The sequence below is a fragment of the Reyranella sp. GW821-FHT12G01 genome (genome assembly GCF_058806575.1).
In genome coordinates, this window is record NZ_JBXAPV010000001.1 from 2,492,343 (window position 1) to 2,604,498 (window position 112,156).

Below are 112,156 nucleotides of genomic sequence, written 5' to 3' on the forward strand. Positions count from 1 at the left end.
CAGGCTCGGCATCGGGTTGCGCGCGATCGGCACCGCGTCGGCGGCAGTGTAGACACAGATATAGAGACCGCGCGACTTATCGGCGCCGTTGGCAGCCGAGCCGTGCAGCAGGCGGGTGTGCATCAGACAGACGCTGCCGGCCTTGCCGAGACAGGGGATGGATTCGCCCAGCGCCTTCTTCTCCTCGTCAGCCGCGACGGCACCGGTAAAGCGCTCGCCCTCGAACAGCGACAGGACCGGTCCCTTGTGCGAGCCGGGCACGACGGTGAGGCAGCCGTTGCTCTCGTCGATATCGTCGAGGAACAGCAGCGCCGTCACGATGTCGTCATTGGTGTGTGGCGTGTAGGCGAAATCCTGGTGGTAGTTCACTTCGGTGCGCGCGCCCGAGAGCTTCAGGTTGATCTTGCAGTGATGGAACTTCACGTCCGGCCCGATCAGGTCGGCCACCATGTCGACCGTGCGGGCGTCGAGCATGACCTCGCGATAGGCCTCGGAGATGTCGGATGGATTGTTGATCCGCCGCAGCGCTGGCTTCTCCGCGCTGTGCTCCGTGCCCATGTCGAAGCGCGGACGGCCGTCGATCGTCGGCGGTCCGAACGGCGCGGTATGGGCTCGGCTCTGCTCGACCCAGTCGGAGATATCGGCTTTCAAGGCGGCCAGTTGGGCTGGCGTGACGGCATCCTCGGCCATGAGATACCCGTCGCGCCAGAACGCGTCGCGTTGCTCCTGTGTCAGCGCCGTCATCGCCGTCTCCCCTGTCCTAACGTCCTTTGAAAACCGGCTTACGCTTCTCCATGAAGGCCGTGCGACCCTCGATATAGTCCTGCGAATCGAAACACTGCTTCACCAGCCCGTTGAGGCGGGCGAAATCCGGTTGCCCGTCGAGTCGCGTCAGCTCCTCGATGGTGCGCTTGGCGGCATGCATGGTGAGCGGCGCGTTCTCGCCGATCATCCTGCAGTAATTGTCGACATAGGCATCGAGTTCGGCGTCGGGGACGACGCGCGTGACCAACCCCATGCCGGCGGCTTCCTGCGCATTGAAGTGCCGGGCGGTGAAGAAGATTTCCTTGGCGTGGGACGGGCCCACGAGGTCGGTCAGGATCTTCAGACCGCTGGCGCGATAGCCAAGCCCGAGGCGCGCCGCCGGCACGCCGAACCTGCTGTTCTCCGAGGCGATGCGGATGTCGCAGAGCAGCGACACCGCCAGCCCGCCGCCGATGCAATAGCCGCGGATGCGGGCGATCGTCGGCTTGGAGCACTTGTTGAGGCGGCGGTTCGCCTCCTCGCCGATCTTGTCGTAGTAGGCGACCTGCTCGGGTGTGTTGCGCGCCTTCTCGAACTCCGAGATGTCGGCACCCGAGACGAAGGCCTTGTCGCCCGCGCCGGTGACGACGACGACGCGGATCTCCGGGTCATTCTCGAAATCGTCGAGAATGACCGGAATCGCTTCCCACATGTCTGTCGACGTGGCGTTGTGCTTCTGCGGCTTGTTGAAGACGAGCCGGCCGACCGGCCCCACCTTCTCCGCGATCATGTTCGGGGTGGGGCTGATCGACATCAGATCACGCCGCGCTTGCGGAAGTCGGCGATGGCCGCCGCGTCGAAGCCCGCTTCCTTCAGCACCGCATCGGTGTGCTCACCCTGCTCCGGCGTCGCCGTCTTCATCTCGAAGGGTGTGCGGCTCATGGTGATCGCCTGGCCGATCACCTCGATGTCGCCAAGCTTCGGCGAGTGCACGGGATGCGCCATCTTCAGGTGCTTGACCTGCGGATCGGCGAACATCTCGTCCATCTTGTAGATCGGTCCGGCGGGCACACCCGCCTTGTTCAGCTTCTCGACGAGGTCGGCGCTGCCGTATTTCACGACACGCTTGTTGATCTCGTCGTTCAGGGCGTCGCGGTTCTTGGCGCGCGCCTTGTCCGTGGCGAACCGCTCGTCGGTCATCAGCTCAGGCGACGAGACGGCCTCGCAGAAGCGCTTGTAGATGTGCTGCCCCGACGCCGCGATGTTGATGTAGCCGTCCTTGGTCTTGAAGACACCGGTCGGGATCGAGGTCGGATGGTTGTTGCCGGCCTGGCCGGGCACATCCTTGGCCAGGGTCCAGCGCGCGGCCTGGAAGTCGCACATCGAGATCATGGCCTGCAGCAGCGAACTCGAGATCCACTGGCCCTGGCCCGAGGTCTCGCGCTCCAGCAACGCGATCAGGATGCCGATGGCGCAGTGCAGGCCCGCGCCCACGTCGGCGACGGCAATGCCGGCGCGCATCGGGCCTTCGCCCGGATTGCCGGTGACCATCATCAGGCCGCCCATACCCTGGGCGATCTGGTCGAAGCCGGCACGCTCCGCGTAGGGACCGTCCTGACCGAAGCCCGAGATCGATCCGAGGATGATCCTGGGGTTCACCTTCTTCAGGCTCTCATAGTCGATGCCGAGGCGGAACTTCACGTCGGCGCGGTAGTTCTCGACCACCACGTCGGCCTGCTCGACCAGCTTCATGAAGACGGCCTTGCCGTCCGGCTCCTTGAGGTTGAGCGTGATCGACCGCTTGTTGCGGTGCAGGTTCTGGAAATCGGGTCCATGGCGCGGACCGCCCATGTCCATCTCGCCGGCGGACGGCGGCATCTCGACCTTGATGCAGTCGGCGCCCCAGTCGGCGAGGTACCGGACGGCGGTCGGACCGGCGCGCACCCGCGTCAGGTCGAGGACTTTGAAACGGGCTAACGGTCCTGCGGTCATGCTCTCACTCTACGTTTGGAAGCTACTCTACCCGTACCATGGCGGATGGCGCGATCTCCAGCCAGACACGGCTGCCGACCTCGAAAACCGTGGTCGGCGCGGTCGAGACCCTTAGCGGCTTCGTGCCGCTGAGCGGTCGGACCTGATAGTCCCAGTATTCGCCCAGGTAGGAGCGGTCGACGATCTCCGCTTCGACCGCGAGGCCCGTCCCGGCCGGCTTTTGCGCCGACAGGCCGATCGCCTGCGGCCGCAGGGAATAGGAAAGCTTGCCACCGCCACTGGCGCCTTCGAGTGCTGATGCAGCCGCCGTGAAGCCATCGAAGCGGACGTCGCTCCCCTGCCCCGTCCCCTCCACGAAGTTGGTCCGGCCGATGAAGCCCGCGACGAATCGGCTCTTGGGCCGGCCATAGAGTACGTGCGGCGCGTCGATCTGCTCGACCTTGCCCTTGTTCATCACGACGATGCGGTCGGAGGTCACCATCGCCTCGGACTGGTCGTGCGTGACGTACACCGTCGTGATCTTGAACTCGTCGTGGAGACGACGGATCTCGAAGCGCATCTCCTCGCGCAGGTTGGCGTCGAGGTTCGAGAGCGGCTCGTCGAGCAGCAGCACCTCGGGCTCCACGACGATGGCGCGGGCCAGCGCCACCCGCTGCTGCTGGCCGCCCGACAGTTCGGCGGGATAACGGCCCTTCAGGTTGCGCATCTGGACCACGTCCAGAATCTTGTCGACCCGGCGGTCGATCTCGGCGCGCGACAGTTTCCGGATCTGCAGGCCGAAGCCGACATTCTCGCCGACCGTCATGTTCGGCCAGATGGCGTAGCTCTGGAAGATCATCGACATGCGCCGGTGCTCGGGCGGAACGACGCCCGAGGCCGACGAGATTTGCTTGCCGTCCATCTCGATGCTGCCGCCGCTCGGCGGCATGAAGCCCGCGATCATGCGCAAGGTCGTGGTCTTGCCGCAGCCCGAGGGGCCCAGCAGCGACACGAATTCGCCCTTGGCGAGTTCCAGCGAGAAATCGGCCACCGCCTCGAAGGCGCCGTAGCGCTTGGCGACGTTCTTCAAAACGAGCTTGCTCATGTCGCGGTACGCCTCAGCATGAAGTCACGGCCCAGGGCCTTTTGCCCGATCCAGAGGAGCGGCAGGGTCAGGACCTGCAAGACCAGCGCGAGCGCGGCGAGGCGTTCGAAGTTCCCCTCCTCACTCATGTCGAAGATCATGACCGACGCCACCTTGGTGTTGGGACCGTACAGGAAGATCGCCGCCGACAGCTCACGCGTCGCCGGAATGAAGATCAGCAGCCACGCGCCCATCATGTTGCGCTTGAGCAGCGGCGCCACGACACGGCGCAGCGCCGTCAACCGGCTGCCGCCCAGTACGCGGACCGCCTCCTCCATCTCGGGATTGAGGCTGTTGATCGCGGCACTGGCATTCACATAGCCCACCGGCAGGAAGCGCGTGGTGAAGGCCAGGATCATGATCAGCGCGGTGCCATAGAGCGCCAGCGGCGGCGGTGCGTAGGCCGCATAGAAGCCGATCGCCAGCACGACGCCCGGGATCACGAACGGTGCCACGCACAGGAAGCCCAGCACGCCGCCGAACGGGATCAGCTTGCGCGCCACGATGTAGGCCACGCCCAGGGTCAGGAACACCGCGACGGTGGCGCTGATGCCGGCATAGACGAAGCTGTTGATTACCGACTGGGCGGCCGTCGCGTGCTCGAACAGGATGAAGCGGAAGTTCGCGATGGTGATGTTGTCGAGGCTGAAGCCGCGGCCCCAGGCTTTCGCGAAAGCCGACTGGATCAGGAAGATGTACGGCAGAAACACCGCGAGCGCCGCGACGAACATCGAGTAGCCGAACATCACCCAGCGCCAGCGGCCGAGCAGGATCGGCCGGCGCTCGCCGCCCTTTCCCGTCAACGCCACGAAGCCCTTGCGACGCACGATCAGGCGCTGGACCAGCACCAGCAGCACCGTGACGCCCAGCAGCGGCATGGCATAGGCCGCCGCCACTTCCACGCGCACCGGATTGCCGAAGAACTGGAATAATTGCGTCGTCACCACGTTGAAGCGCGCTGGAATGGCGATCATGGCGGGCGAGCCAAACAGCGCGATCGCTTCCAGGAAGCAAATGATCAGACCGCCCAGGATGGCCGGCAGCGCCAGCGGCAGGGTGACCTTGCGCATGGTCCGCCACGGGCCCGCGCCCAGGATGTTGGCGGCATCCTCCATCTCCGACGAAACCAGCTCGAGCGCCGCCGTCGTGAAGATGAAGATGTAGGGGAAGGAATAGAGCGCGATGACGACCGCGAGGCCGGTGAAGCTGTAGATGTTGAACGGCCCCGCCTCCGCGCCGGTCACCAGCATGTAAAAGCGATTCAGCCAGCCCGCGTTCGGACCGGCTAGCAGGATCCAGGCGACGGCGCCGGTGTAGGGCGGCGTGATGAAGGTCGCCAGCACCAGCATGCGCGTGAGCCCGCGGCCCGGCATGTTGGTGCGCGCCACGGCCCAGGCGAGCGGCACCGCGAAGATGCCGGCCAGCGCCGCGGAGGCTGCCCCCAGTTGCAGTGAATTGAACAGCGCATCGACGTAGCGGGCCCTGCCATAGGCCGTGGCGTAGTTGGCGAAGGTGAAATCGCCCGTGCGCTCGGCCTGGAAACTGGTGAGGACCAGGTAAACGAACGGGCTGACCACCAGGAACAGGAGGACCGCGATAATCGCGATCCACAGGAGCCAGGACGAATCGAACCGGCTGGTGGGCGCAGGGCGCACCGGGACCGGGTCGATCGCCGAAGTCGCTACCGACATATGTTCAGCCGCTGACGATCAGTTGCCGAACGTGTCGCGCCACTGCTCGATCACCTCCGGAATGCCCTTGTCGACTTCCGCGACGGTCGGCCGGATCACCTTGATCTCGCTGATCGGCTTGGCGCCCGGAGGCGACGGGACTTCGGGACGCAGCGGGATCAGGAAGTGCTTGGCGCTGATCTTCGCGGCCTCGACCGAATAGAGATATTCCATGAAGAGCTTGGCGGCGTTCGGATGCTTGGTGCCCTTCATGATCGCCGACGGCGAGATGATCAGGACCGAGCCGTCGCTGGGATAGACGATGGCCAACGGATTGCCGCGCGACGCACTGAACAGCGTCGAACCGTCGGACCCCGCCGCGACCTGGCGTTCGCCGGCATTGAGTGCCGTCACCGTGTCGTTGATCGAACGGCCGATCTGCGGCTTGTTCTTCTCCAGCTTGTCGAAATACTGCCAGCCATAGAGCTTCTTCATCGAAAGCACCCAGGTGCCGACATAGCCCGAGAAGCCCGGATGCCCGGTCGAGACCTTGCCCTTCCACTTGATGTCGAGCAGGTCTTCCCACTTCTTGGGCGCGTCCTCGGGCTTCACCTTCGTGGTGTTGTAGGTGAGCACGACCAGGCCGGCCGCGGTGGTCTGATAGAAGCCGTCGGGATCGAAGTTCTGGAAGACCGGAGAGATCTTGGACATGTTCTCCGGCACGAACTTGTCGAAGCGGTTCTCTGCCTTGAGGCGGGCATAGTGGCCAAGGTCGGTCGACGAGAAGACGTCGCAGATCGTCTGGTTATTCTTGATGTCCTGCAGGAGCCGCTGGTAGGCGACCTGGGCCGTCGTGCGCACGACATTGACCTTGATGCCGTACATTTCCGTGAAGCCGCGGCCGAGATCCTCGGCACCCTCCGACGTATAGTGGGCGACGTACCAGGTGATTTCGCCTTCCTTCTTGGCGGCGTCGACCAGCGCATTCATGTCCGCCCGCGCCACAAGCGGCAGCAAGGCAAGAGCAAAAGCCAGGGCAAGGCTTCCCAAACGCTTCATGATTCCTCCCGGATCGTCAGTTCATTGGTTCATTATTTGTGAAAGGCGATACGATCACACGATGAGCCACACGACAAGCGCTGGAGGCCCGAGAGGACGCGCATGACGGAAAGCGACCGTTCCAAGGGCTGGGCGGCCTACTATCAGCAGCTTCGCGACCGCCCTCCCCGCAAGACTCTGCTCGCGGCGCTCGATGCGTTCGGTGACGCGCCGCCTGACGCCCTCGTCATCGATCTCGGCTGCGGCGACGGGCGCGACGTGATCGAAGAACTGCGTCGCGGCTGGAAGGTCGTCGCCGTCGATGCCGAGCCCGAGGCGCTGCGGCAGTTGCAGGCGCGGCCCCTGCCCGAAGGCTGCGATGTCACACCGGTCGTCGCGCGTCTCGAGGAGGTGCCGATCCCGCTCGGCGTCCACCTCGTCAATTCGAGCTTCGCCATGCCTCTCTGCGAGCCCGAGGCATTCCACCAGACGTGGGAGCGCATCCGCGAAGCCCTGCCGACCGACGGGCGCTTCTCGGGACAATGGTACGGACCGCGCGACAGCTGGGTCGGCCGTCCCGGCATGACGTTCGTTTCGCGCGAGGAGGCACTTGTCCTGTTGCAGGGGCTCGAACTGGAAATGTTCGACGAGGAGGAAGCCGACGGCGTCACGCCGCGCGGCAATGCCAAGCACTGGCACATCTTCCATATCGTCGCGAGGAAGCCCTAGGCCCTGTTTACGCGCCGCTCTCGCTGTGCGACGCTCGACATCCCATCAACATCGAAAGGAGGTGATCCTGTGAACTACACCATCACGACGCCGGCGATCTCTGCAGTTGCCGTCACCAGGATCTTTCCTGCCTTGGCTCGCTGCTGCGACTAACGGATCGACGATAGTCGGCACAAAGCCGCCTCCGGGCGGCTTTGTTGTGTCTGGGCCATATCGTTGAGCGAAAGCCCCAATGGTGGACAAGCCTGCGGCTGGTGACCGAAACTCGCGCCTTCAAATTCAGGAGGAAAACATGGCTGCCGTCGTTCCGGTCACGGCCGAAATCGCCAAGCGCGCCGCCGCCCTTGCCTGGCAGGACCTTCCCGACGATCTGGTCGAGCGTACCAAGCAGTGCCTGCTCGACTGGTTCGCCGTCACCGTCGCCGGCGCCCAGGAAGACCTCACCAGCATCCTGATCGCCGAGGCGCTGGAAGACGGCGCGAAGGGTCCGGCGACCCTGGTCGGCCGCTCCGAGACCGTGCTGCCCTCGACGGCAGCGCTGATCAACGGCGCGGCCAGTCACGCGCTCGACTATGACGACGTGAACTTCTCGATGGGTGGCCATCCCACGGTCACCGTCGTCCCGGCCCTGCTGGCGCTCGGCGAGCAGATGAAGGCCTCGGGCCGCCTGTTCATCGAGAGCTTCGTGGCGGGCTACGAGACCTCCGGCCGCGTCGGCCGCCTCGTCTCGCCCAGCCACTACCAGAAGGGCTTCCACGTCACCGGCACGGTGGGCTCCTTCTCGGCCACCGCCGCCGCCGGCCGCATGCTGGGCCTCGACGACCGCCAGCTCGCCGTGGCCTTCGGCATCGCCGCCACGCAGGCCGCCGGCCTCAAGTCGAACTTCGGCACCATGTGTAAGCCACTGCATGCCGGCACCGCCTCCGAGCATGGCCTGCGCGCCGCTCGCCTGGCCTCGCGAGGCTTCACCGCGCGCGGCGACTCGCTCGAATGCGACCAGGGTTTCGCCTCCTCGCAGAGCGACCATCTCAATGCCGAGGCCGCACTGGGCGAACCGCCGTCGGGCTGGCACCTGCGCAACAACCTCTTCAAGTACCATGCGGCCTGTTACCTGACGCACGCGCCCATCGAGTGTGCCAAGGAAATCCGGCTGAAGAACAACTTCCCGCCCGAGCGCGTACAGAAGATCCTGCTGCGCATCGACTCCGGCGCCGACAAGGTCTGCAACATCCCGCATCCGACGACGGGCCTCGAAGCCAAGTTCTCGCTGCGCCAGACCGTGGCGATGGCCCTGACCGGCGTCGATACCGCCAACCTCGAATCCTACAACGAAGCCGTGACGCAGGAGCCGCGCATCAAGGAACTGCGCGACAAGATGGCGATCGAGTTCCAGCCGCACTGGGCCCATTCGCTGGCCGAGATGGCGATCCAGCTCGACGACGGCACGACCATCGAGGTGACGCACGATTCTGGCATCCCCTGGGCCGATCTCGAGAAGCAGCGCCAGGCGATCGAGACCAAGTTCGACAGCCTCGTGACGCCGCTGCTCGGCGCTGCCGGTGCCCGTCGCCTGCACGATGCCATCGAGCGCATCGACAGCCTCACCGACGTGGGCGAACTCGTCCGCGCTTCCGCCAAAAATTAGGATACAAGCAACGCCCTCGTCTCGAGGACGCCCGAAAGGCTCCTCGAGGCGAGGTGAATTGGGAGAGAGAATGACAGAGGATTTCAGGGCCCGCGCCCGGCTGGTGCCCAAGGGCAACCGCTATGAGGATTTCGAGGTCGGCCGCGTGTTCCGGCACCATTGGGGCCGCACGATCACCGAATCGGAGAGCACGCTCTTCACGACGCTGACGCTGCACTTCAATCCGCACTACTACAACGCGGCCTACGCGCAGGCGCACGGCCATCCCGGCATCGTGGCCAATCCCCTGCTCGTCTTCACGACGGTGTTCGGCCTCACGGTCGAGGATCTCAGCGAAGGCGGCGGGCCGTTCCTCGGCGTCAACGAACTCACCTATCACCAGCCCGTCTATCCGTCCGATTCGCTGCGTGCGGAGTCGGTAGTGCTCGACCGGCGTGTCTCGGATTCCCACAAGGGGTTCGGCATCGTCACGTGGCACAGCAAGGGCTTCAACCAGCGCGAAGAACTCGTGATCGACTTCAAGCGTACCAACCTCGTACGTCTCAGGAATCCCCAATAATGCCTTTCCTCACCGAAGAACGCCGCATGATCCAGGAGCAGGCGCGCGAGTTCACGCTGAACGAAGTGCTGCCCGCCGCCAACAAGCTCGACCCCGAGAAGGGCGACATCCCGATGGAGTTGCGCGAGAAGATGGCCGAGCTCGGCTATTTCGGCATCCTGATCCCCGAGCAGTACGGCGGCTTGGGCCTCGGCTGCTCCGAATACTGCCTCGTTACCGAGGAACTATCGCGCGGCTGGATGAGCGTCGCCTCGATCATCGCGCGCGGCAACCTGCTGATCGGCTCGCATGAGATGAGCGAGGAGCAACGCAGCCGTTACCTGCCGCGCATGGCCAAGGGCGAGTTCCTGGGCGCCTTCTCGATGTCCGAACCCAATGCCGGCTCCGACATCTCCAACATCTCCTGCCGCGCCAAGAAGGACGGCTCGGGCTACCTGATCAGCGGCAACAAGTACTGGTGCACCTTCGCCGACGGCGCCGACTTCATGATCATCATCGCGCGCACGTCGGACGCGCCGGCGGGCAAGCGCCATCTCGGCCTCTCGATGTTCTTCGTCGAAAAGAAGCGCGGCGAGTTGCCCAAGGGCGTCAGCGGCGCGCCGATTCCCAAGATCGGCTATTTCGGCTGGAAGACCTGGGAACTGGCCTTCGACAATTTCCGCGTCGACGAGGCCGACATGATCGGCAAGGAAGGCCACGCCTTCTATTACGCGACGTCGGGCCTCGAGACCGCCCGCGCCCACACCGCCGCCCGCGCCATCGGCCTCGCCCAGGGTGCGCTGGACGATTCGATCCAGTACGCCAACGATCGCAAGCAGTTCGGCCACTCGATCTCGGACTTCCAGGCCATCCGCTTCAAGATCGCCGACATGGCGACCCAGATCGAGGCGGCGCGCCAGCTCATGTATTTCGTGTGCGAGCAGATCGACACCGGCCAGCGCTGCGACAAGGAAGCGTCGATGGTGAAGCTCTTCGCCTCCGAGATGGCCGAGCGCGTCACCAGCGAAGGAATTCAGATCCACGGCGGCGCGGGCTACACGACCCTGCACGCCGTCGAGCGTCACTGGCGCGACGCGCGTCTCACCAAGATCTTCGAGGGCACCTCGGAAATTCAGAAGCGCATCATCTCGGACCGGCTGCTGGGCCGGGGCCGGAACTAGGAAGTGAGGAACTGATGAAAGTCTCCGCACTCACCGGCAAGCACAATTACTTCGAGGACTTTGTCGTCGGCGACGTGATGAAGCATGCCCGCGGCAAGACCGTCGAGCCGATGGAGCAGGTCTGGATCACCAACGTGACCATGAACACAGCCGAGGCCCACTTCAACGAGCACCTCACCCAGTCGATGCCCTACGGCAAGCGCCTGGGTTTCGGCGGCGTCACCATCTCCATGTGCATCGGCCTCGCCGCCGAGGACACGGCGGAGAACGCGCTGATGGAACTCGGCATGGACAAGATTCGCCTGAAGGGCCCGCTCCATCACGGCGACACGCTCTATTGCTACACCGAGGTGCTGGAGAAGACGGACGGCAAGCAGGCCGACGCCGGCATCGTCCGCTTCAAGCACTACGGCGTGAACCAGGACGACAAGCACATCTTCGAGGGTGAGCGCACCGTCCTGATCAAGCGACGCAGTCACTGGGGAGACAAGTGAGCGGCACCGAGGTTCTTGGTGCACTCGATGGCGTGAGGATCGTCGACCTAACGCAGATGCTGGCCGGCCCCTACTGCACGATGCTGCTGGCTGACCAGGGCGCGGAGGTGATCAAGGTCGAACCGCTCGACGGCGATCACACGCGCATCATCGGGCCCTATCACGTCGACGACAAGCTCAAGGCCTTCGGTGGCTACTTCGCCTCGGTGAACCGCAACAAAAAGTCGATCGCCATCGACCTCAAGACGGAAGCCGGCCGCGAGCTCGTCCTGAAGCTCTGCGACAATGCCGATGCGGTCGTCGAGAACTACCGCGGCGGCGTCATGGATCGCCTCGGCCTCAGCTACGAGACCCTGCACGCCCGCAATCCGAAGCTGGTCTACGCCACGATCCGCGGCTTCGGCGACGCGCGCACCGGCAAGAGCCCCTATTCGGACTTCCCGGCCTACGACGTGATCAGCCAGGCGATGGGCGGCATCATGGCCATCACCGGCCCGGACAAGGACACGCCGATGAAGGTCGGCCCGGGGGTCGGCGACATCGTGCCGGCCATCACCTGCGCCTTCGGCATCGTCTCGGCGATCTTCCGCGCCCACAAGACGGGCAAGGGCCAGTTCGTCGACGTCGGCATGGTCGACGCGATCCTCGCGGTCTGCGAGCGCATCATGCACCAACATTCCTATGCGCAGACCCTGCCGCATCCCGAGGGCAACCATCACCCCCTGCTTTGCCCCTTCGGCATGTTCCCCGCGAAGGACGGCTTCGTGACGATCGCGGCGCACGCCGACGCGCACTTTCCGATCCTGTGCCGGCTGATCGACAAGCCCGACTTCGCGACCGATCCCCGGTTCATCACCGTGCAGGATCGCCGCGCCAACCAGGACGTGCTGATTGCCACCGTCTCGGACTTCACCCGCCAGCGCACCAAGCAGGAGCTGCTGGCGCATTTCGGCGGCAAGGTGCCGTTCTCACCCGTCTACAACGTGCGCGACATCGTGGCCGATCCGCACTTCAAGGCGCGCGAGATGCTGCCCTGGGTGCCGCATCCCGGTCTCGACCACGAGGTCCAGATCGCGGGCGTGGCCGTGAAGATGACCGAGACGCCCGGCAAGGTGCGCCATCGCGCGCCGCTGCTGGGCGAACATACCGACGATTATCTGAAGACCATCGGACTCGGCGCGGGCGACATCGCCCGGCTGCGCGCCGACAAGATCGTAGCTTAAGGAGAACAAGATGACCGACCGCCCCAAGCGCGCCCGCCGCGTCCAGCTCTCGACGCCCGGTTCGAGCGAGAAGATGATCCAGAAGGCCTCCGAGTCGAAGGCCGATCACGTCTTTCTCGACCTCGAGGACGCCGTGGCGCCCAGCCAGAAGCGTGACGCCCGCAAGAAGATCATCCAGGGCCTCAAGGAGCTGAACTGGACGGGCAAGACGCGCTGCGTGCGCATCAACGACCTGACGACCGAGTACGCCTACGAGGACATCATCGAGATCGTCGAGGGCGCGGGCGACCATCTCGACACGATCATGATGACCAAGGTGCAGACGGCGGCCGACGTGCTGTTCGCCGACAAGCTGCTGCATCAGATCGAGAAGAAGCTGAAGATGAAGCGCAAGATCGGCCTCGAGGCGCTGATCGAGGAAGTCGAGGGCATGCAGAACGTCGACGAGATCGCCGCCTGCACGCCGCGCCTGGAATGCCTGGTGTTCGGCATGGGCGACTTCTCGGCCTCGATGGGCGTGACGAACCGCAACATCGGCGCCGCCGACGCCTATCCCGGCGACGTCTGGCACTATGCCCGCTTCCGGCTGGTGATGGCCTGCCGCGCCGCCGGCATCGATCCGGTCGACGGCCCGTTCGCCGACTTCAAGAACCCGGACGCCTATCGCGAGGAGTGCAAGCGCTCGATGATCCTGGGCTGCGTCGGCAAGTGGGCGATCCACCCCTCGCAGATCGACCATGCTCTGGAAATCTACTCGCCGAAGCCCGAGGACATCGCCCGCGCCCGCAAGCTCGAAAAGGCCTATGCCGAGGCCGAGGCTGCTGGCCTGGGCGCGATCAACGTCGACGGCATCATGGTCGACGTCGCCTCGATCCGCATCCTGCGCAACACCATCCTCAACAAGGCGGACCTCTACGGCCTGTAGGCCGCCGCCATGAAACGCGTGATCGTCCCGGTGGCCAGCATGCTGGCCATCCAGGTGATGATCTCGCTTTCGGTGATATCGCTCAGCGTGATGATGCCCGAGGTCGCCCGCGACCTCGCGATCGATCCCAAGCTGGTCGGCATCTTCACGGCGATCATCTATGCCGTCGCGGCCAGCATGGCGCTCGCGGCGGCGGCGCCGATCGTGCGGCTGGGCGCCGTCCGGGTTTGCCAGGTCGCCCTGCTCATGGCCGCGATCGGCCTCGCCTTCAACGCCATGGCAGCCGTCGTAGCGACCGTGGCCGCCGTCATCTTCATCGGTGCCGCCCAGGGGCCGATCAACCCCGCCTCGGCGCACGTCCTGTCGCAGCGCGTGCCTCGTGAATATTTCGGCATGGTCTTCTCGCTGAAGCAGACCGGCGTGCCGATCGGCTTCGGGCTGGCGGGCATTATCTTCCCATTCCTGCTGTCAGAAATCGGCTGGCGGGGCGCCAGCCTCGTGGCGGCCGGTGCAGCCCTGCTGGCGGCCCTCATCGTCGAGCCGCTGCGCCCCAGCCTCGATGTGACGGCGACGGCAAGCGGGCCGACCAAGAGTATCTGGACGTCGATCCGCTTCGTCCTGGGGCACGCGCAGCTCCGGGTGCTGGGCTGGTCGGCCTTCATCTACGTCGTGGCCCAGCACACTTTCACGTTCTACCTCGTCACATACCTCTACGAGCATTGCCATCTGTCGATCGCCGAGGCCGGAGCGCTGCTGACGGCCTCGCAGCTCGTGGGCACCGGCGTGCGCCTGTTGAGTGGCGGCGCAGGCGACCGCTTCCCGCGAATGGCGCTGCTGGGATGGACCGGTGTCGGCATGACCGTCGGCTGTGTCGCCATCGGCATGCTGGGCTCCGACACACCCTTCTGGCTGATCACCCTGGTGGTCGTGGGCTATGGCGCGGTCGTCATCAGCTGGAACGGAACATCGCAGGCCGAATTCGCTCACCTCTCGCCGCCGGGCGAGGCCGCGCCCGTCGCGGCGGTACAGACCGCCCTCGCCTTCTCGGGCGCGGTGTTTGGTCCGCCGATCTTCGCGCTGATCGCCTCGATGGTCAGCTACCGAATGGCCTTCTTCGCCGTCGCGGCCTGCGTCCTTGCCGCCGCGATCTGGCAGATCGTTGCCGCCCGCCGGCCGGCCACGAAAATTTAATTTTAGCCCCTCACGTCATCCTGAGCGGAGCGAAGGATTTCACGCTGGATACGGAGTGCCTTGGTCGATCCGTCAGGTCCTTCGCTGCGCTCAGGACGACAGCCAACCCTCTCTAGGGTTCCTTCATTCCGGCGATCGACACGATCTCGGCCCACTTCTTGGTCTCGGTCGCCTGGAAGGCCGCGAGCTCCTCGGGGGAGCCGACGAACGAGACACCGTAGTTTGCCTTTAGCAGGTTGAGATAGGGCGTCGACTTGGCAGCCTGACGCACCAGCGCGTTCAATTTGTCGATGATCGGCTGAGGTGTGCCGGCAGGCGCATACATTGCGGTCCACGCCCACATCTCGAAGCCCGGAACGCCGCTCTCCATCACGGTGGGGAACTGTTCGAGGCCCGGAATGCGCTGCTTGCTGGTGACCGCCAATCCGCGTGCGCGACCGTCGAGGACCGGCGGCAGGCCGACGGTGAAGTCGGAGAAGATGATGTCGATGCGATCGCCCATCAGGTCGGTGATCGCCTGCGGCTGGGTCTTGTAGGGCACGCCCAGAATGTCGGTCTTGGTCATGATGCGGAACAGCTCGGCGCCGCCGCGGCTCGACCCGTTGCCGCTGCCGAAGCTCAGCTTGCCGGGCTGCGCCCTCGCGAGAGCGATGAGTTCCTGGATGTTCTTCGCCGGCAGATCGTTGCGCACCATCACGATCTGCGCGCCCAGCGTGACACCCGCGATCGGCGCAAAACTTTTCACCGGGTCATAGGCGAGCGCCTTGTAGACGTGCGGGTTGATCGCCTGCGTCGTCTGCGTCGTGAAGAAAAGCGTGTAGCCGTCGGGTGCCGCCGCTGCCGCGGACTGGGCCGCGATCTGCCCTTCCGCGCCGGGCTTGTTCTCGATAACGACCGTCTGGCCGGTCTGCACAGCGATGTCCTGGCCGATCGTTCGCGCTGCGATGTCGGTCGCGGTGCCCGCTCCGAATGCTGTGATGATGCGGATCGGCTTGCTCGGATAATCCTGCGCGACGGCAGGAAGAGCGAAGACCATTCCGACAAGCAAACTTAGGATTTTCATGGCTTAAGCCTAACCCTCGCGGACTTGCAGTGGTAGCGTCATGCCAACAATCGGAGGAAACAATTGATGATGCGAGCCCTCGTTGCACCGCTCGTGGCCTGCGCGCTGATCGCCGTTACCGGTGCTGGCGCATTTGCCCAGAAAGCCGGCGGCACGCTGCGCGTCACCCATCGCGACAACCCGCCCAGCGCTTCGATCCATGAGGAAGCGACGATCTCGACCGTCATGCCCTTCATGTCGGTCTACAACAACCTCGTGGTCTTCGATCCCAAGTCCAAGCAGAACGCGCCCGACCACATCGTTCCCGATCTTGCCACTTCGTGGAAGTGGAGCGACGGCGATACCAAGCTCACCTTCCAGCTGCGCGACGGCGTGAAGTGGCATGACGGCAAGCCCTTCACCAGCGCCGACGTGAAGTGCACATGGGACATGCTGATCGCCCCGGAGTCCAAGCTGCGCAAGAATCCGCGCAAGCCCTGGTACTTCAACCTGAAGGAAATCACGGTGAACGGCGACCGCGAGGTCACCTTCCACCTCGGCCGGCCGCAACCTTCGCTGCTCACCATGCTGGCCGGCGCCTTTTCCCCGGTCTATCCGTGCCATGTCTCGACGCAGCAGATGCGCACCAAGCCGATCGGCACGGGCCCGTTCAAGTTCGTCGAGCTGAAGCAGAACGAGGGCATCAAGCTCGCCAAGAACCAGGATTACTGGAAGCCGGGCAGGCCTCATCTCGACGCCATCGAGTTCTCGATCATTCCCAACCGCGCCACCTCGGCGCTGGCCTTCGTCGCCGGCAAGATCGACCTTACCTTCACGGCAGAGATCGCCGCTCCCGCCTTGAAGGATCTGATGCTGCAGGCGCCGTGGGCGGTCTGCGAGATGCTGCCGACCAACACCCAGGCTAACCTGCTGGTCAATCGCGACAAGCCGCCGTTCGACAATCCCCTCATCCGCAAGGCCATGGTGCTATCGCTCGATCGCGATTCCTTCACGCACATCATCGGCCAGGGGACCAACCGGCAGGGCGGCTCGATGCTGCCGCCACCCGAAGGTCTCTGGGGCATGCCGCCCGATTTCCTGGCCACCGTTCCGGGCTATGGCGCCGACCACGAGAAGGCGCGCGCCGAGGGCCGCAAGATCATGAGCGAGCTTGGCTATAGCGCCGAGAAGCCGCTCAAGATCAAGGTTTCCACCCGCAACATCCCGTCCTATCGCGATCAGGCCGTCATCCTGATCGACCATCTGAAGCAGGTGTACATCCAGGGTGAGCTCGAGCCGCTGGATACGTCGGTCTGGTACAATCGCATGGCCCGCAAGGACTTCACCGTCGGCATGAACGTCCAGGGCGTCGGCATCGACGATCCCGACGTGGTCTTCTACGAAACCTTCAGCTGCGGCTCGGAGCGCAACTACACCAACTATTGCAGCCCCGAGATCGAGAAGCTGTTCGAGCAGCAATCGCGTATGATGGACATCCAGGCGCGCAAGAAGCTGGTCTGGGAGATCGACAAGAAGCTACAGGAGGACGGCGCCCGCCCCGTCATCCAGCACGACTGGGGCGCGACCTGCTGGCGGCCCGAGGTCAAGGGCCTGAACCTCGCCGTCAACACGATCTACAACCACTGGCGTTTCGAGGACGTCTGGATCGACCGCTAGGACAGCGCTAGGCTGGGACCCGCGATCTGGTCGGAGGTTTCGATGATCAAGGGTCTGCACCACAACGCTTACCGCTGCCGCGACTCCGAGGAGACGAGGAAGTTCTACGAGGACTTCCTCGGCCTTCCGCTCGTGCACACGCTCAAGATCGAGCAGACCAAGACCGGCCGCACGACCGGCGGCGGCGTGCTGCACACCTTCTACCGGCTCGATGATGGCTCCTGCCTCGCCTTCTTCGAGGCGCCGGACATGCCGTTCGCGTTCAAGGACCAGCACGACTTCGACCTCCACATCGCCCTCGAGGTCGAGCCCGACCATCTCGAACGCATGTTCGCCAGGGGCAAGGCGGATGGCCGCGAGGTGCGCGGCATCTCCGACCATCATTTCATCCGGTCGATCTACTTTCGCGATCCCAACGGCTACGTGATCGAACTCGCGGCCAGGGTGCCGGGACAGGAATCGGCGATGGACCCGGCGCAGAACCGGGCACGCGGCAAGCTGGACGAATGGCAGGCAAGCAAGCCCAAGCCGGCAAGAGCGGCCTGAGAGCCGCAGGAGGAAACGATGAGACTTGTACACTGGGCGCTCGGCGCCCTGATGGCGTTCGCGTTCACTTCATCGGCCGGCGCCCAGACGGTGCCCCAGTTCCAGGTCGATCCGTTTTGGCCGAAGCCTCTGCCCAACAACTGGCTGTTCGGCCAAGTGGCGAGCGTGGCCGTCGATTCGCAGGATCATGTCTGGATCCTGCAGCGCCCCCGCTCCCTCACCGAAGACGAGAAAGGCGCCTCGCTGAAGCCGCCGCGCAATAGCTGCTGCATCCCCGCTCCTTCGGTCATGGAGTTCGACGCCGAGGGCAACTTCATCCAGGGTTGGGGTGGCCCCGCCAACAATCCCTGGGTCGGTCGCGAGCACGGGCTCTATGTCGACCGCAAGGGCTTCGTCTGGCTGAGCGGCAATGCCGACATAGACAGCGCGCTTTTCAAGTACACCAAGGACGGCAAGCTGGTGCTGGCCATCGGCAAGCTCGGCCCCTCCGGCGGCAGCAACGACACGAGCCTGCTCGGCAAGCCGGCCGACATCCAGGTCGATGAAGCGGCCAACGAGGTCTATGTCGCCGACGGCTACGGCAATCGCCGCGTCATCGTGTTCGATGCCGACAGCGGCGCCTACAAGCGCCATTGGGGCGCCTACGGTAACAAGCCGAACGACGACAAGACGCCCAAGTACGATCCGGCGGCGGCCGTGTCACAGCAGTTCGGCAATCCCGTGCACTGCGCCAAGGTGTCGAAGGACGGCATGGTCTATGTCTGCGACCGCACCAACAACCGTATTCAGGTGTTCAAGAAGGACGGCACCTTCGTCACCGAATGGTTCTACGACAAGAGCACGCTTGGCAACGGCGCGGTCTGGGATCTGAACTTCTGGCCGGACGCCAGCCAGACCTATCTGCTGAACATCGACGGCGAGAACAACCTGATGCGCATCCTGAACCGGGCCGACGGCAAGGTCGTCGGCACGGTCGGCCGCTCGGGCCGCTACGCCGGTCAGTTCCACTGGGTGCACACGATCGCCGTCGATTCGAAGGGCAACGTCTATACCGGCGAAGTCGACAACGCGAACCGGGTGCAGAAGTTCAAGCCGACAAACGGCGCGCCGAAGTAGACGCTGGATACAGAAAGCCGTCGTCTCGACCGGAGCACCGAAGGTGCGGAGTGGAGAGACCTTCTCTCCACCAAAAGCTGATAAATGGCGGAGAGAAGATCTCTCCGCTCCGCGCGGAGTTTACCCCGAGGTATTCGAGGGGCGCTCCGGTCGAGATGACAGGAGTGTCAGGCCAGGTTCTTTTTGAAGAACGCGATCGTGCGGTCCCAGGCGATCTTGGCCTGGGCCTCGTTGTAGCGCGGCGTCGAATTGTTGTGAAAGCCGTGCTGCGTGCCGGGATAGATGAACATCTCGTAGGGCACGCCATTGGCCTTCAGTGCCGCCTCGTAGGCCGGCCACATCGCATTGATGCGCTCGTCGCTCTCGGCGTACTGCACCATCAGCGGTGCCTTCATGTTCGGCACCGAGGCGGTCTCCGCCGCCGGACCATAGAACGGCACACCGGCGTTCATCTCCGCGCCGAGGGTCGCCGCCAGGAAGTTGGTCGCGCCGCCGCCCCAGCAAAAGCCGGTGACGCCGAGCTTGCCCGTCGACAGCGCATGGGTCTTCAGGAAGCGCGCGCTGTTCACCATGTCGGTGCGCAGCTTGGCCTGGTCGAGCTTGGCCTGCAGCGTGCGGCCGTCATCGTCGTTGCCGGGATATCCGCCGACCGGGAACAGCCCGTCCGGCGCCAGCGCCAGGAACCCCTCGGTCGCCGCGCGCCGCGCGACATCCTCGATATAGGGATTGAGGCCACGGTTCTCGTGGACCACCAGCACCACCGGGAACGGACCGTTGCCCTTCGGCTGCACCAGATAACCGCGCATCGTGCCCGAGGTGCCGCCCGGCGACGGGTAAGTCACGTAGGTGGCCTTGATGCGGTCGTCGGTGAACGAGATCGTCTGCGCCTGCACGTAGCGCGGCAACAGCGCCTGGGCCATCGCCAGCCCGCCCACCGTCACCGCGGCGGCACGCGCCAGGAAGGTCCGGCGATCCATGCCGCCATGGCAATACTCGTCATAGAGATCGAAGACGCGCTGATCGATCTCCACCTGGGTCAGTGTCTGTCCGTCCATCGAGAAGCCCCTTGTTTATTGTCAGCCGAGGTTCCGACGGTAGAGGGCGATGAGGCGCTCCCAGTGTCGCTCGGCCGCTGGCTTGTCGTAGCACCACCGCTGCGGGAAGGCGAAGCCATGATGCACGGTCGGCTGGATCTCCAGCTCACCCTTCGCGCCAGATTTATCGAACAGGGCCTTGAGTTCCCTGACCATGTCGGGCGGCGCCAGCTCGTCGTGCTCGGCGCAGGAAATGTAGAGCTCGCCCTTGGCCTTGCCGAGCGTCAGGTGCGGACTTTCGACCGCGTCGCTCACCAGCCAGGTGCCGTAGAAAGAGGCCGCCGCCGCGATCCGATCGGGATAGCGCGCGGCTGCTGCCAGTGAATAAGGCCCGCTCATGCAGTAGCCGTGGGTGCCGACTGGCCCCTTCTTCGCTTCCTTCTGCGTATCGGCAAAGGCGATCATCGCCGCCACGTCGTCCATGACCGGCGGGATGGTCATCTTGGTGCGGACCGACCGCATGCGCTTGTGCTCGTCGCTGCCGTGCTTCAGCACGTCCGGCCCGTACTTCGCATCCTTGCCGGCACGGTAATAGAGGTGAGGCAGCATCACGTAGTAGCCGACCGTCGCCAGCCGCCGGGCCATGTCGTAGAGCTCCTCACGGATACCCGGCGCGTCCATCAGCATCAGGACCGGCGGGTACGGACCGCCCCGCTCCGGATGGCAGATGAAGGTTTCCATGGCCCCATCCTTGGTTGGGATGTCCAGAATTTTCTCGATCATCGGGTGTCTCCTCCGGCTTTGCGGCGTGCCAGCAGCTTGCTAGGCTTCGCTCAATAACAAAGCCTAGGGAGAGAAACGATGAGACGTAACCTGTTTGGCACGGCCGCATTCTGCCTTGCGGCCTGGGCCCTGCCCGCTGCCGCCCAGCTTTCCGACAATACGCTCAAGATCGGCGTCGCCACTGACATGTCGAGCCTCTATGCCGACATCAACGGACCGGGCGCCGTGATCGCCGCTCAAATGGCGATCGAGGATTTCGGTGGCACCGTGCTCGGCCAGAAGATCGAGTTCGTGTCCGGCGACATCCAGAACAAGGCGGACGTCGCGGCCTCCACCATCGGTCGCTGGTACGATGCCGAGAAGGTCGACATGGTCATGGGCGCTGGCGCCTCCTCCTCGTCGATCGCGGGCGCCCGCGTCGCCGGCGACAAGAAGAAGATCTTCATCGCACCCGATCCGGCCTCGTCGGACCTGACCGGCAAGCTCTGCAATCCCTATTCGATCCATTGGGTCTACGACACGGCAGCGCTGGCCAACGGCACCGGCTCCGCGGTCGTGAAGGCCGGCGGCAAGACCTGGTTCTTCCTCACCGCCGACTATGCCTTCGGCTATGCGCTGGAGCGCGACGTCTCCGCCGTGGTGAAGGCCGCGGGCGGCACCGTGGTCGGCGGCGTCAAGCACCCGATCAACACCAACGACTTCTCGTCGTTCCTGTTGCAGGCGCAGGGCTCGAAGGCGCAGATCATCGGTCTCGCCAATGCCGGCGGTGACACGATCAACTCGATCAAGCAGGCGTCCGAGTTCGGCATCGTCAAGGGTGGCCAGAAGCTCGCGGGCCTGCTGGTCTTCATCTCCGACATCCATTCGCTGGGTCTCGAGCGCGCGCAAGGCCTGAACCTGACCGAGGCGTTCTACTGGGACCTCAACGACCGGACGCGCGCCTTCGCCAAGCGCTTCGCCGCCCGCTTCAACGGCAAGATGCCGACCAGCGTGCAGGCCGGCTTCTACTCGGCGACGCTTGCCTACCTGAATGCAGTCAAGTCGACCGGCACCGACGATCCCGACAAGGTGATGGCCGCAATGAAGGCCGCCAAGTGGGACGATCCCATCTTCGGCCCGAGCTACATCCGCCAGGACGGCCGCAAGATGCACAACATGTATCTCTTCGAAGTGAAGAAGCCTTCCGAATCGAAGGGCCCGTGGGACTACTACAAGCTGCTCGCGACGATCTCCGGCGAAGAGGCGTTCCGCCCCCTGGCCGACAGCGAGTGCCCGCTGGTGAAGAAGAACTGAGCGAGGAGTTTCGTCATGGCCGAGCAGTCGAACATCTATGTCGGCGTCGCCGGCTACTTCGGAAAACCTGACCACACCGGCCGCGTCGGCATCTTCCGCCGCGGCACCGCAGGCGGCGACTGGCAGCATGTGCTGGGCGCCGTCCAGGCCTTCACCGTCTTCGTCCATCCGCAGAATCCGGAGACGGTTTTCGCCGGCACCAATGACGGTGTGTGGCGCAGCACCGACCGCGGCGCCACCTTCCGCCGGACCGCCTTCCCCGACGCCAAGAAGGAAGTCTGGTCCTTCATGGTCGATTCTCGCGATCCCAATCGTATCTTCGCCGGCGCCTCGCCGATCGACGTCTATCGCAGCGACGATGGTGGCGCCTCGTGGCAGCACTTGCCGACGCCGAAGATCGATACGCATTGCAAGGGCCCCTTCGCGTCACGCGTGATGCGACTGGTCCAGCACCCCAAGCGTCACGACGAGATTTATGCCGCGCTCGAGATCAACGGCGTCATGCGCAGCATCGATCTCGGCCAGACCTGGAGCGACTGCAGCGCGGGCCTCCTGAAGCTTGCCGAGCAGGAGCATCTCAAGAGCAAGATCGTGAGCGACACGACCGCCGAAGGCATGCTCGACGGCCATGCCGTGACCATCAATCCAGCCGATCCGGACGGGCTGTGGCTTGCCGTGCGCATGGGCCTGTTCCGCAGCGGCGACCAGGGCCGGACCTGGAAAGACATGGAAGTCGGCCGTTTCTCGCCCACCACCTACGGCCGCGACATCCGCGTCTCGCCAGTCGAATCCAACACGCTCTATTCCGCCCTCTCCATTGCCGCCGCCAGCAAGGACGGTGGCCTCTATCGCAGCGAGGATGGCGGCGAGAGCTGGAAGCGTTTCGACAAAGTCCAGGTGCACGGCACCATCATGTCGATCGGCCTGCACCCCACCGATGCGGCACAGGTCTATATCGGCGCCCGCTACGATGGCGAAGTCTTCGGCACCCGCGACGCAGGCAAGACCTGGCAGGCCATGCCGCTGCCGGGCGAGGTCCAGCACATCTACTCGCTGGCCTGCGGCTGAGGTTCGCTACTTCGACTGCGCCGTGACGTCGTGCGGCGGGGTTGCCGGCGCCGGGGGCTGCGGCACGTCCTTCGTGCTGCCCAGCAGACTCGTGACCTCGCGCTGGCGGCCAGTGTCGATCTTGACTGTGGCCGTCATGCCCGCGCGCAGCGGCGATTCGCCGACATGAGGCAACAGCCGTAGCTTCACCGGCAGCCGCTGAACGACCTTCACCCAGTTCCCGCTGGCATTCTGCGGCGGCAGGATCGCGAACTCCGCACCCGTCGCCGGGCTCACGCTCTCGACCAGCGCCTCCCAGACTTCATCGGGGTAGGTGTCCAGCACCACGGTCGCCTTCTGACCGACCTTCACGTGGGTCAGTTCGGTTTCCTTGTAGTTCGCCTCGACCCAGGGCCGGCTCAGCACCACCAGCGAGAAGAGCGCCGTCGACGCCCTGATCTGCTCGCCCTGCTGCAGGCGCATGTTCACGACCACGCCGTCGACCGGTGCGCGGACCGTCGTGCGCGCGAGATCGAGGGCCGCCCGCTCCCGTGCCGCGATCTTCTCGCGAACCATGGGATGGGAATCGGCCGGAAGCTGCGGGTCGCCGTTCAATGCCGTCAGTACGCGCTGCAGCTTCTCGCGCGCTGTCGAGACGCGATCGGCGGCGGCGCGCGCATCGTTCTGCGATTCGTCGCGCTTGCTCGCGGACGCCACGCCCTTCACGGCAAGTTCCTCCTGCCGCTGCGCCTGGCGCTGGAAATAGACGGCACGCGCCTCCGCATCGGCCAATTCCGCGACGGCTTCGCGCCAGACGCCGCGCAGCGTCTCGACATTGGTCCGTGCCGAATCGAGTTCTGCCTCTGCGCTGTCGAGCGCCAGCCGGAACGGCCGCGATTCGATCGTGAGCAGCGGCTCGCCGGCTTGCACGGTCGCATGATCCTTCGTCAGGACGCGGCGGACCTGGCCAGAGACTTCGGGTGCGATCTGGACGATGTGGGCCTTCACGTAGGCGTTGTCGGTCGAAACGTAGCGACCGCCCGACAGCCACCACCAGCCCGCTCCGCCGACCGCGATCAGCGGAACCACGAACAACAGCGCCAAGCGCAGGACGGGAACCGGCCGGCGGCTCATGATCCGTGCGCTCCCGCCATCGACTGGAGCTGGCCCTTAACCCGCGCCGCCAGTCGCGTGAACTGGTCGCGCTCGGCGGCGGAGAGCGGCGCCAGTGCGTCGTCGACCGTGGCCTCGGCGATCGCCCACATGTCCTTGTGCGCGCGCCTTGCGTCGTCGGTCAGGTGCAGGCGGTTGACCCTGCGGTCACCATTGTCGGCGCGACGCTCCACCCAGCCATTCTTCTGCATGCGGTCGATCATGCGGCCGGCGCTGGCGCGATCGATTTCGAGCATGTCGGCCAGCTCGGTCTGGCTTGCGCCGGGGCGGCGATAGAGACGGGTGAGCACCAACCACTGCGCACGGGTGAGGCCGATGTCGCGCACGCGGCGGTCGAACACAGTGCGGATCAGACGCGCAACGTCCGAGAGCACGTAGCCGATATATTCGTCGTCGTCTGGGCCCAAGGGTGCTCGCTCGAGATTGTTGCCTAGGCTACAATAGCCCAGGCCATGAGTTCAAGCGCGCCCACCGCCGACGCCGTACCGCCGGTTGCCGGGGAGGACGAAACCTCCCTCGGCAAGCGCATCCTGATTCTCGTCATGGTCGTCCTGGGCTCGACCCTCTACGCCACCACGCTGCTGATCGCCTCGACCCTGCTGCCCCAGATGCAGGGCACCATGTCGGCCACCCAGGACGAGATCGCCTGGGCGATGACCTTCAACATCCTCGCCACCGCCGTCGCCACACCGATGACCGGCTGGCTGGCGGCACGCTTCGGTCGGCGCGAGACCATGATCTGGTCGGTGCTGGCCTTCACCCTCACAACGTTGATGTGCGGCCTGGCCGATTCGCTGGAGACGCTGATCCTGTGGCGCGTGCTGCAGGGCGCGCTGGGCGCTCCGGTGATCCCGCTGTCGCAGACCATCCTGCTCGACACTTTCCCCAAGCGGCAGCAGGGGCTGGTCACGTCGATCTTCGGCATGGCCGTCGTCATCGGACCGGTGATCGGCCCGACCGTCGGCAGCATGCTGTCGGAACTCTATAGTTGGCGCTGGGCCTTCTACATGATCGTGCCGGTCGGCCTGATTTCCTTCGTCGGCCTGCGCCTCACCCTGCCCTACGACCGGCCGACGGGACGCACCAGCCTCGACTGGACGGGGTTCCTCTCGCTCTCGGTCGCCATTGCCTGCGTGCAGCTCGTTCTGTCGCGCGGCCAGCGGCTCGACTGGTTCGAGTCGGGCGAGATCCAGATCGAGGCCTTCATCGCCGTGATCTCCTTCTGGATCTTCCTCGCCCACAGCCTCACCGCCGAGCGGCCGTTCCTGAACCTGAAGCTCCTGCTCGACCGCAAATATGCGATCGGGCTCGTGCTGGTGCTGATTTACGGCATGCTGAACTTCACGCCGATGGTGCTGTTGCCGCCCCTGCTACAACAGCATGCCGGATTCCCCGACGCGCTGATCGGCGAGGTCATCGCTGCGCGTGGCGTCGGCGCGACCATCGGCTTCTTCCTCGCGATCTTCATCGGCCGCATGGATCCGCGTATCGGCCTGATCGCTGGCTTCACGCTCCAGACCCTCTCGGGCGTCTGGCTGATGGCGATCGACCTCAACGTCGACATGCATACGCTGATGCTGAACAGCATGCTGCAGGGCATCGCCGTCGGCGTGATCTGGGTGCCGCTCACGCTCGTCACTTTCTCGAACATGAGCGCGGCCAACCTGGCCGAGGGCACGGCGGTCTATCACCTGCTGCGAAACATCGGCTCCAGTTTCTTTATCTCGATCTGTGTCGCCGAGATCGTCCGCGCCACCAGCACCAACTACAGCCGCATGGTCGAACTGGTAAACCCCTACAACAAGGCGCTGGCATTGCCGTTCGTAACGGGTGGCTGGGACTACGAGACAGTGTCGGGCCTTGCGAAACTGTCGAAGGAAATCAGCCGGCAGGCCGCGATGATCGGCTATATCAACGCCTTCGGCCTCTACACGGCCTGCTCGGCGATGGCGATTCCCCTGATCCTGCTGATCGGCCGGCGCACAAGAAGATAGCGGAGGAAACGAGGATGGCGATCAAGGTGCTGGAGATCCATCACACGGGCTACCGGCTCGACACCGGCGCGGAGAAGCTCGAGGATACGGCGAGCTTCTACAGCGACGTGCTGGGCCTGCATCGCGACAAGGGCCGTCCAACCATTCCCGGCATCCCGGGCCTCTGGATCAACGTCGGCGAAGTCGGTCAGATCCACCTGTTCGGCGGCAATCAGCCCTCGCCCGTCGCCAAGGGGCCGGGCCAGGACCCGACCTTGCCGCACATCGCCCTAGCCGTGGCCGACATCGTCGAGAGCCGCAAGGAACTGGAAAGCATGGGCGTGAAATACTGGGCGATCGAAGGGCTCACGAGCCCGGATTCGCTGCAGCTCTTCCTCAACGATCCGTGCGGCAACATGGTCGAGCTGCATCAGGTCGACAAATGCCGCTGCACGGCGCGCAATCGCCTCTAGCGCTGCGCTCCTGACCGCGCTGCCTGATAGGCAGCCCGCGCGAGCTTCGCGGCCTTGAGTGCTGCCTCACGCCGGACCGCCGCGCGGTCGTCGAGGACATAGAGCAGGCCCGCGAAGAAGATGAAGGCGCCGCCCAGGATGTAATAGTGCCAGGCATCGAGGTAGAGCCTGAAGGTCACGACGACCAGGGGCACCGGGATGAACACCAGGGCGAACCGGATCCACGAGGCGCGATTGTAGGCCCGCACCGCTTCCCTCGCCTGCTTCTGGCGCTGCCACATCAGCCGACGCAGCGTCTCGAGATCGGGTGAAGGCTCAATGCTCACGCGCCCACCCGCCAGCGAACCACGGTTTCGAAGGACGATGCGATGACGGCGCGTGCACCCGATCCGGGCTCGTTTATCATGCTGCGACTGTAGACGCAGACGGGAGCTTTCAGGAAATGAAGTCGTTCAAGCGACGCACGACGATCGCCGCATTGCTTGCCGCCCTGCCCGCAACCCGCGCCTTCGCGCAAGCCGCCTATCCCGACAAGCCGATCCGTCTCGTGGTGCCGTTCGCCCCCGGCGGCAATGCCGACCTGACCGGCCGCCTCTTTGCCGAAGCGCTGGGCAAACGGCTGGGCCAGCAGGTCGTCGTCGAGAATCGCGGCGGCGCGGGTGGCGCGATCGGTGCGGAGGCCGTCGCCAAGTCTCCGCCCGACGGCTACTCGCTGGTCCTCGGCTCCACGGGCACGTTCCTCGTCAGCCCGCGCATGACCGGTGGCAAGCCGCCCTACACCTTGGCGAGCTTTGCGCCTGTCGCGCTCCTCAGCACTTCGCCGATGGACCTCGTCATCAACGCCAACAATCCGATCAAGGATTGGGCGGGCATGCTGGCCTATCTGCGCGCCAATCCCGGCAAGCTGACCGTCGGCCATCCCGGCAATGGCAGCACCAATCACCTGGCCCTGCTGCAGATGCAGAAAGCGCTCGACGTGCGATTCAACATCATTCCCTACAAGAGCAACGGCCTGGCGCTGAACGATCTTTTGGCCGGCCAGATCGACGCCGTGATCGACCAGGTGCCGGCGTCGATTGGGCATATCCGCGGCGGCCGCCTGCGCGCCATCGTCGTGACGACCGCGCGTCGCGCCGGCCAGCTTCCCGACGTTCCGACCTTGCAGGAGACGGGCGTCAAGGACTTCGCCAGCACCACGCCGATCGTCCTGATGGCGCCGGCCGGCACGCCGCCCGACATCGTGAAGAAACTGAACGACGCCGCCGCGAACGCGCTGGCAGACCCGGCAGTGAAGGAGAAGCTGATCGATCTCGGCGCGGAGACCGAGGCGCTCACGCCGCAGCAACTCGCAGCTTTCCTGCAGAAGGAAGATGCCTTCATTGAGGACCTGCAGAAAAGCGGCCTGCTGAAGCCGGAGTAATCCCTACTCCCGCTTGAGCCACGCCGCTCGCATCGGCCGCAGCACGGCGATGCCCAGCACGGCAGCGACGGCATTGGCGCCGACGGCAATGGCGAAGACGACCTGCCAATCGCCCGTCGCCCGCACCAGCGGATCCGCCAGCGGCACCAGCATGGCGGCGAAGCCCTTGGCCGTGTGCAGCATGCCGGCATTGGTGGTGGCATAGCCTGAGCCGAAATAGTCGGTGCAGGTCGCGGGGAAGAGGCTTGCCACCTCACCCCAGGCGAAGAAGACCAGACTGACCAGCAGCACGAACATCACCGGGTCCTGTCCCCAGCGGGCGAAGGCAAGGATGCTGAGCGCCCCCAGGGTGAAGGCGAAGAACATCGTGTTCTCTCGGCCGATATAGTCCGAGAGCCAGCCGCAGAGGGGGCGCGCGACACCATTGGCGATGCGGTCGAAGGTCAGCGCGAAGATCAGCGCCGGCATCGTGTATCCCATCAGGCTGACCGGCACGTCGGCGACCCCGAAGTTGCGGGCGATGCCGGCAAGATTGGCCGTGAAGGTCAGCCCGGCAGCGGTCACCAGCAGCGACATCACGAAGAGGATCCAGAACAGCGGCGAGCGCAGGACCTCGCCCGGCGTATGATCGTGCAGCGCATGCGGCAGTCGCTCGGGGATCGCGAGCACGCTGGCCTCCGGCTTGCGCAACGCCAGCGACGCGAGACAGACCAGCACGCCCTGCACGGCGCCGAACCAGAGGAAGGTCGCCTCGTAGCCGTATTGATCGATCGTGCCCTGCATCGGCAGGATGGTGAAGGCCGAGCCGATGCCATAGCCCGCAACGGTGAGACCGGAAGCGAGGCCGCGCCGGTCCGGGAACCATTTCAGCGCATTGCCGAGACAGGTGCCGTAGACGCAGCCGGCGCCGATGCCGCCCAGCACGGCAGCGAGATAGAGCAGCACCAGCGAATCGGCGACCGAATTCAGCGCGCCCGCGAGAGCGACCAGCACGCCGCCGGCCAGAGCCACGGGTCGCGGGCCGAAGCGGTCGACGAACCAACCTTCGAACGGCACCAGCCAGGTTTCACTCAGGATGAAGATCGTGAAGGCGACCTGGATCGCCGCCCGCCCCCACTCATGCTTCGCATTGATGGGATGCACGAACAGTGTCCAGCCGTGCTGCAGGCTCGAAATCATCACCATGCAGACGATGCCAGCCAGAAGCTGCGCCCAGCGATTGTGAAAGAGACCTGTCATGTTCGCCGGCAAACCGATCGCCTTCAGCAAAGTGTAGTGAAAGTCACTGATACGACCGTTTTAGCTGGAAATGCAGAAAGAGTTAGGCTGCATTGTTGCCGACAATTGTTTCAGGACCGTAGATGAACCAGCGCCTTCCGTCGATCCTCGGGCTCGGCCTTTCACTTGCTCTTTCCGTCGCGGCGCAACAAACAGCGGCACAGTCGCCGTCCGTCATCGGCACCTGGGCGAACGACCATGGATCGGTGCTGGTCATCCAGTCCGTCGGACCGGACGGAAGCGTCGCCGGGACTTATGCCAACAACGCGGCCGGCTACAAATGCGCCGGCACGGCCTTCCCCGTCGTCGGATGGATGGACGGGCCGCGCATCTCCTACACCGTCCGCTGGAAGAACGCGTCGCTCGACTGCGCGTCGATCACCTCCTGGACCGGCTACTTCAACGAAGGCCGTCTCGGAGTCGAATGGGTTCTGGCTTACGAGGAGAACGGTGCCTCCCGGGTGAGAATCGGCTCCGATTCCTACCGGCGCCAGTAGCCCATCACCGTCGACGGAACTGCCATGACGCCCCACGCGAAGCGCCTGCTCGCGGCCATTTTTCTGGCGCTCGTGCCACCTGTCGCGGGGCACGCACAGGATCTCGGCTACTACACCAATTCGCCCAACATCAGCGCCTTCGTCCCGTTCGTCGACGGACCCGCGAGCGCGACCCGGAGCGCCATCCTCTCCACGACCCTGACCGCCACGGACATATCCCCGAGCGTGCCGACCTTCGCCGCGGACGTGAGGTTCACAATGGACACCGGTTCGACCGGCATCGCGATCTCCGCCGACAAGTTCAATCCGGATCCGGGCGGCCTGAACTCGCAACCGGGCTTCATCAAGTACAGCAGCAGCGACATCACCGAGAGGGGTTACCTCGCCACTACCACCGTGGCCTTCCGGAACGCCGCGGGCGACGTTGTCGCCACCTCCTCGGTCCAGGTGCTGGTCGTGACGGAGGTCTGCGACAAGGCGAACAACTGTCACCCGGCAGTGAATGTCAGTTATTTCGGTGTCGGCTTTAATCGCAACGGCATCCAGTCCGGCACGCCCGACCATTCCACCTCGGTGACCAACGCCAATCCATTTCTCAATCTGACCAGCATCACCGGCGTTTCGGATTCGGATTTCTCCAAGCTACGCCCTGGCTACGTGATCACCAACAACGGATCGGTCGCGGTGCCGCAGGCGACCGGGGTGACGCTCGGCATCACCTCGGCCGTCAACAGCGCCAACTACGCCTTCGCCAAGCTGACGCCCGACACCAGCGGCACGGCGCCTCCCGCCGGTTGCCCGTCACCCTGCCAGAGCTGGAACCCCATGGTGGCGACGGTCACCACCGGAAATGGCGCCACGACCGCGACGGCGAACAACGTGCCTTTCCTGCCCGACAGCGGCGTCGACTACATGCTGCTGTCGCCGCCCGAAGGCAGCGGCCTCGCGACAGGCCCGGCCGCGCCCGTCGGCACCACCATCCAGATCACCCTGCCCGGCCAGGTGGGTGCCACCGCCGGTGGCTCCTACAACTTCACCGTCACGGATCCACCGAACCCCGCCAATCCGCTCACGCCAAACCACGTGCAGGTCGACAAAGGCTCGCCGAACGTCAATACCGGCATCGCCTTCTATACGGGCTTCGACTACATGTACGATCCCGTCGGCGGCTTCATCGGATACCGCGCGAACGGCGCCGTGAGTGCCTACTCGTCGTCCTCTCCGATCCTGTCATTGGTCGGCGATGTCGCCCTGCCGACGGCCTTCACCACCAACTATCTCACGGACCTCGTGGGCAATACCTCGCTCCTGCCGTTCGACACCGCGACCTTCCAGAGCGCGATCAGTGGCGTCGGCCGGCTGACGATCGGCAGCGGGACCGTCGTGCTGCAGGCCGCCAACACCTATTCCGGCGGCACCGACGTGGCCTCGGGCGCGACCCTGCGGTTCGGCTCCGGCGGCTCATTGCTGGCGTCCGGCGCATTGAACGTCGACGGCACGCTCGACCTTGCGAACAACAACCAGACGGTCGGTGCGCTCTCGGGCAGCGGCTCGATCCTGCTGGGCAGCGCCACGCTGACGGCGGGTGGCGCCACGAACAGCACCTTCTCCGGCGTGATCGACGGCAGCGGCGCCTTCGTCAAACAGGGAGCTGGCGTGCTCACGCTGACCGGCGCCAACACCTATACCGGTGGCACGGTGGTGCAGGCGGGCACGCTGCAGGGCACGACGACCAGCCTCAAGGGCGACATCGTCACCAATGCCATGCTCGCCTTCAGCCAGCCGTTCGACGGCATCTATTCAGGCATCATCTCCGGCATCGGCGGTCTCACCAAATCCGGGACGGGCTTCGTCACCCTGACGGGCGCCAACAGCTATACGGGCGGCACGTTCGTCCAGGCCGGTGTCCTCCAGGGCACGACGGCGAGCCTGCAAGGCAACATCGTGAACAACGCCATCGTCGCCTTCGAGCAGAACGCGGCTGGCACCTATGCCGGGAACATGTCGGGCACCGGCAGCGTCAGCAAGCGCGGACCAGGCACGATCACCTTCTCAGGCACCAACAGCTACAGCGGCGGCACGACGCTCTACGACGGCACGTTGAAGGGCACCACGAACAGCCTGCAGGGCAACATCGCCAATGGCGGCGAGATCGTCTTCGATCAGAACTTCAGCGGCACCTATGCCGGAAGCATGTCCGGTAGCGGCCGCGTGACCTTGCTGGGCAGCGGCCTCGTCTCGTTCACGGGCGTCAACAGTTTCACCGGCGGCCTGAACGTGGCCGGCGGCGGCACACTGCAGGGCAACACGAACAGTCTCGAGGGCGACATCGCCATTGCGGCCAACAGCACGGTCCTGTTCAACCAGACCGGCTACGGTGTTTTCGCCGGCGTTCTTTCGGGCGATGGCCGTCTTGGACTGACCGGCGGCGGCACGGTCAATCTGACCGGCATCAACACCTACACCGGCCCAACGACCGTCTCGAACGGCCTGCTGGCGGTAAACGGCAGCATCACCAGCGATGTCACGGTGGGCGCGAGCGGTGGCCTGGGCGGCAATGGCTTCGTCTTTGGCAACGTGAGCAACTCAGGCACGCTCTCCCCCGGCAACTCGATCGGCACGTTGAACATCGCCGGCAACCTCAGCCAGACCGTCGGCAGCACCTACCAGGTCGAGCTCAACAACCAGGGCCAGAGCGACCGCGTCAACGTCGGCGGGCTCGCCACCCTGGGCGGCAGCGTGAACTTCATCGCCTATTCCGGCGCCTATGCCGCCTCCCAGACCTACACCATCCTCAATGCCGTGGGCGGCCTCGCCGGCACCTATGCCAGCGTCATGGGCAATTACGCCTTCCTCTTCCCCTCGCTGAGCTACGACGCCAACAACGTCTATCTCACCATCAGCCGCAGCTTCGCCCGCGGTGCCCAGACCCCGAACCAGGCCGCCGTCGGCGCCGTGTTCGACGCCAACGCCGCCTCCGCCACCGGCGACTTCGCCAATGCCATTGCCGCCCTCTCCACCCTCTCGCCCACCGCCGGCACCGCGGCCCTCACGGCGCTGAGCGGCCAGAACTATTCCGGCTTCGCCTCCGTCGGCGTCCAGAGCGCCCAGCTCTTCATGAGCAACTTCGCCTGGCAGGCCGGCGGCTCCAGCGGCGGCAACAACCGCGTCGCGTTGGCCGAAGCCTGCGATGTCGCCTGCGACAGCGTCACGCCTGCTTTGTGGGGCGCCTGGGGCGGCGCGATCGGCGGCCTCGGCACGGTCGGCGGCAGCGCCAATGCCGGGACCCTCACCTACAATCTCGGCGGCTTCGCCGGCGGCATCGACCGCAAGCTCAGCCCCGACTTCCTGCTGGGCGTCACCCTGGGATACAGCGGCGGCACCCAGTGGGTGCAGGGCTTCCAGGGACAGGGCACCACCAGCACGGTTCAAGCGGGCCTCTACGGCAGCTACGCGCACGGGCCGCTCTATGTCGACGGGCTCGCGGCCTATGCCTATTCCGACAACCAGATGACCCGCCAGATCGCGATCCCCGGCATTGCCGCCTCGACCGCGCGCGGCCAGACCGGCGTCAACCAGGTGTTCGGTCAGGTCGAGACCGGCTACCGCTTCGACCTCGGCGGTCTCGCGCAGGCCTTCGTCACGCCGTTCGCGCGGCTGCAGGCCTCGACGGCCACGCAGGCCGCCTTCACCGAGAACGGCGCGGGCTCGCTCGGTCTCAGCGTCGCGGCCCAGACCACCAACTCGCTGCGCACGGTGTTCGGCGCCCAGCTCGGCGGCGCGATGGACCTCGGCTGGCGCGACCGGCTCGCGATGCAGTTCCGGCTGGGCTGGGGCCACGAGTTCGCCGATACGTCGCGTCCGGTGACGGCCTCGTTCCTTGGCGCCCCCGCCTCGCCCTTCACGACCTACGGCGCCACGCCGCTGCGCGACAGCGTCGTGCTGGGCCTCGCCGCCAACACCGCCATCGCCGACGCCGCCTCGGCCTATCTCCGTTACGAGGGCGATGTCTCTTACCAGAACGCCAGCCACGCCCTCACCGCGGGCGTTCGCATGACCTGGTAGCCGCCCCTCTGTCGTCCTGAGCGCAGCGAAGGACCTGGCGGAACAATCAAAGTACGGGGGATTTCTTGCGGCCACGGGCGGTTGGCGTTCCCTACGGGATTCGAACCCGTGTCGCCGCCGTGAAAGGGCGGTAACTTAGTCTGCCAACGTCTTCGCTCGTCTCCCAAAGTCCAATAAATACAATAATATTTACCACCAACGTCTTTGCTTGTTGACCATCGGTTGCTCCCGTATATTGGACACGAGTTGGACGAAGAGGAAGCGCATGGCGCGGATTGTTCGCGACGCGACGTTGGATAGCCGCACCGCACGAGCTCGGCTGAAGGTTCGGGCAAAGCCTTACTACCGCGCGCTCGATCCGGGCCTTCACCTTGGATATCGCCGCAGCGCCGATGGCGGTGCGTGGCTGGTCCGCACGTATTTGGGTGAGCAGAAATACCGGCTTGAGAAGATCGGCACGGCCGATGACAAGGCTGACGCGGATGGCGTCGCGATCCTCAATTTCAGCCAGGCCCAGACGGCGGCGCGCCAGCGTGGGGTGGCGATTACTCGCCAGGCTGCCGGCCTGCACGATGCCGGGCCCTATACCGTTTCACTAGCCATTGAGGATTACATCGGGTGGCTTGAGCAGCATCGTAAAACTGCCCGCGACGCCAGGTGGGCCGCCGACGCGTTTATTGTCCCTAGGCTGGGGCGCTTTGAATGCAACCGACTGACGGCGCCTCAGCTGAGAAAATGGCTTGGAGAAGTCGCTGAGGCACCGCCCCGCCTCCGTGTGGCGGCCGGCGCCAGGATCAAGCATCGCGACATGGACGACAACGACGAGGCTCGACGCCGGCGCCGATCGACCGCCAACAGAATCCTGACGACCCTCAAGGCCGCCTTAAACAGAGCATGGCGCGAGGGTCACACGGCCACCGATGAAGCGTGGCGCCGTGTGAAGCCGTTCCCAGGGACGGACGCGTCGCGGGTCCGATATCTCACCCCGGCGGAGTGCGTCCGGCTCATCAATGCGTCGCCGACAGGCTTCCGAGAGCTAGTGCAGGCCGCATTACTGACGGGCTGCCGCTTCTCAGAACTAGCGGCTCTTGTCGTCAGCGACTTCAACGCTGACTCCGGAACGCTATCCGTCCGAATCAGCAAGACGGGCAAGCCCCGCCACGTCGTCCTGACTGAAGAAGGGTCGGCCTTCTTTTCGCGGCTCGTCATCGACAAGCTCGGCACGGATCTCATCCTGAGGCGGGCCGACGACGAATGCACAGCCTGGGGCAAGTCTTTTCAGGCCAGACCAATGCGGGCCGCCTGCAAAGCCGCCAAGATCGTTCCAGCAATCAATTTCCATGGGCTGCGTCACACTTGGGCATCCCTGACTACGATGAACGGCGCGCCGTTGTTGGTGGTGGCCAAAAACCTGGGCCACACCGACACCCGTATGGTCGAAAAGCACTATGGCCACCTCGCCCCATCGTTTATCGCGGATGCAATTCGGGGAGCCGCGCCGCGGTTCGGGATTGCCCCAGATGCCAAGGTGGTCCCCCTCGCCCGTCAGGCATCCCAGTGAGTGCCCGCACACCCCTCGCGGCCCTAATCGGCGCGCTTTCCCTGAGCGGCTGCACTGTTGACCCACAGCACACCTATTGGCGCCACGACACAATCCCGCGTGACGCTGGCCAAGCTCAGCTTGAGCGCGACAATGCGCGATGCCTCAACGAGGGAATGGCAATCGCTGCGATGAACCCTTACGCCCACGCGTCCACTGTTCACCGCAACTGTATGGCGGCAAGCGGCTGGACGCTGGTTCGCTCGTCCTAGCTCGCCTGGTGGCTAAGCGCTGGCGGCCCGCCCGTCGGGGAAGGTGGCCGCAATAGCCAGCAGCTCGTCCATGCTCATCTCCCGTAGGGGCTTCATCGACTCTTCAGCTCCCGCATCCCCCCGGAGAGCCGCCAAGCCCGCGCGGTCAAAAGTGGTCTTTATGAGCTCAACCCTTGCGCCTGCCGGCGTCTTGGGGTCCTCGAGCATCATTTTCACCTGGCCGATGGAGATGGCTGCCAGCTCGGTGAACGCCCGGCGCTGTTCGCGATTGATGGCCTCAAGGATGTGGCTTTTTTCTAGCAGCTGGTAGGCGTACTTGCCTGCGCTTTTCTCTGAAAAGCCGGCGATGCGTGCCGCCTCAGCCCCCTTCCCTCCATTGCGGACGTATTCCCGCACGAAGGTCTGCTGAGAGTCGGTGAGTTCGGGCACTGGGCGATCCTTGTTTATCAAGCGCCCAGTATATCATCTCGCCTACTTGCTCCGCATATCCCCAGCAATGAGCGCAGCCGTCGCGAGTTGGGTCAGCTTCACCCCCTCCCTGCAAGCCGCCTTTAGGGCGGCCTCCCGTTCGGCTGGCTTGAGAGATGCGTCTTCGGCTGCATCTAAGGCAGCGCACCCAACGGCCCGAATCTCATCCACATCGACGGCCGGCTGGGCTGCAGAGGCACCCTCGGCAACGAGTTCCGCTAGCAACAATTGCCCGGCATCCTGTTCGCCGGCCATCAGGCAGTCGCCCTAGTGTTCAGGTCGCGCGTGAGAACCAACCGGCCAAGGCCATAGGTTCGGCGATGCCGGACGATGGCTGCGCCGAGGGTTTCGCCACGCCGGATTACGAGGGCCTGGTTGCGCGCCACTGATTCAATCATTCGTGTCTCCATCATGTTGTTGATCATCTGTCTTCCCATCCTTGCTTCCCGTGCGCGCTCTTAAGACTGAGAGTGGTAGTGGCCCCTTGGGAGACACCTACCCTCTCTCTTAGTGGCAACGGTCAACGGAAAAGCCTGAAAACATTGAGTTTTAGAGATGCCGTTGCCGTCGCTGACCGGCAACGCTAACTCATTGATTTTCCTGCATTTCGTTCCGTGCTGACCGCGTTGCCGCGTCGACCGAATTAGCCTCGGCAACGACGGCAACGGATGATTGGGCGTCGATTGGCAGCAGCCGGCCGGCCTCGTCGGCAACGATCACGCCAGATGAAATTGCCCTGCGTGTTGCTTCGCGCACAGTCTTACGCGGCATGTCCGTCAACTCGGGAAGATTGCTCTCGAAGATGCCTCGCTTTCCTGAGAACCGGAGATCAATTCCGGAGGAGGCCGCGCCCTCGACCGCCGCTACGATCCGGGGCACGAAGCCGTCCGGCGCCTCGGCGGCGGGCGCCTGTGGCGAGCTTTGTCCTTCCAATCGTAACGGCAAGAGTCGAAGCGTCCCGCTTGTCTGATAGAACTTTACCGACTCAGTTTGCATCGCCGCCGGCGGCGGCACGTTGTGCTTTGCCACCCCCACCGTGATCGTCTCGCCCCGGCGCAGCATCCCAATGCAGGCCCGTGCGCGGGCCTTGAAGGCTCCGGAGCCACGCAACGTCTCGACTACGTCACGTGGACTTGCCGGCCTCGCCCCTTTCTTGATGTGGTGCAACACTAGGACGGCGCAACGCTTCTCGGCGGCAATACTGGCCAATTTTGCCAGGAAGGGGTCGACGTCGTCGCTCTTGTCCTCGTTTCCCGGTCCGCCCTTCCCGTCGGTCAAGAAGCTCCGTGCCGGGTCGACGACCAAGAGGACCATATCCGGGATGCTGCGAATGCCTTCAAGAAGGGCGAACGGGTCGCCCCCATCTAGCGCCAGCTCAATAATGTCTGCGTCCGTCCCGTCCGGGCGGAGCGACGTAGCCCGAGCCGTCAGCCAGCCCGAGGGGTCCTCTCCACTTAGGAACACTGCGGTGCCATAGGCAATCTGGTCGGCTGTTACGCCAAGCCAGGTCATGCCGGCCGGGCGGGCCTCTGGCCGAGTGCCAACAAGCAAGGCCAGGTCGTGTGCGAGGGTGCTCTTCCCCACTCCCGAGTCGCCACCCAGCACCGACACAACGCCGGAAGGAATGTAACCCGGTGCCACGAACGACAGCGCACTGCCCTTGTCCTCCAGGATGCCCGGCAGCTTGATGAGAATGTCGACATTGCCGCCGCAGATTTTCATCTTGTTGGCAGCGCGAGCCAGAAGGCCGCCGTCCAGTGACAGTCTTTCCAGGCCAACCTCGCGCTCTGCTTCGGCCATATCTTGAAGGTGAGCTGCGCGCACGAATCCAATATCCGAAAGCCCGATTTCCCGCAGGCTCACCACCCATTCCTCATTGGCCGCTACCGCGCCCTCAAGGAACCCCCATCTCAGGACACAACGGCGAATGTCATGCTCACCGATCAACGCGTTTCTCTCGAACGCACGACCACCCGCCAGTTTGATCAGCTGCGTGCGCGCCGACCATTCACGCAGCCCAGCCTTTAACTGCCGCTCAATCTCTCGCTCCGCTGCCGCTTCCTCCCCGGCATAATAGTGACTAGAATTGTGCGACTTCACACCATTGTAGGCGCCGGTCGCATCATCCCAGACAACTTCCCATCCGCTTCCGGGGCGATCGGACCAACCGTTTTGGTCATCAAACGCGACAAACGCGCTCTGCCGGCGACTTTGCTTATCAAGAACGTGGAGACTGGCACCCGCCAACGCCTCCCACTCCTCCTCGCTCTCAAACTGAGAGGTCCCAGAGCTGTAAGGTCCGGCCGCTTCCATGTAGGCGTCGGCAATCGCCGCGGTTTCGCAAAGTCCCAGGATCCTCTCAAGTCCCCCTGGCTGCCCCCGGACGACAACGCGCGCATCAGCGTCGAAGCCGGCGCGAACGTGTGCCGCGCACCAGACTGCAATTCCCGCAACGATCTCGTCCTCATCGATCATAGCGACCTACTTTCCAGACACTTGAGCGCGCAACACCCAAGCATCGAGATCGGCCACTCGGATCAGGCGACGCCTGCCAATACGTGAACTGCGGAGCGTGCCATCGCTGATGGCTCCGTACAGGAATGCCCTAGATACGCCGGCCGCCGCCGCCGCCTCTGGCACCCGCATTGCAACTCTCGCGATATGTTGTGCTTCGGTCATTTGTGTCTCCAAGGAACTTCCAACGTTCGTGTTGGGACATAGTTCACTCAGGACGACTTCGCTGTCGACGCATCATTTCGTTGACACGAAGCGTGTCATCAAAAGAAAGAGTCGGCGCTTAGATGACCCGCTCCGGTTGTCTAATTGATGACACGATTTGCGAGATTCCTTGTGGCATCGGGATCAGTCAACGCTATCGCGTGCTTCGAACGGCTTCACGTCGACCGCGAGAAAGCACTGTCTCCCGTAGGTAGTGTTCCCTCACGTGGTGGAATCTTTTTTGAAGGTCTGGCTCGACCCGACGGCTCAGCGTTTAAGCGATGCCGGAGCGCTTGCAGACCAACGAAGCATCGGCCGCCGTCAGAGTAAAGTCTTGCTTTGGGATCGCATTGTCAGCGAACCTATGGCCCGCCAGGTACACTCATAAGCTTGGCAGAAATCAGGGCGGGTCCGGCCCGATCCCCCCCCAACCGCCCTCCCTCTCCACCAGCCGTCAGGTGCGGGGATCGCCCGCCTTGCGAAGGACGTCTAAGCCGGAATAGTTGACGTCAGCGGCTCCTTGACTGCCCGGCACGGGGTTCGGTCGTCAAGCCCCCCTTGTAGCGGCGCTGGGCGGCTATTTCTTAGAGGGGCTTTGCTCCATGTTTTCGACCAATGCGACGAGGCTCCCGTAGGCAGCCTTGCTCCAAACGTGAAAGTCGTTGCCAGCGCGTTGCGACCAATCAGGGCCTTGTAACAATGCCTCTATGAATCGAGCGGGGAAGCCCGTCGGGGAATATTCAGAGCCATCCACCTTTCCGATGATGGATCGAGCTGTTTTTATAGCCTCCGAGATCATCATGGTTACCTCGGGAGCCTTCGATGTGGACCTCACTAGATCCTCGGTACCCGATTTCTGCCCCTTAAAGTGCTTCAGCAGTTCCTCGTCGGTAGGCCGCCATTCCTCGGACCGCAGGTGAAGATCTGACACCTGCAGCGCAGCATTGAATACTCTTGCCTGAGCCACGAAATTTGGGAACGGTGCTGGTACGGAAGCCAGCCTAAAAGCTAGCGAAACTGCTCTGCCTAGGATTTCAACTCCTTCGGGGGATCGATAAAGCAATCCGTCAGGTTCATACGTGAGTCCATGACGAATTTTGAAGGCCGGCGACACCTCAGGGCAACCGAGGCGAGAAACGTTCACCAGCACGGTTAGATACCAAATTGCTTGAAATATCGCCCCGGCGCGATTTGGAAGATTACGCTCAAGCTCAAGGGGGAACCACGAGAGAAACCCATCGCCGGCCCACTTGAAAACCTCGCCTCCGGCCAAGTCGACCGCCGTTTTACCCACCGCATGCAGCCTCGGAAGGAAGTCCTCAAGAGCGTCCGCTTTCGCGTCGCTGTTCAGATAGGACGTGGACTGCTCAAGGTCGCAGACCCAGACAATGCCCCGCTGACGGACGTACTGAAACACCGGTATCTTCATGCTCTCCCCTTTTTTAACCCGCCCTGCGGGAGCTATATTCGGCGCAGTGAAACCGACGGTTGCCAGTCACGGCTGCCCCCCCTCGCCGGGTAAGGGCCGGGTGGCTTCCCGGTCCGTCGCTTTTGGGAAATTTAGATGCGCGTCTTCAAGCAGCTAATCTTCGAGTTTGCCATACCGTTCCTGATCGCCGTCGGCTGGACCGGCTACTCTGCCTACACCAGTCAGCACTATGGCACCGAAAAATTGATAGCCAATTTTGCTGGCGCTTTTTTCTTCGGGGCATGGGCGCTCGGCCAGATATTTCGCGTAATGAAGCAGCAGCGAGTGGAATCGGGCTTGGGCGGTATTGAATCAAAGATTCAAACAATGCTGGGTGAGCTCGCCCAACGAACGGAAGATCTTGTGAGCTACATTACGGGTGGCAAGAGCTGCTGCTATCTCTATGCCGTTCCATCATCGGAAGATGTAATCAGACAAACGACGTTGGTTCATCTAGGCAAACATCCGCTTTATGGCATCAGCTTGCAAGTTGCTGACTTGGATGCCGCTCAACTCATCGCCGCCGGCCCAGGCCTTACACCTAAGCTTGGTCGGCTAGGGAATTTACGGCAGGTTGGCGACCTGGCACCCGGCCAGACGCTCCGATTGCCTCCGATGTTTGAGGGATTTGCGGGCAAGATCGACAGAAAATTTAACGTTCTCTTCACCGCCAAGAACGGTTCGTTCGTTCAGAGTGTCCGGTATCGAAAGGTAGGAGACACTTGGCAGTGTGCGACCAAGATAGATTTTGACCAAGAGGTTCGGTTCGAGCGCTGCACCAACGGGTTTCCACGAGAGCCAGATGGTTCGATAAACTGGAAGTATCTACCAGACCAAGTTTAAAATATATGCTCGGCGAGAGCCTCGAGCGCCACCGCCGCCCGACGTAGCTTCGCGGCTGTCGCTGTCGCCTCGGCCGCCACCTCGGGGTTCGTCCGCGCCTTCGAGTCGAGGGCCGTCGCCATCGCGCGCAGGCGGGAGATCTTGGAGGTCCGAGAGAAGTCACACCTCACGAGGCAATCATTGGAGCCGCCACGCTTATCGATCAATTTGTGGCCTTTGGGATAAGGGGCACGGTGGCGACCGCCGCGCGGGTCGACTGGTGCGACGGGCGCTCGACCAGGCGTCTCGACGGCGTGCCAAATACCAACAGAACCGATAAAGCAGGCGACATCCGTTGCGACATGGTTGCCACAGTACATGATAAAATACACCCAGGGATGTGTGCGATATGGAGTTGCAGCTGGACCGTGGATATTCTGGCGTTGCCGAAACACCGTTAGACTCAACGAACTTGATGGCGACAGGTCCCGCTTCTGGGGTCTAATAAAGGCTTGCTAGCAGTCGCACCAAAGTCATACTGACCAGAGGTTGCAACACGGGGCGAGCACGGTGTTTTATAATGGGATCCCGCCTGCAGCTCTGTTTGTTGGCACGCAAGATCGGTAGCGGCTTCTAATGGCTTCCCTGGGTGAGTTGGTTCCCTTTGTTGGTCGCAATGAGCAGTTATCGGCCTACGAAGCCACTGTAGATTCGATATGGAATACCACAACTAGGAAGCATCTCCATTTCACCGGACCGGCCAAGACAGGCAAAACATATCTTTGCGTTGAGCTACGCAAGCGGTCGAAACAAGCCCAACGCGCTATCAGTCTCGACCTTGACCTGAGCGACCCTAATTTTTTCGATCCGTTCTTTCATTTGCTGAAGCTTAGAAAGGTAGCTCGCAAGCACGTACCAGGGATCAATACTGACGCCTTTGACTATGTTGCGATTTTGTTCGACTGCACCCATCGCGATGGAAGGCTGGTAGAGCGTTTCCTTAAGGATTCGAAGTTTGATCCTCAGACTGTTGTCAAAGTTCCTTTTGGTGAAGTGATTAAGAAGGGCGCGGCTTCCGCTGCTACGAACCTATGGAAAGCCGCCGGCATTGGGGGCCTCTTCTCCGGAACTGTTACGCTGGCGAGCGTGGCTGAGCATGTACCTACGGCTCTCATAGCCGGCGGAGCTACACTGGGCGGAGCGCTAGCTGGTAGTGTCTGCGCGATCGCTTATAAAATTTTCCGCCGAAAATTTCGGGAGCGCCAGCTGAGGGCGTTCTGTGCGCCTGTTGAGGTTTTGGCGTCCAAACTAGACCCGCCTCGAGCGGGTGAGCTCCTCGAGTTGCTACCTGGCCTGCTTAGTGATGCACTAGATGATGCGGCGTCTGCAGAGCCGGAGGTCATAGGCATATTCATCGAGCCGACGGAACACCTGACTGGAAGAAACGATGCTGGCAGGAGGACTGGGCGGACTCTTCTTGCTGCTACCGTAGGCATTCGGCGCTCGATCATCGTTACAACTTCCGAACGACCGTTTCAGGCGTGGATGCCGAGCGAGATAGGAAACCTATTCACTTCGATGAACCGCAGCACAGATTTGATGACTCTTGGCAAGTTAAAGCCGGACGAAGTCAGGCCTGCACTTTGTGCCGCTGGTGCAGACGTAGATATCGCTCTCGAAGAGATGATTGAAGCAGACGGCGAGATTTCACCAGTGCGTTTTAGAGACTGGTGGACCGCATGGTTACGTAATCGCGCAGCAAGCGGCCAGAGCAAGTGATGGCTGAAGACCGCTCGAACCTAGACGAGTTCATTTCTGCAGAGTTCCAGCAACGCTTCCTGGCGCTTGTTGCTGCCTGCGATCGGGCCGCCGGGGATCAAAGTCCTAGTGCCATTGTGTCAGTTGTTGAGGCAGCGAGGAAACTGCCGCCGTGGTTGTCAAACCCGCCGCTGCAGCACCTGCTTAGTCGCATTCACAGCATAGAAGGCAAAACCAGTCCGGTGCTGTTCGCTTTGGTAAGTGAAACCGCGGCCAGAGCGGAATTACCAAACGATCGATACAAAGAGATTTGGCACTCCTTCACAGGCCGGCCGATTACCGAATTCGCTATTGAAGCCCGGAATATTGGTAAAGCGTTTCAACTCTACGCTCATCGCAATGATTGGCTGAAACAGGTTCTGTTCGGTTGGTGGAAGTCGTATTTCAAGCCCTTCTGGGTACTGCGCGACATCAACCTCCAAGTGAAGCCAGGTGAGAGTGTGGGGATCCTTGGCCGCAATGGCTGCGGCAAGTCCACCCTGCTGCAGGTGATCTGCGGAATGACCTTGCCGAGCCACGGTGAACTCAGGGTTCACGGCCGCATCGCGCCGGTACTGGCGCTCGGCTCGACCTTCGACATTGAACTGTCGGGCCGCGAGAACGTCCTGATCGGCGGCGCGGTGCTGGGCCTCAAGCGCGGGGAAGTGCTGCGCAAGTTTGATTCGATCGCGGAATTCGCCGGTATCGGCGAATACATGGAACAGCCGGTGAAGCATTATTCGATGGGCATGAAGACCCGTCTGGCCTTCTCGATCTGCGCCCATGTCGAGGCCGAGATCCTGGTGGTCGACGAGGCGCTGTCGGTCGGCGACGCTGCCTTCCAGCGCAAATGCCTCGACTGGATCGACAATTTCCGCAAGACCGGCACATTGCTGTTCGTCTCGCATTCGATGGCCGAGGTTCGTCGTCTGTGCAACCGCGCTATCTGGATCGAGGAGGGCCGCATCCGCGAAGAGGGAGATCCCAACGACGTGATTCGCTCCTATCACCGCGCGCTATTGGTTGAAAACGACGATAGTCGGAGATTCTCAACACAGAGGGAGAGGTCGTTCTGAGTTCGAATCTCGGTGGCAGCAGATGATCGACCGCTCCCAGCTATTCATGGCCTCGGCAACAAGGACAAGTCCGCTACTTGACGACAATCAGCTCACCTCAGCTGGTCCTATATCGTTGGCTTAGCATCTCATTGCGCATAAGCCACGACCGGTGCGCGTGGGTCCTTCCGAAGCAGACCGCATCCCGCCCGAAGCGTGCATTCAGAGTCGAGCACTTTCATGCGAGAGAGGGACCGCGAGTTGTCGCGCTCGTTGAACAAGCCGCTGCCGACCGTGCTGGCCTTCACGAGATCGATCAGCATCACGCCAGCCGTTTTGTAGCGGTAGCCGTCCCGCCAGATGGCGCCCTAGGCGGCCTGGGCGGCGGCGATTAGCTTGGCGGTGTCTGAGGTCGCCACCGGAAGCGTCACCCGCTGAATCGGCATGTACTGCGCTTCCTGTTCTCGAAACGGGTTGGTCTGCTGGAACACCGACAGGTGCGTGGTCACTAGGCCTTGGCGGCGCAACTTGATGGCGGCGCGTGAGGCAAAGGCGCTGACAGCTTCGGCCACCTGGTCCTGCGCGGTGAGCGCCTGCCCGAATAGGCCGGGTTCTCGGGATGCAGCCAGCCTCGGCCCCAGCGGCACCGGAAGCGATTTAATGTGAGCTCGCCATCAACGAGCGCCACGACGATCGATCCGTCGACCACGGACTTGGCTCGGTTGACCACCGCCAGGTCGCCGGCGAAGAGACCGATGCCCGTCATGCTGTCGCCCGCAACCTTCACCGCGAAGGTCGTCGGGGCGTTCTCGATCAGCAGCTCGTTGAAGTCGAGTGGCCGGTCGAGATAGTCGTTGGCTGGAGACGGAACGCCGCACTCCGCGACGGCCGACACCAGCGGCGCGGTTAGCGCCAGCCGTGCCTCGACCGGGCAAGCGGGAAAAAAGTCGACGGCGACGCAGAGGAAGGATGGACGCCACGACGACATGCCGCCGACCGCTGATAGCTGGGGGCGAAGTTTGTGGTCGATGAAGCTGCGGACCATGACACGCCCCGCGGGGCGCCGACGCTCTATTTTGCCGGACTCGCAGCGCACGCCAACGGCCGGAGTCTCCCGCCGAGTCCGCATGCCGCCATGACGCCGGCGCGCGGCTGCTAGCGGTGCTTACGATGGGACCCGCATACAGCCACGAGTGCCCTGCATTCGTCTAGGACGCGACCGCAGGGTTATTGCGCCGAGCCGCAGCTCTACACTGATGCCATCTCCTCCAGTAGCAGAGAAGCCGTAACGTAGCTCTGACTTGCGATGGCATAGCGATGCCCCGCCTTCCAATTACGCCGGTCGGATGCTCTCTTGAGCTCCTTCACTTTCGTCAGCGACAAATCCTTAAGTTCTGTCATGCAGCGGACCACAGCCCGCGGATCGACATTTGCAACGGCAGACATCTCGACTTCATACAGAACTAGACGGTCGCGATATCGGTCAACTGAGTGATCGTGCACAACTAGGTTAGGTCCGAATAGTGCTTTAGCCGCAGCCGGTGGAAGTAGAGCAAAGCCGGCATCGAAGGCCTGCTCACCATCCGGAAGGAGTAAATCCTCGGCAACGAAAAGCCGACCGTCAGGGCGCAAAAGTACGGCGATCGACTCAAAGACGCTAGGCCACTTTGGAGGCGGAATTTCATGCAGCACGTTACACATGACGACGACGTCCACCGTCTCAGCCAAGCTAGCTAGATTGGTGCCGTTCTCAATATATCGCTCGGTCGATCCGCCATAGACAAGTTCGATTGCCCGTCGACAGGCTTCCTGTTTGGCGGAGTCTGAATCAAATGCAAAGTAGTCGACCAACTCGCTCAGCGAGTTTGAGCGCTCAATTGAGTTAAGCTCGGACAGCAACCGGCCCTCGCCGGCACCCCAATCTACAATCCGCAAGCGCTGCAACGGCGTGTCGGGCAGCAAAACCGTGTTCAGTTGCGCGGCCTGCGGATCTGCTCCCTTGGGGCCGACGGTAATCGGTGGAAGGAGGCACTGAGACACGAACCGCCGCAACGCAAAGTTTGCGGGCTCCGCAAGGTAACCGCGAAGGTTCGCGACGTTCCTTTCGCCCCCCAGCAATGAACTAACTATATCGCCAGCTTGCGAAGCCCCATAAACAACTGCCCCATCATTTACGAACCAGGTCGAGGCCGTGCCGATGTGTGCCAAGAGGGGCAAGCTATGGGTGGCGACAAAGAGCTGTATTCCTTCATCTAATTGAAGGATCGAGTCTACCATTGCTATGAGCGCGTCGGGGTGCAAATGGTTTTCTGGTTCGTCCATTAAGATAATAAGTGGCCTCTTCTCTAATGCCTTCAAATCGGCGAGGGCATACTGAAAGTCCCAGGACTTTACGGCGATATCCAAGAGCCGCCGTTGGCCATGTGACAGGTTAGCGATATCCAGCGGAAGGCCGAAGAGGCGATAATCATCCGGCCCATGAACCTTGAGGTCAGTGTTAAGAACAACTCTGATTCTCCGGCAAAGGTCGGCATACCGGGCGATTGTCACTTCTCTGTCGACAGTTGGCTCTAACGCCGAACTGGTGGCGGCGATGTAAGCTCGACAAGCGCTGCCGATTCGCCAAAAGCAATCTTGGGAGGCCTCCAGCGTCATCGAAGGCCTGCTGTAATTCTGGAATGAAGCTACCGACGCATTATGCAATGGCTGAAAGTCTGGTGCGTTGGAGGCTATCCTCATTACGACGGGAACAAGTGTGCTCTCAAAGAAACGCGGCCATACATATTCGTCTATTCGGCGCTCGATCTCGACCGCAAGATCTAGCAGTTTCATTTCGGGCACTTTGTTCATGGCTAACCCGAGAAAGTCTTGAGTTGCGCGGCGAACCTCATCCCAGCGATGCATCATGTTGGCGATTCTATTGAGAATTCTTGACTTTCCTGAGCCGTTCGCACCTGCGATGGCGACTACACGACCAATTCGCTGAATGTCGATTGGCTGGAGGCCATCGCTACTCGGAAGCAACATAATGCGTCTGATAAAGCCTCGCTCAACCAATAGTCCCTCCTGATGACTCCGCAATAAGACGCTAATCCACCCCAAACATCGCCCGCGTTGCCCGCACCTTCTCACTTTCGATATCCCGCACGTTGACCATCGGATAACCGATCGGCGTGTTCGCGCTCTCCTCCCAGGCCTGGACGATCATGTCCCGCACCGCCTGAGCACCAGCAGCCAACCTCGCGGTAGCGAACGCCACACCGCGCGGATTGCCCTTCTTGAAGCCGCCTTCGTTCTCAATCGCATACAGCGGCGCCACCTGGGCCAGGCTGGCAAGCAGCAGTGCCTTGGTGCGTTCCTCGATCGGGCAGCCGCAAGGCCGATAGGGGCCTACCTCTTCGGCCACGGCATCGCGCTGCAGATTGCGCTTCATGAACTCGCCTTCGAAATAGGCGTGGATTTTCTTCGTCGTGTAGCCATTGGGGTTCGGGTAGTCGCCCCAGCCATTGTAATGGACCGAGCCATGCAGCGGCTGCGAGGCGTCGCCGCCGTAGTGACTCCAGACACCCAGGTCCCGGAGCGTCAGCTTCTCGCGGAGCCGGCGGTCAGCCTCAAACCATGCCTTCTCCTCTGGCGTCTCTGCCTTCTCGATGGCCTTGATTAGCGCCCGCCAATAGGCGAAGTCCTTCCGGAGCTGCTGGAAGCCGTCGACAATCGAGTACGGCAGATAGCCGGCCTTGTACTGGGTCTTGCCGCTAGCACGCAGGAGCGTGTCGTACCCCTCACGCGTAGCCGGCAGCTTGTCCAACTGAACGATGCCCTCAACTGAGCCATCGTCGGCTAGATCGACATAATGGCCAGGGTCGCGCTCGGCGTCGTGGGTCTTGCCGGCCCCCTTGGAGCGGTCCAGCTCACGGCCCATGACGGCGATTTCGGCAGCGGCCTCGGAGGTACGGATAAATGCCGGCACAGTATCCGGCAGCTTTTCGACGGCTATGCCGCTCACCCACTCGTGCCCCGTGGCGCCCCATGCACACGCTGGGGAGGGAGTGAGTGCCGACTGAATAGCGAGTATCAACAGAGCACTAAAGCGTCTCACTTGGCGACCTCTACGGACGACGTGCCCTTAGCCCGGCACGAAGAAACACGGCACACAGGCCAGATTCACACGCTCAGCAATTTATTGCACAGTCATTGCCGAAAGCTACCCAATGGTTGTACAACCTCCTGGGAATACTTGGGGAGACGGAAAATGAAGAAGCGGTCCTTTCTGCTACCGTTAGCAACGGCGCTTACCGCTCTGGTTGGCCTCGGCGCACCAAGCGCTCAGGCATCGCTGGTTGCCCCGACCGAAACAGCGTCCAATGTGGAGCCAGGCATGAAGTTGCCAGAGCCCGCGACCAGCGACCTTGTGATCGAGCGGAGCAATGCGAAAGGGCACAAATTTGCCCAGCACCGCTCTCACGGTTCACATGGCAGCCACGGCAGTCACGGCAGCCACAGTTCGCATTACTCGTCTCGTTGATATGTCTTCCAGCGCGGCCGCCCCTGTGCCAGCAAACGATGCGCAGGCGCGGTTCGATGCGCGCGTGTACCAGCTCGCAGTTATCAAAAAGGCGAGCTACCGCTTCCTGAAACTATTCGTGTCTGATATTTCACAAGAGGGCGACGAGTGGATTTGCACGCTCCACTTTCAGTCTGCGACCAGTGCGGCCGGTATTGAGCAGGCCATCAGAGATTTGAAAGCCGAAGTGCTCGACCAAGATTTGCGTGAGGCCATCGCCCGCGAGACCGAGCAAGTTCGCAACACCATCCTCGCTGTAGCGTTCTCTCGGACGGGTCTGCAGAGCAGTGAGTAGATTTCTCCCTCTTGCAGCATACGACGCGGCTGCGGACGGCCGGTACCAGCTACTACCGCTTCGATTTACGAAGTTCGACGACGACCGGTACATTCTAACAAATATGGTGGGCGAGTATGCGCTAGCGGATGCGGCTACGGTCCATTCACTGGCTCGCCACACCCTCCGACGCGGCGACCCCTCCTATGAGACGCTCAAGTCAAAGCACTTCATCAAGGACGCCGATTCCGATGTAGCCGTGGAGTTGCTGGCGCTTAAGACGCGAACGCGATACCGGCGCCTTTCCAATTTTACGGCACTTCACATCTTCGTTGTGTCGCTGCGCTGCGAGCATTCATGCCCCTACTGCCAAGTGTCTCGGCAGAGTGACGATCGCCTCGCGTTCGACATGACCGAAGAAACAGCCGACAAGTCCCTTGCTCTTGTCTTCAGGTCGCCGTCCCCAGCCATCAAGATCGAGTTTCAGGGCGGCGAATCACTTCTCAATTTCGAGATAATCAAGTTTGTTGTTCGCAGGGCGTTAGAGATTAACGCGACCGCTGGCCGTGACTTGCAGTTTGTCATTGCAACGAACCTTGCCGTCGTAACCGATGACATTTTGCAGTTCTGCAAAGAATACGAGATCTTGATTTCAACGTCGCTCGATGGGCCATCAGACCTACATAACGCGAACAGACCCAGGCCGGGAAAAGACAGTCACGCGAGGGCAGTGTCGGGCATCGCTCGCGCCCGAGACGTTTTGGGGCACGACCGCGTTAGCGCGCTGATGACAACCACACGCGCCAGCCTTGGCCGCGTGTGCGAGATTGTCGACGAGTACATAGCGATGAATTTCGGCGGGGTATTCCTCCGGGCTCTGTCTCCGTATGGCTTCGCGATCAAGACCAAGACGTTTGCCGCCTACAATACGGCCGAATGGCTGAAGTTCTACTTTGATGGCCTCAAGTACATCGTGGATCTGAATAAGCGGGGTGTTCCTTTCGTAGAATTTCAGGCCGCAGTCATCCTGACCAAAATGCTGACGCCGTTTGACACAGGGTATGTCGACCTGATGAGCCCAGCGGGAATCGGCATCGGAGCGTTGGTCTATAATTATGATGGCGATGTCTATGCTTCGGATGAAAGCCGCATGCTCGCGGAGATGAACGATACGACGTTCCGCCTTGGGAACGTCCACCAGGACAGTTACGAAGGCCTGATAACATCAGACGCACTTCTAGAGCCCCTTGAGGCATCCTTTGCCGCATCGGCGCCGATGTGCAGCGATTGCGCCTTCGAACCGTTCTGTGGCGCCGACCCTGTGTTCCATCACGCTATGGACGGTGATTTTGTGGGGCGCAAACCAACATCGGCATTCTGTGAGCGAAACATGGGCTTGTTCCGCGGATTGATCCAGATGATGGAGGATGACGACGAGACCAAGAGGATCTTTCGGCGCTGGGCGGCTGGCTAAGTATGCTTGCTCTCAACAGTCGAAACATCCGCCTCAAGGGCTTCACGCCGGGAACACCGCGCCAGGTGCTTCGCCTGCACAAACCGGAACTAGATTCCGCGAGGCTGGTGGCGGAGATGCCAATAACGCCGCTGTCTGCAGGCGGCATGCCTGCGTCCCAGCAGATCGCGTTCGTCTTCGAAGGTGCGGCAAACGAAGGAGAAGGATTCGACACCACCACCCTGTTAGTCGTGCTCCCACAGGAACTAGATTATCTGGGTGATGGCGACGTTGTGTCTCTGACCGTCGATCGACCGTCTATTCGCGTGCTCTATCGGCGAAGTTCGCCGCACAACAGCTTCTTGCTGACAGAACGGTGCAATCACTATTGCCTCATGTGCTCGCAGCCACCCAAAGATGTTAGCGACGACTGGCTGGTCGATGAGATATTTCAAGCCATCCCAATGATTGCGCCGGAGACCACGGAGATCGGCTTTACCGGCGGCGAACCCACCCTCCTCGGGGACCGCTTCTTGGGCTTGGTGCGCAGCATGCGGGACCACCTTCCCTCCACCGCGCTGCACATCCTCAGCAACGGCCGTCGCTTCGTCGATCCGACATTTGCGCGTGCCTATGCCGATATTGGACACCCAGATGCCATGATCGGCATCCCGCTCTACTCCGCGTCGTCACACGTTCACGACTACGTTGTCCAGGCTGATGGCGCCTTCGACGAAACGGTGCGCGGCATTCTCAACTTGAAGGCCGTTGGCCAAAGGGTCGAGATTCGAGTCGTCGTTCACAGGCAGAATTACGCAGGGCTTCCGGCACTGGCGGAGTTTATCGGCCGCAATCTGACTTTCGTAGACCATGTCGCCTTCATGGGGCTCGAAATGACTGGATTTGCCAAGGCCAACATCGATGAACTCTGGGTCGATCCCGTCGAGTACAGTCACAAACTCTATGACGCCGCAGCACTCGTCGATGACCTTGGACTCAGAACGTCAATCTACAATCATCAGCTCTGCACGATCGATCCACGGGTCAGACCGCTTGCCGTACGGTCAATTAGTGACTGGAAGAATGAGTACATCGAAGCGTGCGAGGGGTGCACGGCAAGAGAGGCTTGCGGCGGCTTCTTTGCTACAGGGCGAGTACGCCGTAGCGCTCATATCAAACCGATTCTCTAGCAATCAATCCTGAACGCTACGCATTCGAAGTTCGCACTCGAGTTCCTTTCTGATTGCGCACTTAGCCTATCTCTAGAAATGGTTGTGAGGCCAATCGGATTCTATTTTCTGTTGCATTGCATCTGTAGGCCACAATAAATGGGCTCGCATCACGCTTGGGGGAAAGATGCTAATCTGGGCTCGATGGCTGTCGCTGGTTGCATTTGTTCCTTGCTTGGCTTGGGCTCAATCGTCACCTCTCGAGACGGCTATGAGACAGTGCTACGCGATAAGCGGAACCGACGAGCAACTCCAATGCTTCGGCGTGGTTGGCCAACGATTCGACGATTGCAAAACAAAATCCGAAAAGAGCGACCAGGTGGCCTGCTTTGCCACGCTTGCCGGGATCGCGACTCCTGCTGCCGCCTCCGCTCCCGCTGCCGGTTCAACGGCGTCAGCCTGGAGGGTGAAAACGTCGGTTGAGAAGTTGGATGGTACGACAACGGTGGTCATGAATCTCGATTCTTCCGACCGTACCAAAACCACTTTGGGCCGTGACGAGGAAGGTACTCTCGTCGTGCGATGCCTGAAGAATACAACGGAGTTCTACATCGCTTGGCCCGACTATATAGGCTCTCATCGAAGTGCGGAGGTAAGGTGGCGGGTGGACGGCCAACCGATCGCAACGGAATGGTGGAGTCCGTCCAGCGACGGAAAGGCCGTCTTTTCGCCTAACCCGATCGTATTCTTGAAGAAGCTATTTGGCCGCAACGAATTCGTCGTCAGCATCAAGCCATACAGCAAGGTTGCAAGCACACTGACCTTTCCCGTCGCTGGCCTCGAGGAGGCACTCAGGCCTCTTAGAGAGGCCTGCAAGTGGTAGTGCTAGGTCGGTGAACATTCTGCCGACCTAAGCGCGCCATTCTAGAAAGACATCTGCATACCAGCCGGCATCCGAAGAGCAACTAGCATCTGTTCATAGTTCTGAGCCCTAGATGGAGCCGGACTACGACCCTCGGCATCCAGTCCGCGTGTAAAACGTAGGCAACAGAGCGCACGAACGACCCGCGCCAAGTAGCCGGGGGCGGCCGCGTAGCAGACAGGTAGGTCAACGACTTCGCCGCTCCTGCCGGCGAGCCCCGAGCATCGCGGAACATGAGTTTTTTCACAAGGGCCCCAACAGTCGAGCCGCCCTGACACCACCGGTCTTAGATACTCAGTGCCGACTTCAATTATGTTCGATAGCGAGCGAAAGGGCGCCCAATTCCGTTGGTGGTGTACTTCTTGCTATTGCAACCAAAACCTGAACCCGTCAGATACTTGAAAGGGTGTAGCAGGATTCTGGAGTGGGGGTAGAGGTGGGTACAGTAACCGTTCTCAACGGGCCGAGCGATTTCGCGGCGCCATCGCTTGTAACCGGTCTAGCCGGCGGAAACATAGTTGCCTTGTACGCTGCCGCCAAATTTGACCCGCTACCCAAATCAGTTGTTGTTGGACAAATTCTCGACTCTTTCGGCGCCACGGTGGGCTCCCCGTTCACGTGGGAAGTTGGCGGACAACTTCAAGGTAATATCGGTTTGGCGGCGTTATCAGATGGCAAATTCGTCGTCGCCGATGCAGTGGCGATTTTAACCTCTCAACCAACATCTCACAACGACAGCGCATTAACCCTACGCATCTTTAGCGAAACGGGATTGCTCATAAAGAAGGTTGAGATTCTAGGTCCGAACGACACCTATGGACCATTGTCCATCGCCGAACTCAACGACGGAAAGTTCGCAGTAACCTGGCAACACGGAAATTCGCCGCCCTACGGGAAGATCAGCACTCAGATTTTTGACCACGAGGGAAATCGCGTGGGAGCGACGAGTGATATTATCCAACCTTACAGTTGGATGACCAGCGCTGGGCTAGCGGATGGCAATTTCGTCGTAGTTTGGGACAGCGGCAGCGGCAGCAACGCCCAACTTTTTGCCGCAACTGGCGCAAAAATCGGTGCGGAATTTATCATCGATGAAACTCGATCGTTATCGCCAGGTAGCGCTCCAAGAGTGGCCGGCCTTGCTGATGGCGGGTTTGTGGTTGTCTGGCCCCATGGGCCCAGCGACGCGGACATTCACGGGCAGCTCTACAGTTCCTCCGGCCAGAAGGTAGGAATTGAATTTCTGGTGAACACCCAAACTAACGGAGGCCAGTATCGCGCCGATGTCGCAGGGCTGAATGATGGGCGTTTCATTGTGACCTGGACTACTGATCTAGACGTTAAAGGGCAGCTTTTCGACGCCGACGGCATAAAACTGGGCACAGAGTTCGCAGTGAGTGCGGATCCAAATCAGAGTGAAGTCGGAACGGATGTTACATCCCTTGCTAACGGTGGCGTCGCATTCGGTTGGGTACAGCATCCTACCCCATCAACAATCCCTGCCAGCTACGCAGTTGCGTCTGTGCTTGGCCTTTTCACGAAGGGCAATGATGACGTTGATTTCAACTCGCTTACTGATACTCAGCGCGCCGTCATCGACATAGTGGATCGATCGCACGGGCTTGGCGGAAGTGATCATGTAACGTTGGAGAATGGACAAGATAACTCCTTCACCTCGGGCGACCGCGCTGGCGACAGGTACCAAATTATCGGAGGAAACCAGGACGACCATGTCGTTCTAGGTGATGGCATCACCTACTACTACGGCTCGCCCGGAAACGACGAAGTGGATGGCGGGAGTGGGAGTGTCATCTTCAGCTACCAATCGGCCGACTACCTGATCGCCTCATCCAATTTCGCGTTCGGGGATTTTCATTCGTTCGCCGCGTTTACTCAACAGTCGCTACACGGTGGTCATACCTACTTAGGTTTTCAGACGAACACATCGCTTCAGAACGTTCTGAAGTTGCCCGGCAGCTCAAGCGACTACCAGATCATCGATTTCTCTGGAGACGGAACGAACAGCTTCGGTGGCACCGTCGCCGTATTCAAAACGATCGGGACAAGCGGTTTTCAGTCGAACATCTATCTAGACGCCTACGCGATCGAGAACGTGATCTTCGAGGATCCCCTTCGGCTCGACGATTCTACGAAGGTGGACCTCAAGAACGGATCCATCGCCGTAGAGATGCTAACGCTGGCTTCTGAATCTTACGGATTTCTCAAGACCCTCGAACACAAAGCGGAACCGCTTGCCTATCAGACCTCAGCGTCCTCACTTATCGGCAGAGCCGCCGAGAGCAGGCATTGGCATGCTCTCACGGCAATCGAATTGGGAATGGCTCCATCAGACTTCGAGATGCACGGCAGCCTTCACTACAGTCTTTCGAATGGTCAATATCAAGCGATCGACGAAGCGCACTCGGTGCCGCTGTACGACAAGCCAGAAGCGAATGCCCTTGTCTTCACGGGCAATGTGGAAGGAGTCCGCACGTTGGCAGTGTCGCTGCGAGGCACTGATCAGAAAGTGGACTTGCTCAACTATCCCTCATTTAAGAGTTATTACGATCTCTACAAGCCGCTCGTTGAGGCGCTGACGGACTACGTCGGGGACGCCAAGAATGGAATCCAACAAGTTTTGATATCAGGGCACAGCCTCGGCGCTGGTGCGGCGCAATATCTCCTGAGGGACCTGGCACAAGTCCAATCCAACATTCGACTTTACACCGATGGATCACCGGGAGCCGAGGATGCAGCCAAGTTCGGGGGCGGCGTGACGACGCACTTCATCAACACCGATGATGTTGTGACAACAGTTCCAGGCAATCTGGCCGTCTTCAAGACAGTCGCCTCCGCCCTGAAGGCTATTGGGTCGGCAGTCGGTGGGCCTGAAGGATATATCCTCAACTCGATCCAACCGGCCCTCGACGCGATCGAACAAAAGTATCGAGTAGGAAGAGAAGTCTCAATCAACACAGCAATCGGAACTGGGACGGGCTTAGACGAACACACGCACAGGCTCTACGTCCAGGAAGTATCCATTCTGGTCGATTTCGCTCGTGACATTGTCAGCCCGTTTTCCTGGACTGCTCTCGGAAACGCTCTCGCCACCAACCAGGTCTATACGGGCGGGAATATCCAGGTTGCCCTTACCGGCGTCGGCGGCGACGAGATGGATAAGCCGATTCCCTACGCCCCTGAATACAAACCGGCAAAGTTGCCGAGCACCAACGTCGTTTTTGTCTCGGCTGACGACGACTACGTTTTGGGAAGCAAAGACGCGAAGATCAATTGGAATAGACCTAATCTCACCGAAAAGGTCCACATCGTCGACGGCGGAGATACCATATCCGCTGATATCATCCTGCCGCAAGGAAGGGGCTCCTACGACTGGAGTGCGCATGACACGTACTACGATCTCTTCCTAGGCGAGACCTTGATCGGCGAACTGCACCGGGTCGAAAAGCTGGTATTCCTTGGTGAAGGTGAAGAATATCTGCCGCCCTTGGCAAGAGCAGCGGCAGCTCCGAACGGGGCCGATGATTTTGTAGTCCATCTCGATGGCTCTGCGACGCTGGTCCAGACGGCGGCTTCCGGTCAGACGACTTTGACCGTCGATTCGTCCTTCGATTACGCGGACACCGGCTCTCTCGACCTGACAGTCATCGGCTCCGGCAACGGAGATATCATCGCGATCGGCTCGGGGAAGGTCGCGGTTCGGGAGACGGCCGGCGACAACATCATCTTCGCGAAGAATGCCGCCGGCTCGAGCGATCTCATCGTCGAGACGGGTTCGGGCAGCAATCGTGTCATCACGGGAGCGGGCGACGACCTCCTGATCGTCGGAATCGGCGTCAACACGATCGACGGTGGCGATGGCATCGACACGGTCAGCTTCATCGACTTCTCCAAGAGTGTGATCGTCGATCTGCTACACGGCCAGGCTACAGGTACCGACATGGGTACCAGCCGCCTTACCAACATCGAGAACGCCATCGGCGGCGCGGGCGACGACACGCTGGTCGGTAACGACGCCAGCAATCGTCTCGAAGGCAATGGGGGCGATGACACGCTCGTAGGCGGAGGCGCTTCCCCGCACGGCGTCAACGAATTGTGGGGCGGCGCCGGCGCCGACGCCGCGTCCTATGCCGGCACCTCGGACGTCGTTTATGCGGACCTCGGTGCACAGGTTGGGTTCGTGGCCGGCATATTGGTCGACCGCATGAACTCGATCGAGAACCTGATCGGAGGCTCCGGCACCAATACCCTGGTCGGCGACAACGGCGCCAACGTGCTCATCGGCGGCTCCGGGATCGACTATTTGTATGGTCAGGAGGGCGACGACTTCCTGCTGGGCGGCGGCGTAGGACTCTCCCCCAACCAGTTGTGGGGAGGCGGCGGCAACGACACGGCCTCCTATGCTGGAACGTTCGGATCGGTCTATGTCGACCTCGCGGCACAGGCCGGCTACGTCGACGGCGCCCTGGTCGATCACATGAACTCGATCGAGAACGCGGTCGGAGGCTTTGGAACCAACACGCTCGTCGGCAACGATATCGCCAATGTCCTGACCGGCGGGATCGGGACCGATTATCTCTACGGTCAAGGCGGCAACGATGTGCTGATCGGCGGTGCCGCCGGCGCCGCGGCAAATCAGTTGTGGGGCGGGCTCGGGAACGACACCGCTTCCTACGTCGGCACGACCGGGGTGGTCTACGCGGACCTGTCGGCGCAAGCCGGGTATGTTGACGGAATTCTCGTCGATCAGATGAACTCCATCGAGAACCTTGTAGGAGGCTCCGGCACCACCACGCTGGTCGGCAACGACGGAGCGAACGTTCTGACCGGCGGACTTGGCACGGACTATCTCTACGGCCAGGGCGGCGACGACATCCTCATCGGCGGCGGCAAGTCGAACGGTGGCGCCAACCAGTTGTGGGGAGGATCGGGCAGCGACACCGCGTCCTACGTCGGGGTTACGGGCAGCGTCTACGCCGACCTCGGTGTGCAAGCGGTTTGGGTCGATGGCGTGTTTACCGATTACATGAACTCCATCGAGAACCTGACCGGTGGTGCGCAAGCCGACATCCTCGTCGGCAATACCGGCGCCAATCGACTGACCGGAGGCGCCGGAGGCGACACCCTTTGGGGGCGCGGCGGCGCCGATATCTTTGCCTACACGGGATATGCCGACAGCAATTTGATCAGCGGCTACGATACGATCGGCGATTTCGTGTCGGGGCTGAGCAAGCTGGACCTCAGCGCTCTGGGCATGGATGCCTCTCACGTCTCGATTCAATCCAATGCCGGCTCGACTAGCGTTTACGTCTCTGTCACCTCGGGGCATTTCAACGCCGGTACAGACATGGCTATAGCGCTTGTTGGGGCCAACGCGATTGGGATGAGCGACATTTTGTTTTCGTAAGTTGTTCTCCTTCACCCGATCCGAGACGAAGTGGCCATTGCTCTACAGATGGTGTGGCTTGCATCGCAAGCCGCAGACGGTCTGCGTCCACCGCGAGAAGCCATGCGGAAAGCCCTGTCGCTTTCGCTAAGCGCCGACTTTACGAGTCTATCGAGACAGATCCGGGTGGCGGCGGCGTGGCGCTGGGCCCAATCGGAGTGCGAGCGTGTCCGTTACCCCCCTCCGGCGTCGAACGCCGTTCGCCCCCCGCCCTGTCCAGGTCCGCCTGGTGCTAAGCGTGCCGCTGATGTCGGCCTCGGCCGAATGCGGCTTCCCCTCCCCGGCCGACGACTATCTCGATCGGCCACTCGACTTCAACGAACTGCTGATCGAGAATCCGCCGGCAACCTTCGCCGTGAAGGTCACCGGGGACAGCATGATCGGCATCGGCCTCTTTGCCGGCGACATAGCGATCGTCAACCGGGCAAAGACGGCTGTTGACCGCTCGATCGTCGTCGCACTGGTCGACGGAAACTTCACCCTGAAGCGCTTCCGCCGGCGCGGCGGCCGCGTCTGGCTGCATCCCGAGAATCCGGCCTATTCTGACATCGAGATCGCTGAAGGCACGTCCTTCGAAATCTGGGGCGTCATCAACCATTCGATCCGGATGCTGGGCTGATGCCCCGGCTGTTCGCGTTGGTCGATTGCAACAACTTCTATGCGTCCTGCGAGCGCGTCTTCCAGCCGGCGCTGCGCGGCCGACCCGTCGTCGTGCTGTCGAATAACGACGGCTGCGTGATAGCCCGATCGAACGAAGCCAAGGCGCTCGGCATCGACATGGGCGCGCCCTGGCACCTCTACAAAGGCCGCTTCGCCGAGCAGGGCGTCATCGTGCGCTCGTCTAACTACGCGCTCTACGGCGACATGAGCGCCCGCGTGATGCGGATCCTGGCCGACTTCACGCCCGAGCTGGAGATCTACTCGATCGACGAGGCCTTCCTCGATCTCGCCGGCATCGACGACGGGAAAGGGCGCCAGGCCGAGCATATCCGCCGCCTGCGCGAGACCGTGCTGCAATGGACCGGGATCCCGGTGTCTGTCGGCGTGGCGCCGACCAAGGTCCTGGCGAAGGTCGCCAACCGGCTGGCGAAGAAGGATCCCGCCGCCGGCGGCGCGCGCGCCTTGGTCGACGAGGCCAGCCAGGTCGAGGCGCTGTCCCGGCTCGAGCTCACCGACCTGTGGGGAATCGCCCGTCGCATGGCGACGCGGCTGATCGACCACGGGATCCGCACGCCGCTCGAGCTGCGCGCCGCGGATCCGCGCGACCTGCGCCGGCGGTTCGGCGTCGTGGTCGAGCGGCTCGGCCGCGAGCTCGCCGGCACGCCCTGTCACGCACTCGAGCTGCTGGTCCCGAACCGCAAGAGCATCGTGGCCTCCCGATCGTTCGGGCAGGCGATCAAGCTGCAGGCCCAGGTCGACGAGGCGGTATCGGCCTTCGCCTCGAGGGCCGCGGTCAAGATGCGCCGGCAAGGCTTGGCCACGGCGCACCTGTCGGTGTTCCTGCAGACCAATCCGTTCCGTGAACAGGATGCCCAGTACATGGCCACACGCGGGGTTACGCTCCCGGTGGCCACGGCCGACACGGCGCAGCTCATCGCGGCCGCCCGCAGCGCTCTGGCCGCGATCTGGCGGGACGGCTATCGCTACAAGAAGGCCGGCGTGATGCTGGTCGACCTGGTGAAAGCGGCCAGCGTCGGCAATGGCCTGTTCGATCGACGCGACGATCCGCGATCGCTGGCCCGCATGCGGACGCTGGACGGCCTCAACGCTCGGTTCGGCCGGGATACGGTCACCTTCGGCCGCACTGGCGCACGGCGCCCCTGGACGCTGCGCAGCAACATGTTGAGCCGGCGCTACACGACCGACTGGGACGAGCTGCTCGCGGTCTAGTAGGCTCGCACGATGACCGACCAAATGGATGCCATCCAGACCATCCTGACCGACATCGACGAGATCCTGCGCGAACGGCTGAAGGAGGCCGGCATTCCCCTCGCCCATATCATCATCGCGATCGGGCCCGACGGCGCCGCCATCGTTCGCGGCAATGTCGACCCGGAAGGCCTTGTTGAGCTGGCCAAGGACCTTACCGAGCTCGCCGAGGAAGCCATCGAGCGGCCGGACGACGGCCAGCCGATTCACTAGGGATACCTCTGGACCTGCCGTCATTTTCTCCAATACTGGCCCAAGCAACGTCCCGCATGGCGTTGCCGTCCGCCTTGAAGGTAAATTGCTAGTGTTCCATCCGATCGACGTTCACGTCGGGCAGCGCGTCAAGCAGCGCCGTTCTCTTCTGGGCATGAGCCAGGGAGATCTGGGGAAAGCCGTCGGGCTCACCTTCCAGCAGGTCCAGAAGTACGAACGAGGCACGAACCGGATCAGCGCCAGCCGCCTCTACGAGTTCTCTGCTGTCCTCAACGTGCCGGTATCGCACTTCTTTGAGGAGATGAGCGCCGGAACGGCAGGGCTCAGGTCGAAGGAAAAGCGGCAAACGAAAGCTTCAATCGCGGGCGTAAGCGACGACCAACTCAACAGTAAAGAAACGCTTCGGCTGGTGCGGGCATATTACAAGATCAGGTCTGAACAGCGGGAGCACCTGGCAGACCTGATCAAAGCCCTCGCCAAGAGCTAAAAGGCCCTTCCGGCCCGCGACGCCGTCTGCTTCAGGACAGCATGGAGAACATGAACCCTGATCGCACTGGATAGGTTGAGCTCGCCGCGGGCCTGATCGATCTCCGTGATCAGTGCGTTCAACGACAGGCGCCGCGCCTGGCCGATCGAAGCAAGTTCTTTCCAGAACGCGTCCTCCAGCGAAATGCTGGTGCGGTGCCCTGCAATGTCGACCGAGCGTTTGCGCATCGTCTGAAATTTGCCAACTGGGAAATTGCAGCTCAAGAGCAAAGTGAGTGCATCGGCACTTATCGACTCGCGTCGCTACAAAGCGGCCCCGCACCGTGGGAGTGCGGGGCCTGACCGTCGGCTCTACAGTGTGTGATGAAGAACGAACGGCTATCGCATCCTGCCCTGCCGTCAGTGAGGAAAAACGGAAAAACGATCAACCCCGTTTCAACGGTCTTCTTGATCGCCGCGCCGGAGGGAAATGCCCCGTCCAGCCCCCGCACAATCAGTCTGAAGGTTTTGGGTCTGCCGGTGGCGACTCACACTTCGCCGCCTCTTGTTCCAGCTCTTGGGCGAGACCAAGCAAGCGGGCGCGGTCGGTATCATTCAACCCATCAGCCAACCTCCGCGCGCGCTGCGCACGTGCTTTGGCGGACCTTGCTTTGTCGGCTGGTGGCGATGCCATAGGCTGTTTACGAACCTTCGCGTCGCCCGTTGCTGTCCGGGTCCGGACAGAAATGCGCTCAAGGGAGTGCTACTTTAAAAAAGACCCGGGCCACCGTGGCGGTATGCCCCCTGAATCGTCCGGTACCGAACAATTCACGCTTGTGAGGAGGTCACGCAGGTGACCTGATGCTTGCCGAGTGGAGGTAGTCATGGAGCGAAACCCCAAGGCACCGCTCAGTCCCCACGAAGAAACAATTCTGCAACGTCTCGCTGCCGACGGCGAAGCGATATGGCGCGAGTTGCCACACCGACACTTGCAAAGGTTACAACAATTTGAACTCGTGGTCACCGTTGCCGACCATCTCGTGCTGACTGTCGCAGGCCGGGCTCGCGCTGCCACATTGCGTCGGGTTTGAACTTACGTGGTGAGGACTATCCGGCCTTCCTTCGGAGAGCTAGCCGGAGGTTCCACCGGTCATCGCCTTTAACAAGGCCGCTGTTTATCCTCGAGTGGCATCCCCGCCACGCGAACGTGTGCGTTACTTGCATCGCCAGCCGACGTCATCTCTTCCGTGGGTGGAACACAGAATTCCATCGGGGATCTAATCAGCGCGCGTCGTGTTTTCTCATCCGCCACCAACTCTCGGGCCGTCGCCCAACCCAAGGGGGCCTCTACGCTTGATGCCCCGACCCTGCGTGCCAGGTCGTCGGCCGCGACCGAATTTTCGAAGACGCAGTCGATGACCGTCGGGCCAGCGTTAAAGGATCGTCTGAAAGCAAATGATCCCGATTCTTGCCGCGACCTAATAAGCCGGAGTAAGCGCTTCTCTATCGAGAGGCCGACCTGGGATGTGTGATCGACGTCGGGCAAACGGATTCGCAAGCCATGGGGTCTTGCATACCGCTTGAAGAAGTCCGTCCAGTTGACCCTCTGAGGCTTTTCCGTCGTCACAGCCTTCATGACAGTCCCTCGCTGGCGCTCGGGTCGGAAACGCAACTCCTAACGAAGGGTTGCATCCCACTGCTGAATTGTGAAACGCGCGCGATCCGATCGAGACCAAACGAAAAGAGCCCACCCCGTCGGTGTGGACGACGGAGCGGGCTCTGGACGAAGTGCACAGGGAAGTGCGCCTACCTAACGAACAGGGACGAATGAGGTTGCGCCGATGGTCACCGCACAATTGAAGAACGTTACCGGCCGTGCCGCAACGGCCCAACCGTATCCCTACATTCATCCCCATTTACCAGCCCATACGCTTAAGCTTCGGAATGTATTTGGAACAACATCAGATCGTCACGGAAGGCCTAGAGAAATGCCCCAAAGCCGAAATATCGTAACGGTTGAGAAGATCTGCGGGATCTTGGAAGACCTCGACACAACCCGCGGCGCGTAGATCTTCCTTCGACCACCCGCCGCAGCGCAGCCCAATCGTCCGCAGTCCAGCCTTCAGCGCGGCCTGAGCGTCATAAGGTGTATCTCCGACAACCATGATCCTGCTGAGGTCGGTACAGCCCAGTTTGGCGATTGCCGCCTCAAAAATGTCCGGACATGGCTTGCTGTGTTCGGCATCGTCGGATGAGGTCTCCGTCTCAATCAGATCCTCGATGCCAGCAATCTTCTTGTACTCAGCTAACTCGTCCTCCTTCGCGGACGATCCCAGCGCCACCCGGGCACCGTCGACCAGCACCCGCTGGACGAGTTCCCTCACCTTCGGAAAGGGCCGGAAATGCGGGAGATAGTGGTCTTTAAGAAGTCCAGCGCGATGCATCTCCAGCGCTTTGCCCTTCTGCTGAATCTCTTCGTGACTCAGAAACTCCGGCATGAGTTGGTCGCCACCTTTGCCGATTTGCCGTCGCACCTCGTCGAAGGCCACGGCGTGACCGAAGGCCGCGAAGGCATCGACCCAGGCTCGGGCGTGGAAGTCGACCGAATCGATCAAGGTGCCGTCGACATCGAAGATGACGGCATATCTGAATCTAGAGGCTCCGCCTGCCATGTTAGGCTGCTCGCGTCGCGGGGATGCGATCGGCGCCCGCGACCAAGGTTTTCGGCCGTCGCACGACGGTGGTCGCGCCCTGCCCGGCATCTCCCTGGGCATACTTTACCACGGCGTGACGGCCGTCCAGAAATCCCTCCGCCCAGCGATCCCGCGCTGAGGCGAGGGAGAAGTCGTATATCAGCTCTGAACCCGCTTCGCCAGTGACGGGTTGGTAACTGAGGTAAAGAACCGACGGGGCGACACGGTCTTCACCCAGGTCGCGCTGCCACAAGCGGCGCCAGGCTTCGAGGCGGTACCAGGTCTGATTGCCGTACATGAGGGCGTTCTTGCGAGCGAGCGCCGCCTGAAGGCCAACGGGTCGTGCGCCGTCGCGGGCAAATAGATCCGCAATGATCACGATATTATCTGTGCCAGTAAACTCGTCGAGCACGGGCTCCACGGGCGCATTCATCGACAGGCCACCATCGCCTAGCAAGCGGCCGGCGATCTCGACAGGCGCAAATTCGGGCAGGAAGCCGCAACTGGCCAAGACATGGTCGATGTCGATGCGGTCGCCCCTGCCCGTATCGAATATCACAGCGTCGCCTGTCTCGATGTCGGTCGTCGCGACGGTGAAGCGGATGTCGCCTGAGTTGAGGCGACCAAAGTCTATCGTCTTCTTGAAGAAGGCGACCGTCGGGGCAAGATCGTAGAAGCTGGAGAAGGAAAGGCGCGGGCCCAGCGTCTGGATGTGGCCCGACGCACCGAACAGCCGTGACTGCATCGCACTAGCCCAATTGAGCGCGTGCCGCGTAATCCCGAAGGACAACGCATTCAGGCTTTCCGGTCCGCGCAGCCAATAACTGCGCAGAACCTCGCAGCGCCGCTCGGGAGACGTGCCCGCGATCAACGCGCCATTGAGCGTGCCGGCCGAACTGCCGGCGATCCAGGCGGGCGAAAGCTCTGGCTCCTTAACCAAAGCCTCGTAGATGCCCGCCTGATAAGAACCCAGGGCGACGCCGCCCGAGAGCACAAGCGCGGTAGCACGGTCCGGCACGCCTAAGCTGCCTTCGCTTCTTTGACGGGCCGACCCTGGATCATCTTGTGGCCAGCAAAGGAGCGCGTTTCCGGGGGCGGCAGGTCCGCCCGCTTGGTGAGGTCGGCCAGAAGCTCGTCCTTTAGCATCTTGAGCTTGGTGCCCAGGGCTGCCAGATCGAGACCTGCCTCGCGCGCCTGCGCGAAGATGCCTTGCTTGGGCTGTTCCTCTTCCTTGACATGATGTTTGATCAGCTCGGACAGAACTTTCACCTTGGCGTCGTAGAAAGCGTCCTTGGGCGATCCCTGCGAGAGCTCGGCGATCAGCACCTTGGCGCCGTCATGCTCGACATAGGCCTCGTCGAGCATGTCCTCCTCGACCTTCCTGTTGCAGGCCGGATAGAAGATCTTCTCCTCGATTGCGGCATGCACGGTGAGCTCTGTGCAGATCTCCCGGACGATCGCGACCTTCTTGGTATCGTCGCGGGTTTTCTCGAATTTTTCGAAAAGCTCCTCGACCTTGCGGTGATCGGCTTTCAGCAGGGCGATGGCATCCTGTGTCGTGGGCATATCAGTTCCTTTGATTTGGATAGATTGACTGTTCAGTTTCTTGTCGTCGCTCAGTTCGGCTCGAGATTGGAAACGCGGCGCGGGAAGCGATGCATGGCCAGCGATGCCAGCAGCTTCTCGGCCAGGGAACCGGCATCGGCGATCGACACGCCTTCCCCTTGTGGAATGGCGAGGGCCTCGAGGATGGCCGCACCGTCAGGAGCCACAGCGATCGGCTTTCCATGGCGGAAGGCTTCGTCGAGGAAGCGGTGCACAAGCGGCATCGTTGCCAGTGCGGCCGCGGCGCCCGGTGGCACAAGTACGGCGTCGTAGATTACCGACGGCGCATTCGGCGCCGCGCGGTTTACGGCAATCGGGTTTCCGACATCGTCAGTGATTGCGCCGGCGGTTGGGCCGATCAGCTCCGGCACCTGTGCGGCCTTGGCAAGCGCGGCCACGATAGCCTTCACTTCCGCGGCATTCACGCCGTTGGCGCCGAGGATTGCGATCTTTCGTCCCTTAACGGTCGGCGGCGGACGGTCCATGCTCAGCGCCGGCGACTGCAACATCGCGGCCTCGGGCTTGAGAGGTCCGGATGGTGTAGGCGCAGAAGGTGTCGGGGCCTCGGGAGTGCCCGCGGGAGCGACCGGAATCCCGGTTGCCGTGGAGACCATCTCGGCCAGCTCCGGAGCGATGTTGCATAGGATTTCGTTCATCGTACGGTTTCGCACGCCTTGGTCGACTACCATGTTGAGCTCGAAGGCGAAGGCCGCCGCGATATGGTCCTTCTCCCAGTCGCTCATGCTGTTCCAGAACTGGGTGGCCTGGCTGAAATGGTCGTTGAAGCTCTCGCTGCGCTGGCGAAGCTTTGCGCCGGCTTCCTGCACCGGTGCCGAGCGGAACGCCGCCGCGGCACCTGGCTGATGCATCGGGCAGCCGCCTCCCAGGCTATTGGGGAAGTAGGCGACCTTGCCCTTGTTGATGGTCTGGCGACCGACTCCGTCTCTCTGGTTGTTATCCGCCGGTACGAGCGAGCGATTGATCGGCAACTCGTGAAAGTTCGGCCCGACTCGACGCAGCTGGGTGTCGATGTAGGAGAAGAGGCGCCCCTGCAGCAGAGGATCGTTGCTGAAGTCGATGCCCGGCACGACGTGACCTGTATGGAACGCCACCTGCTCGGTTTCGGCGAAGTAATTGTCCACATTGCGGTTCAACGTCATCTTGCCAATACGCCGGATCGGCACCTCTTCCTCCGGTATTAGCTTGGTCGCATCGAGCAGATCGAAGGCGAACTTGTGCTCGTCGGCGAGCGGCACAACCTGCACGCCGAGCTCCCATTCCGGAAAGTCGCCGCGTTCAATCGCCTCGAACATGTCGCGGCGATGGAAGTCTGGATCTCGGCCGCACAACAACTGCGCCTCGTCCCACACCAGAGAACAAACGCCCTTCACTGGCTTCCAATGGAACTTCACGAATGAAGACTGTCCTTCGGCATCGACGAAACGGAACGTGTGGACCCCGAATCCTTCCATGGTAGCGAAGCTTCGCGGTAGGGCGCGGTCGCTCATAACCCAGAGAAGCATGTGAGCACTCTCGGGCGTCAGCGACGCGAAGTCCCAGAACGTGTCATGGGCCGACTGCGCCTGAGGGATCTCGTTGTGGGGTTCTGGCTTCACCGCGTGGATCAGGTCAGGGAACTTGTTGGCGTCCTGGATGAAGAACACCGGCATATTGTTGCCCACGAGGTCCCACACGCCTTCCTGGGTGTAGAACTTCACGGCGAAGCCGCGAACGTCGCGTGGCGTGTCGGCGGAGCCGCGCGAACCTGCCACTGTCGAAAAACGCACGAACACGGGCGTCTCTGCCTTCGGGTCGCGAAAGATCTTCGCGCAAGTGATGTCCGAGAGATCCTCGTAGACCTGGAACACACCGTGAGCGGCGGCGCCGCGCGCATGGACGACGCGCTCGGGAATACGCTCGTGATCAAAATGAGTGATCTTCTCGCGCATCAGGATGTCTTCGAGCAGCGTCGGCCCGCGCACGCCGGCCTTAAGCGAGTTCTGATCGTCGCCAACGGCCACGCCCTGGTTGGTGGTCAGCACCGAACCGGGCTCGGCGGTATCGGACTGCAGGGCCATCGTCTTGATGTTTTCCTGACGCGCTACCGGGTCGGTATCGTGCGTGGTCACCTGACCTGCGGTGCGAACAGTCGCCGGGGGAACGGTAAAGGCGGTTGCGTCGTGGGGAGCCGCTGGAGTGCTGTTCGGCTTACGGGCCATTTAGGGTATCCGATCAAAATTTTGTGGGATGAGCTCAACCAACGGAACCTAGTTGCAGGGGTTGCTGCGTGCGCTGGCACACATGAGGTCCGGACGGTAGCGAACAGGCTTACAGCCCTCCGCACATTCCCACGCCAAAACGGACAAACGACGGCACACAACAAAATGCACGCCATAAGGATCTGGCTGTTGGAGAAGCACATCCTCATACCGCGCCGCACGACCCGCAAAAGTAGCAAGCAAAGAAGGCTAGTTCGCCGCAGGGAGTTCGCGGACCTTTTCGGTGCCTATCCCGTTGGTTGCAGGAGTCTTCAGTACATTTTTGTAGAGTGAGGTCGTCGATGTCTGTTTGTGAAGCGGTCCCCGCGCCGTCGAAGGCCTTGTTATTCCTGGAAGGTCGGGCCCTCTCCGAATTCACGGCGTTCTGCGTAATGCGCCCCTGGCTAGCGTTCGCGCCGCGCGGCGACGGTCACCCCGTCTTGGTACTTCCGGGATTGCTCGCCGACGATGGAAGCACTCGGCCACTCCGCGACTTCCTAAAGGACCATGGCTACCGAGTGCATGGGTGGAAGCAAGGGCGCAATTGCGGGCTGCGGGAGAATGTCGAGGCCGACATGGTGGCGCGTGTCGACGAGCTGTATGAGCGTCACGGCCGGCGCAAGATCAGCCTCATCGGTTGGAGCTTGGGCGGCCTTTACGCCCGCCACATTGCCAAAATTCGAGCCGACAAAATTCGCTGCATGATCAGCCTTGGCAGCCCATTCGCCGGCTCGCCGCTCAGCACAAATGCCTGGCAGGTCTACGAATGGGCCTCGGGTACCAAAGTCGATAATCATCTCGAATTGAGTAGTGGGGCGATCGAAGAGGCGCCTCCGGTACCCACTACATCGGTGTTCAGTCGAACCGACGGTATCTGCGCGTGGCAGAATTGCCTGAACAACGAGACCGACGCAGCTGAAAATATTGAAGTGATCGGAAGCCACTGCGGCCTCGGACACAACCCGGCGGCGGTGTTCGCGGTCGCCGATCGGCTCGCTCAGCCCGAAGGTCAGTGGCGGAAGTTCGATCGGTCGGGTTGGCGCAGCCTCGTCTATCCGGATGCGAAGCGCGATTAATCCACGTGAGGAACCTGTTTAGTGGCCGCAACCGGCAATCGACCAGATCCCGTAGAAGGGGTGAACTGTGGAACGACTCACCTCAAATCGCGTTCGGCTGCAATGATCACGCAACTGGAACCGCCTCTACCCTTGGAGACTCCAAAGGGACCCGGTCTCGCTCATTTCGTCATTGATTATGGACCTGAGTCCCACTTGCTATGGGTAGTCTTTCTGGATGAGGGAGGCGCTTGTTGGACCGTTCCCAATCCTGAGATCCGTATCCAGCGCAACTGGTCGCTTCGACGTCGGGAAAAGGTCACTCCCCTCTAGCTTGCAAACACCTTCGCGATCTACAGCCAGCTCGCAATTCTCACCTCATGAAGTGCTCTTGATGAAGCTGATGCGGCCGTCAGCTTCCATGTACGCTGCCTCGATTTCCGAGCAGTCTTTCAGCCCTTCCTCACGGACCTGCGCCATCAACTCCTCAACGGTCACCAACTCCTTACGCATGTTGCGACGAAGGAAACGTCCGTTTTCGATGAGCTTCAGCTTAGGTTCGCGGGTGAGCCTCTCAAAGGCGGGAAATTTGTACTGAAGCCATTCGATTACGTAGCTGCAGCATAGAATGATGAAGATCACGATGCCGGCGTCGACGACCGACTGAGAACTCGGCAGGAAACCCTGCCCGGCCACCTCTGATATCAGAACCAATACGAGAATGTCTGAAGTTCCGAGACCTCCGACTTGCCGACGCAGCACAAGTCGCAGCAGAACGAACACGATCATATACATGACCACGCCTCGCACGATGAGCTCAGCAATGCCAAGCTCCGGCGTGAATATCGCCCTCCAATCTGCATCGACAAGCCACGGCATGATTGTTGTCGCCCCTGGCTAGGTGTTTTCGGGCTTAGCGGCGCCGGTCGCCCTTGTCGCCCTGCCCCGCCTTGGCGATCTTCCTCGCCTTCTGCCGGCGATCGGAAGCCAGCGACTTGCTGACGTCGACCACTTCCTTGAACGACGTCCCGCGCGGGTTGCGCCGCACATAGAGCTTGTTCGTTCCGGTGTCGATCAGCTCGCGCTTGGCGGCAGACTTCCGTGCCGCTTTCTTCTTCGCGACCTTCTTCTTGGCGACCTTCTTTTTAGCGGTCTTCTTCTTCGCGGCCATCGCTGCTCCTCTTTCCAGACGAGGCGCTAAACGATCCCGCTACATGAAAGTTGCAGGTCCGCTCGCCTCAGTGGAGCAGCGGCCGTTTCTCGACCTCCGGAATCGCCGCCAGCTGCCGGCGAAACTCCGCGGCGAACGCCGTTCGCCGCGCCTTCTTCGTGGTGCGCTGGCTGAACTTGAGGGAGGCGATCGCACGCAGCGCCGCGATATGGATCGTGGCGGTCGTGAGATTGATGTGCTTCTCGAATTTCGGCTGGCTCGACATATCCACGGCGAGCATGAAGCGCGCATAGAACGACACCCGGACAGCATCGTCGGCGATCAACCGGCCGACGGAGAACCAGGCGCGATTGAAGGGCGTGTCTTCAACCCTCGTGCGCTTGCCCGTCACCGCGTCCACCCACTCCGTCTCGAAGTCGTTGACGAAGATCCGTCCCGCCAGCACGTCGAGAACGTGACTGAAGCCACGTACGAAATCGTCTGTCGCTATCGCGACATAGTCGCCGCTCGCAAGGCCGGGCGTCGCCAGGGTGCGCGCGTCGGTATCGGCGACCGACATCTCTACCTCGCCGTATCGTCGCCGAACGACATGCGATCGGCCAGCATCTGGCCGACGTAAGCGCCGGCCAATCCATCCAGGTAGGCATCGATCTCGATCAGATGGTCGGCCCAGCCGTACACGCGAGCGGGATGATCGGCCGGCAGATCGGAGGACAGGTAGTCGGCGCCGGCGGTGAGGAACACGACCTTCACGTCAACCTTGTCGTCCCACACGAAGCCGTCAGCGACGCCCTGGATCTCGGCGCGGCGGCCATCGACCAGGTCGACCAGGAAGCCGCCTTCCCAGGCATCGATCTCGACGCCGATCCAGGCGCCGTGCACCCGGGCGACGTCATGCGCCACGATTCCGTGCCGGGTACGGTCGAGCCTTTCGAGCAGCTGCTTGAAGGGCCAGAGGTAGGTCGCTTCGGCCGTTCGGCGGAGATTGGACTGCAGAAGGACGGGCATTGGCGGGATGTTCTGACCCATGCGGAGCCTCCAAAGGTGGCCCGACTCCTACGAGAACAAATAAAGAACATCAAGGGCTAATTTCGAAGGGCCACGACATGGGGTCCGTCGCCACGAGACCCACTGGATATTGCGGTCAGGCCGCTTTCTGGGTCTCCGGAAGCAGCACGATCGTCCCCGGCTTGGCCGGCTGCTGCAGCTTCAGCGCCTCCTCGGCCGTGCCGGTCAGCCAGGTCTCGATCTCTTCCTTCGTCGTGAGGATCAGCGGCGTGGCCTTGTCGTGGATCGGCTTCACGACGTCGGCCGGGTCGGTGGTGAGGAAGGAATAGACCGTGTGCTGGCCGACATCGGGCTTGGCCTTGGTGCCGCGATCGCCGGTCCAGGTCCGCCAGATACCTGCGAAGGCAAAGAGCGACCCATCGGGCCGCGCGAACCAGCGGTTCACCGACGGTTGTCCGTTGACCTTCTTACCGGTGTTCTTGTCGGGCTCGGCGAACTTGATGACCGGTACCAGGCAGCGGCCGCCGATATCCTTGCCGACGACCGTCGAGGGCGCCTTCAGCCAGGGCTTCCAGTAGTTCGACGCGGTATTGCGGACGTTGGTGACGTAGCCCGAACCTGGCACAGTGGGCGGCTTGGGGAAGCCCCAGCGCATGTCACTGATCGCCATCCGCCCGTCGCCCTCGAGCAATATCACCGGCGCTTCACCGTTTGGGTAGACGTTCTTCACTTCTTTGAAATTCGTGCCGATGAGCTCGCGGTGCCGGAAGAGGCTGGCGACTTCTTCGCGACTCAGCCGCGTGGTGTACAGGTTACACATAGACGTGATGCTAGCCTGCCGCCCGGTTACACCAAACCTCCCGTTGCTCGCGTATTGCGTGCAATTCGATATTGCGTAACGATACGTCGGGCCTTGGGGTAATCATGATCGGCGACATCCTGGGAAAAACCGCAAAGTGGTGCGCAACGAACATTGGCTTGATATCGGCCGATCGATGGGAAAACGCAATAGTTGCGGCGCCTGCTTTCTTGATTTCTGCCGCAATCGCGGCGCCTAAAATCATAAAGTTTGTCCATTGGTGGCGTGCCCCCTACTTGGCGCCGAAGACGGACCCAGGCGACCTTCACATTCTCATCGCCGATCTACTGCATGATGAGAAAGGTCAGATCCGAAAAGCGCTTGCGGACGGCCTGAATGACTGGGCAAACGCCCACAAATTATCGCCGAAGATCCACGAGCTTCGAAGAGGCATCGAGTTCAGGGAACGCTTCGACGAACGCCAACGCGTGCGGACCGCCGCCCACCTGCAGAAGTGGCTATCCCTCACGGGCTATGACGTTCTCGTTTGGGGAGAGTGGATTGCAGGGAGCGGACCCGGTGGAACACTGAAGTTACGCTTCACAGTAAGGAATTTGGAAGCAGACACACAGGCCACCGAAGATATCCGGCCACTCACACACTACGCCCTGCAGACCACCAATTTGGAGATCCTCCCCGATGGCATCGGCCAAGGAGTTAACAAGGTCTTAGGCGAAGCCGCGTTAAGATTTTTTTCCGCTGCGCATGCTGTTCACGTAAGCGTCGATGACGCGAGCGTCGGCGCGGAGTTTCTCGATAGCGCCGCAAAAAAAGGTATCGCCCTCCTTGGCGCGGACGCTGCGGCGTTTCCTCCAGGCGTGCTCGCAAATGTTGCCAATGAAGTCTTCCGCATCTGCGCGCACGAAGGCCCAAGACAAATACTTCTTGAGAAACTGGATCAGACGCTAACCCGCCAAGGAACAAATGCAGTTTCCGCCAGCGAATCAGCACGTTGGCGGCTATATCGTGCCTCAGCTGAAGCCTACGCACTCCGCGATGAGGCTTCATTGTCCAAACTCCGACAGAGAGTCGCAGAGAGCGAAGCCCTGTTGATCACAAGCGACACCATGGAGAACAAAATGGTGCTGGGAATGCTTGTGGCGCGCTTGGGCGCGACTTCGAGAGATGTTGCCAAGGTTCGTCGTGGACTTGATCTTCTCGATGAGGCCATAAATGCCTACAGTTTTGATATCACACCAGAAATCTGGCTCGAGTTAAATGTCCATAAGGCTGAAGTTTGCTGCGCTCTCGGTTATGATGGCGATGTTCACTTCAGTCGAATGACATTGGATACTGTGCGTTTGTCTCTTTCAAAAAGCGGCAGAACATATCCCTTACATTCTTCACGATTGAAAGTAGTCCAAGCAATATCGATGGGTTCTTCAGCGTATCAATCCGGAATCCCAGAGGACTATTCCACGGCTTCCGAATTTTTTCAGGAGGCGCTCCTGAGCCTGAGCCCCCTCAGAACTCGCAACGCCTGGATAATAACTCAGTCGAACTTTGCGTATCATCTCGCAGGTTTCGGTAAAGACACCGGCAAGCCAGATCGCGGCAGAGAAGCGATAGCGCGGATAAATGAAGTTATAAACGAGATCAGTCCAGAGCTGGCACCTAGGGCGTGGTTAGTCGCACAGTACGCCCGTTCTGGAATCCTTTATAATTCGGCAATGAGCGAAACACTCACCGCTCTAAAACTCAACCTGTTTATGCAATCGGCTGAGAATAGTCGCCACGCTCTCGCACACTGCAGTGCTTCTAAATTTTCGAAGGAATGGGCCGACCTCAATCTCATGCTCGGCACTGCCTTAAACAAGGTGGTATCGATGACTGATGACAATCGGTTTAATCTCATGCTCGGCACTGCCTTAAACAAGGTGGTATCGATGACTGATGACAATCGGTTTTTACAAGAAGCACGCGAGGTTATTCAAAACTTCCTGAACGAAGTGCCCGCCGATTATGGAAACTTCAACGTAGTAATTGCTTTAACTGAAATGAACGAAATATTGCTTCGCATGAACGTTAACGACCCACGACCTGAAACACTAGCGGAGGCTGAAGAAGCATTTCAGCGTGCGCGGTCCCTAAAGGATCGCCTCCAGCAAGTTGAGGTCGCCGAATGGAATTCGGCGCGGCACAGTAGGGCTGATTAAACTGCGCCATGCTGGTTAGCGCGCGCCGTACATTGGCAGGGTCGTATTCGAAGGGTTAACCGAGATATCGAGCTGCCGACAGCACCGCCCGCAGCCGCGCGGGCCGTTCATGACGGCATGCAGACTCGTCGGCTGAAGGACGGCGGCGGCGGCGGTCGTGGCCTCTACCTGTGCCCGCCTACCCCCTGACCTTCAAGACGTTCGGCGAACTCGCTGCCTTCGAACTCTAGGCGACGGTCGATTGCGGTGGTGCGGCACCGCAGCCAGCTTCAGACGGTCCCGGGAGGCCCGCCAGATCATCCGCCCAGCTTCCGGCCGGCATCGGTGAGGCAGACCGAGTGCGGCGGCGCACCCTCGCCCAACATCCAGCCCCGCGCGATCGCCAGCGCGAGCGATGCGTCGAGGGTCGCCAGCGACGTGTTGGGATGGCGCAGGCCCAGCTCGTGCACCATCACCCACTTCATCGGCCGCCCCGACGTGACGTTGTAGAGATCAGTGCGTAGGGTGCGGGCGAGCCCGAGGGGCGGCTTCGGTTTGGCCATGGGCCGACTCAACGGCGAGCCGACCGGCGGGTTTCCTCTATTTGCCCGCCGCCAGAACCTGCAGCCTGGCGGCGCGCCACTTCACGGTGCCCAGGGTCTCGAAGTACGGGGCGGCGCCCTTCCCTTTGTCGAGCTGCGCCTTGAAGGCATCGATCGCGATCACGAGATTGGCGACCGCTTCGTTGAGCTCGCGGTCTTCGTGCCAGGGTTTTCCGGAATTGGCCGGCACCTCGTCGCTCCGCAGGAAGGCGCGCAGGTCTTCCTCGCTGCCGCCCTTCTCGACGGCCTCGCACAACTCGACGAGACGGGCCGCGCCCGTCTGGAGATCGCTGATAGCCATGCATCAGCATAATCCAGAAACGAAAAAAGCGCCCGCCTCGGGGCACCGGGACGGGCGTTCAAGTTTAGGGAGAAAACGCCCAAGGCTGGCAAGCTGGCGCCCGCTCCCCTCAAAGACCTGGTTGAAGCCGGCGAGCCAGCTCACCATCGATTCACAGCGGCCGGTCGGTCTTGAACGCCGCCCGCCTTTCGCTCGCACAGAGGCGCGTCGTCAATGAGCGGACGGGGTAGACAGCGACTACAGCGGAAAATATTGCGGTAGCGCGTCCTAACGGTGAGACCATTCTGGGCGACAGTTGCAGCTAATGTGGTAGTAAATGTTGACAATGAGTAAACTTGAAGTACGCATCCAAGTCTGATTGAACGGGGCAACTCGTTTGGATCAGGTTCAATGGATGCAAGGTAAAGGCACCCGCTTAAAGCTCCGCGGAGGCATCTGGTACATAGTTGACCAGGGGAACAGCAGGGGCACGTCAACTCGGACGAGAAGCCTAGATCAAGCTGAAAAACTCCTCATCGTCCATGTTCGGCGCACCGAGCGAAAAGAGAAGATTGGCGACAAATTAACGATGGCAGTGATGCTTACCGCCTATCTCGAGGAGCACGCACGGCCAAACATAGTAGCAGTCGAACAAGCGGAAATTGCTTGCAGCTACCTTTGCGCCCATTTTGGGAATGACACTCCCGTAGTGTCGCTCTCGGATGACGACATCTCTGCCTACGTGCAAGCCCGGCGAGAGTGCAAATTGAAGCTGACGCGCGAACCTCGCCCCGCAGGAGACGGCACGCTGCGCCGTGAGCTCGGAACGCTGGTGGCTGCCCTCAATCACGCTGTCAGGAAGAGGCGTATCGCCGAGCAGTTGGTGCCTCACGTATCGCCGCCTCCAGCTCCGCCACCGAAGAACTCATGGCTTACGGCTGAAGATGAAGAGAAATTGTTTGCCCACTGCCCGGTCGAAGCGGTGGTTAGCAAAAAGCATCCGGTCGCCCGCCTCGCGCGCATTTATCGCTTTATCGTTCTGGCGGCAGACACGGCGGCCCGTAAGGCGGCTCTGGAGATGCTGACTTGGGACCAAGTCGACTTCGGGACTCGCGTCATCAACCTCAATCCGCAAGGGCGCCTGCAGACCAAAAAGCGTCGCTCCGTCATCCCCATGTCCACGAGATTGCTGGCCGTCATGGAGCGCGCACATCGGGAAAGGATCTCAGAGTACGTGCTCGACCATCCAGGCGATATCCGCACTAGCATGGAGACGCTGACCTATAAGGCGCGCATGTTCTGGGTCACGCCTCATGTGTTCCGGCACACCTGGGCGACGCGGGCCGCGCGCGCCGGTGTTTCTATGGTCGATATTGCCGACTTCCTGGGCGACGATCTGCGGACGGTCGAAAGGACCTACCGCCACCACTCGCCGGACTTCCTGCGGAACGCCGCAAACTGGCGGGAGCGTGAGGCCAGCTCGGCAAAACACTAGGTCGGATCGACGCCCAAGCCAATTTCCAAGATTTCGCATCCGGCGCCCATCCAAAGCCGGTGCTTTGTTTTCGCCGGGATCAACATGACAGATCCACCAATCAGGTGATCTTGCGCCTCGTTGGTGAACATAACGGCTTCGCCGCTCAGAACGCAAAACGTCTGATCGTACGGATGTTGGTGCTCCGGAATCTGTGACGGCTGTTTGACGCTCATCCGGATTATGGTCCGGTCCCCCGAGATGACCCGCCGGCCCAGAACGAACTCATTGTCGGCGCAGGGCTCCACATCCGACCAGTTCCAAGCGCACTTTTCCATGTGTCCGCCCATTCTTGCTTGGCTACCCCGAACTACCCAAACCAGCCGACGCTACGCGCGCCCGTCGGAGCGGCCAGAGCTGCGGGGCTGGTGCCCTGGATCTTCCCACCGCCGAACATCTCGCCCCAGGTCGGGGCGCCGGTCAGCATGCCCGCGCCGCCGAGAGCCTGCCCCGCCGTACCGAGAACTTGACCAATCCCGCGCTCGGTCGAGCCGGCGCGATTCGCCGCCTGCAGTTCGCCCGGCAGGAGCGCCGCGGACGCGCGCGCATTGCTGCCGAAGATGTTCTGCCACTGGCCGGCGCGCCCGAGCTCAATGCCCATCTTCGCCGTCTGATCGCCCACGCCGTTCACGGCCGCGTTCGCCTTGGCCTGTTGCTTGCCGCGCGTCAGGGCGCTCGAAAGCGCGCGCGCGATCGAAGATCGAGACTCGCCGTCCAATGACGCGCCGCCCGTACCGTAGACACCGCGGTTGGCGTCGAGCGTGGCCTCGTCCTTCTTGGTGCGCGCGTCGGCGATTGCAGCCTGCTCCGCGATTTGCGTGGGCGCCCGTGCCTTATCGAGCGTCACGTTAAACAGGTCGCCGGATTGGCGCTGGAACTGTTGCTGTCGACGCGTCTCTTCTGCAGTCGCAGCCGAGCGAGCGCCCTCCTGGGCATTGGCACCCATCATGTTCGCAACGGTACCAGCGGCAGACATCGCCGCGCCGGCGGCAGCTAGTGGACCACACATAGTTACTCCCAAGTCCGACAGGAGCCCTTCACGGGCGGAGACACGCAAGGCGTCGAGAAACCCAGGCTGTGGAGCTGGAGCTCGAGCCGAGGACGTGGCGAATGGCTCGGGGACCTACGCGGCATCCTTCAGCCCCAAGGATCCGGAGCTGCAGCCACCTCGTCACGGGTGGCGTTGTATAGCGCCGTGATCTGCGCCAACGACGGCACGACTCCCTGCCATACTGCGTGCTTCGCGAACTTGCTCCCGTTCGATAGACGTTGGCCGTTGTTGCCCTTGGCACCTGTCTGCAAAAGGTAGGTCGCGTTCGACGCAGAGGGCGAAGTAATCGAGGCCGGCACCGTCAAGCTCTCCAGGTTCCGCGATGTCGGGTTGCTCTTGAAATAGGTGAGCGTCGCCGCCGCGTCGTCGAATATGATCCCCGCGAACTGCATGACGCCATCGACGAGCGCAAACCCGGTTGAGATCATGTTCAGGGCGACCGTTCCGCTGCCATTGCGCACCTGAAACGTCGCGAAGCCATTTACGCCACAAGCGAGGCTAGCGCCGATCATCGACGAGTTGTTGCCGTCGGTACCCCAGACGCCCTGTTGCATGCCAAGGGCAAAGCTGTACCAACCAGCACTCGCCAGCTTCACGCCGCCCTTATGGAGCTCGTTCGCCCAACTCGGGTTCGAGCCGGTCGCGAGGTTTATCACGCCGGCGGCGGCAGACAGGAAGTAGGACTTCTTGTTGCCGGCGCCATCCTTGGTCCAGGTGAGTCCGGAAGTCGTGCGATTCGTGCCGGTTGGCGACCGGTCCGCAACAGCCGTGCCCGTGCCGGGATAGCAAGCGGTGTCCGCGGCATCGAGGCAGTCCTTCAAGCCGGCGCGCATGTTCAGCGAGGCGATGGATCCACCCCAACCCACCAGCGGCAATGCGTTCGCTCGAGGCCCGCCCTGCAGGCGCAATCGGCTCATCAGTCGGCCTTGAAGATGGCCGTCACCTTGGCGCTGCCGCCAAGCTCGATGTAACAGCCGTTGACCAGGCCGATCCCGTATTCGATCGCCTGCGTGGTCGTCAGGATCTTCGTGGGCGCGCCGTAGGCGGTGCCACTGGCCGCGGACGGGTTGTCCCAGACCTTGACGGTGCCGCTCGAGCCGACGTCGTCGATGATGAGGCGAACCAGCGTGCAGGCCGCCGCGCAGACCGGGCCGCTGGCTGCGATCGAGAGGGCGGAATACTTGCCGATCGTCTTGACCGGGCTGTCGTCGATGTCGCCGGCCTCATTGGTGACGAACACCGGCGCACGCATGGGATGATTGGCCATGCCGCATTTTATCGTGCGGGCTCATGTGACCCAATGACCAAGGATTTTGGGTTGGCGCGTCAGCGGAATGTTGTCAAAAGGTTTGAGAATCCGCGCGCTTTGTCGGACGGGACACGTGTACGCGCGGCGCGATCGTTCGGGGGTACCCCCAGGGGTCGGGTGCCGGCATGTGCCGCGCGGGCCGCCGCGATCGATGAGCCTGGAATGCTACCGCGCCGCCTACCCTCACTCCGCCGGCGGCCGTAGCTCCTCAGCCAGGTCGGCGAAGTACTTCGCCCGCTCAGCGCAAAGCTTGTGCAGGGCCTTCTGCAGCCCCGCTGGAGGGCTTCGGTACCCGCCGGCCTCTGGGCTCAGTCGACTCTGCCGCAACGTGTTGGCGCCACATCCTACGGCGTTGGCGATGTCCTCCAGCGTGAGCTTCGCCGTCACCTTGTCCATGGCCTCACGCACATCGAGGACTTGGGCGCCGCGAGTGATCACAACGCCCTTTTCATAGGCCACTACGGGAGATGTAAACTTTTTTGTTGACATGTAAACATTATAGTTTACAACGGCCATGTCGTCAACAAAGGGGATCGAAATGTCCAACATCACGGTTATCGTAACGGTCAACGGCCACATCAACCGCAACTTCAAGACGGTGCGCGGCGCGCGCGCCTTCGTTGACCAGGTCGAGAGCGGCGCACTTGGTGTGATGCTGGAGTCGATCGAGGTCGCCCTGCGGCGTCGCCCCGCTCCCGCGCGCTAGATCAGTCGCCCATCCGACCGACAAATCCCCGCCCGCGGAAACGCGCGGCGGGGTTTCTCTGTTCGGGGTAAGGCACGCGCGTCACGACTTGAGACGCAAAATGGCCACACGCCCACACCCGGCGGGCCATCGGGACACAAACGGCGCGAAAGACCGGCCCTCGGCGGGGCGCTTATTGGACATTTGTTGGACGAGGCGTCTGGCGCCGCTTGCAGTCCGATCCCAAGCTATTGAAAAGCTTGGCGTTCCCTACGGGATTCGAACCCGTGTCGCCGCCGTGAAAGGGCAGTGTCCTAGGCCTCTAGACGAAGGGAACGAGGCCGCAAGAGGGGCTGCAATACCGACTTGAAGACGGAAAATCAAGCAAGCACGGAGCCTGCCGCGGCAGCTGCGTCATCTATCTGCAGGCGCACCGTTTCACGGCCGCCGAACCGGTCGATTCGCAGCGCTCCGGCGACATGCAGCACGGGGCGCGCGGGATCCAGCAAGGCCGGTCCCAGGGCGCTCTGGTTGGCCCGGAAGGCGATGGCGTCGACCTTGCCGCGCTCGGCGCCTTGCAGGGTGCAGCGGACATGCCCCTCACCCACCGGCTGGGCGTAGCTCACCCGCACGCCGGTCAGCGCAAAGCGCGGCAGGGCATTGCCGGCCCCGAACGGCCCTGCCCGCTCGACCATAGCGACCAGCTCCCGTGTGGCGGCCGCTGGCGCCAGGGCGGCATCGATCCCCAGTTCACGGACCGGTGGCGCGGCCCCGAGCTGCGGCGCGATCCGCTCGTCGAGGAAGCGTGTCAGCTCAGCCAGCGAATCACGCGCCACGGTGAGGCCCGCCGCCATGGCATGGCCGCCGCCGTTGACCAGCAGCCCGGCCTGACGGGCCGCGATCACCGCCGCTCCGAGGTCGACGCCGCGCACCGAGCGGCCCGAGCCCTTGCCCAGGGCGCCGTCCATGCCGATCACGAAGGCCGGCCGGCCGTAGCGCTCGACCAGCCGGCTCGCCACGATGCCGATGACGCCGACGTGCCAGCCTTCGCTCTCGACCAGCAACGCCGCCGGCAGGTTCTGGCGATCCGCGCCGTAGAGCCCCTCGATCCGGGTGATCGCCTGGTCCAGCACCTCGCGCTCGATGGCGCGGCGCTCGGCGTTGAACTCGTCGAGCCGGATCGCGAGCGCACCGACTTCGTGCGGATCGTCGCTCGACAGCAGGCGGGCGCCGAGATCGGCCTGGCCGACACGGCCGCCGGCATTGACCCGGGGCCCCAACAGGAAGCCGAGATGGTAGGCCTCCGGCGCTTCCTTGAGGCGCGCGACGTCGGCCAGGGCCGAGAGGCCGACATTGCGGCGCTGGGCCATCACCTGGAGGCCGGCTTTCACCAGCGCGCGGTTGACCCCGAGCAACGGCACCACGTCGCAAACGGTCCCCAGCGCCACGAGATCGAGCCACTGCCGCAGGTCGGGTTCGGGGCGCGCCTCGCCGTACCAGCCGGCCTCGCGCAGCGCACGGTTGACGCCGACGGCCAGCAGGAAGGCCACGCCGACAGCCGCCAGATGCTTGTGCGGGCTCGAATCGTCGACCCGGTTGGGATCGACCACGGCCACAGCCTCGGGCAGCGCGATCTCCGCCATGTGGTGGTCGATCACGATGAGATCGAGACCGGCGCGCCTGGCCTCGGCCAGCGGCTCGAAGGCGGTGATGCCGCAATCGACCGTGACGACGACGTCGGCGCCCTCTTCCCTGATCTTCAGCAGCGCCGGCGCGTTGGGCCCGTAGCCTTCCTTGCGCCGGTCCGGAATGTAGACGCCGATATTGCCGCCAACCGCCCGAAAGAAGCGCAGCAGCAGCGCCGACGAGGTCGCGCCGTCGACGTCGTAGTCGCCGAACACGACGATGCGCTCGCCCTTCTGGACGGCCTGGACGAGACGCGCGACGGCAGCGTCCATGTCCTTGAGGTGCGACGGGTCGGGCAGGAACTTGCGCAGCGTCGGCTCAAGGAAGTCGTCGACCGCGTCGAGGCTCACATCGCGCGCCGCCAGAAGACGGCTGATCGCATCGGGCAGGCCATGACGCTGCGCAATGGCCAGCGCCAGCCGCTCGTCACCGAGCCGCGTCGCCCAGCGCCGTCCCGTCAGGGAACGTTCGACGCCGAGGAACGCAGCGCGCTCGGCTCTTGAAACTTCGGACATGCGGCCACCCTAGCCCAGAGCGCGGTGGATACGCTCCGGGATGTCGGCCGACAGAGCCGGGCTTACGCCCAGCTCGGCAGGCCGGTCTTGATCGAGAAATTGTGGTGGGCGGAAACCCAGCGCACCGTGCCGGTCTTGGAACGCATGACGATCGAGTGCGTCTCGGCGCCATTGTGGAAGCGGCGCACGCCCTTCAGCATCGAACCCGAGGTGACGCCGGTGGCCGCGAACATCACGTCGCCCTTGGCCATGTCGGTCATCGAGTACTTGCGATTGAGATCGGTGATGCCCCACTTCTTGGCGCGGGCCTTCTCATCGTCATTGCGGAACAGCAGACGGCCCTGGATCTGGCCACCGATGGCACGCAGCGCCGCGGCCGCCAGCACGCCCTCCGGCGCGCCGCCCGAGCCCATGTAGATGTCGATGCCCGAATCGCCGGTCGAGGTGGCGATCACGCCCGACACGTCGCCGTCGCCGATCAGCATGATGCGCGCGCCGGCCTCGCGGACTTTGGCGATCAGCTCGGAATGGCGCGGCCGGTCGAGGATGCAGACCACGAGGTCGATGACGTCGACCTTCTTGGCCTTGGCGAGGTCGTTGAGGTTCTGCGAGACGCTCTTGTCGAGGTCGACGATGCCGTCGGGCAGGCCGCCGCCAACGGCGATCTTGTCCATGTAGACGTCGGGCGCGTTGAGGAAGCCGCCATGCTCTGCCATCGCCATGACGGCGAGCGAGTTGGGCAGGCCCTTGGCGGTGATGGTCGTGCCTTCGAGCGGATCGAGCGCAATGTCGATCTTCGGGCCGCCGCCCATGCCGACCTTCTCGCCGATATAGAGCATCGGCGCTTCGTCGCGCTCGCCCTCACCGATCACCACGGTGCCTTCGATGTTCAGCGAATTCAGCGAGGTGCGCATGGCGTCGACCGCGGCCTGATCGGCCATCTTCTCGTCGCCGCGCCCCATCAACTTGGAGGCCGCAAGCGCTGCCGCCTCTGTCACCCGTACCGCTTCCAGCGCCAGGTTGCGGTCCATCTTGCCGGCATCGTCTTTCGTATCGGCCATAGCTTCCTCCGCGGCGTCTCTCTGCGCCTCTAGAACGTCTCGATCCTGATCACGCAAGGCTCTTCGGCGACAGCGCCGAGCTTGGTGATACGCGCCAGGGCGCGCTGCATCGCTGCCTCTTCGGTCTCGTGAGTGGTCAGAACCACGGGTACTTCGCCCGACTCCGACCGCCCGCGCTGCAGCATCGACTCAAGCGAAATTCGTTCCTTGGCGAGTGCCCCGGAAATGGCCGCGATCACACCCGGCCGATCCTGCACCATCAGGCGCATGTAGTAGGCGCCGACATGGCGATCCATCGGCGAGGCTTTCTTGGTCGCGAGCTTGTCGGCCGGCACAACGAAGGCCGGCATGTGCCGTCCACGCGCCACGTCGACCAGGTCGGCCACGACGGCCGAGGCGGTCGGCCCCTGCCCCGCGCCGCGGCCCTGGAACATGGTCGTGCCGACGAAGTCACCCTCGACCACGACGGCATTGAACACGCCCTCGATATGGGCGATCGGCGTGTCGAGCGGCACCATGCAGGGATGCACGCGCTGCTCGATGCCGTGACGCGTCTCGCGCGCCAGGCCCAGCAGCTTGATGCGGTAGCCGAGCTCCTGCGCGAACTCGATATCCATCGAGGTGACTCGGCGAATGCCTTCGACGTGGATGCCCGCGAAATCGACCCGGGCGCCGAAGGCCGCGCCGGTCAGCACCGCGAGCTTGTGGGCCGCATCGATGCCGTCGACGTCGAACGTCGGATCGGCTTCGGCGTAGCCCGCCGCCTGCGCCTCGGCCAGCACGACGTCGAAGTCGCGGCCGGTCTCGCGCATGGTCGTCAGGATGTAGTTACAAGTGCCGTTGAGGATGCCGTACAGCCGCTTCACGCGGTTGCCGGCGAGGCCCTCGCGCAGCGCCTTGATGATCGGAATGCCGCCCGCCACCGCCGCCTCGAAGGCGAGGCTGCGCTGCTTCTTTTCGGCTGCTGCGGCGAGTTCCGCGCCGTGCAGCGCCAACAGCGCCTTGTTGGCCGTGACGACATGCTTGCCCGAGGCCAGCGCCTTCTGGACAAGTCGTCGGGCAACGCCGCCCGAGCCGCCGATCAGCTCGACGACGACATCGATGTCCGGCGCGGTCGCCAGTGCCATCGGGTCTTTCTCCCAGCGCATGCCGGAGAGGTCGATGTCACGCTTCTTGGCTTTGCTGCGCGCGCTGACGGCCACGATCTTGAGGGGCCGCCCGCCACGCACGGCAAGGAGTCGGCCGTGCTCGGCCAACAGCTTCACAACGCCTGCGCCCACAGTGCCGAGCCCGGCGATGCCGATCCTGAGAGGAGAATTCATGGGCGCCTGATACGACAGGATAGGGTCAGGCGCGAGCCTTGATCGGCGTGATGTTGTCCCCAACGCCGCGCAGATATAGGTCGATCGAACGGCCCGGGTCGGCCAGCACCTGCCGGATATTGCGGACGGCCTGACGGATGCGGTGCTTGTTCTCCACAAGCGCGATACGGACATGCCCGTCGCCATGCTCGCCGAAGCCGATGCCCGGCGACAGCGCGACATTGGCCTGGGTCAGCAGCAGCTTGGAGAAAGCCAGCGAACCCAGCTCGGCGAAGTCCTTGGGCAGCGGCGCCCAGGCGAACATGCTGGCCGACGGAGACGGCAGGTCCCAGCCCGCGCCCTTCAGCCCTTCGATAAGGACGTCGCGGCGCTCCTTGTAGGTGTTGCGCGCCTCGGCGATGCAGTCCTGCGGACCGTTCAGCGCCGCCGTGGCCGCCACCTGGATCGGCGTGAAGGCGCCGTAGTCGAGGTAGGACTTGATGCGGGTCAGCGCCTGGATGAGCGTCTTGTTGCCGGCCGCGAAGCCCATGCGCCAGCCGGCCATCGAGTAGGTCTTGCTCATCGAGGTGAACTCGATGGCGATGTCGCGGGCGCCCGGCACCTGCAGCACCGACGGCGGCGGAACGCCGTCGAAGTAGATCTCGGCGTAGGCGAGATCCGACAGGATCCAGATGCCCTGACGCTTACAGAAATCGACGATGGCCGCATAGAAATCGAGATCGACGACCTGCGCCGTCGGGTTCGACGGATAGTTCAGCACCAGCGCGAGCGGCTTCGGCACAGCGTGCTGCACGGCGCGCTCGAGCGCGGGCAGGAACTCCTCGATCGAGGTCGAGCCCGGCACCGGGATATGGCGCACGGCGCCGCCGGCGATGATGAAGCCGTAGGGATGGATCGGGTAGCTGGGATTGGGCACCAGCACCGTGTCGCCGGGCGAAGTGATCGCCTGCGCGAGGTTGGCGAGGCCCTCCTTCGAGCCGAGCGTGACGATGATCTCGCTCTCGGGATCGAGTTCGACACCGAAGCGGCGCGCGTAATAAGCGGCTTGCGCCTTGCGAAGGCCCGGGATGCCGCGCGAGGCGGAGTAGCCGTGGGCGCGCGGATTGGCGGCGGCTTCGGCGAGCTTGGCCACGATGTGCGGCGCGGTCGGCAGGTCGGGATTACCCATGCCGAGGTCGATGACGTCCTGGCCGGCGCCGCGGGCGCGGGCCTTCATGGCGTTCACTTCCGCGAACACGTAAGGCGGCAGGCGCTTCAGCCGGTGGAATTCTGAGTCGTCCATGTCGTTCTTCCTTCGGCGCTAGAAGTCGATGAAGACGTCGGCGCGCCGGTTTGCGGCGACGCCGCGGGCGGTGCTTGTCTGGTAGATCGGCTCGTCGTCGGAAGCCGCTTCGGCGACGATCTGGCCGACTGGCACACCAAGCCGGCGCAATTCCTGGGCAATAGCCAGCGCGCGGCGGCGCGACACGTCGAAGTTGTCCCGATCCTGCGCGGCGTGGGCGACGATGCGCACGGTGCCGCCATTCTCGCGCTGTATCTCGGCCACGCGTGCCAACACCTCGTTGTCGGCGCCGTCCAGGCCCGTCGAGGACGGGCTGAACTGGATCACCGCGACCTGCAGCGACCCGTCGAACGGCGGCGACTTCAGGTCCTTGAACGCGACCTCACCCGACGTCGCGGTGGCGATGTTGCCCATGACTTTGCTCGCGGCCGGCGTCGGCTCCGCGCACGAATCGCCGGCGCCTGTCGACGTTGCGAAGGCGACCGTCAGCGGCACGAGCGTCATGACCGAGCCGACATTGGTGCCGGGCGCGATCCAGCCGGGCTGCGGCGCGAAGGCCTTGTTCGGATCGGCCGGAGGTGTCGGTGTGGCAGGCGCCGGAGCCGGCTGCGGCTCGGCGGTCGGCGGAGCGCCGGTCGTCACGGACCCTTCGGGTGCGCCGGGCGGTGTCCAGCCGGGCGGCGGCGAGAAGGCCTTGTTGGGATTTCCCGAGGGCGTCGGCGCGGCCGGCACAGGCGCGGGGACTGGCGCGGGCGCCGGCGCCGTAGCGGGATCGGGCGCCGCGGACGGCGGCGCCATCGGGGTCGCCGTCACCGGAGCCGGCGGCGGCACAGGAGCAGAAACCGGCGCGGGATCGGACGTGATCGTGCCGGCGCCGACCGGCGGCGCGCCAACGGGAGCCGACGCGGGTGTTGCGCCGCCCTGCTGCTTCTCCTTGGCCTTCGCGTCCTTTTCCGCAGCGTCGCGCTCTTCACGCGCTTCGCGGTCCTTGCGGTCGCGCTCGCTCTGCTCTTTCTCGAGCGCTTCCTTCTGGGCCTTCTGACCGCCCTTGCCGGAAATGATGGAGCCGATCGCCGCCGTGGCTGGACCTGCCTCGGTTCCGGCGGTCACGGGCACGTCGTGCTGGGCATTGCCAGGTGCCGCCGGAAGGGAGCTGACGGGCTTGATATCGCGTTCCACACCCGGACGCGGCGGCGGACCGATCGGCGTGGAGCCTCCGAGCCCGATCCAATCGCAACCGGACAACAGGGCAAGCGCGGACACTCCGAGCAGGCCGAGCCAGCGGCCGCTGCCGATCGTGTCCTGGGGTCGCTGCATCTTCATCACCTGTTGTGCCTGCTCAAAATCCGGTTTCTCCGCCCTGTTTAGCGGAGACCGAGAGGAAATTTGACCCGTCTGTTGTCGCAGCCTACCTATGGGAAGCAAGTGGCGACCCTGGAAGACTTGGCACTAGGTATGGTGCCGAGGCGGTGAATTTACCGCAAGAAACGCCACAAAGGCAATGATTCGGAAGGGGAAACGCATGTCCGACACGCCCGCCCCCGCAGCTCTTGGCGGCCTGTCTCCGGAGGAGTCCGAAAAGCTCCAGGAGGCCTTCAAGGATATTGCGACCCGCAGCCAGAAGCTGCTGCAGGACTTCTCCCAGCGGTACCAGTCGGACGGCCAGCAGGCCAGCGACCCGCTTCACCTCACCCAGACCTTCATGGACTTCACGGCCAAGATGCTGGCCGACCCGAACCGGCTGGTTCAGGCCCAAGTCGAGCTCTGGCAGCAGTACATGAAGCTCTGGCAGGTCACGGCCCAGCGCATGATGGGCCAGCAGGTCGCCCCCGTGGCGGAGCCCGCGCGCGGCGACAAGCGCTTCAACGATCCCGCCTGGAAGGATGAGGTCGTCTTCGACTACCTCAAGCAATCCTACCTGCTCACGGCGCGCTGGCTGCAGGGCACGATCAAGGAGGTCGAGGGGGTCGACGATAAGACCGCCAAAAAGGTCGACTTCTACACGCGGCAGTTCATCGACGCGGTGTCGCCGTCCAACTTCGCCATGACCAATCCGCAGGTCGTGAAGGCGACCGTCGAGTCCAAGGGCGAGAACCTGCTCAAGGGCCTGCAGAACTTGCTGGGCGACCTCGAACGCGGCAAGGGCCGCCTCGCCATCCGCCAGACCGACATGGACGCCTTCAAGGTCGGCGGCAATGTCGCCACCTCGCCCGGCAAGGTCGTCTTCCAGAACGAGCTCATCCAGCTCATCCAGTACGCGCCGTCGACCGAAGAGGTCCACGAGATGCCGCTGCTGATCGTGCCGCCGTGGATCAACAAGTTCTACATCCTCGACCTCAAGCCCGAGAACTCGTTCATCAAGTGGGCGACCGAGCAGGGCTACACGGTCTTCGTGGTGTCATGGGTCAATCCCGACGAGCACCTCTCGAAGCTGGTGTTCGAGGACTACATGAAGCTGGGCCCGCTGGCCGCGCTCGACGCCATCGAGAAGGCGACCGGCGCCCGCAAGGTCTCGGCGATCGGCTATTGCATCGGCGGCACGCTGATGGCGGCGACGCTGGCCTATATGGCGGCGCGCAACGACGACCGGATCGCGGCCTGCACCTTCTTCACCGCCCAGGTCGACTTCAGCGAACCCGGCGAGCTCGGCGTCTTCATCGACGAGGATCAGCTCGCCAGCGTCGAGGAGATGATGGGCAAGAAGGGCTATCTCGACGGCAGCGAGATGGCCACGACCTTCAACATGCTGCGCGCCAACGATCTCATCTGGTCGTTCGTCGTGAACAACTACCTGATGGGCAAGGATCCCTTCCCCTTCGACCTGCTGTTCTGGAACGCCGACGCCACGCGCATGCCGGCGGCGATGCACAGCTATTACCTGCGCAACATGTACCAGAAGAACCTGCTCAGCACGCCGGGCGGCATCGTTCTCGACAACGTGCCGATCGACCTGCGCAAGGTTCAGATCCCGGTCTACATCCAGGCCGGCAAGGAAGACCACATCGCGCCGTCGCGTTCGGTCTACAAGGCGACCCAGCTGTTCAGCGGGCCGGTGCGCTTCATGCTGGCGGGCTCCGGCCACATCGCCGGCGTCGTCAACCCGCCGCGCAACAAGAAGTACCAGCACTGGCTGAACGAGACGGCGAAGAACCCGCCGACGCTGGCCGAATGGCAGGCTGGCGCGAAGGAGTTTCCCGGTTCGTGGTGGCACGACTGGGACAAGTGGCTGTCGGCCCTGTCGGGCCCGAAGGTCCCTGCCCGTATCCCTGGCGCCGGCGGACTTCCCGCCATCGAGGACGCGCCCGGCAGCTTTGTGAAGGTCCGCTCCGGCGAGTAACCCAACGAGTAGCCCAGGCGGCTACTCGGCCGCCTTCGGCCGATCGACCATATAGCGCTGTCCGAGCCGCACGTAAGCGGCCGCCGAACGCCGGAAGGATTCGAGATCCTTCTCGGTGATGTCGCGCATCTTGACCGCCGGATTGCCGGCCCACAGCTCGCCCTTGCGGACGATCTTGCGCGGCGTCACGACAGCGCCCGCCGCGACCATCGCACCGGTCTCGACCACCGCCTCGTCCAGCACCGTCGAGTGCATGCCGATGAAGGCATCGTCCTGGACCTCGCAGGCGTGCAGCAGCGCGAGGTGCCCCACCGTGACGTTGCGGCCGACCACCGTGCCGACGCCGCGGGCGGCGATGTGGATCACCGTGCCGTCCTGGATGTTCGAGTTCTCGCCGATCTTGATGCCCGGCCCGTCGCCGCGCAGGACGGCACCGAACCAGATGCTGCAGTTGGCGGCGATCTCGACCTCGCCGATCAAAGTCGCGTTGGGCGCGACGAAGGCGGTGCTGTGGACCTGGGGCACGAAGCCGTTGAAGGGCACGATGAGTCCGGACATCGGATCGCTACTCCACGAAACCAAGAGCACAAAAAAGAAGGGCGCCCTGAGGCGCCCTTCGAAGATAGCCGAAACGCGAGTTTAGCGCTTCGAGAACTGGAAGCGGCGACGCGCACCGGCGCGGCCGTACTTCTTGCGCTCGACCACGCGGCTGTCGCGGGTGAGGAAGCCGTTGGTCTTCATCGCGCCGCGCAGGCCGGGCTCGAACTTCGAGAGCGCCTGGGCGATGCCGTGACGGACAGCGCCCGCCTGGCCCGACAGACCGCCGCCCGAGACGGTGGCGATGACGTCGAACTGGCCATTGCGCTGCGACACGTCGAACGGCTGCTGGATCATCATGCGCTGCGTCGGACGAGCGAAGTAGATCGTCTGGTCGCGGCCGTTGACGATGATCTTGCCGGTGCCCGGCTTGACCCAGACGCGGGCGACCGCGTTCTTGCGGCGGCCGGTGGCGTAGGCACGACCCTGCGCGTCGATTTCCTTCTCGCGGGGAGCACCGGCGATCTGCGAGCCGGCGGCGGGAGCCTTCTTCAGTTCGGCAAACGACGAAAGTTCGGTAGCCATGTTAGCCGATCCTCGAGTTCTTGCTGTTCATCGCGGCGATATCGAGCTTCTCAGGCTGTTGGGCCTCCTGCTCGTGGTTCGGCCCGGCATAGACGCGCAGGTTCTTCATCTGCGCGCGGCCGAGCGGGCCGCGGGTGATCATGCGCTCGACAGCCTTGATCAGGACGCGCTCCGGGAAGCGGCCTTCGAGGCGCTTGCCGAGGGTCTCGCCCTTGATGCCGCCGGGGTGACCGGTGTGCCAGTAGAACACTTCACGCTCGGCCTTGCGGCCGGTGAGGCGAACCTTCTCGGCGTTGATCACGACGATGTTGTCGCCGCAGTCGATGTGGGGCGTGAACATCGGCTTGTGCTTGCCGCGCAGGCGCATGGCGATGATCGTGGCGAGGCGGCCGAGAACGAGGCCGTCGGCGTCGATCAGGTACCACTTCTTCTTAACGTCAGCAGTCTTGATGCTGGCAGTCTGGTGCGTAAGGGCTTGCATGGGTCTTTCTTCCAATGAGCGCGCGCTTATGGGGAGATCGCAGCGGCTTGTCAAATCGTCATAAATAACGATGCAGAATCAATGGCTTAGAATTACGGTATTATAATACCTCTCATTTAAGCCTTGGGTGGTATGGCATATGTCACTGTCGCGTGCGCCACGGGTTCGGGCTTGCCGTCGCTATAGATCGTGAAGTCGCCGACCGCCAGGGTCTTGCCGAGCTTCATCAGCCGCCCCTCGCCGATCAGGTCGGCGGGCTCGGGCTTGCGCATGAAATTGATGTTGAGATTGGTCGTGACGGCCAGCGCCACCGGCCCGAGCTGGCCCAGGATCAGCAGGTAGAAGCCGCAGTCGACCAGCCACATCAGGGTCGGGCCCGAGATCGTGCCGCCGGGCCGCAGATGCCGTTCGTTCGTCGGCAGGCGCAGCCGGATGATCTTGTCGTCGAGATGCTCGATGGCGAGGCCAAGATGGGCGGCCTGTGGGAAATGCTCGTCGAGGAACTTCATGAGGTCGGCAGGCGACATCACCGGCATGACGCACCTTCCCTGTTCCCATAGACTGCCGCCATGACCGCCGCCTCCAACGAACCCGTGCTGCTGCGCCGCGACGAGGGCCGCGTCGCTTTCCTCACCCTCAACCGACCGCACGCCATGAACGCCCTCTCGGGCGAGCTTATAGACGCGCTGCAGGCGGAATTCGACAGGCTCGCGAAGGACACCGGCATCCGCTGCGTCGTCGTCGAGGCCCAGGGCGACCGTGCCTTCTCGACCGGCCACGACCTGCGCGAGGTCGCCTCGACGCGCGACTATGCCTTCCATCACGACCTGATGACGCGCTGCTCGGCGATGATGCTGTCGATCGGCCGCCTGCCGCAGCCGGTGATCGCCAAGGTGAAGTCGGTCGCGACCGCCGCGGGCTGCCAGCTGGTCGCCGCCTGCGATCTCGCCGTCGCCTCGAGCAACGCCACCTTCGCGACCTCCGGCATCAACAACGGCCTGTTCTGCGGCACGCCCTCGGTGGCGGTCGGCCGTAACATCGGCTCCAAGCGCGCGCTCGACATGCTCTTCACCGGCCGGTTCGTCGACGCCGCCACGGCATTGCGCGACGGGCTGGTGAGCCGCGTCGTGCCACCCGCCGATCTCGACCGCGAGACCAAGGCGCTGGCGGACCACATCGCCGCCCAGCCGCCGCAGCAGATCTCCTCGGGCAAGGCGATGTTCCGCGCGCACATGGAAATGAACGTCGAGCAGGCCTATGCCTATGCGACCGACTTCATGGCGGGCGCGATCCAGCGCGAGGACGCGCAGGCCGGCATCAATGCCTTCGTGAACAAGAAGCCCAAGCCCGACTGGACCGGCAAGTAGCCGGCAGAGTTGACGGCTCGGGACACGAGACCGTTAACTACCACTGACAATAAGAAAATCAGTGGGAGGACGTTCATGGGGATCATGAAATTATCGCGGCGCGCGGCCGTCGCGTCGGCAATGGCGAGTGTCGCGGCCGCAACCGCTCCGGCACGCGCGCAGGATTTCCAGCAAGGCAAACCGATCACGATCGTGGCGCCGTTCGGTCCCGGCACGACCAACGACATCATCGCCCGCCTGCTCGCCCAGGACATGACGGCGACGTTGGGCCAGAGCGTCATCGTCGAGAACCGGCCTGGCGCCACGGGCAATATCGGCGCCGACTATGTCGCGAAGGCGCGGCCCGACGGCCACACGGTGGTCATCGCGTCGCTCAGCAACATCCTCAACCAGGCGACCGGCAACACCACCGCCAACCTGCTGACCGACTTCGCGCCCGTCAGCTTCACGGGCGGCGTGCTCTATTCGATGTTCGTGCCCAACGAGCTGCCGGCGAAGAACGTCGCCGAACTGGTCGAGCTCGCCCGCCGGGAGCCCGGCAAGATCAACTTCTCCGGCTTCGTCGGCGGCGTGCCGCAGTTCCTGGGCGAGATGCTCAATCGCGCCGCCAAGATCAACACGGTGATGGTGCCCTACAAGAGCACGACCGACGCGCTGAGCGACCTGCTGACCAACCGCATCCAGATCTGGTTCACGCCCGTCGCCTCGGGCGTGCCGGTCTATAATGCCAAGCAGGCGCGCCTGCTGGCCGTCACCGGCGAGAAGCGCGCCGCGGTGTTTCCCGACACCCCGACCTTCAAGGAGTTGGGCTATCCCGACATCGTGGCCGACGTCTCCTTCTACATGCTGGCGCCAAAGGGAACGCCGCAGCCGATCGTCGAGAAGCTCTATCGCGCCACCGACAAGGCGCTGGAAAGTCCCAAGCTCAAGGAGTCCTTCAAGACTCAAGGTATCGAGGACCGGCGCGGCGGCCCCGCGGAGCTCGGCGCCTATATCACCAGCGAGCTCAAGCGCTGGACCGAGATCGTGAAGCTTTCGGCGCCCGCGAAGTAGCGCCCCACCCACGAATCAGAAGAGCGCGCCTCACGGCGCGCTCTTTTCGTTTGGCTCCGAGACTGAAGGACTACTGACGCCAGTCGGTGCCCTTGCCTTCGATCTGGCGGAGAGCGGCCTTCCAGTAAGTCATGCCGTATTCCGGATTGGCGCGCTGCTGCTTGGCGCGCTCGCCGTACTGGCGGACGACGTCTTCCTCGATCGGCGCGGGCTCCTCGTCGAGGCTGCGGGCGATGACCTCGACCTCGCAGGCGCGCTCCAGCATGTACATGCGGCGCAGCGCGCCTTGGATCGTGCCGCCGACGGTCAGCAGGCCGTGGTTGCGCAGCACCACCGAATTGCCGTGCTGGCAGGAGACACCCAGCGCATCGCACTCTTCCTGCGACGTCGGCATGCCGTACTCGTGATAGACGAGGTCGTCATAGACCGAGAGCGCGTCCTGGCTGATCGGGCGAATACCCTTCTTCAGGACCGAGACGCCGGTGCCGGCGCGGGTGTGCGTATGCATCACGCAGTTTGCATCCGGACGGGCCTTGTAGACGCCCGAGTGGATGGTGAAGCCGGCGGCGTTGAACTTGCCGTCCTTGGCGTAGACGTTGCCGTCGATGTCCATCTTCACGAGGCTCGAGGCGGTGATCTCGTCGAACAGGTCACCGTAATTGTTGATCAGGAAGCACTTGGGCTCGCCCGGGATGCGCACCGTCATATGGGTGTCGATCGTGTCGGTCCAGCCGAACTTGTCGGTGATCCGGTAGAGCGCCGCGAGGTCGCAACGCGCCTGCCATTCGGCTTCGGACATCCCCTGCTTCTCGGACTGCATCACCGTATCCATCTCGCGCTCCTGCTTGTGTGTCGGCCGATCCCGTGGCGGTCATCGTAACGCAACTTTGGCGAGGGTGCGATGCACTCTTGCCTCCGCGGCACGCAGAGCCGCCCTGCGAATTGTCGGCACAGTATTTGCGTCTCCTCCTGCGTCTGGGCGGCATCGGAGGGCGTTTGTGGCGACCAACCCATTTCATCTCGCGTGGTTCTTGCAGGGCTCCAGTGTGCAGGCCTGGGGGGAGCCCTGGACCGGGCACATCGGGACGACATGGGAGCAGCCCGAGCTTTTCCTCGACATGGCGCGCAGCCTGGAGCGGGCCTGCTTCGACTACATCCTTCTCGAAGACTCCTCCTACGTAGGAGAAAGTTTCGGCGGCTCGACCGAGATCTACCTGAACAAGGCGATCGGCGTGCCACGGCAGGACCCGTCCGTGGTCGCCGCGCTGATGACCCAGGTGACCTCGCGCATGGGTATTGTCGCGACCTTCGGCACCTACGCCTACCACCCTTACCTGCTGGCCCGCCTCATGGCGACGCTCGACCAGGTGTCGGCCGGCCGCGCCGGCTGGAATGCCGTCACCGGCAGCTCCGACTTCGCGGCGATGAACTTCGGCATGCCGGGCATGCCCGAGCACGACCTGCGCTACGACATGGCCGACGAATACATGGACGTGGTGCGCGGCCTCTGGGATTCCTGGGAACCCGGCGCGGTGATCGCCGACCGCAAGAGCGGCAACCTCGTCGACCACACCAAGGTCCATGCCGTTAACTACAGCGGCAAGTATTTCAAGACGCGCGGCCCCCTCAACTCGGGACCCGCCCCGCAGGGCCGACCGGTGATCGCCCAGGCCGGCGGCTCGCCGCGCGGTCGCCGCTTTGCCGCCGCCCACGCCGACACGATCGTCGTCAACGCCAAGGGCATCGACGCCATGCGCGCCTATCGCGATGACGTGCGCAAGCACATGGTCGCGTTGGGGCGCAATCCCAACGACTGCAAGGTGCTCTACCTGATCAATCCGATCCTCGGCGAGACCATGGAAGAGGCACTGGAGCGCAAGAAGAAGCGCGAGTGCATGGCCCAGGCCAACATCCAGGAGCGGCTCGCCCACTTCGGCAAGGTGACGAACATCGACTTCGGCAAGTTCGACCTCGACAAGCCGCTGCCCGACGACGTCACCACCAACGGCCACCAGCTCAATCTCGAACAGTTTCGTGCCCTGGCGAACGGCCGCTCGATCCGCAAGACGATGGCCTCGTTCAATGCCGTCGACCTGTCGATCGACCTCTGCGGGACCTGCGATTCGGTGGCCGCGCGCATGGGCGAGGTCATGCAGGTGGTGGGCGGCGACGGCTTCCTGTTCTCCATGCCCAACGTCAACCGCCGCACCCTGGCCGAGATCGAGGATGGGCTGGTGCCCGCCCTCCAGGATCGCGGCCTGGTGCGCAAGGCCTACGAGCACAAGCACTTCAGGGAAAATCTCCTCGCTTACTGATCCAGCCGAACGGGAAGGACGACACCATGAGCAAGAAGACAATCGGCAGGCGCTCCGCTCTCAGTCTCGTGGGCGCAGGCCTCGTGGCAGCTCCCTTCATCCGGCCGAGCTTCGGCCAGGCCGCCTGGCCCGAGCAGTCCACGGTGCCCGACATCCTCAAGGGCAGCGGCGAGGTCCGCATCGCCACGTTCGGCGGCACGATGCAGGAGACGCAGCAGAAGGCCTATTTCGAGCCCTTCGAAAAGATCACCGGCATCAAGGTCCGCGCCTTCCCGGGTTCCGACCCGACCAAGATCAAGGCGATGGTCGATACCGGCAATGTCGAATGGGACATGGCCCAGCTCAGCCGCGGTTCGATCATGAACCTCCAGAAGCGCGGCGATTACTTCGAGAAGATCGACTACGACATCGTCGATCCCGGCGTCGAGAAGCAGTACCGCTTCGAATACGGGCTCGAGATGCTCGTCTGGGCGCAGGTGCTCGCCTATCGCACCGATGCCTTCAAGGGCGCCGTGCCTTCCGGTTGGGCCGACTTCTGGGACACCAAGAAATTCCCCGGCGACCGCGCGCTCTACGGCACCAACAGCGGCGGCTGGCCCGAGATGGAGTTCGCGCTGATGGCGGCCGGCGTGCCGCCGGACAAGCTCTACCCGCTCGACGTCGACAAGGCGCTGGCAAGCTACGGCAAGATCAAGAAGGACGTCTTCAAGTGGTGGGACACCGGCGCTGTGCCAGTCCAGCTGCTGACCGACCGCGAGGTCACGATGACCTCGGTCTGGAACGGCCGCATGGCAGCCCTTCAGGCGGCCGGCGTGCCGGCGGCGGTAAGCTGGAGCCAGGGCCTGTCGAAGCGCGATGCCTGGGGCATTCCCAAGGGCGCCAAGAACAAGGTCAACGCCATGAAGTTCGTAGCCTACTCGACCATGGCGATCCCGCAGGCCCGCGTCTGCCTCGGCATCCCCTACGGTTCGGTCAACGCCAAGTCGAATGAGTATATCCCGACCGAGCGGATGGCTGTCCTGCCCAGTGCACCGGAAATCGCCAAGCAGCTTGTCCCCTACAATTACGATTGGTGGATCGACAATCGCGAGACCGTCATCCCGAAGTTCAACAAGTGGCTGTTGAGCTGACGCGATGACCGGCATGGGCACGAACGGAGCGAGTTCGGGCAGGGGCGCGTCGGTGACGCTCTCCAACCTGGAGAAGACCTACGATCGCGCCAACACCGCCAAAGCCGTGGATAGCGTGTCGCTCGACATCCGCTCGGGCGAGTTTTTAACGATGCTGGGCCCCAGCGGCTCGGGCAAGACCACGACCCTGATGATGATCGCCGGCTTCGAGACACCGACCGCCGGCGACATCGCAATCGACGGCAAGTCGGTCGTCGCCATGCCGCCCTACCGGCGCAATATCGGCATGGTGTTCCAGAACTACGCGCTCTTCCCTCATCTCACCGTCGAGGAGAATGTCGGCTTCCCGCTGAAGCAGCGCGGGGTGCCCAAGGCCGAGCGCGCCAAGCTGGTCGCCGAAGCGCTGGAGCTGGTGCACCTGCCGGGCTACGGCGCACGCTATCCGCGCCAGCTCTCGGGCGGCCAGCAGCAACGCGTCGCCGTCGCGCGTGCCGTGGTCTTCAAGCCGCGCCTGCTGCTGATGGACGAGCCACTGGGCGCGCTCGACAAGCAGCTCCGCGAGAACCTGCAGCTCGAGATGCGCCGGCTGCACGCCGATCTCGGCATCACCTTCATCTACGTGACGCACGACCAGGAAGAAGCGCTCACCATGTCCGACCGCATCGCCGTCATGAACGACGGCAAGGTGGCGCAGGTCGGCAGCCCCGAGGATCTCTACGACCGGCCGGATAATCGTTTCGTCGCGGGCTTCATCGGCGAGTCGAACTTCCTGCCGGCGGTGGTGCGCGGCGTGGAGAACGACGTCGTCATCGCCGAGTGCGAGGGCGTAATGATCCGCGCTCTCTGCCCCGGCAAGCCGGCCAGCGGCGAGAAGGTGACACTCACGACGCGTCCTGAGCGTCTGCGCTTCGCCGACGGCGCCTGGGCCGGCGCGGAGACGCCACACAATCGTCTCAGCGTCACGGTCACCGAAGCGGTCTTCGCCGGCGAGCGCTGCCGCTACATGCTGCAGGCTCGCGACGGCACCTCGATCGTGCTCAAGGAACCGTCCAGTGCCGCCATCCGCCGCCGCGCCGTCGGCGAGCGCGCGGAAATCGCCTGGTCCGTCGCGGATACAATTCTTGTTTGAGGTGGGACTTGTCTGAAGTCGCGCAGCCCGCCTCCATCGCTTTGCCCCTGCGACGCTCGGAGGCGCAGCCCTTCGACTGGCGGCGCGCCGTGCCCTTCCTGCTGGCAGCGCCGCTGCTTCTCTACATGCTCATCTTCTACGCGCTGCCGGTGGTGGCGATGCTGCTGCGCAGCGTGAACGACCCGACCTGGACGCTCGCCAACTACGCGACCCTGTTCGAGGACGTCGTGTTCCAGAAGACCTTCTGGATCACGCTCAACACCTCGGTCATCGTCACCCTGGGTTGCCTGATCCTGGGCTATCCGGTCGCCATGGGCCTCGTGCGCGCCAAGACGATGGCGCCGTTCATCCTGGTGATCATCCTGCTGCCCTTCTGGACCAGCGTGCTGGTGCGCAGCTACGCCTGGATGGTGCTGCTCGGCCGGCACGGTCTGGTGAACGAGGCGCTGCTGGCCCTTGGCCTGATCGACCGGCCGATCCGGATCCTGAACACGACCCTCGCGACGCAGATCGCGATGATCCACATCCTCCTGCCTTACATGATCCTGCCCATCGCCAATGCACTGCGGCAGATCGATCCCTCGCTGATCCGCGCCGCTTCGGGGCTCGGCTCGACGCCGTTCATGACCTTCCGGCAGGTGATCCTGCCGCTCTCCATGTCGGGTGTTGCGGCGGGCACCCTCCTCACCTTCGTGCTGGCCCTGGGCTTCTACATCACGCCGGCCATGGTGGGCGGCCCGCGCGACATCACGCTCTCGATGCTGATTGCCCAGCAGGTCGACCAGCTCAACTGGGCCTACGCCGCGACCCTCTCGGCGATCCTGCTGGCAACGGCGCTCGGCCTGCTCGCCGTCGCCCGCAAACTGCCGGGCGTCAACAACGCCTTCAAGACGAGCATGCGATGAGGCTGACAAGCATCCTGCCGAACACCATCGTCGGCCTGATCCTGTTCTTCCTCGCCTTCCCGATCGTGGTGGTGGCGATCGCGTCCTTCTCCTCGGCGACCTACCTCACGTTTCCTCCGCCGGCTTTCGGCCTGCGCTGGTACGAGGCCTATTTCAGCAATCCCGACTGGCTGAAGCCGACCTGGGTCAGCATCTGGGTGGCCTGCGCCGTCGTCGTGCTGGCGACGTTCCTCGGGACCCTCGCGGCGCTCGGCATTGCGCGCCTGCCCAAGGGGCTGCGCGTCGTCGCGGCGGGCCTGATCCTGTCGCCGCTGATCGTGCCCGGCATCGTCGTCGCGATCGGCATCTACTACGCCTACTCTCGCTACGGCCTGGTTGGCACGCCGATCGCGATGGTGCTGGCGCATACCTGCCTCGCCGTGCCCTTCGTCGTCACCAGCGTGACGGCGAGCCTCTCCGGCATCGATCCGCGGCTGGAACAGGCGGCTCTCAGTTTGGGTGCGACGCCCGGCGCCACCTTCTTCCAGGTGACCCTGCCGCTGATTCAGCCGGGCGTGCTGGTCGGGGCGCTGTTCGCCTTCATCACCTCGTTCGACGAGCTGATCGTGGCGCTCTTCATCTCAGGAACCGGCGCGGTCACCCTGCCGCGCCGCATGTGGGACGATCTGCGCTTCCAGATCGACCCGACCATTGCCGCCGTCTCGACCCTCACGATCGTGCTGACGGCGGCGCTGATGGGCGCCGCGCATCTTTTACGGAAGCGCGCCGAGCGGACCCGGACAGCTACTTCTTCTGCAGCTGCTTGACCGCCGCCATCGTGTTCTCGACATGCTTGTCGGGATTGCGATCTGAGAAGGCGTAGACGATCTTACCGTCGGGTGCGATCACGTAGGAAATGCGGTCGGCAATGCCCGCACTACCGACACGCACCAGCGCCGAGTCGTATGCCTTGATGACCTTGAGATCGGGATCGGCCGCGACCGGGAACTTGCCGGAGCAGGCCTGCGTCGAGAACTTGTGCAGGGTGCCGATATCGTCGGCCGACATGCCGATCAGCGATGCGCCCATCGCCTTGAACTGCTCCGCCGCTTCGGCGAATTCATGAGCCTCGGCCGTGCAGCCGGTCGTGAAGGCCTTGGGGAAGAAGTAGAGGACGACCGGCCCCTTCTTCAGCGCGTCGGCCAGCGAGAAGGTGTAGTCCTTCCCGTCGAGCGCCGCCGCCGCCGTGAAGTCAGGAGCCGTGTCGCCGGGCTTCAGCGCCGCCCAGACCGGCGTCGCCAGCACACAGGCGAGAGCAATGGCCGTTGCTGCAATCCGCTTCATGATCTTCTCCGCCTAAATTCGATCCAGTGAAGACCATAACGCGCAACGCCATCGCATGGTGTCACGTCGGAGTGAGGTCACTCTCACTCGACATTCAGGCCCTTCATGTAAGTCGACGGTGTGACCGACTTCACAGACTGTGCGCGCTTGGCCAGCCAGTAGGCCTGGGCCGGCGGGACCGACGCGAACTTCGCATCGACGCCGAGCTTCTGCGCCGCATCCATCGGCCAGTTGGGATTGTAAAGAAGCTCTCGCGCCAGCGCGATCAGGTCGGCGCGGCCTTCCTGCAGGATCTTCTCCGCCTGGTCGGCATGCACGATGAGCCCGACGGCCATGCTCAAAATGTCGGCATCGTTCTTCAGACGGTCTGCGTACGGAACCTGATAGCCATAAGTCACGGGGCCTGCGCTCACCACCGGCGAACCACGCATGCCGCCTGAGCTACAGTCGATCACGTCGACGCCCTTGGGCTTCAGGATCTTCGCCAGCGCCACGCTCTGGTCGGGGCCCCAGCCGGAATCGTCCTCGACCGAGAAGCGCACGAACAGCGGCTTCGAAGCCGGCCAGTGCGCGCGAACGCTCTCCACTACCTCGATGGCGAAGCGCATGCGGTTCAACTCGCTGCCGCCATACTGGTCGTTGCGCACGTTGGAGAACGGCGAAAGGAACTGATGGATCAGGTAGCCGTGCGCCATGTGGATATCGAGCACGTCGAACCCGGCCTCGTGGGCGCGACGAGCCGCCTGCCCCCAGCGCTCGACCGCTTCCGGGATTTCCGCAAGCGTCAGCGCACGCGGCGTCGGATCGGTGTCAGGCGAGTTGATGCCGCTCGACGAGACCAGCTCCCACTGGTCCCAGTCGTCGATCTCGGGTGACGGCTTCAGAGGCGCGCCGCCTTCCCACGGCCGGAAGCGCCGCGCCTTGCGGCCGGAATGGCCGAGTTGGATACCCGGCACGGAATTATGCAGCCGGATGAAATCGACGCAGCGCTTAAGGCCGGGAATGAAGGCGTCATCCCACAGGCCAAGATCGCCCACGGTGCCACAACCGCGCCGCTCGACCTTGGTGGATTCCATGATGACGAGGCCAGCGCCGCCGGCGGCATAGCGGCCGGCATTCACCAGGTGCCAGTCGGTCGCGAAGCCCTTCTCCGCCGCATACTGGTGCATCGGCGCGACCACGACCCGGTTCTTCAGGGTGACGTCGCGGATCGAAATCGGCTCGAACAGCATCGGACCGGCCATGTATAGTCCCCCCATGAAAGCCGCCTTCAGCGACCGTTATGACGATCTCTACCTGCGCAAGATCCTGCGCGAAACGAAGACTATCGCCATGGTTGGCCTATCGGCCAACTGGAATCGGCCGAGCTTCTTTGCTGCGAAATATCTGCTGGACCGTGGCTACAAGGTGATCCCGGTCAATCCCGCCGCCAAGGGCCAGGAAATCCTGGGCCAGACGGTCTACGGCTCGCTCGACGAGCTGCCGGTGAAGGCCGACATGGTCGACATCTTCCGCAACTCCGAAGCGGCCGGGCCGATCACCGACGAGGCGATCAAGCATGGCGCCAAGGTCGTGTGGATGCAGCTCGGCGTCGTGAACATGGACGCCGCCGAACGTGCCGAGAAGGCCGGCCTCAAGGTGGTGATGAACCGCTGCCCCAAGATCGAACATTCGCGCCTCGCCGGCACCATCGAATGGCACGGCATCGCGAGCGGCGTCATCTCCTCGAGGAAGCGCGCCCTCTAGCTCTGACAGGAGAAAGCCGATGTCCGCCCCGTCCGACTACGCGGTGTTCACGGAATTCTCGCCCGAATCGAAACCGATGACGCCCGGCTGGAACCGGCGCGTCTTCACCGATACCGATGCCCGCAAGGGCGATGCGATCCAGTGCGATTTCGCCACCGGGATCGTGACGCTGGCTCCGGGCGCCTATCAGATCAGCGGACTGTCGATGGTCGCCTATACGACCGGCAGCGAACCGCCCGAGACGACCTCGATCCAGTCACCTGCCTCGGCCGGCTATTGCCGGCTGCGGGCGCTCGTTCCCGGTGTCGCGTCGGAAGGCGCCGGCTTGCGCGAGCTGCCCAACAAGCATCCGTCGATCCTCTCGATCGGCAGCCCGACCACGGCCAATCTCTCGCCGAGCCTGCTCGAAACTTTCTACGAGACCAGCACGCCGGCACAGATCGTTCTCGAGCACCAATCGGGCTCCAACCCTGAGCAGATCTACCTGCGTGTGTTCGTCCAGAATTCCAGATGGCATGCCTTTGCCCGGCTGAGCATCCGGAGTCTTTGAAATGACACCGCCTCTCGCAAGCGATTTAGCGGAAAGACTACGGTCGGCGTGGTCGACAGAGACCAGCAGCAAATGGACAGCCGACAATCCGGCATGCGGCCAGTGCAGCGTCACGGCTCTTGTCGTCCAGGACCTGATCGGTGGCGACATCCTGAAGACGTCGGTCGACGGTCAGTGGCATTTCTACAATCGAAGCGGTGGCCAACGACTCGACTTCACCGACAGCCAGTTCGAGCAGCCCCTCGACTACCAGGACCTGCCAAGCAACCGGATCGAAGCGCTCGAAGACACGTCGGCCCGGCAGTACGAAACCCTGAAACGGCGCGTCATGACTTGAACGCAACAATGCCGGCCATTCGGCCGGCATTGGGATGAGGGTGGGGAGGTCCACCGCGCTGCCACACCAGCGCTACAGACCTCCCGCTCCCCCTCATGATCGCGCCTTTCCGGTCTTCGCCTGAAATGACGCGGCCCCCCTGAGAGAAGGCGTCGGTTGAGAGAAAGCCGACGGTGGTGGGGCCACCGTCGGCCTCTTACTGAGGTCCTGCTAACCGCCCGGGGAGAGATAGCGGCTTCGCCTCAACCTCGAAGACTAAGCGTTACGCTTGAGTAGAAGGCTTCGGCCGGAGCCCGAGGGCTCCGACCGATCGAGAGGTTTGCTAGGCCGCCCGGGGAGAGATAGCGACAAAGCGCGTCATCCCCTCTCGAAACACTTTCATGAGCACCGGCTTGCCGGTGGTCTTCGCTTCCTTGAGCTTCTCGGCAGCCATCTTCGGGCTGTCGACGGCATCCTTGCCGACCTGCTGGAGGACGTCGCCGGCCTTGAGGCCCTGGTCGTCGGCGGGGCTACCCGGCTCGACGGTGGCGACCACCACACCCTTCACATCGCCGTCGAGGCCGAGCTGCTTGCGCGCCTCCGGAGAGAGCGGCGCCAGCGACACGCCGTAAGACATCGGCGCCGGCTTCACGGCATCCTTGCCATCGGCGCTGGCCTTGACGATCGCGTCGTCCTTCTGGCCACCGACCTTGGCGGTCAGGCTCATCTCCTTGCCGTCACGCCACACACCCAGCTTCACCGAGTTGCCCGGCTTGACCGCGGAGATCGTGCGGGTCAGCTCCTTGATGCCGTCGACCTTCTTGCCGTCGACGCTCATGATCACGTCACCCGACTGGACACCGGCTGCGAGCGCGGCGCTGTCCGGCTGGACCATCGCCACCAGGGCACCCTTCTCGTCCTTGAGCGACAGGCTCTCGGCGATCTCCTTCGAGACCGGCTGGATCTGGACACCGAGCAGGCCACGCTCGACCCGGCCGCTGTCCTTCAGCTCCGCCACCACCGGCTGCGCCAGCGAGGACGGGATGGCAAAGCCCAGGCCGATGCTGCCGCCGGTCGGCGAGTAGATGGCCGTGTTGATGCCGATCACGTTGCCGTCCATGTCGAACAGCGGGCCGCCAGAGTTGCCGCGGTTGATGGCGGCGTCGGTCTGGATGTAGTCGTCGAACGGGCCGGAGTGGATGTCACGGCCGCGCGCCGACACGATGCCCGTGGTCACGGTGCCACCGAGGCCGAACGGATTGCCCACCGCCATCACCGGCTGGCCGACGCGGATCTTGGTGGCGTCGCCGAACGAGACGAACGGCAGCGCCTTGTCGCTCTCGACCTTCAGCACGGCCAGGTCGGTCTTCTCGTCGCCACCCAGCATCTTGGCCGGCAGCTTGGTGCCGTCCGCCATGGTGATGGTGATCGAGTCGGCCTTGCCGACGACGTGGAAGTTGGTGACGATCACGCCCTTGGCGTCGACGATGAAGCCCGTGCCGACGGCCTGGGCCTTCTCCTTCGACTGCGGGCGCGCCTGCTTGCCATCCGGGCGACCCGGCTGGTTCGGCTGCATCGGCTGGCCGAAACGCTCCGAGAAGCGCTTCATGAACTCTTCCATCTGCTTCTGCTGCGAGTCCGACATGCGGGTCTCGTCGCCGTCGTCCGCATCGGCCTTCATGGTCACGGCGACATTGACGACCGCAGGGGTCACCTTGGCAGCCAGGTCCGAGAAGTCCTGAACGGGCATGGTCTGGCCGGCGATGGCCGCGGGAGCGACGAACATCGGGGCGATCAGGGCAGGCGCCGTCAGGGCGGTGGTGAGCGCCAGGGCAGTCAGGATACGGGACTTGGTCTTGGTCATGATCTACAGCCTCCTCCTTGGGGGGTGAGCGGAATATGGGGGAGGACCCGTAGCGCCCTGATGGCCGCCAGATTGAATGTTTGTATAGTTGGGGAACGTTGCGCCGGGGGCCGGCGCCAGTTAGACGGGCGCCGTGAAAATCCTCCTCGTTGAAGACGACAAACAGACCGCCGACTACATCGCAAAAGGCCTGCGAGAGCATGGCCATGTGGTCGATCACGCCGACAATGGACGCGATGGCCTCTACCTTGCGACGGGCGAGAAATACGACGTGCTGATCGTCGATCGCATGCTGCCGCAAATGGACGGCCTGTCCCTCGTCAAGGCCGCTCGCGCCTCTGGCATGAAGGCGCCGGTCCTGTTCCTGACGACCATGGGCGGCGTCGATGATCGCGTCGCGGGCCTCGAAGCCGGCGGCGATGACTATCTCACCAAGCCTTTTGCCTTCGCCGAGCTGCGGGCGCGCATCAGCGCCCTCTCCCGCCGCCCGCCGATCGTGGCCGCGACCGCCCTCGTCGCCGGCGATCTCGAAATGGACCTGCTTGCGCGCACCGTCACGCGCGCCGGGAAGCGCATCGAATTGCTCGCCCAGGAATTCAAGGTCCTCGAATACCTGCTGCGCCATGCCGGCGAAGTCGTGACCCGCACCATGCTGCTGGAGAAGGTCTGGGACTTCCACTTCGACCCCAAGACCAACATCGTCGAGACGCACATCAGCCGTCTCCGCTCCAAGATCGACAAGGGCTTCGACAAACCTCTGCTCCACACGATCAGGGGGGCCGGCTATGTCATCCGCGCGCCTGACTAGGATCCTGCGCTCGGCGAGCTTCCGCCTCCCGCTGCTCTATGCAGTCCTGTTCATCGTTTCTGCTGCCGTGCTTTTCGTCACCGTCTACTGGACGGCGACGGCGGCAATGCAGAACGACATGGCCGCGGTGCTACGCTCCGAAGCCTATCAGCTCGCCGAAGTGCATCGCCGCAGCGGGCTCGCGGGCCTTGCCGAGCAGATCACGCGACGCATCAACTTCCGCACCAAGGGTCCCATCTTTTACCTCCTGCAGGCGCCTAACCGCCGCGTCGTCGTCGGTAACCTGCCGGGCATGCCGCCGGTCAACGGCGCCGTCGATTTCGAGCCCCAGAGCGACCAGCCCGAGCCCGTCGACGCGACCGGCGATCGCGCCAAGCTCACCGGCTTCGGCCTCACTTTGCCCGACGGCTCGTTCCTGCTGGTGGCGCAGGACGCCAACCGCCTGGTCGACATGCAGCGCGCCATCATCCGCGCCTTCTCCTGGTCGGGCGGGCTCACCCTGCTGCTCGCCATTGCCGGCGGCGCACTGCTCGGCAGCAACTTCCTGCGCCGCATCGACACGATCACCCGCACCAGCCGCGCCATCATGGAAGGCGATCTGTCAGCCCGCATCCCCGAGCGCGGCACGCACGACGAGATTGACCAGCTCGTGGCCAGCCTCAACGCCATGCTGGCGCGCATCCAGCAGCTCATGGACGGCCTGCGCCAGGTGTCGAGCGACATCGCCCATGACCTGCGCACGCCGCTCGGCCGCCTCCGTCAGCAGCTCGAGGACGCCCGCGAGCGCGCGACCACGACGGAGGATTACAGCGCTGCCACGGATGCCGCCATCGAGGAAGCCGACGCGCTGCTGGAGACCTTCTCCGCCCTGCTGCGCATCGCCCAGGCGGAGGCCGGCGCGCAGAAGAGCGGCTTTGCGCCGTTCGATGTCTCCGCGCTGCTGAAGAGCCTGGGCGAGACCTACGAGCCGGTCGCCGAGGATTCCGATCGTGCTCTCGATGTGCAGGTCGAGCCCGGCGCGATGCTGACCGGCGACCGGCAGCTCATCGCCCAGCTCGTCTCGAACCTGCTGGAAAACGCCCTGCGCCACACGCCGGAGGGTACGAAAGTCCGCCTCGGCCTGCACCAACAGGGTGACGGCTTCGAGATCGAGGTAGCCGACAACGGACCGGGCATTCCCGCTTCCGAGCACGACAAGGTGTTCGACCGCTTCTACCGGCTCGATCGCAGTCGCTCGACGTCAGGCAGCGGCCTCGGCCTTGCGATGGTCAAGGCGATCGCCGGCCTGCACGGCCTCACGATCCGGCTGGAGGACGCCAAGCCTGGCCTCCGGGTCGTGCTTCAGACCGCCAGGTAGCGCTTCTTCACGTCGTCGTTGGCACGCAGCTCGTCGATCGAGCCGCGATAGACGATGTGACCCTTGTCGATCACCGCGACATGGCTCGCGATATCGAGGCAGAAATGCATGTTCTGCTCGGCCACGATCAGGGTCGTACCCATCTCGCGCAGCCGCAGGATCAGCTCACCGATCTTCTCGACGATGATCGGCGCCAGCCCTTCGCTGGGCTCGTCGAGCAGCACGACGTCTGGATTGCCCATGAGCGTGCGCGCGATGGTGAGCATCTGCTGCTCGCCGCCGGACAGGCGGCCGCCCATGCGGCCCCGCATCGAAGCCAGGATCGGGAAAACGTCGTAGATCTTCTCCAGCGTCCAGTCGATGCGACCGCCGACGCCCGGCTTGATCGCGATCCTGAGGTTGTCGTCGACCGAGTGCTCCGGGAATATCTGCCGGTCCTCGGGGACGAATCCTACGCCCTCGCGGGCAATACGGTCGGGTGTGAATTTCTGCACCGGCACACCACGCACCGAGACCGTACCGCGTTTGCTGGGCGCGATACCGATGATGGATTTCATGGTCGTGCTCTTGCCCGCGCCGTTGCGGCCAAGCAGCGCCAGAGACTGGCCCTTCTCGACGCCGAACGACACGCCGAACAGGATCTGGCTGGCGCCGTAGAAAACGTCGATATCCTCGACCCTCAGGATCTCGGTGGCGCTCATGCCGCCGCTCCATGCGCCGACTTTCCGAGATAGGCCTCGATCACCTTCGGGTTGGTCCGCACCTCGTCGGGTGTCCCCTCTGCCAGCACGGCGCCGTAGGACAGGACGCGCACCGTCTGGGCGACCTTGAAGACGATATCCATGTCGTGCTCGATGAAGATCAAGGTCATGCCACGGGCGCGCCACAGGCGCTGCACCGTCTCGATCATGCGCCAGCGCTCTTCCGGGCCCATGCCGGCGGTCGGCTCGTCGAGCAGCAGGACTTTCGGCTCCAGCGCGAGCGCCAGGCCGATGTCGAGCAGCTTCTGGTCGCCGTGACTGAGGTTCCGGCTCAGGATACCGGCGACCCTCGTCAGCCCCAGCAATTCCATGATCTCGTCGCCCTGACGCGTGGTCGTGGCGAGCGGGAACGGCGAGCGCAACACCGTCTCGCGGTGCTGATGGGCCTGCGCCGCCGCCGCCAGCGCCTCCGACACGGTGAGCGTCGGGAACAGGCTCGCGACCTGGAAGGCGCGCCCAATGCCCAACCGCACGATCTTGCGCTGGGAGAGGCCCGCAATGTTCTCGCCCGCCAGCAGGATGCGGCCTGTATCCGGCGGGAAGCGGCCGGTGATCAGGTTGAACAGCGTCGTCTTGCCGGCGCCGTTAGGGCCGATGATGGCGCTCAGCGAGCCATCGGCGAAGTCGAGGCTGACGTCGCGGGTCGCCGCCACGCCGCCAAAGGACTTCTTGAGGTTCTCGAGCTTCAGCATCAGCTCTTCCCCCGCTCCTTGTCGGCCGCGTCGCGCACGGCCTGAGCAGCTGCCTGGCGCCGGTTCTCCCAGCGCTCGGCCAGCAGGTCGAGCGGGCCTTTGCGCAGGCCCAGAACCAGCAGCAGGATCACGATGCCCAGCACCAGGTCGGTGTGCGTGGTGTAGCTGACGGCGATGTCGTTCAGCAGGCGCAGGATCACCGTGCCGACCAGCGGCCCCACGAAGACGTTGGAGCCGCCCAGCAGGATCATGAAGATCGCCTCGCCCGACGTCGTCCAGAAGCCGAAGTTCGGATAGGCGCCCGACACGAACAGCGCGAGCAGGATGCCGCCCACGGCGGCGATGCAGGCCGACATCACGAAGCAGGCAAGCTTCACCATCGGCACGTTGATGCCGAGGAAGGCTGCCCGTTCCTGATTGTCGCGAATCAGGCGCAGCGTGTAGCCGAACGGCGATGTCACGATCTGGCGCAGCAGCGCGATGCAGACGATGAAGGCCACCGAGCAGAACACGTAGAGCTGCGTGCGGTCCGCGAGGTCGATGCCTAAAAACTTCGGCCGCGGGATGCCGCCCATCAGCCCCTGGTCGCCACCCGTGAACGACACCCAGCCCAGGATGACGTTGTAGAACAGCATCTGGAAGGCGAGCGTCAGGAACGCGAAGTAGATCTCGTTCAGCCGCACGCAGATCGCGCCGACCACCAGCGCCAGCACCGCGGTGAACACGATCGCCAGGGCGAAGGCTGCGGGGATCGAGAACTGGCCCGACTGCATGGCCAGTCCGAAGGCGTAGGCGCCGGAGGCGAAGAACATGGCATGGCCGAACGAGACCAGGCCGCTGTAGCCGATCAGCAGGTTGAGCGACATGGCCAGCAGCCCGTAGGCCATGCCGAACATGATGAAGTCACGGATGGCCGGGGGCGCGCCGAACAGCGGCACCAGCAGGAGCGCCACCAGTCCCAGCCCGGCAAATCCGAGGTCGCGCCAGCGTCTGTTCATGGCGCGCCTACCGTTGCACGCGGCCGAACAGGCCGCTGGGCTTGAAGATCAGGACCAGCGCCATGATCAGGAACATCACGCCGTCGACGAACAGCGGGAAGCCGATGCTGCCGAAGGACCGAGTCATGCCGATGATGATCGCCGCCACGAAGGCGCCGACGATCGACCCCATGCCGCCGATCACCGTGACGATGAAGGATTCGATCAGGATCGAGAAGCCCATGCCCGGCGTCAGCGATCGCACCGGCGCCGCCAGCGCGCCGGCGATACCGGCAAGCCCGCTGCCGATCGCGAAGACCGCCGCGTAGTAGAGGTTTACCCGGATGCCCAGCGCCGACACCATCGGGCCGTTCACGGCGGCGGCCCGAACGATCTTGCCGAAACGCGTGCCCGCGATCACCAGCCAGAGAACCAGCCCGGTCGCGATCGCCGCGCCGATCATGAACAGGTAATACGGCGGCACGACGCCGCCCAGGAAACGAAGCGGCGGCAGCCGGAACTCCGCCGGCATGCCCATCGACAGGACACGTGGCCCCCAGATGATCTTCACCAGGTCGTCGGTGATCAGCACGACGGCGTAGCAGACCAGGAGCTGCATCAGCACGTTCGAGCCGTACACCTTGCTCATCAGGAACCGCTCGAAAAGGATGCCGAGCAGTCCCACCAGCAGAGCCGCGCCGACGGCGGCTACGAAGTAGCTGCCCGTCGCCTGGTACAGGGTGAGCGCGATATAGGCGCCCAGCATGTAGAGCGAGCCGTGCGCGAAGTTGATCACGTTCAGCACGCCGAAGATCAGCGTAACACCGGACGCGATCAGGAACAGCAGCATGCCGATGATCATGCCGCTGGTGAGCTGGGTAACGACGCACGACCCGGTCCCCAGGCAGCGCATCAACGCATCGAGATCCACGCTGCTCTCCCCTCAGGCCAGGTATCCGGCCCTTCCGCAGATCAGGTCGCGTAGCCCTGCTTCTTCTTCCAGGCCTTCTCGAGCTCGAGGATCGGGCCCCAGGACGAGGTCTGGAAGTCCTTGATGAAGGGCTCCTTCGACTGCGAGAGGCCATAGCCGATGATGTAGTTGATCAGCGTGTTGTCCTCGGCACGCATGGTCACCGAGCCGTCGACGCCGAACGGCGTCTTGATGGTCGCGCCCTTGATCGCCTCGGCCAGCTTCTTGCCGTTGGTATCGCCGTTGGTCTTCTTCAGCGCGTCGACCAGGAATTCCGCCGCGACGGCATTCTCCCAGGACCAGTTGCTGGGCTTGTGCTTCTGCGTCTTGACGTAGTTCTGGTACCAGGCCTCGTTCTCCGGCGTCGGTGGCACGGTGCGGTTATAGCGACCGCCCGAATAGACGCCCTGCGGGAACTGCTTCACCTCGTCGACGATGCCGTAGTCGCCGAGGTTCACCATGAACGAGGCCTGCTTGTCGAACAGGCCGTAGAGATTGGCCTGGTCGATGAAGGCCACGAGATCGCCGCCCCACAGCGCCGAGTACATCGCGTCGGCCTTGGCGTTCAGCAGCTTGGTCACGACCTCGGTGTAGTCCGGCTGGAAGAGCTTCGGCCAGGTCTCCTCGATCACCGTGATCGAACCGTCGAAATGCTTGGCGTATTCCATGAACTCGGCGGTGTTCGAACGCCCGTAGGCGTAGTCGGGCGAGCAGGTCGCCCACTTCTTCAGGCCCTTCGCCTTGGCGATCTTCGCGGCATAGTCGCCGCCGCCGATCGCGTCGTGGATGCCCTGTCGCGCGGTGCGGAAGGCCGTCGGCACATGCAGCTTCGGATCGGCCGTCAGTGACGAGGTTTCCGAGTTGGAGTGGATGCAGAGCACGCCGACTTCGCGGATCACTTCCTGGACGGCAAAGGCGCCGCTCGATGCTTCGGCATCGAGGATGATCTCGCACTTGTCGTTGTTGATCAGGTCGCGCGTCACCTTGGCGGCTTCCTGCGGCGCGCCCTTGGAATCGCGAACGACCATCTCGATCTTGCGACCGTTGATGCCGCCCGCCTCGTTGACCTTGTCGAACACCACCTTCAGGCCGCCGACGCTGGTCTGACCGAGGATGGCGACGCGGCCCGACAGCACGGTCGGCACGCCAACCTTGATCGCGCCGGTCTGCGCCTTGCTGATGGCGGGAGCGCCGATCAGACCGGTAGCAGCCAGTGCTCCGGCGCCTTTGAGAATTTGACGACGACTCGCGCGACGCGACTTGATGGACGTCATGGTGTTTGCTCCCGAAGATTCTTTTGCGGTCGACGACCGATTGCCGCGATCCTATGTGTAATTGTTCAACATGGTCAAACGACAACCCCTCCACGAGCTGGAGAAATGATTTCTCCTTCCTGGCTCTGGATTCCCCTCACCGTCTTCGCCGCTGCCGCGCAGACCGTTCGCAACACCGCGCAACGTCATCTCACGGCCGAACTCGGCACGCTCGGCGCGACCCTGGTGCGCTTCCTCTACGGCATGCCCGTTCTTGCCGTGTGGCTTTGCCTTGTCCTCGCGGTCGGCGGCCATCCGCAGCCGGCCCTCACCTGGGTCTTCGGCGGCTGGGTCCTGGTCGCGGCTCTGAGCCAGATGGCCGGCACTGCCCTCCTGCTGCGGGCGATGGAGGAACGCAGCTTCGCGATCGGCCTCGTCTACTCCAAAAGCGAAGTCATCCAGGTCGCGCTCTTCTCCGTGCTGTTCCTGGGCGAATCGCTCTCCGCTCTGGCGATCGGGGCCATCATCGTGGCGACCCTGGGCGTCGTCCTGCTGTCGCCCCGTCCGCCCGCGCTCGATGGCGCCCGGCGCAGCTGGGCCGATCCGGCCGCCTTCTACGGTCTCGCCTCGGGGTCGGCCTTCGCCATCTCGGTCGTCGGATATCGCGGCGCCAATCTGGCGCTCCATACCGGCTCGCCCTTCCTGGCCGCCGCCGAGACCCTGTTCTGGAGCCAGCTTCTGCAGGCGATCCTGCTCTGCCTCTGGCTGCTGCTCCGCAATCCCGCGATCGTGCTGGGCGCGTTGCGGCAGTGGCGTGTCTCGTTGTTCGCGGGCGTGGCCGGGGCTTCTGCTTCGCTGGCTAACGTCACGGCGCTGGCACTCGCACCGGCATCGCAGGTTCGCACGCTGATCCTGATCGAGGTCGTGTTCAGCTACTTCGTCTCGCGCCGGGTCTTCCGCGAATCGATGAACCGCCGCGAACTTGCCGGCATCGTTCTCGTGATGGTGGGTGTCGTGCTGATCGTCTCGAACGCCGCCTGACAGCCAAGGGCATCGTTGACCTCGCTTCCGTCCGGCGCAAACAATGGCGCCATGAAAACAGATCAGACCTTCGCCTATGTCGGAAGCTACACCTCGCCGGAGCGCAACGGCCACGGCAACGGCATCAACGTCTACCGAGTCGACCCGCGCAGCGGCGCCTTCCGGCACGTCCAGCATCTCGGCGGGCTGGAGAATCCGTCGTTCCTCGCGCTGAACGAAGACGGCGACCGGCTCTATTCCGTGCACGGCGATCGCAGCGAAGCGACGTCCTATACCGTCGATCGCGAGACCGGCCGCCTCGCCATCCTGAACCGCCAGCCGACCGGCGGTTACAACCCCATCCATCTCGCCTTCGATGCGAAGCAGCGCTTCCTGGTCGTGAGCAACTACGGCTCGGATTCGCTCGCCGCCCTGCCGATTGGCAAGGATGGCGCCCTCGGTCCCTATTCCACGCTCACGGCCGTCACGGCGCCACTGGGGCCGCACCGTTCGGAACAGAAGAACGTCCGCCCGCACCACAATCCGCTCGATCGCGCGGGCAAGACCTTCTACCTGCCCTGCAAGGGGTCGGACTGCGTGATCGGCTACCGCCTCGATGCCCGGCGCGGCGTGCTGGTCGAGACCAGCCGTGTCGCCTCACGCCCCAGCGCCGGCCCGCGCCACATCGACTTCCATCCGCGCAAGCCGTTCGCCTATGTGATCAACGAACTCGATTCGACGATCACGACCTACCGACAGGACATCGCGAGCGGCGCGCTGACGCCGTTGCAGACCGTGCCGTCGACACCATCGGACTTCACGGGCTACAGCACCGGCGCGGAAATCTGGGTCGATGGTGCGGGACGCAACGTCTATGTCTCGAACCGTGGCCACGACAGTATCGGCGTGTTCGGCATCGATGCCGCCAAGGGCACCCTGACGCCGCGGCAGTGGGTGCCGACGAAGGGCGGCGTGCCGCGCTTCTTCGCGTTCGATCGGGCGGAGCGTTTTCTTTATGTCGCCAACCAGGGCGGCGGTTCGATCATCGCCTACAAGGTTGGCCGTA

The 112,156-nt window shown here is 63.1% G+C and carries 108 protein-coding genes and 1 tRNA gene (2 of these 109 only partly in view); 50 read left to right on the forward strand and 59 right to left on the reverse strand.

Annotated features, from left to right (window positions below; all coding sequences use genetic code 11):
- The 6 genes in view from AC1RP5_RS11950 to AC1RP5_RS11975 are tightly spaced (at most 22 nt apart) and all read right to left on the reverse strand, a layout consistent with a single transcriptional unit that may run on beyond the window.
- A protein-coding gene (locus tag AC1RP5_RS11950; RefSeq protein WP_493110857.1) for a phytanoyl-CoA dioxygenase family protein crosses the window boundary here: on the reverse strand, positions 1–744 show its 5' portion. Its footprint begins 138 nt before the window's first position; 744 of the gene's 882 nt are visible here — the first part of the coding sequence; the start codon lies at positions 742–744; its stop codon lies beyond the left edge, outside the window.
- A 16-nt stretch (positions 745–760) separates the two neighbouring features.
- Complete coding sequence (locus tag AC1RP5_RS11955) at positions 761–1,558, reverse strand: enoyl-CoA hydratase (RefSeq protein ID WP_493110858.1); 798 nt, start codon at positions 1,556–1,558, stop codon at positions 761–763.
- A complete protein-coding gene (locus tag AC1RP5_RS11960) occupies positions 1,558–2,736 on the reverse strand; it encodes a CaiB/BaiF CoA transferase family protein (RefSeq protein ID WP_493110859.1) in 1,179 nt (392 codons plus the stop codon). Before AC1RP5_RS11960 ends, AC1RP5_RS11955 begins: the two co-directional genes overlap by 1 nt.
- Before the next feature lie 22 nt (positions 2,737–2,758).
- Positions 2,759–3,820 carry an ABC transporter ATP-binding protein gene (locus tag AC1RP5_RS11965; RefSeq protein ID WP_493110860.1) on the reverse strand — a complete coding sequence of 354 codons (1,062 nt, stop codon included), beginning with the start codon at positions 3,818–3,820 and terminating at the stop codon, positions 2,759–2,761.
- On the reverse strand, positions 3,817–5,550 hold the full coding sequence (locus AC1RP5_RS11970; protein WP_493110861.1) for an ABC transporter permease: 1,734 nt from the start codon (positions 5,548–5,550) through the stop codon (positions 3,817–3,819). Before AC1RP5_RS11970 ends, AC1RP5_RS11965 begins: the two co-directional genes overlap by 4 nt.
- A gap of 18 nt (positions 5,551–5,568) precedes the next feature.
- A complete protein-coding gene (locus AC1RP5_RS11975; RefSeq protein ID WP_493110862.1) occupies positions 5,569–6,588 on the reverse strand; it encodes an ABC transporter substrate-binding protein in 1,020 nt (339 codons plus the stop codon).
- A gap of 102 nt (positions 6,589–6,690) precedes the next feature.
- On the opposite strand from AC1RP5_RS11975, the gene AC1RP5_RS11980 reads away from it, so the two are divergent.
- The 8 genes from AC1RP5_RS11980 to AC1RP5_RS12015 all read left to right on the forward strand — a co-directional run bounded on the left by AC1RP5_RS11980 (position 6,691) and on the right by AC1RP5_RS12015 (position 14,493).
- On the forward strand, positions 6,691–7,296 hold the full coding sequence (locus tag AC1RP5_RS11980) for a class I SAM-dependent methyltransferase (RefSeq protein WP_493110863.1): 606 nt from the start codon (positions 6,691–6,693) through the stop codon (positions 7,294–7,296).
- Between the two features lie 292 nt (positions 7,297–7,588).
- A complete protein-coding gene (locus AC1RP5_RS11985) occupies positions 7,589–8,941 on the forward strand; it encodes an MmgE/PrpD family protein (RefSeq protein ID WP_493110864.1) in 1,353 nt (450 codons plus the stop codon).
- Between the two features lie 70 nt (positions 8,942–9,011).
- On the forward strand, positions 9,012–9,500 hold the full coding sequence (locus AC1RP5_RS11990) for a MaoC family dehydratase (protein WP_493110865.1): 489 nt from the start codon (positions 9,012–9,014) through the stop codon (positions 9,498–9,500).
- Positions 9,500–10,660: an acyl-CoA dehydrogenase family protein gene (locus tag AC1RP5_RS11995; RefSeq protein WP_493110866.1), complete on the forward strand. Its 1,161-nt coding sequence runs from the start codon at positions 9,500–9,502 to the stop codon at positions 10,658–10,660. The genes AC1RP5_RS11990 and AC1RP5_RS11995 overlap by 1 nt, the downstream gene beginning before the upstream one ends.
- A gap of 14 nt (positions 10,661–10,674) precedes the next feature.
- Positions 10,675–11,154 (forward strand): MaoC family dehydratase, encoded by a 480-nt coding sequence (locus AC1RP5_RS12000; protein ID WP_493110867.1) that lies wholly within the window; start codon positions 10,675–10,677, stop codon positions 11,152–11,154.
- The gene (locus AC1RP5_RS12005) at positions 11,151–12,377 is read left to right on the forward strand and encodes a CaiB/BaiF CoA transferase family protein (RefSeq protein WP_493110868.1); all 1,227 of its coding nucleotides are present in this window, start codon (positions 11,151–11,153) and stop codon (positions 12,375–12,377) included. Before AC1RP5_RS12000 ends, AC1RP5_RS12005 begins: the two co-directional genes overlap by 4 nt.
- A 10-nt stretch (positions 12,378–12,387) precedes the next feature.
- Positions 12,388–13,302 (forward strand): HpcH/HpaI aldolase/citrate lyase family protein, encoded by a 915-nt coding sequence (locus AC1RP5_RS12010; protein ID WP_493110869.1) that lies wholly within the window; start codon positions 12,388–12,390, stop codon positions 13,300–13,302.
- A gap of 9 nt (positions 13,303–13,311) precedes the next feature.
- On the forward strand, positions 13,312–14,493 hold the full coding sequence (locus tag AC1RP5_RS12015; RefSeq protein WP_493110870.1) for an MFS transporter: 1,182 nt from the start codon (positions 13,312–13,314) through the stop codon (positions 14,491–14,493).
- 112 nt (positions 14,494–14,605) lie between these two features.
- Here the strand turns inward: AC1RP5_RS12015 and AC1RP5_RS12020 are convergent, their stop codons facing one another.
- Positions 14,606–15,556, reverse strand: coding sequence for a Bug family tripartite tricarboxylate transporter substrate binding protein (locus AC1RP5_RS12020; protein ID WP_493110871.1), 951 nt, complete (start codon positions 15,554–15,556; stop codon positions 14,606–14,608).
- A 66-nt stretch (positions 15,557–15,622) separates the two neighbouring features.
- Here AC1RP5_RS12020 and AC1RP5_RS12025 point away from each other — a divergent pair, with 66 nt between their 5' ends.
- Genes AC1RP5_RS12025 through AC1RP5_RS12035 form a run of 3 tightly spaced genes read left to right on the forward strand, consistent with a single transcriptional unit; the run spans position 15,623 to position 18,874 of the window.
- On the forward strand, positions 15,623–17,212 hold the full coding sequence (locus AC1RP5_RS12025) for an ABC transporter substrate-binding protein (protein ID WP_493110872.1): 1,590 nt from the start codon (positions 15,623–15,625) through the stop codon (positions 17,210–17,212).
- A 42-nt stretch (positions 17,213–17,254) separates the two neighbouring features.
- Positions 17,255–17,758 carry a VOC family protein gene (locus AC1RP5_RS12030; RefSeq protein WP_493110873.1) on the forward strand — a complete coding sequence of 168 codons (504 nt, stop codon included), beginning with the start codon at positions 17,255–17,257 and terminating at the stop codon, positions 17,756–17,758.
- 18 nt (positions 17,759–17,776) lie between these two features.
- Complete coding sequence (locus AC1RP5_RS12035) at positions 17,777–18,874, forward strand: NHL repeat-containing protein (protein ID WP_493110874.1); 1,098 nt, start codon at positions 17,777–17,779, stop codon at positions 18,872–18,874.
- A 167-nt stretch (positions 18,875–19,041) separates the two neighbouring features.
- Here AC1RP5_RS12035 and AC1RP5_RS12040 read toward each other — a convergent pair whose 3' ends face one another.
- Positions 19,042–19,929, reverse strand: coding sequence for a dienelactone hydrolase family protein (locus tag AC1RP5_RS12040; RefSeq protein ID WP_493110875.1), 888 nt, complete (start codon positions 19,927–19,929; stop codon positions 19,042–19,044).
- Positions 19,930–19,950: 21 nt separating this feature from the next.
- Positions 19,951–20,691, reverse strand: a complete 741-nt coding sequence (locus AC1RP5_RS12045; protein WP_493110876.1) for a dienelactone hydrolase family protein — start codon at positions 20,689–20,691, stop codon at positions 19,951–19,953.
- A gap of 78 nt (positions 20,692–20,769) precedes the next feature.
- On the opposite strand from AC1RP5_RS12045, the gene AC1RP5_RS12050 reads away from it, so the two are divergent.
- A complete protein-coding gene (locus AC1RP5_RS12050; protein WP_493110877.1) occupies positions 20,770–21,984 on the forward strand; it encodes an ABC transporter substrate-binding protein in 1,215 nt (404 codons plus the stop codon).
- 15 nt (positions 21,985–21,999) lie between these two features.
- Positions 22,000–23,052 carry a WD40/YVTN/BNR-like repeat-containing protein gene (locus tag AC1RP5_RS12055; RefSeq protein ID WP_493110878.1) on the forward strand — a complete coding sequence of 351 codons (1,053 nt, stop codon included), beginning with the start codon at positions 22,000–22,002 and terminating at the stop codon, positions 23,050–23,052.
- 6 nt (positions 23,053–23,058) lie between these two features.
- On the opposite strand, the gene AC1RP5_RS12060 is transcribed toward AC1RP5_RS12055, so the two are convergent.
- Positions 23,059–24,165 carry an HlyD family secretion protein gene (locus tag AC1RP5_RS12060; protein ID WP_493110879.1) on the reverse strand — a complete coding sequence of 369 codons (1,107 nt, stop codon included), beginning with the start codon at positions 24,163–24,165 and terminating at the stop codon, positions 23,059–23,061.
- On the reverse strand, positions 24,162–24,611 hold the full coding sequence (locus tag AC1RP5_RS12065; protein ID WP_493110880.1) for a MarR family winged helix-turn-helix transcriptional regulator: 450 nt from the start codon (positions 24,609–24,611) through the stop codon (positions 24,162–24,164). Before AC1RP5_RS12065 ends, AC1RP5_RS12060 begins: the two co-directional genes overlap by 4 nt.
- A 45-nt stretch (positions 24,612–24,656) precedes the next feature.
- Between AC1RP5_RS12065 and AC1RP5_RS12070 the strand changes: the two genes are divergently transcribed.
- Positions 24,657–26,198, forward strand: a complete 1,542-nt coding sequence (locus AC1RP5_RS12070) for a DHA2 family efflux MFS transporter permease subunit (RefSeq protein WP_493110881.1) — start codon at positions 24,657–24,659, stop codon at positions 26,196–26,198.
- A 14-nt stretch (positions 26,199–26,212) separates the two neighbouring features.
- The gene (locus AC1RP5_RS12075) at positions 26,213–26,650 is read left to right on the forward strand and encodes a VOC family protein (protein ID WP_493110882.1); all 438 of its coding nucleotides are present in this window, start codon (positions 26,213–26,215) and stop codon (positions 26,648–26,650) included.
- Here AC1RP5_RS12075 and AC1RP5_RS12080 read toward each other — a convergent pair.
- Positions 26,647–26,976, reverse strand: coding sequence for a hypothetical protein (locus AC1RP5_RS12080; protein ID WP_493110883.1), 330 nt, complete (start codon positions 26,974–26,976; stop codon positions 26,647–26,649). The two genes, AC1RP5_RS12075 and AC1RP5_RS12080, sit on opposite strands and share 4 nt — an antisense overlap.
- 116 nt (positions 26,977–27,092) lie before the next feature.
- On the opposite strand from AC1RP5_RS12080, the gene AC1RP5_RS12085 reads away from it, so the two are divergent.
- On the forward strand, positions 27,093–28,070 hold the full coding sequence (locus AC1RP5_RS12085; RefSeq protein ID WP_493110884.1) for a Bug family tripartite tricarboxylate transporter substrate binding protein: 978 nt from the start codon (positions 27,093–27,095) through the stop codon (positions 28,068–28,070).
- Between the two features lie 3 nt (positions 28,071–28,073).
- On the opposite strand, the gene oxlT is transcribed toward AC1RP5_RS12085, so the two are convergent.
- On the reverse strand, positions 28,074–29,309 hold the full coding sequence (gene oxlT, locus AC1RP5_RS12090) for an oxalate/formate MFS antiporter (RefSeq protein ID WP_493110885.1): 1,236 nt from the start codon (positions 29,307–29,309) through the stop codon (positions 28,074–28,076).
- Positions 29,310–29,431: 122 nt separating this feature from the next.
- Here oxlT and AC1RP5_RS12095 point away from each other — a divergent pair, with 122 nt between their 5' ends.
- From AC1RP5_RS12095 to AC1RP5_RS12105, 3 genes are all read left to right on the forward strand, one after another.
- Positions 29,432–29,845, forward strand: coding sequence for an avidin/streptavidin family protein (locus AC1RP5_RS12095; RefSeq protein WP_493110886.1), 414 nt, complete (start codon positions 29,432–29,434; stop codon positions 29,843–29,845).
- Between the two features lie 24 nt (positions 29,846–29,869).
- Positions 29,870–33,910: an autotransporter outer membrane beta-barrel domain-containing protein gene (locus AC1RP5_RS12100; protein ID WP_493110887.1), complete on the forward strand. Its 4,041-nt coding sequence runs from the start codon at positions 29,870–29,872 to the stop codon at positions 33,908–33,910.
- Positions 33,911–34,175: 265 nt separating this feature from the next.
- Positions 34,176–35,471: a tyrosine-type recombinase/integrase gene (locus AC1RP5_RS12105; protein ID WP_493110888.1), complete on the forward strand. Its 1,296-nt coding sequence runs from the start codon at positions 34,176–34,178 to the stop codon at positions 35,469–35,471.
- A 263-nt stretch (positions 35,472–35,734) separates the two neighbouring features.
- Here AC1RP5_RS12105 and AC1RP5_RS12110 read toward each other — a convergent pair whose 3' ends face one another.
- From AC1RP5_RS12110 to AC1RP5_RS12130, 5 genes are all read right to left on the reverse strand, one after another.
- On the reverse strand, positions 35,735–36,151 hold the full coding sequence (locus tag AC1RP5_RS12110) for a terminase small subunit (RefSeq protein WP_493110889.1): 417 nt from the start codon (positions 36,149–36,151) through the stop codon (positions 35,735–35,737).
- A gap of 293 nt (positions 36,152–36,444) precedes the next feature.
- A complete protein-coding gene (locus AC1RP5_RS12115; RefSeq protein WP_493110890.1) occupies positions 36,445–36,615 on the reverse strand; it encodes a hypothetical protein in 171 nt (56 codons plus the stop codon).
- 163 nt (positions 36,616–36,778) lie between these two features.
- Positions 36,779–38,665: an AAA family ATPase gene (locus tag AC1RP5_RS12120; protein WP_493110891.1), complete on the reverse strand. Its 1,887-nt coding sequence runs from the start codon at positions 38,663–38,665 to the stop codon at positions 36,779–36,781.
- Between the two features lie 6 nt (positions 38,666–38,671).
- Positions 38,672–38,869, reverse strand: coding sequence for a helix-turn-helix domain-containing protein (locus tag AC1RP5_RS12125; protein WP_493110892.1), 198 nt, complete (start codon positions 38,867–38,869; stop codon positions 38,672–38,674).
- 616 nt (positions 38,870–39,485) lie between these two features.
- Positions 39,486–40,337 (reverse strand): hypothetical protein, encoded by an 852-nt coding sequence (locus AC1RP5_RS12130; RefSeq protein ID WP_493110893.1) that lies wholly within the window; start codon positions 40,335–40,337, stop codon positions 39,486–39,488.
- 135 nt (positions 40,338–40,472) lie between these two features.
- Here AC1RP5_RS12130 and AC1RP5_RS12135 point away from each other — a divergent pair, with 135 nt between their 5' ends.
- From AC1RP5_RS12135 to AC1RP5_RS12145, 3 genes are all read left to right on the forward strand, one after another.
- Positions 40,473–41,219, forward strand: coding sequence for a hypothetical protein (locus AC1RP5_RS12135; RefSeq protein WP_493110894.1), 747 nt, complete (start codon positions 40,473–40,475; stop codon positions 41,217–41,219).
- A 615-nt stretch (positions 41,220–41,834) separates the two neighbouring features.
- On the forward strand, positions 41,835–42,977 hold the full coding sequence (locus AC1RP5_RS12140) for a hypothetical protein (protein ID WP_493110895.1): 1,143 nt from the start codon (positions 41,835–41,837) through the stop codon (positions 42,975–42,977).
- The gene (locus tag AC1RP5_RS12145; RefSeq protein ID WP_493110896.1) at positions 42,977–44,071 is read left to right on the forward strand and encodes an ABC transporter ATP-binding protein; all 1,095 of its coding nucleotides are present in this window, start codon (positions 42,977–42,979) and stop codon (positions 44,069–44,071) included. The genes AC1RP5_RS12140 and AC1RP5_RS12145 overlap by 1 nt, the downstream gene beginning before the upstream one ends.
- 97 nt (positions 44,072–44,168) lie before the next feature.
- Here AC1RP5_RS12145 and AC1RP5_RS12150 read toward each other — a convergent pair whose 3' ends face one another.
- From AC1RP5_RS12150 to AC1RP5_RS12170, 5 genes are all read right to left on the reverse strand, one after another.
- On the reverse strand, positions 44,169–44,276 hold the full coding sequence (locus tag AC1RP5_RS12150; RefSeq protein ID WP_493113354.1) for a DUF4113 domain-containing protein: 108 nt from the start codon (positions 44,274–44,276) through the stop codon (positions 44,169–44,171).
- Positions 44,277–44,418: 142 nt separating this feature from the next.
- Positions 44,419–44,622 carry a DinB/UmuC family translesion DNA polymerase gene (locus tag AC1RP5_RS12155; protein ID WP_493110897.1) on the reverse strand — a complete coding sequence of 68 codons (204 nt, stop codon included), beginning with the start codon at positions 44,620–44,622 and terminating at the stop codon, positions 44,419–44,421.
- Positions 44,559–45,095, reverse strand: a complete 537-nt coding sequence (locus tag AC1RP5_RS12160) for a LexA family protein (RefSeq protein ID WP_493110898.1) — start codon at positions 45,093–45,095, stop codon at positions 44,559–44,561. The genes AC1RP5_RS12155 and AC1RP5_RS12160 overlap by 64 nt, the downstream gene beginning before the upstream one ends.
- A gap of 203 nt (positions 45,096–45,298) precedes the next feature.
- Entirely contained in the window at positions 45,299–46,957 is a 1,659-nt protein-coding gene (locus tag AC1RP5_RS12165; RefSeq protein ID WP_493110899.1) for a class I SAM-dependent methyltransferase, read from the reverse strand.
- 181 nt (positions 46,958–47,138) lie between these two features.
- Positions 47,139–48,056, reverse strand: a complete 918-nt coding sequence (locus AC1RP5_RS12170) for a hypothetical protein (protein WP_493110900.1) — start codon at positions 48,054–48,056, stop codon at positions 47,139–47,141.
- A gap of 466 nt (positions 48,057–48,522) precedes the next feature.
- Here AC1RP5_RS12170 and hxsD point away from each other — a divergent pair, with 466 nt between their 5' ends.
- The 9 genes from hxsD (at position 48,523) to AC1RP5_RS12215 (ending at position 60,525) form a co-directional block, all read left to right on the forward strand.
- The gene (gene hxsD, locus AC1RP5_RS12175) at positions 48,523–48,909 is read left to right on the forward strand and encodes a His-Xaa-Ser system protein HxsD (protein WP_493110901.1); all 387 of its coding nucleotides are present in this window, start codon (positions 48,523–48,525) and stop codon (positions 48,907–48,909) included.
- Entirely contained in the window at positions 48,902–50,362 is a 1,461-nt protein-coding gene (hxsB, locus tag AC1RP5_RS12180) for a His-Xaa-Ser system radical SAM maturase HxsB (protein ID WP_493110902.1), read from the forward strand. The genes hxsD and hxsB overlap by 8 nt, the downstream gene beginning before the upstream one ends.
- Before the next feature lie 2 nt (positions 50,363–50,364).
- Positions 50,365–51,531, forward strand: coding sequence for a His-Xaa-Ser system radical SAM maturase HxsC (gene hxsC, locus AC1RP5_RS12185; RefSeq protein WP_493110903.1), 1,167 nt, complete (start codon positions 50,365–50,367; stop codon positions 51,529–51,531).
- Positions 51,532–51,781: 250 nt separating this feature from the next.
- Positions 51,782–52,393, forward strand: coding sequence for a type VI secretion system-associated protein TagO (locus AC1RP5_RS12190; RefSeq protein WP_493110904.1), 612 nt, complete (start codon positions 51,782–51,784; stop codon positions 52,391–52,393).
- Between the two features lie 475 nt (positions 52,394–52,868).
- Complete coding sequence (locus tag AC1RP5_RS12195; RefSeq protein WP_493110905.1) at positions 52,869–57,857, forward strand: M10 family metallopeptidase C-terminal domain-containing protein; 4,989 nt, start codon at positions 52,869–52,871, stop codon at positions 57,855–57,857.
- Positions 57,858–58,062: 205 nt separating this feature from the next.
- Positions 58,063–58,515 carry a LexA family protein gene (locus AC1RP5_RS12200; RefSeq protein ID WP_493110906.1) on the forward strand — a complete coding sequence of 151 codons (453 nt, stop codon included), beginning with the start codon at positions 58,063–58,065 and terminating at the stop codon, positions 58,513–58,515.
- Positions 58,515–59,786, forward strand: a complete 1,272-nt coding sequence (locus tag AC1RP5_RS12205; RefSeq protein WP_493110907.1) for a Y-family DNA polymerase — start codon at positions 58,515–58,517, stop codon at positions 59,784–59,786. The genes AC1RP5_RS12200 and AC1RP5_RS12205 overlap by 1 nt, the downstream gene beginning before the upstream one ends.
- Before the next feature lie 12 nt (positions 59,787–59,798).
- Complete coding sequence (locus tag AC1RP5_RS12210) at positions 59,799–60,038, forward strand: hypothetical protein (protein ID WP_493110908.1); 240 nt, start codon at positions 59,799–59,801, stop codon at positions 60,036–60,038.
- Positions 60,039–60,129: 91 nt separating this feature from the next.
- Entirely contained in the window at positions 60,130–60,525 is a 396-nt protein-coding gene (locus AC1RP5_RS12215) for a helix-turn-helix domain-containing protein (RefSeq protein ID WP_493110909.1), read from the forward strand.
- On the opposite strand, the gene AC1RP5_RS12220 is transcribed toward AC1RP5_RS12215, so the two are convergent.
- The 5 genes from AC1RP5_RS12220 to AC1RP5_RS12240 all read right to left on the reverse strand — a co-directional run bounded on the left by AC1RP5_RS12220 (position 60,522) and on the right by AC1RP5_RS12240 (position 67,020).
- Positions 60,522–60,752 carry a ribbon-helix-helix domain-containing protein gene (locus AC1RP5_RS12220; RefSeq protein WP_493110910.1) on the reverse strand — a complete coding sequence of 77 codons (231 nt, stop codon included), beginning with the start codon at positions 60,750–60,752 and terminating at the stop codon, positions 60,522–60,524. The two genes, AC1RP5_RS12215 and AC1RP5_RS12220, sit on opposite strands and share 4 nt — an antisense overlap.
- A 1,712-nt stretch (positions 60,753–62,464) precedes the next feature.
- Positions 62,465–63,175, reverse strand: coding sequence for an HAD family hydrolase (locus AC1RP5_RS12225; protein WP_493110911.1), 711 nt, complete (start codon positions 63,173–63,175; stop codon positions 62,465–62,467).
- Position 63,176: 1 nt separating this feature from the next.
- On the reverse strand, positions 63,177–64,214 hold the full coding sequence (locus tag AC1RP5_RS12230; RefSeq protein ID WP_493110912.1) for a patatin-like phospholipase family protein: 1,038 nt from the start codon (positions 64,212–64,214) through the stop codon (positions 63,177–63,179).
- A gap of 2 nt (positions 64,215–64,216) precedes the next feature.
- On the reverse strand, positions 64,217–64,762 hold the full coding sequence (locus tag AC1RP5_RS12235) for a hemerythrin domain-containing protein (RefSeq protein WP_493110913.1): 546 nt from the start codon (positions 64,760–64,762) through the stop codon (positions 64,217–64,219).
- Between the two features lie 50 nt (positions 64,763–64,812).
- Positions 64,813–67,020: a catalase gene (locus AC1RP5_RS12240; RefSeq protein ID WP_493110914.1), complete on the reverse strand. Its 2,208-nt coding sequence runs from the start codon at positions 67,018–67,020 to the stop codon at positions 64,813–64,815.
- A gap of 341 nt (positions 67,021–67,361) precedes the next feature.
- On the opposite strand from AC1RP5_RS12240, the gene AC1RP5_RS12245 reads away from it, so the two are divergent.
- On the forward strand, positions 67,362–68,135 hold the full coding sequence (locus AC1RP5_RS12245) for an esterase/lipase family protein (RefSeq protein ID WP_493110915.1): 774 nt from the start codon (positions 67,362–67,364) through the stop codon (positions 68,133–68,135).
- Positions 68,136–68,492: 357 nt separating this feature from the next.
- Here the strand turns inward: AC1RP5_RS12245 and AC1RP5_RS12250 are convergent, their stop codons facing one another.
- The 5 genes from AC1RP5_RS12250 to AC1RP5_RS12270 all read right to left on the reverse strand — a co-directional run bounded on the left by AC1RP5_RS12250 (position 68,493) and on the right by AC1RP5_RS12270 (position 71,113).
- Positions 68,493–68,993, reverse strand: coding sequence for a DUF421 domain-containing protein (locus AC1RP5_RS12250; protein ID WP_493110916.1), 501 nt, complete (start codon positions 68,991–68,993; stop codon positions 68,493–68,495).
- Between the two features lie 34 nt (positions 68,994–69,027).
- A complete protein-coding gene (locus tag AC1RP5_RS12255; RefSeq protein ID WP_493113404.1) occupies positions 69,028–69,285 on the reverse strand; it encodes a hypothetical protein in 258 nt (85 codons plus the stop codon).
- Positions 69,286–69,352: 67 nt separating this feature from the next.
- Complete coding sequence (locus AC1RP5_RS12260) at positions 69,353–69,844, reverse strand: hypothetical protein (RefSeq protein WP_493110917.1); 492 nt, start codon at positions 69,842–69,844, stop codon at positions 69,353–69,355.
- 2 nt (positions 69,845–69,846) lie between these two features.
- Positions 69,847–70,314, reverse strand: a complete 468-nt coding sequence (locus AC1RP5_RS12265; protein ID WP_493110918.1) for a hypothetical protein — start codon at positions 70,312–70,314, stop codon at positions 69,847–69,849.
- Positions 70,315–70,429: 115 nt separating this feature from the next.
- Positions 70,430–71,113: an SOS response-associated peptidase gene (locus AC1RP5_RS12270; protein ID WP_493110919.1), complete on the reverse strand. Its 684-nt coding sequence runs from the start codon at positions 71,111–71,113 to the stop codon at positions 70,430–70,432.
- Positions 71,114–71,217: 104 nt separating this feature from the next.
- Here AC1RP5_RS12270 and AC1RP5_RS12275 point away from each other — a divergent pair, with 104 nt between their 5' ends.
- Positions 71,218–73,308 (forward strand): hypothetical protein, encoded by a 2,091-nt coding sequence (locus tag AC1RP5_RS12275; protein ID WP_493110920.1) that lies wholly within the window; start codon positions 71,218–71,220, stop codon positions 73,306–73,308.
- 296 nt (positions 73,309–73,604) lie between these two features.
- Here AC1RP5_RS12275 and AC1RP5_RS12280 read toward each other — a convergent pair whose 3' ends face one another.
- Together AC1RP5_RS12280 and AC1RP5_RS12285 are read right to left on the reverse strand one after the other, a co-directional pair.
- Positions 73,605–73,850: a hypothetical protein gene (locus AC1RP5_RS12280; protein ID WP_493110921.1), complete on the reverse strand. Its 246-nt coding sequence runs from the start codon at positions 73,848–73,850 to the stop codon at positions 73,605–73,607.
- A 37-nt stretch (positions 73,851–73,887) separates the two neighbouring features.
- Positions 73,888–74,190, reverse strand: a complete 303-nt coding sequence (locus AC1RP5_RS12285) for a hypothetical protein (protein WP_493110922.1) — start codon at positions 74,188–74,190, stop codon at positions 73,888–73,890.
- Between the two features lie 376 nt (positions 74,191–74,566).
- On the opposite strand from AC1RP5_RS12285, the gene AC1RP5_RS12290 reads away from it, so the two are divergent.
- Positions 74,567–75,664, forward strand: coding sequence for a tyrosine-type recombinase/integrase (locus AC1RP5_RS12290; protein WP_493110923.1), 1,098 nt, complete (start codon positions 74,567–74,569; stop codon positions 75,662–75,664).
- On the opposite strand, the gene AC1RP5_RS12295 is transcribed toward AC1RP5_RS12290, so the two are convergent.
- The 5 genes from AC1RP5_RS12295 to AC1RP5_RS12315 form a co-directional block, all read right to left on the reverse strand.
- Positions 75,661–75,981: a cupin domain-containing protein gene (locus AC1RP5_RS12295; RefSeq protein WP_493110924.1), complete on the reverse strand. Its 321-nt coding sequence runs from the start codon at positions 75,979–75,981 to the stop codon at positions 75,661–75,663. The two genes, AC1RP5_RS12290 and AC1RP5_RS12295, sit on opposite strands and share 4 nt — an antisense overlap.
- A 32-nt stretch (positions 75,982–76,013) precedes the next feature.
- A complete protein-coding gene (locus AC1RP5_RS12300; protein ID WP_493110925.1) occupies positions 76,014–76,679 on the reverse strand; it encodes a hypothetical protein in 666 nt (221 codons plus the stop codon).
- 161 nt (positions 76,680–76,840) lie between these two features.
- Positions 76,841–77,671, reverse strand: coding sequence for a hypothetical protein (locus tag AC1RP5_RS12305; RefSeq protein WP_493110926.1), 831 nt, complete (start codon positions 77,669–77,671; stop codon positions 76,841–76,843).
- Positions 77,671–78,021 (reverse strand): hypothetical protein, encoded by a 351-nt coding sequence (locus tag AC1RP5_RS12310; RefSeq protein WP_493110927.1) that lies wholly within the window; start codon positions 78,019–78,021, stop codon positions 77,671–77,673. Before AC1RP5_RS12310 ends, AC1RP5_RS12305 begins: the two co-directional genes overlap by 1 nt.
- A gap of 225 nt (positions 78,022–78,246) precedes the next feature.
- Positions 78,247–78,612, reverse strand: coding sequence for a hypothetical protein (locus AC1RP5_RS12315; RefSeq protein WP_493110928.1), 366 nt, complete (start codon positions 78,610–78,612; stop codon positions 78,247–78,249).
- Here AC1RP5_RS12315 and AC1RP5_RS12320 point away from each other — a divergent pair.
- Positions 78,602–78,769 carry a hypothetical protein gene (locus AC1RP5_RS12320; RefSeq protein ID WP_493110929.1) on the forward strand — a complete coding sequence of 56 codons (168 nt, stop codon included), beginning with the start codon at positions 78,602–78,604 and terminating at the stop codon, positions 78,767–78,769. The two genes, AC1RP5_RS12315 and AC1RP5_RS12320, sit on opposite strands and share 11 nt — an antisense overlap.
- A 240-nt stretch (positions 78,770–79,009) precedes the next feature.
- Here AC1RP5_RS12320 and AC1RP5_RS12325 read toward each other — a convergent pair.
- The 6 genes from AC1RP5_RS12325 to AC1RP5_RS12350 all read right to left on the reverse strand — a co-directional run bounded on the left by AC1RP5_RS12325 (position 79,010) and on the right by AC1RP5_RS12350 (position 85,931).
- Positions 79,010–79,085: transfer RNA gene (locus AC1RP5_RS12325), tRNA-Glu, on the reverse strand.
- Between the two features lie 43 nt (positions 79,086–79,128).
- Entirely contained in the window at positions 79,129–80,949 is a 1,821-nt protein-coding gene (gene recJ, locus AC1RP5_RS12330) for a single-stranded-DNA-specific exonuclease RecJ (protein ID WP_493110930.1), read from the reverse strand.
- A 62-nt stretch (positions 80,950–81,011) separates the two neighbouring features.
- A complete protein-coding gene (gene glpX, locus AC1RP5_RS12335) occupies positions 81,012–82,010 on the reverse strand; it encodes a class II fructose-bisphosphatase (RefSeq protein ID WP_493110931.1) in 999 nt (332 codons plus the stop codon).
- A 29-nt stretch (positions 82,011–82,039) separates the two neighbouring features.
- On the reverse strand, positions 82,040–83,332 hold the full coding sequence (locus tag AC1RP5_RS12340; RefSeq protein ID WP_493110932.1) for a homoserine dehydrogenase: 1,293 nt from the start codon (positions 83,330–83,332) through the stop codon (positions 82,040–82,042).
- Positions 83,333–83,357: 25 nt separating this feature from the next.
- The gene (locus AC1RP5_RS12345) at positions 83,358–84,614 is read right to left on the reverse strand and encodes an LL-diaminopimelate aminotransferase (protein WP_493110933.1); all 1,257 of its coding nucleotides are present in this window, start codon (positions 84,612–84,614) and stop codon (positions 83,358–83,360) included.
- A gap of 18 nt (positions 84,615–84,632) precedes the next feature.
- Positions 84,633–85,931, reverse strand: a complete 1,299-nt coding sequence (locus tag AC1RP5_RS12350; RefSeq protein ID WP_493110934.1) for an OmpA family protein — start codon at positions 85,929–85,931, stop codon at positions 84,633–84,635.
- A gap of 205 nt (positions 85,932–86,136) precedes the next feature.
- On the opposite strand from AC1RP5_RS12350, the gene AC1RP5_RS12355 reads away from it, so the two are divergent.
- A complete protein-coding gene (locus AC1RP5_RS12355; RefSeq protein ID WP_493110935.1) occupies positions 86,137–87,951 on the forward strand; it encodes a PHA/PHB synthase family protein in 1,815 nt (604 codons plus the stop codon).
- 21 nt (positions 87,952–87,972) lie between these two features.
- Here the strand turns inward: AC1RP5_RS12355 and AC1RP5_RS12360 are convergent, their stop codons facing one another.
- From AC1RP5_RS12360 to AC1RP5_RS12375, 4 genes are all read right to left on the reverse strand, one after another.
- Positions 87,973–88,509 carry a gamma carbonic anhydrase family protein gene (locus AC1RP5_RS12360; RefSeq protein WP_493110936.1) on the reverse strand — a complete coding sequence of 179 codons (537 nt, stop codon included), beginning with the start codon at positions 88,507–88,509 and terminating at the stop codon, positions 87,973–87,975.
- An 81-nt stretch (positions 88,510–88,590) separates the two neighbouring features.
- Positions 88,591–89,073 carry a 30S ribosomal protein S9 gene (gene rpsI, locus AC1RP5_RS12365; RefSeq protein ID WP_493110937.1) on the reverse strand — a complete coding sequence of 161 codons (483 nt, stop codon included), beginning with the start codon at positions 89,071–89,073 and terminating at the stop codon, positions 88,591–88,593.
- Position 89,074: 1 nt separating this feature from the next.
- On the reverse strand, positions 89,075–89,554 hold the full coding sequence (gene rplM / locus AC1RP5_RS12370) for a 50S ribosomal protein L13 (RefSeq protein WP_493110938.1): 480 nt from the start codon (positions 89,552–89,554) through the stop codon (positions 89,075–89,077).
- Between the two features lie 116 nt (positions 89,555–89,670).
- Positions 89,671–90,090: a PaaI family thioesterase gene (locus AC1RP5_RS12375; protein WP_493110939.1), complete on the reverse strand. Its 420-nt coding sequence runs from the start codon at positions 90,088–90,090 to the stop codon at positions 89,671–89,673.
- 33 nt (positions 90,091–90,123) lie between these two features.
- Between AC1RP5_RS12375 and AC1RP5_RS12380 the strand changes: the two genes are divergently transcribed.
- Positions 90,124–90,921, forward strand: coding sequence for an enoyl-CoA hydratase (locus tag AC1RP5_RS12380; protein ID WP_493110940.1), 798 nt, complete (start codon positions 90,124–90,126; stop codon positions 90,919–90,921).
- Positions 90,922–90,996: 75 nt separating this feature from the next.
- Positions 90,997–91,974, forward strand: a complete 978-nt coding sequence (locus tag AC1RP5_RS12385; protein WP_493110941.1) for a Bug family tripartite tricarboxylate transporter substrate binding protein — start codon at positions 90,997–90,999, stop codon at positions 91,972–91,974.
- A 70-nt stretch (positions 91,975–92,044) separates the two neighbouring features.
- On the opposite strand, the gene AC1RP5_RS12390 is transcribed toward AC1RP5_RS12385, so the two are convergent.
- Positions 92,045–92,806 (reverse strand): class II aldolase/adducin family protein, encoded by a 762-nt coding sequence (locus tag AC1RP5_RS12390; RefSeq protein WP_493110942.1) that lies wholly within the window; start codon positions 92,804–92,806, stop codon positions 92,045–92,047.
- A 166-nt stretch (positions 92,807–92,972) separates the two neighbouring features.
- Between AC1RP5_RS12390 and AC1RP5_RS12395 the strand changes: the two genes are divergently transcribed.
- Genes AC1RP5_RS12395 through AC1RP5_RS12415 form a run of 5 tightly spaced genes read left to right on the forward strand, consistent with a single transcriptional unit; the run spans position 92,973 to position 98,259 of the window.
- Positions 92,973–94,289, forward strand: a complete 1,317-nt coding sequence (locus AC1RP5_RS12395) for an NtaA/DmoA family FMN-dependent monooxygenase (protein ID WP_493110943.1) — start codon at positions 92,973–92,975, stop codon at positions 94,287–94,289.
- A 26-nt stretch (positions 94,290–94,315) separates the two neighbouring features.
- A complete protein-coding gene (locus AC1RP5_RS12400; protein WP_493110944.1) occupies positions 94,316–95,419 on the forward strand; it encodes an ABC transporter substrate-binding protein in 1,104 nt (367 codons plus the stop codon).
- Positions 95,420–95,432: 13 nt separating this feature from the next.
- Entirely contained in the window at positions 95,433–96,548 is a 1,116-nt protein-coding gene (locus AC1RP5_RS12405; RefSeq protein ID WP_493110945.1) for an ABC transporter ATP-binding protein, read from the forward strand.
- A gap of 8 nt (positions 96,549–96,556) precedes the next feature.
- Positions 96,557–97,453 (forward strand): ABC transporter permease, encoded by an 897-nt coding sequence (locus tag AC1RP5_RS12410; RefSeq protein WP_493110946.1) that lies wholly within the window; start codon positions 96,557–96,559, stop codon positions 97,451–97,453.
- Complete coding sequence (locus AC1RP5_RS12415) at positions 97,450–98,259, forward strand: ABC transporter permease (protein WP_493110947.1); 810 nt, start codon at positions 97,450–97,452, stop codon at positions 98,257–98,259. The genes AC1RP5_RS12410 and AC1RP5_RS12415 overlap by 4 nt, the downstream gene beginning before the upstream one ends.
- On the opposite strand, the gene AC1RP5_RS12420 is transcribed toward AC1RP5_RS12415, so the two are convergent.
- Positions 98,237–98,776 (reverse strand): peroxiredoxin, encoded by a 540-nt coding sequence (locus AC1RP5_RS12420; protein ID WP_493110948.1) that lies wholly within the window; start codon positions 98,774–98,776, stop codon positions 98,237–98,239. The genes AC1RP5_RS12415 and AC1RP5_RS12420 overlap by 23 nt on opposite strands.
- A gap of 83 nt (positions 98,777–98,859) precedes the next feature.
- Entirely contained in the window at positions 98,860–100,020 is a 1,161-nt protein-coding gene (locus tag AC1RP5_RS12425; protein ID WP_493110949.1) for an NADH:flavin oxidoreductase/NADH oxidase, read from the reverse strand.
- Positions 100,021–100,033: 13 nt separating this feature from the next.
- Here AC1RP5_RS12425 and AC1RP5_RS12430 point away from each other — a divergent pair, with 13 nt between their 5' ends.
- Genes AC1RP5_RS12430 through AC1RP5_RS12440 form a run of 3 tightly spaced genes read left to right on the forward strand, consistent with a single transcriptional unit; the run spans position 100,034 to position 101,409 of the window.
- Positions 100,034–100,522 (forward strand): CoA-binding protein, encoded by a 489-nt coding sequence (locus AC1RP5_RS12430; RefSeq protein ID WP_493110950.1) that lies wholly within the window; start codon positions 100,034–100,036, stop codon positions 100,520–100,522.
- 19 nt (positions 100,523–100,541) lie between these two features.
- The gene (locus AC1RP5_RS12435) at positions 100,542–101,072 is read left to right on the forward strand and encodes a hypothetical protein (RefSeq protein WP_493110951.1); all 531 of its coding nucleotides are present in this window, start codon (positions 100,542–100,544) and stop codon (positions 101,070–101,072) included.
- 1 nt (position 101,073) lies between these two features.
- Entirely contained in the window at positions 101,074–101,409 is a 336-nt protein-coding gene (locus AC1RP5_RS12440) for a YunG family protein (protein ID WP_493110952.1), read from the forward strand.
- Between the two features lie 322 nt (positions 101,410–101,731).
- Here the strand turns inward: AC1RP5_RS12440 and AC1RP5_RS12445 are convergent, their stop codons facing one another.
- Positions 101,732–103,252 carry a Do family serine endopeptidase gene (locus tag AC1RP5_RS12445; protein ID WP_493110953.1) on the reverse strand — a complete coding sequence of 507 codons (1,521 nt, stop codon included), beginning with the start codon at positions 103,250–103,252 and terminating at the stop codon, positions 101,732–101,734.
- A gap of 133 nt (positions 103,253–103,385) precedes the next feature.
- Here AC1RP5_RS12445 and AC1RP5_RS12450 point away from each other — a divergent pair, with 133 nt between their 5' ends.
- Both AC1RP5_RS12450 and AC1RP5_RS12455 read left to right on the forward strand, forming a co-directional pair.
- Positions 103,386–104,060 carry a winged helix-turn-helix domain-containing protein gene (locus AC1RP5_RS12450; RefSeq protein WP_493110954.1) on the forward strand — a complete coding sequence of 225 codons (675 nt, stop codon included), beginning with the start codon at positions 103,386–103,388 and terminating at the stop codon, positions 104,058–104,060.
- A complete protein-coding gene (locus tag AC1RP5_RS12455; protein WP_493110955.1) occupies positions 104,038–105,417 on the forward strand; it encodes a sensor histidine kinase in 1,380 nt (459 codons plus the stop codon). Before AC1RP5_RS12450 ends, AC1RP5_RS12455 begins: the two co-directional genes overlap by 23 nt.
- On the opposite strand, the gene AC1RP5_RS12460 is transcribed toward AC1RP5_RS12455, so the two are convergent.
- From AC1RP5_RS12460 to AC1RP5_RS12480, 5 genes are read right to left on the reverse strand one after another with little or no spacing between them, the layout of a single operon-like run.
- Entirely contained in the window at positions 105,402–106,118 is a 717-nt protein-coding gene (locus AC1RP5_RS12460) for an ABC transporter ATP-binding protein (protein ID WP_493110956.1), read from the reverse strand. The genes AC1RP5_RS12455 and AC1RP5_RS12460 overlap by 16 nt on opposite strands.
- Complete coding sequence (locus AC1RP5_RS12465) at positions 106,115–106,870, reverse strand: ABC transporter ATP-binding protein (protein WP_493110957.1); 756 nt, start codon at positions 106,868–106,870, stop codon at positions 106,115–106,117. The genes AC1RP5_RS12460 and AC1RP5_RS12465 overlap by 4 nt, the downstream gene beginning before the upstream one ends.
- A complete protein-coding gene (locus AC1RP5_RS12470) occupies positions 106,870–107,868 on the reverse strand; it encodes a branched-chain amino acid ABC transporter permease (RefSeq protein ID WP_493110958.1) in 999 nt (332 codons plus the stop codon). Before AC1RP5_RS12470 ends, AC1RP5_RS12465 begins: the two co-directional genes overlap by 1 nt.
- Before the next feature lie 7 nt (positions 107,869–107,875).
- Positions 107,876–108,778 carry a branched-chain amino acid ABC transporter permease gene (locus AC1RP5_RS12475; RefSeq protein ID WP_493110959.1) on the reverse strand — a complete coding sequence of 301 codons (903 nt, stop codon included), beginning with the start codon at positions 108,776–108,778 and terminating at the stop codon, positions 107,876–107,878.
- Between the two features lie 41 nt (positions 108,779–108,819).
- Positions 108,820–110,091 carry an ABC transporter substrate-binding protein gene (locus tag AC1RP5_RS12480; RefSeq protein WP_493110960.1) on the reverse strand — a complete coding sequence of 424 codons (1,272 nt, stop codon included), beginning with the start codon at positions 110,089–110,091 and terminating at the stop codon, positions 108,820–108,822.
- A gap of 105 nt (positions 110,092–110,196) precedes the next feature.
- Between AC1RP5_RS12480 and AC1RP5_RS12485 the strand changes: the two genes are divergently transcribed.
- Both AC1RP5_RS12485 and AC1RP5_RS12490 read left to right on the forward strand, forming a co-directional pair.
- Entirely contained in the window at positions 110,197–111,111 is a 915-nt protein-coding gene (locus tag AC1RP5_RS12485; protein ID WP_493110961.1) for a DMT family transporter, read from the forward strand.
- 51 nt (positions 111,112–111,162) lie between these two features.
- On the forward strand, positions 111,163–112,156 hold the 5' portion of the coding sequence (locus AC1RP5_RS12490; protein WP_493110962.1) for a lactonase family protein. 71 nt of this gene lie beyond the right edge of the window; only the first 994 of its 1,065 coding nucleotides appear in the window; the start codon lies at positions 111,163–111,165; the stop codon falls past the right edge of the window.

Excerpts from the sequence above, each read along its gene's own strand:
- AC1RP5_RS12105 (WP_493110888.1), top strand. The coding sequence starts at position 34,176 with ATGGCGCGGATTGTTCGCGACGCGACGTTGGATAGCCGCACCGCACGA.
- AC1RP5_RS12465 (WP_493110957.1), bottom strand. The coding sequence starts at position 106,870 with ATGCTGAAGCTCGAGAACCTCAAGAAGTCCTTTGGCGGCGTGGCGGCG.
- AC1RP5_RS12035 (WP_493110874.1), top strand. The coding sequence starts at position 17,777 with ATGAGACTTGTACACTGGGCGCTCGGCGCCCTGATGGCGTTCGCGTTC.
- AC1RP5_RS12045 (WP_493110876.1), bottom strand. The coding sequence starts at position 20,691 with ATGATCGAGAAAATTCTGGACATCCCAACCAAGGATGGGGCCATGGAA.
- AC1RP5_RS11965 (WP_493110860.1), bottom strand. The coding sequence starts at position 3,820 with ATGAGCAAGCTCGTTTTGAAGAACGTCGCCAAGCGCTACGGCGCCTTC.
- AC1RP5_RS12340 (WP_493110932.1), bottom strand. The coding sequence starts at position 83,332 with ATGAATTCTCCTCTCAGGATCGGCATCGCCGGGCTCGGCACTGTGGGC.
- AC1RP5_RS12015 (WP_493110870.1), top strand. The coding sequence starts at position 13,312 with ATGAAACGCGTGATCGTCCCGGTGGCCAGCATGCTGGCCATCCAGGTG.
- AC1RP5_RS11990 (WP_493110865.1), top strand. The coding sequence starts at position 9,012 with ATGACAGAGGATTTCAGGGCCCGCGCCCGGCTGGTGCCCAAGGGCAAC.
- AC1RP5_RS12240 (WP_493110914.1), bottom strand. The coding sequence starts at position 67,020 with ATGGCCCGTAAGCCGAACAGCACTCCAGCGGCTCCCCACGACGCAACC.
- rpsI (WP_493110937.1), bottom strand. The coding sequence starts at position 89,073 with ATGGCTACCGAACTTTCGTCGTTTGCCGAACTGAAGAAGGCTCCCGCC.
- AC1RP5_RS12265 (WP_493110918.1), bottom strand. The coding sequence starts at position 70,314 with ATGGGTCAGAACATCCCGCCAATGCCCGTCCTTCTGCAGTCCAATCTC.
- AC1RP5_RS12000 (WP_493110867.1), top strand. The coding sequence starts at position 10,675 with ATGAAAGTCTCCGCACTCACCGGCAAGCACAATTACTTCGAGGACTTT.
- AC1RP5_RS12205 (WP_493110907.1), top strand. The coding sequence starts at position 58,515 with ATGCCCCGGCTGTTCGCGTTGGTCGATTGCAACAACTTCTATGCGTCC.
- AC1RP5_RS12350 (WP_493110934.1), bottom strand. The coding sequence starts at position 85,931 with ATGCAGCGACCCCAGGACACGATCGGCAGCGGCCGCTGGCTCGGCCTG.
- AC1RP5_RS12165 (WP_493110899.1), bottom strand. The coding sequence starts at position 46,957 with ATGATGCATCGCTGGGATGAGGTTCGCCGCGCAACTCAAGACTTTCTC.
- AC1RP5_RS12100 (WP_493110887.1), top strand. The coding sequence starts at position 29,870 with ATGACGCCCCACGCGAAGCGCCTGCTCGCGGCCATTTTTCTGGCGCTC.
- AC1RP5_RS12220 (WP_493110910.1), bottom strand. The coding sequence starts at position 60,752 with ATGCGCAAACGCTCGGTCGACATTGCAGGGCACCGCACCAGCATTTCG.
- AC1RP5_RS12020 (WP_493110871.1), bottom strand. The coding sequence starts at position 15,556 with ATGAAAATCCTAAGTTTGCTTGTCGGAATGGTCTTCGCTCTTCCTGCC.
- AC1RP5_RS11960 (WP_493110859.1), bottom strand. The coding sequence starts at position 2,736 with ATGACCGCAGGACCGTTAGCCCGTTTCAAAGTCCTCGACCTGACGCGG.
- AC1RP5_RS12075 (WP_493110882.1), top strand. The coding sequence starts at position 26,213 with ATGGCGATCAAGGTGCTGGAGATCCATCACACGGGCTACCGGCTCGAC.
- AC1RP5_RS12140 (WP_493110895.1), top strand. The coding sequence starts at position 41,835 with ATGGCTTCCCTGGGTGAGTTGGTTCCCTTTGTTGGTCGCAATGAGCAG.
- AC1RP5_RS12115 (WP_493110890.1), bottom strand. The coding sequence starts at position 36,615 with ATGATCAACAACATGATGGAGACACGAATGATTGAATCAGTGGCGCGC.
- AC1RP5_RS12390 (WP_493110942.1), bottom strand. The coding sequence starts at position 92,806 with ATGGATACGGTGATGCAGTCCGAGAAGCAGGGGATGTCCGAAGCCGAA.
- AC1RP5_RS12040 (WP_493110875.1), bottom strand. The coding sequence starts at position 19,929 with ATGGACGGACAGACACTGACCCAGGTGGAGATCGATCAGCGCGTCTTC.
- AC1RP5_RS12120 (WP_493110891.1), bottom strand. The coding sequence starts at position 38,665 with ATGATCGATGAGGACGAGATCGTTGCGGGAATTGCAGTCTGGTGCGCG.
- AC1RP5_RS12095 (WP_493110886.1), top strand. The coding sequence starts at position 29,432 with ATGAACCAGCGCCTTCCGTCGATCCTCGGGCTCGGCCTTTCACTTGCT.
- AC1RP5_RS12030 (WP_493110873.1), top strand. The coding sequence starts at position 17,255 with ATGATCAAGGGTCTGCACCACAACGCTTACCGCTGCCGCGACTCCGAG.
- AC1RP5_RS12250 (WP_493110916.1), bottom strand. The coding sequence starts at position 68,993 with ATGCCGTGGCTTGTCGATGCAGATTGGAGGGCGATATTCACGCCGGAG.
- AC1RP5_RS12135 (WP_493110894.1), top strand. The coding sequence starts at position 40,473 with ATGCGCGTCTTCAAGCAGCTAATCTTCGAGTTTGCCATACCGTTCCTG.
- AC1RP5_RS12145 (WP_493110896.1), top strand. The coding sequence starts at position 42,977 with ATGGCTGAAGACCGCTCGAACCTAGACGAGTTCATTTCTGCAGAGTTC.
- AC1RP5_RS12125 (WP_493110892.1), bottom strand. The coding sequence starts at position 38,869 with ATGACCGAAGCACAACATATCGCGAGAGTTGCAATGCGGGTGCCAGAG.
- AC1RP5_RS12355 (WP_493110935.1), top strand. The coding sequence starts at position 86,137 with ATGTCCGACACGCCCGCCCCCGCAGCTCTTGGCGGCCTGTCTCCGGAG.
- AC1RP5_RS12380 (WP_493110940.1), top strand. The coding sequence starts at position 90,124 with ATGACCGCCGCCTCCAACGAACCCGTGCTGCTGCGCCGCGACGAGGGC.
- oxlT (WP_493110885.1), bottom strand. The coding sequence starts at position 29,309 with ATGACAGGTCTCTTTCACAATCGCTGGGCGCAGCTTCTGGCTGGCATC.
- AC1RP5_RS12460 (WP_493110956.1), bottom strand. The coding sequence starts at position 106,118 with ATGAGCGCCACCGAGATCCTGAGGGTCGAGGATATCGACGTTTTCTAC.
- AC1RP5_RS12480 (WP_493110960.1), bottom strand. The coding sequence starts at position 110,091 with ATGACGTCCATCAAGTCGCGTCGCGCGAGTCGTCGTCAAATTCTCAAA.
- AC1RP5_RS12435 (WP_493110951.1), top strand. The coding sequence starts at position 100,542 with ATGTCCGCCCCGTCCGACTACGCGGTGTTCACGGAATTCTCGCCCGAA.
- hxsD (WP_493110901.1), top strand. The coding sequence starts at position 48,523 with ATGGCAGCCACGGCAGTCACGGCAGCCACAGTTCGCATTACTCGTCTC.
- AC1RP5_RS12315 (WP_493110928.1), bottom strand. The coding sequence starts at position 78,612 with ATGTTGGACATTTCGATCCCCTTTGTTGACGACATGGCCGTTGTAAAC.
- AC1RP5_RS12280 (WP_493110921.1), bottom strand. The coding sequence starts at position 73,850 with ATGGCCAAACCGAAGCCGCCCCTCGGGCTCGCCCGCACCCTACGCACT.
- AC1RP5_RS12225 (WP_493110911.1), bottom strand. The coding sequence starts at position 63,175 with ATGGCAGGCGGAGCCTCTAGATTCAGATATGCCGTCATCTTCGATGTC.
- AC1RP5_RS12485 (WP_493110961.1), top strand. The coding sequence starts at position 110,197 with ATGATTTCTCCTTCCTGGCTCTGGATTCCCCTCACCGTCTTCGCCGCT.
- AC1RP5_RS12385 (WP_493110941.1), top strand. The coding sequence starts at position 90,997 with ATGGGGATCATGAAATTATCGCGGCGCGCGGCCGTCGCGTCGGCAATG.
- AC1RP5_RS12425 (WP_493110949.1), bottom strand. The coding sequence starts at position 100,020 with ATGGCCGGTCCGATGCTGTTCGAGCCGATTTCGATCCGCGACGTCACC.
- glpX (WP_493110931.1), bottom strand. The coding sequence starts at position 82,010 with ATGGCCGATACGAAAGACGATGCCGGCAAGATGGACCGCAACCTGGCG.
- AC1RP5_RS12305 (WP_493110926.1), bottom strand. The coding sequence starts at position 77,671 with ATGAGCCGATTGCGCCTGCAGGGCGGGCCTCGAGCGAACGCATTGCCG.
- AC1RP5_RS12255 (WP_493113404.1), bottom strand. The coding sequence starts at position 69,285 with ATGGCCGCGAAGAAGAAGACCGCTAAAAAGAAGGTCGCCAAGAAGAAG.
- AC1RP5_RS12245 (WP_493110915.1), top strand. The coding sequence starts at position 67,362 with ATGTCTGTTTGTGAAGCGGTCCCCGCGCCGTCGAAGGCCTTGTTATTC.
- AC1RP5_RS12130 (WP_493110893.1), bottom strand. The coding sequence starts at position 40,337 with ATGAAGATACCGGTGTTTCAGTACGTCCGTCAGCGGGGCATTGTCTGG.
- AC1RP5_RS12445 (WP_493110953.1), bottom strand. The coding sequence starts at position 103,252 with ATGACCAAGACCAAGTCCCGTATCCTGACTGCCCTGGCGCTCACCACC.
- AC1RP5_RS12190 (WP_493110904.1), top strand. The coding sequence starts at position 51,782 with ATGAGACAGTGCTACGCGATAAGCGGAACCGACGAGCAACTCCAATGC.
- AC1RP5_RS11980 (WP_493110863.1), top strand. The coding sequence starts at position 6,691 with ATGACGGAAAGCGACCGTTCCAAGGGCTGGGCGGCCTACTATCAGCAG.
- AC1RP5_RS12430 (WP_493110950.1), top strand. The coding sequence starts at position 100,034 with ATGAAAGCCGCCTTCAGCGACCGTTATGACGATCTCTACCTGCGCAAG.
- AC1RP5_RS11985 (WP_493110864.1), top strand. The coding sequence starts at position 7,589 with ATGGCTGCCGTCGTTCCGGTCACGGCCGAAATCGCCAAGCGCGCCGCC.
- rplM (WP_493110938.1), bottom strand. The coding sequence starts at position 89,554 with ATGCAAGCCCTTACGCACCAGACTGCCAGCATCAAGACTGCTGACGTT.
- AC1RP5_RS12470 (WP_493110958.1), bottom strand. The coding sequence starts at position 107,868 with ATGAACAGACGCTGGCGCGACCTCGGATTTGCCGGGCTGGGACTGGTG.
- AC1RP5_RS12420 (WP_493110948.1), bottom strand. The coding sequence starts at position 98,776 with ATGAAGCGGATTGCAGCAACGGCCATTGCTCTCGCCTGTGTGCTGGCG.
- AC1RP5_RS11955 (WP_493110858.1), bottom strand. The coding sequence starts at position 1,558 with ATGTCGATCAGCCCCACCCCGAACATGATCGCGGAGAAGGTGGGGCCG.
- AC1RP5_RS12360 (WP_493110936.1), bottom strand. The coding sequence starts at position 88,509 with ATGTCCGGACTCATCGTGCCCTTCAACGGCTTCGTGCCCCAGGTCCAC.
- AC1RP5_RS12060 (WP_493110879.1), bottom strand. The coding sequence starts at position 24,165 with ATGAGCCGCCGGCCGGTTCCCGTCCTGCGCTTGGCGCTGTTGTTCGTG.
- AC1RP5_RS12275 (WP_493110920.1), top strand. The coding sequence starts at position 71,218 with ATGATCGGCGACATCCTGGGAAAAACCGCAAAGTGGTGCGCAACGAAC.
- AC1RP5_RS12070 (WP_493110881.1), top strand. The coding sequence starts at position 24,657 with ATGAGTTCAAGCGCGCCCACCGCCGACGCCGTACCGCCGGTTGCCGGG.
- AC1RP5_RS12295 (WP_493110924.1), bottom strand. The coding sequence starts at position 75,981 with ATGGAAAAGTGCGCTTGGAACTGGTCGGATGTGGAGCCCTGCGCCGAC.
- AC1RP5_RS12270 (WP_493110919.1), bottom strand. The coding sequence starts at position 71,113 with ATGTGTAACCTGTACACCACGCGGCTGAGTCGCGAAGAAGTCGCCAGC.
- AC1RP5_RS12375 (WP_493110939.1), bottom strand. The coding sequence starts at position 90,090 with ATGCCGGTGATGTCGCCTGCCGACCTCATGAAGTTCCTCGACGAGCAT.
- AC1RP5_RS12210 (WP_493110908.1), top strand. The coding sequence starts at position 59,799 with ATGACCGACCAAATGGATGCCATCCAGACCATCCTGACCGACATCGAC.
- AC1RP5_RS12050 (WP_493110877.1), top strand. The coding sequence starts at position 20,770 with ATGAGACGTAACCTGTTTGGCACGGCCGCATTCTGCCTTGCGGCCTGG.
- AC1RP5_RS12320 (WP_493110929.1), top strand. The coding sequence starts at position 78,602 with ATGTCCAACATCACGGTTATCGTAACGGTCAACGGCCACATCAACCGC.
- AC1RP5_RS12285 (WP_493110922.1), bottom strand. The coding sequence starts at position 74,190 with ATGGCTATCAGCGATCTCCAGACGGGCGCGGCCCGTCTCGTCGAGTTG.
- AC1RP5_RS12260 (WP_493110917.1), bottom strand. The coding sequence starts at position 69,844 with ATGTCGGTCGCCGATACCGACGCGCGCACCCTGGCGACGCCCGGCCTT.
- AC1RP5_RS11975 (WP_493110862.1), bottom strand. The coding sequence starts at position 6,588 with ATGAAGCGTTTGGGAAGCCTTGCCCTGGCTTTTGCTCTTGCCTTGCTG.
- AC1RP5_RS11970 (WP_493110861.1), bottom strand. The coding sequence starts at position 5,550 with ATGTCGGTAGCGACTTCGGCGATCGACCCGGTCCCGGTGCGCCCTGCG.
- hxsC (WP_493110903.1), top strand. The coding sequence starts at position 50,365 with ATGCTTGCTCTCAACAGTCGAAACATCCGCCTCAAGGGCTTCACGCCG.
- AC1RP5_RS12055 (WP_493110878.1), top strand. The coding sequence starts at position 22,000 with ATGGCCGAGCAGTCGAACATCTATGTCGGCGTCGCCGGCTACTTCGGA.
- AC1RP5_RS12415 (WP_493110947.1), top strand. The coding sequence starts at position 97,450 with ATGAGGCTGACAAGCATCCTGCCGAACACCATCGTCGGCCTGATCCTG.
- AC1RP5_RS11995 (WP_493110866.1), top strand. The coding sequence starts at position 9,500 with ATGCCTTTCCTCACCGAAGAACGCCGCATGATCCAGGAGCAGGCGCGC.
- AC1RP5_RS12400 (WP_493110944.1), top strand. The coding sequence starts at position 94,316 with ATGAGCAAGAAGACAATCGGCAGGCGCTCCGCTCTCAGTCTCGTGGGC.
- AC1RP5_RS12010 (WP_493110869.1), top strand. The coding sequence starts at position 12,388 with ATGACCGACCGCCCCAAGCGCGCCCGCCGCGTCCAGCTCTCGACGCCC.
- AC1RP5_RS12345 (WP_493110933.1), bottom strand. The coding sequence starts at position 84,614 with ATGGACGACTCAGAATTCCACCGGCTGAAGCGCCTGCCGCCTTACGTG.
- AC1RP5_RS12310 (WP_493110927.1), bottom strand. The coding sequence starts at position 78,021 with ATGGCCAATCATCCCATGCGTGCGCCGGTGTTCGTCACCAATGAGGCC.
- AC1RP5_RS12160 (WP_493110898.1), bottom strand. The coding sequence starts at position 45,095 with ATGGTCCGCAGCTTCATCGACCACAAACTTCGCCCCCAGCTATCAGCG.
- AC1RP5_RS12025 (WP_493110872.1), top strand. The coding sequence starts at position 15,623 with ATGATGCGAGCCCTCGTTGCACCGCTCGTGGCCTGCGCGCTGATCGCC.
- AC1RP5_RS12085 (WP_493110884.1), top strand. The coding sequence starts at position 27,093 with ATGAAGTCGTTCAAGCGACGCACGACGATCGCCGCATTGCTTGCCGCC.
- AC1RP5_RS12405 (WP_493110945.1), top strand. The coding sequence starts at position 95,433 with ATGGGCACGAACGGAGCGAGTTCGGGCAGGGGCGCGTCGGTGACGCTC.
- AC1RP5_RS12455 (WP_493110955.1), top strand. The coding sequence starts at position 104,038 with ATGTCATCCGCGCGCCTGACTAGGATCCTGCGCTCGGCGAGCTTCCGC.
- AC1RP5_RS12440 (WP_493110952.1), top strand. The coding sequence starts at position 101,074 with ATGACACCGCCTCTCGCAAGCGATTTAGCGGAAAGACTACGGTCGGCG.
- AC1RP5_RS12235 (WP_493110913.1), bottom strand. The coding sequence starts at position 64,762 with ATGCCCACGACACAGGATGCCATCGCCCTGCTGAAAGCCGATCACCGC.
- recJ (WP_493110930.1), bottom strand. The coding sequence starts at position 80,949 with ATGTCCGAAGTTTCAAGAGCCGAGCGCGCTGCGTTCCTCGGCGTCGAA.
- AC1RP5_RS12300 (WP_493110925.1), bottom strand. The coding sequence starts at position 76,679 with ATGTCTGCCGCTGGTACCGTTGCGAACATGATGGGTGCCAATGCCCAG.